This window comes from Flavobacterium sp. (genome assembly GCF_013823965.1).
Lineage (GTDB): Bacteria > Bacteroidota > Bacteroidia > Flavobacteriales > Flavobacteriaceae > Flavobacterium.
The window spans coordinates 1-103,111 of the sequence record NZ_PNNA01000087.1; the positions used below are offsets into that span (position 1 = coordinate 1).

Below are 103,111 nucleotides of genomic sequence, written 5' to 3' on the forward strand. Positions count from 1 at the left end.
GCCTAATTTCATGGCCAGGTTTTTTTCCAATTCTTTTGTCAATCTATCTCTAATATGGCGAGAAGTTACAAATTTTCCTTCTTTACCAAAGAACGGAGAGTCATTGATGGTAAACAACATACTCATTGTAGGCTCATCAATGGCAATGGTTTGCAAAGCTTCAGGATTGTCAAAACAAGCGATGGTATCACCAATTTCAAAACCTTCAACTCCTATTATGGCACAAATATCTCCAGCAATTACTTCTTGCACTTTTTTACGGCCAAGACCTTCAAAAGTATGCAATTCTTTAATTCTTGATTTTGTTATTTTTCCGTCTCTTTTTACCAAAGAAATTGGCATTCCTTCTTTCAAGACCCCTCTTTCAAGACGACCAATGGCGATACGACCTGTAAAAGAAGAGAAATCTAATGATGTAATCAACATTTGTGGCGTTCCTTCAGAAACTTTTGGAGCAGGAACGTTTTCTATTACCATATCCAATAAAGGCTCGATATTTTCCGTGATAACATTGAAGTCATCAGACATCCAGTTGTTTTTGGCTGAACCATAAACCGTTGGAAAATCCAATTGCCATTCTTCTGCACCTAATTCGAACATTAAGTCGAAAACTTTTTCGTGAACTTCTTCAGGAGTACAGTTTTCTTTATCCACTTTATTAATTACTACACAAGGTTTTAGACCAAGGTCAAGTGCTTTTTGCAACACAAAACGCGTTTGGGGCATTGGTCCCTCAAAAGCATCCACAAGAAGACAAACACCGTCAGCCATATTAAGAACACGCTCTACTTCTCCACCAAAATCGGCGTGACCGGGAGTGTCAATAATATTGATTTTTGTTCCTTTATAAAGTACCGAAACATTTTTAGATGTAATTGTAATACCTCTTTCACGCTCCAAGTCGTTGTTGTCAAGAATTAAGTCACCGGTGTTTTCGTTGTCACGAAATAAATGACAGTGATACATAATTTTATCAACCAAAGTGGTTTTACCGTGATCGACGTGGGCAATAATTGCAATGTTTCTAATAGCTTCCATCTGATTTTTTTTGAGGTTGCAAAGGTACACTTTATTTTCATAAAAAAAATCTTTATGCAATAGTTTGCCTTTTCTTGACCTAAAAGCACTAAAACAAGCTATTTTAAATAAGTTTTGTTTGATGTTTAATAATTACCTTATAATTAATTATATTTGAATAATGAAAAACAGGACCAATCAAATAACCATAATCTATATTCTTATATCCTTATTGTTGGCTACTATTAGCCACAAAATGATTATAAAATATATTTCCCCGCAATCCCTACCAATTGCTAATTTCATAAAAGACATCATCTTTATATTGGGTTCAGGAATAATTCTTAAATATCTTTTATACAAGAATGACATTCAAAACTCTAAAGTTTTTGAAAAACTCAAGAAAACAAACGATGAAATCAAAGAATCCAATGAAAGGTATGACATCGTATCAAAAGCGACCAGTGATACTATTTGGGATTGGAAAATACAAGAAGACAGCATGACTTGGAATAAAGGAATTGAAAAAATATTTGGATACAATAAAGAGCATGTAGGCAACAGTTCCGAATGGTGGTTTGAAAATATCCATCCAGAAGACAGTATCAAAATGTCCATAAAACTTTATTCTTTCATAGAACAAAAAACTGAAAAATGGCAAGATCAATATCGATTTAAGTGTGCCGATGGTTCTTATAAATATGTATTGGATAGAGGATTTATACTAAAGGATGAAAATGGTAAATCAGTGAGAATGATTGGAGCCATACAAGACATAACCAAACAAAAAGAAGAAGAACAACGACTAAAACTCTTGGAAACCGTAATTACGCACACCAAAGATTCCGTAATTATTACCGAACCTGATTTATGTGACGGTAACATCCCTAAAATAGTATATGTCAATCCAGCATTTTCAGTCATGTCTGGATACGATTCGAATGAAATTATTGGAAAATCCCCAAACATCTTTAAAGGCCCGAATTCTGATAGCCAAGAATACAGCAAACTAGTCAGCGCCATAAAAAACAAAAAAGAAAGCCAAGTAGAAACCATCAGTTATACAAAAAACAAAGAAGAATACTGGGTAAACTTCTCTATGTTGCCTGTTTATAATTCAGATGGAGAACTTTCGCATTGGGTTTCCATACAAAGAGACATCACAGAACAGAAAAAACAAGAAGTAGAAAAAGAACAACTCATTCGGGAATTAACACAAAACAACAAAGATTTACAACAATTTTCTTACATAACTTCACACAATCTTAGAGCTCCGTTATCAAACTTAACCGGATTATTAAATTTAATGGAAGACATTCCTGTTGAAAACGAAGAACTAAAAGAAATTTTGGATGGTTTCAATAAATCAACCCATTTATTAAATGACACAATCAATGACTTGGTAAAAGTAATTATCATAAAGGACAACCCCTCCATCGAAAAAGAAAACCTTATGTTAAAGGATGTTTTTGAAGATGTTTTTAGTCAATTGGATTTTTTAATAGGTTTACACAAGCCAATAATAAAATTTAATTTTGAAGAAGTTTCCTTTTTAAACACGAACAAATCGTACTTGGAGAGTATTCTATTGAACCTCTTGACTAATGCCATAAAATACAAATCTGAAACCCGAAAATTAAAAATACACATTACAGCCAATCAAATTGACGATAATGTCATTTTGATTTTTAAGGACAATGGCATTGGAATCAATTTAGAACGAAATAGAGATAAAATTTTTGGTCTTTATCAAAGATTCCACGACCACCCAGACAGCAAAGGACTGGGCTTATATCTTGTTAAATCCCAAGTGGAAACCATGGGAGGAACCATCAACTTGGAGAGCAAAGTAGATGTTGGAACCACATTCACATTAACATTTAAAAATAAATAATAAATATGCTTGATTCAATTTTATTCATTGATGACGACCCCATAACACTGATGTTATGCAAAATGGTGACTAAAAAAGCCTCGTTTTCAAATGAAATAGCTACTTCAAAAAATGGAGAAGAAGCCCTTCAATATTTCGATACACTCAAAGAGATTGGTCCCAACAACGAGTTGAAGAAGCAGCCTCAATTAATTTTTTTGGATTTAAACATGCCAGTAATGGGAGGTTGGGAGTTTCTGGAAAGTTTCAGCACTTCAGAGTATGATGATTACAACAAGACAAAAGTCATTATTCTTTCCTCGACAATTGATCCGGAAGATTTAGAAAAATCAAAAAAATACCCAATGGTTATTGATTTTTTGTCAAAACCCATTTCGCAAGAAATGCTCGAATATGTAAAGGGCATAATTTAACAATAACACATAAAAAAAGCTCTCATTTCTGAGAGCTTTTTTTTAATGATATAAGTTGCAAATATTACAATTTAGCAACATGTTTCGTTAATTTAGACTTTAAATTAGACGCTTTGTTATCATGAATGATATTCTTTTTAGCTAATTTATCTATCATTGAGATTACGCTTGATAATTTTGAAGTAGCATCTGCTTTATCTGTAGCTAATCTTAATGCTTTAATTGCATTACGAGTAGTTTTGTGTTGGTATCTGTTTAATACTCTTCTTTTCTCGTTACTTCTAATTCTTTTTAATGCTGACTTGTGATTTGCCATTTTTTCTTTTATTTTTAATTGTAATAATTATTATAAACTATCAGTTAAAAAAGAAAAACCTCCCACAATTGTTTTTACAATCACTTTGGTTTTAACTAATAAAATAAAAACAGGAGACACCAATCTTTATTTTATAAAACTTATTTACAACTAATTGTAGTCCGTGGGGGAATCGAACCCCCCTTACCAGGATGAAAACCTGGCGTCCTAACCGATAGACGAACGGACCATTATGCTTATATTTTCAAATATTTATACTCATTTTGATGAGTTTTGTAGTCCCTGGGGGAATCGAACCCCCCTTACCAGGATGAAAACCTGGCGTCCTAACCGATAGACGAAGGGACCTACTTGCGTATTGCGGATGCAAAAATACAACTATTTTCTATTCGCACAATAGCTGAAGTATGTTTTTTTGTTTTTTTTTAATAAGCCTTCGCAAACAACACCCTTCCAACCGATGAATTACCAGTAAAAACGCAGCTTCCCGCCTCTTCTACTCTATCCAAAGGAACACATCTTATGGTTGCTTTAGTAATTTCCTTGATCTTTTCTTCCGTCTCTGCCGTACCATCCCAATGTGCTGAAACAAAGCCTCCTTCGCCGTTTAAAACTGTTTTAAACTCCTCAAAACTGTTTACTTCGGTGATGTGGGAATTTCTGTAATCCAAAGCTTTTTGGAACAAATCTTTTTGAATTTGCGCCAACAAATCGCTTATGTAAGTCACGATTCCGTCTTTAGTAACCACTTCTTTGGACAAAGTATCCCTTCTAGCCACCTCAAAAGTTCCATTTTCTAAATCTTTTGGACCTACTGCAATTCGAACCGGCACACCTTTCAATTCCCATTCTGCAAATTTAAATCCTGGTTTCTGGGTTGTTCTATTGTCAAATTTCACGGAAATATTTAGTTTCTTGAATTCCGAAACCAATTCATTCACAACAATGGAGATTTCATTCAATTGTTCCTCCGTTTTATAGATGGGAACAATTACCACCTGAATTGGTGCCAAAGTAGGAGGCAAAACCAATCCTTGATCATCGGAATGTGTCATCACCAATGCTCCCATCAATCGAGTGGAAACTCCCCAAGAAGTTCCCCAAACGTGTTCTTGTTTCCCTTCTGCATTGGCAAATTTCACGTCAAAAGCCTTAGCAAAATTCTGCCCCAAGAAATGTGAAGTTCCAGCCTGCAAAGCTTTTCCGTCCTGCATTAAAGCTTCAATGCAATAGGTTTCTTCGGCTCCAGCAAAACGTTCTGTTTCGGTTTTCAATCCTTTTATCACTGGAATTGCCATAAAATTTTCGGCAAAATCGGCATATACATTCATCATTTTTTCAGATTCTTCAACCGCTTCTGCTTTTGTTGCATGTGCCGTATGTCCTTCTTGCCACAAGAATTCGGCTGTTCTAAGAAACAATCGTGTTCTCATTTCCCATCGCACAACATTGGCCCATTGGTTTATCAGCAACGGTAAATCTCTGTAGGATTGAACCCAGCCTTTATAAGTTGACCAAATTATGGCTTCACTTGTGGGACGAACGATTAATTCTTCTTCCAATTTTGCATTGGGATCAACCATTAACTTGCCTGGATTATCAGCATCGTTTTTTAATCTATAGTGAGTCACGATGGCACATTCTTTGGCAAAACCTTCCGCATTTTTCTCTTCAGCCTCAAACATGCTTTTGGGAACGAACAAAGGAAAATAAGCGTTTTGATGTCCTGTTTCTTTGAACATTCTATCTAATTCTGCTTGCATTTTTTCCCAGATTGCATAACCATAAGGTTTGATAACCATACAGCCTCTAACTCCTGAATTTTCAGCCAAATCGGCTTTTACAACCAGCTCATTATACCATTTTGAATAATCTTCTGCTCGTGTGGTAAGGTTCTTGCTCATATTGAATAGTTTGGCACAAATTTTGTTTTTATTTTTTTTAACTGAATAGTTCAGCAAAACTAACTATTTTTGTAATGTGCAACAATAAAATATCCCACAGATATGAAAACTAATATTTTTTTCTCCCGAAATGCTGCCTTTTATTCATTAATTGGATTTTTAAGCCTTCTTGCAGCATCATGTGGTTCGTATCAAAATAGTTCCTATTATGATACCGATGGAATATATGGAAATACCGAAAAAGAAGTTCAGGAAATTTCAAGCAATCGTTATAAAGAATATTTTAAATCTTTGCAAACCGAAAATAACATCACTAACGACACTGTTCAAGTTTCAAATCAAGACTATCCTAGCTGGGGAAGCAATCCCACAACAACTTCTGTAAATATATATACTGAACCTTGGAGTATGTCTATTGGTTTTGGTCTCGGTTTTAACTATCCTTATTATGGCTATGGTTATGGATGGGGCTATCCTTATTATGGATACAGTTGGGACTATCCTTATTATGGTTATGGATGGGGTTATCCTTATTATGGATACGGCTATCCTTATTACGGCTACGGTTATCCTCACTATGGACACGGCTATCCTTATTATGGATATAGCTACAACAATAATTATTCTTATAATTCCAGTCGAAGAGGTTCTTCTTATGCCAATGGAGTTTATGGCAATAATAGATATTCTCAAAATCCTGCCAACACTACCACCAGAGGAACGAACTACACTAATTTTAGAAGAGGTTCCACAAATAGCAGGACAAGAGACGATTCTTCATTTATGACGAGAGATTATTCAACGTCTCAAAATAATACTTCGGCACGAACAAGAACGAATGCCAATACAAACACCAATGTAAACACTAACAGTTCCAGAAGCCAAAACTATACTCCCACAAGATCCTATAGCCCAAGTTCAAACAGCAATTACAGTAGCGGAAGATCATCTGGCGGCGGCGGAACATACAGTGGCGGCGGAAGATCAACAGGTGGCGGTGGAAGAAGATAATTACTTTTAAGTTTTGTAAAATAAAAAAGACAACTCTAATCAAACTAAACATGAAAAAATACATATTCCTGCTATTTGCCGGTTTCACTTTCAGCGCTGCACAATCACAAGAAATAATCGACGCTGTTCGTTATGCACAAGACAATTTAAGCGGAACGGCACGTTTTAGAGCTATGGGCGGAGCGTTTGGAGCTCTTGGCGGTGATTTATCCTCAATAAACATAAATCCGGCAGGTTCTGCCGTTTTTTCAAACAACCAAATTGCAGCAACCTTAAGCAATTTTAACGTAAAAAATAATTCCAATTATTTCGGAACCAATACTTCGATTAGCGATAATTCTTTCGATCTGAATCAAATTGGAGGTGTATTCGTTTTCAAAAACCAAAATTCAAATAACAACTGGAAAAAAATCTCCTTTTCAATAAATTACGAAAACACGAATAATTTTGATAATTCCATCTTTTCTTCCGGTGTGAACCCAACAAATTCAGTTGATGGCTATTTTTTAAGTTATGCAAATGGCGTGCCTCTAAGTGTTTTGGACAACTCCAATTATGGAGAACTAGATAACGGTGGACAACAAGCTTTTTTGGGTTACCAAGCCTATATAATCAATCCTGTTGACAACACAAATCCGAATAATTCACAATATGTTTCGAACGTAACTTCGGGAGGAAATTATTATCAAGAAAACGGTATTTACACTAATGGATACAACGGAAAATTATCCTTCAACATGGCCTCTTCTTATCAAGACAAATTGTATTTCGGGATAAACTTAAATTCGCATTTCACTGATTTCTATCGTTCTACCAGTTTTTACGAAAGAAACAACAACCCTTTGGGTCTCGATTATACCGTGAAAAATTTACGTTTTGACAATAATTTATATACCTACGGAACAGGATTTTCTTTTCAAATAGGGGTTATTGGAAAAGTCACTACCAATACACGTTTAGGATTAGCATATGAATCGCCAACTTGGTACAACTTAAGCGATGAATTTTCTCAAAATTTAGCTGCCGTGAGTGCCAATTCAGGAGGACAATTACCTGCAGATGTAGTCGATCCACAACTTGTCAATTATTATGCACCATACAAATTACAAACTCCAAGCAAGTTTACGGGAAGTTTTGCCCAGATTTTTGGAAAAACTGGATTAATTAGTATTGATTATTCTATAAAAAATTATGGAAACACTAAATTTCAACCCAAAAATGATGTCTATTATAGAGGCTTGAACAGCGAAATGAACAACATTCTCAGCACTTCGGGTGAATTAAGAATTGGTGCCGAATACAAAATCAAGGAATGGAGTCTTAGAGGCGGATATCGTTTTGAAGAAGGTCCATACAAAAACTCAAATACAATAGGTGATTTGAACAGTTTTTCTGGAGGATTGGGCTATAACTTTGGCGTATTCAAATTAGACGTTGCTTATGCTTATGCAGAAAGAAATTCGCAACAAGGATTTTTTACCCAAGGATTTACTGATGGAGCCAAAATCAATACCAAAAACAATAACGTTTCAATGACCTTGTTGTTTGAATTGTAAAATATCAAACATTAATTTAACAGAAAGCCATTTCATTTGAAGTGGTTTTTTTGTTAAAAAATATACGAATAAACTTAGGCAAAAAACAAAAAAGATTGTACTGAATAGTAGTAGTGAACATTCCTAAAAAAATAAAGGTTTGTACTTCTTAAAATAAAAATTGTAATTTTGCAAAATTCCCAAATTATAGGGATTATAAATCTATGAGAACCAAATCTTTAAAAAAGAATAAAATTAACGTAATCACTCTTGGGTGTTCGAAAAATGTATATGACAGCGAAGTACTAATGGGTCAACTTCGAGCCAGCGGAAAAGATGTCGCGCACGAAGAAGAAGGAAACATCGTTGTCATCAATACCTGTGGATTCATCGACAATGCCAAAGCAGAATCCGTAAACATGATTCTGGAATATGCAGACAAAAAAGAAAAGGGAATAGTAGACAAAGTTTTTGTCACTGGATGTTTGTCGGAACGCTACAGACCCGATTTGGAAAAAGAAATTCCCAACGTGGACCAATTTTTTGGCACCACCGAATTACCTGCATTACTAAAAGCTTTGGGAGCCGATTACAAACACGAATTATTGGGAGAACGCTTGACAACGACCCCAAAAAATTATGCTTACCTCAAAATTGCCGAAGGTTGCGATAGACCTTGCAGTTTTTGTGCCATTCCATTAATGCGCGGAAAACACGTTTCGCAAACTATCGAAAAATTAGTCAAAGAAGCCGAAGGTTTGGCTAAAAACGGCGTAAAAGAATTGATTTTGATTGCGCAAGATTTGACGTATTACGGCTTGGACATATACAAAAAAAGAAATCTTGGCGAATTATTGGAAGCCTTGGTAAAAGTCGAAGGAATCGAATGGATTCGTTTGCATTACGCCTTCCCTACCGGTTTCCCGATGGATGTTTTGGAAATTATGAAGCGTGAGCCAAAGATTTGCAATTATATTGATATTCCGTTGCAACACATTTCGGATTCTATTTTGAAATCGATGAAGCGTGGCACAACAAAAGTAAAAACAACCAAATTACTGAAAGAGTTCCGCGAAGCAGTTCCCGGAATGACCATCAGAACCACTTTAATCGTTGGTTATCCTGGCGAAACGCAAGAAGATTTCGAAATTATGAGGGATTGGGTTCAAGAAATGAAATTCGAAAGACTGGGTTGTTTTACCTATTCACACGAAGAAAATACCAGTGCTTACGATTTGGTTGACGATGTTCCAGATGACGTAAAACAAAGTCGTGCCAACGAAATTATGGAAATCCAATCACAAATTTCCTGGGATCTGAACCAAGAGAAAATTGGCAAAACTTTCCGGTGTATTATTGACAGAAAAGAAGGTGAGCATTTCGTGGGACGAACTGAATTTGACAGTCCTGACGTGGACAATGAAGTTCTTATCGATGCTTCCAAACATTACGTGAAAACCGGGGAATTTGTTATGGTTAAAGTTACGGATGCCACAGAATTTGATTTATTTGCCGAACCTATTTAATTTTAAAAATATAAACCATGAAAACAACTCACTCATTTCTAGTTTTTCTATTTATGTTGTTATCCATTACCACGGTTTCTGCCCAATATGGCGGATATGGCTATGGCAACAATGGCTACGGCAGAGGTGGCGGTTATAATCACGGTAGCGCCATGAGCCAAATGAGTGGTGGAATGAATCAAGGTGGACAGCCGGAAAAACCAAAAGAAGTTCCAGTTGAAGAGACTGTTGCCTTGTTGATTGAACAAATGAAACCAGCCCTAAATCTTGATGAACTTCAAACAATCGCTATATCCAACGTTCTAAAAGAAAGCCTAAGAGCACAAGGAGTTTTGCTCAAACAAGACTTCAGCAATGAAGATCAAATAAAAAATTTTCAAGCACTTTCAGAAACTACGGATAGAAAAATAAATCAATTTTTAAGTCCAGAGCAAAGAGAAAAATACATTGCTTTTAAAGAAGACAGGAAAAACCAGAAAAAATCTAAAGATAAATCTAACGCAAAAGAAAAAGCTAAAGAGAAAGAGAAAGAGAAACAAGAATAATTTATTGAACACTAAACACATTCAAATAGCATGAAACATTTTACAAATAAACCTTTTTTTTACCTGCTTTTGGTAGTTATAATTACTTCTTGTTCTACAAATCCATATAAAGCAAGTGAAAAATCATACAAGCAACAGCTTGGAAATTACAAAAAAAAGATATCAAACATGGACGCTGCAAAGTTGGAAACTAGCAGCACCACAATATTGCCGTCGACTGAACCGGCACCGGTAGATCCTCTGGTACTTTACAAAGATACTTTGTCCATAAAGGCACCCATAACATTACAAAATGGCATCAGTACTGAATGGATCAGCACCGTCAATTTTAATCTTAGAAAACCAAATTTTATCATAATTCATCATACCGCACAAGATTCCTTGGCACAAACATTGAAAACATTTACAATCACAAAAACTCAAGTAAGTGCACATTATGTAATTGCCAATGACGGAAGAGTGGTGCAAATGGTCAATGATTATCTTCGAGCTTGGCATGGAGGAAATGCGATTTGGGGTAGAAACAGCGACATCAATTCGGCATCAATAGGAATTGAATTGGACAATAACGGAATCCAACCTTTTTCCGACAACCAAATCATAAGTCTTTTGGCTTTGTTGACAAAACTTAAAAAGGATTATAATATTCCTGCGCAAAACATTCTTGGTCATGCAGACATTGCACCAACCAGAAAAAAAGACCCGAGTGCTTTGTTTCCTTGGAAACTTTTGGCAGTAAATGGCTTTGGAATTTGGCCCGATGATGTTTTGGAACAAGCGCCACTTGACTTCAATGCAGAACAAGGTTTAAGAATCATTGGATACGACACAAAAAATCTTCCTGCTGCCATTACCGCATTTAAACTTCATTACATTCAATCAGAAGTTGATGCCGTTTTAGACACTAAAACCATTAATACTATTTACAATATATACAAGAAACAGTAATTAGTTTAAAATAAAGTTAAAAGCGGTCTTTTGAATTACACAAAAGGCCGTTTTTTTTTTAATGCAAATGCAGAAACTTAAGTTGTTTCTTTTCATTCATTATCTATTCTTCAAATAAAAGCATGTCAGGATTTACCAACATAACAATACATTATGCTTTAATTGAATAAATTATTGGCCAATTCAATACCAATTAGAAATAAAAAAACTGCCAAAACACTAAATAGCATCTTGGCAGTAAAAAAAAATTATCTATTAAACACTAATTAATTAGAACCCATAAACCACTGCTAAAACAACTTGAGAAGCAGCTTTTGCAGGAGCCATATCAGAGTCAACGAACAATGCTTCATCAGAATTACTGTCAAGTCTGAACTCTGGAATAAAGGTAAATCCACCCGCTTTTAAATTAGCAGACAAAGTTAAAGCAGTTACATCTGTATCGCCTGAACCTTCTTTATATTTAAAATATTCACCACGCAATCCTAAACCAAAGGTTTCGCTAATTGCATAAGAAGGATAAAAAGCCACACCTGTGTAACCAACATCTCCTTCATTTGAAAAATCAGCAGCATTGAAACCCAATTTAAATTTTTCAGAAAGTTGGAATGATGCCGTTAAGTCAAAAATAGTTCCACTCACGGAACCATCCATAAAGTTAAGATACGCACTAACACCTTCTGTTGCGAAAGACAATTGGCCTCCTATGGCATTTAATCCTTTTACCGGATCAGCTTTGTATGAATTCCAAGAATCATTAAACAAACCCAACATCACGCCAAATTTATCAGACACTGCATAATTTGCTTTAACACCAGCATTTTGAAATGGCCCGCTGGTAAACAAATAAGAAGTAGAATAATGAAAATTAGCCAAAGGAGAGATCACCTCGTAACCAATAAAAGTTCCCATATAACCTGCAGTCATGCTAAACTTGTCCGTGAATGCATACGTAGCATACAAGTTTTGAATATGAAATGAATTGACATCAGTTCCATCACCATTTGGAATTGATTGATATTGTCCTCTTGGTCCAAAAGAGACTTCCCCCACAAATGACGCTTTTCCTGTAGTTTTCTTTAATGCAATATCGAGCATCCCCAAAGAAATCGAGTTTTGGTCTGTTGCAAAACTAGTTTTAATGTTTTGCATTTTTGAAAAATCATACTTGTAATACAAATCAGCAGATCCTGAAATCTCTAATGGTGTTTCTTTTGGAGTAGTTTCTTCAGTAGTTTGTGCAAATGTCATGCTTGTCGTTAGCATTAATGCTAAAATTAGTCCTGCTTTTTTCATGTTTATTTTGGTTTAATTATTAATTTGGTTTTGTTTATTTTTAATAGTATCACTCTTTAAATGTGTTTTTCAAACATTAAAAAAACATCATTTTGTAAGTATAAATTTCCATAAGCAAATCCCTTTTTGTTATGGCAAATCTATTAACTTATATTTTAGTTAAATATAAAAAAATCACTTTTTTACCTCTTTTGGAGAAGATTTATCGATAACCAAAAAATCGATACCAAATAATATGCATTCCTTATTTTTGAAACCCAATTTTAAAAAATCAATATTTAATATTTTTTCAAACACCCCCTATTTTTTTAAATGAAAAATTTTAACAACAAATAAAAACTCCTATTTTGCATTTAAAAAATATTAAAACAAAAACACAACCCTATTATTTATACCACAAAACTTAAAATAAAAATTTAAAGCATCGAATAAAAAAGACGGTTAATTACCGAATAACTTTCAAAAAACAAGGATTAAAAATTCAAAAAAAGTCGATTTTTGGAGTCAAAATGCTTTGTTCGCCCCTGTTGTGTTTCAATATTCCAAAACCCCAAAAATCATCCTTTATTAACTATAAATAATACAAAAAAAGCAATGTCATACTTTATTTTTTCCTACAAAAAACAGATGTTAATTTTGTTTTAAATTTTATCCAATAGTTTTGATTTCGTTTCTTTAATTCTATTTTTGCAGCAATGAAAATAACTGCACAAATATTATTGTTTGTATTTATAACCTTTCTTGCCACTCCAACTATTGTTAGCGTGATTAAGAAAAGTGCAGATATGTCCGTGTTTTATAGTTTTTCAGAAGAAGAGAAGGCGCACAAAGAAATTAAGGCGGTATTTAATTCTGCTGTCGTGATTGCTCCCGTAAATTTATCTCAATTGGATTCCGGTTTAATACACTCCGAGAATTTATCCAAGCACGATAAAATTGCATCCAAAATATTCATTCCCCCTCCCGAACAAGTTTAATACACCGTTGATTTTATTAATTAAAATCCAATGCTCACATCAATGATGTGACAAAATCTTTGTATTCAATTTTTAGTAAGGTATTATGACAAAAAAAATCAATCTTTTTGCCAACCTTAAATCTGATTTTGCATCAGGTTTAGTGGTTTTCTTGGTGGCGCTTCCATTGTGTTTAGGTATTGCAATGGCTTCTGGCGCACCCTTGTTTTCAGGTATTATTTCCGGTATTGTTGGCGGAATAGTTGTAGGATATTTAAGTAAATCACACTTGAGTGTCTCTGGTCCAGCTGCAGGCTTGACCGCAATTGTATTAACAGCAATCACCGATTTAGGAGCCTTTGACGTATTCTTGACTGCCGTTTTTATTGCAGGTATAATCCAATTAGGATTGGGATTCATTAAAGCCGGCAGCATTTCAAACTATTTTCCAACAAATGTAATTGAAGGAATGTTGGCAGGAATTGGAATTATCATTATTCTAAAACAATTACCACACGCTTTTGGTTACGACAGTGATTTTGAAGGTGACCAATCCTTTGTCCAATCTAATGGAAGCAACACATTGTCCTCTTTATTGGGCATTGTTGATTATGTACAATTAGGAGCCATAATCATCACGGCATTATCCTTGATCATTTTGATTGCATGGGACAAAGTTCCTTTTCTAAAGAAATTAAAATTGATACCTGGCGCACTCGTTGCGGTGATTTTAGGAGTAATCTTGAATGAAATTTTTACCGCTTCCGGAAGTTCATTGGCCATTGCAAAAGAACATTTGGTTTCATTGCCAATTCCATCCTCATTGGAAGAATTCAAGCAAATCATTGTAACTCCGGACTTTTCAAGCATCACCAATCCTAAAGTTTGGATTGTTGGTTTGACCATCGCCATCGTAGCATCAATTGAAACTTTGTTATGCATTGAAGCCGCTGACAGAATGGATGTACACAAACGCTACACCGATACCAACGTAGAGTTGAAGGCCCAAGGAATTGGGAATTTGGTAAGTTCACTTTTAGGTGGTTTACCAATGACATCGGTAGTTGTTCGTACTTCGGCAAACAATAATGCTGGAGCTAAGTCTAAAATGTCTACCATCATGCACGGAATATTATTATTGTTAAGCGTGCTAATAATTCCAGCTATTTTGAATAAAATACCATTGGCAACCTTGGCGGCAATCTTGTTATTGGTTGGATATAAACTAGCTAAACCAGCAACATTCAAACATTTCTGGAAAAACGGAAAGTACCAATTTATTCCTTTCATTGCCACATTGTTGGCAGTTGTATTCATGGATCTATTGAAAGGTGTTGCTCTAGGAATCATCATCAGTGTCATCTTTATTCTTAAAGGAAATTTAAAAAGAGCCTACAGTTTTAGAAAACAAGAATATGCTGATGGAGACATAATCCATATCGATTTGGCACAAGAAGTATCCTTTTTAAACAAAGCCGCCATTAAATCGACGTTAAACGACATTCCTGAAAACTCTGAAGTCATCATTAATGCCCAAGATACGGTTTACATTGCGCACGATGTTCTTGATTTAATCAAAGAATTCAAGAAAATCAGGGCAAAAGAAGAAAACATAAAAGTAAAACTCATTGGATTCAAAAAAGCCTATGACCTTTTAAACACAGGTGAAGAAGGAAAGCATATCTTTGTTGAACACAAATAAAAAATAAAATCTAAAGTAAATAAATTCATAAATGAAAACACATACTCAAGAAACACAAGCACAAATAACTCCCAGAAAAGCTTTGGAGATATTACAAGAAGGAAATGATAGATTTATCAAAAATTTAAAAGCCAACCGCAATTTACTGCAACAAGCCAACGAAACAAAAGAAGGTCAATGGCCTTTTGCCACCATATTAAGCTGTATCGACAGCAGAACATCGGCCGAATTAATTTTTGACCAAGGTTTGGGAGATGTTTTTTCCGTAAGAATCGCCGGAAATGTAGTCAACACCGATATTTTAGGAAGTATGGAATTTGCATGTAAACTAGCAGGTTCTAAACTAATAGTGGTATTGGGACACAGCAAATGTGGCGCCATAAAAGGAGCTTGCGACCATGTAGAAATGGGCAACCTCACCGAATTATTGTCAAAAATACAACCCGCGGTTTACCAAGAAAAAACGACCAAAAGCGAAAGATCCTCAAAAAACGCTGGCTTTGTAGAAAATGTGGCCTCAATAAATGTGAAACGAACTGTAAAAAGCATCATCGAGCGCAGTTTCATTTTGGAACAAATGGTAGAAAACGGAGCCGTTGGAGTTGTGGGCGGCATGCATGACATCGAAACTGGAAAAGTAACTTTCTATACTGACGTGATGTATATCAAGGATGATAAAAATCCTAAATTCTCAGTAGCTGATTTAAGACATTAAAACAGCACCATTGTTATTTTTGACGTAAAACGTATTTTGTCACGAATTGAAACATTATCAATCATCAAAAGGCAATACAATACACGAATCATCAAAAATTTTCAGACACTACACTTCCGTATCGCTTTCATGTCATCGAAAGCGGTATGGAATTGTTTAAACAAAAACTAAACCAACCAATTCCAGGTAAACCTTCTTTAAATCCAGATTTTACCAATGAAAAAAAACGCATATAAATTATTCTTCTTGCTGCTGACTGTCGCTTTTTCCATTACATGGATTAGCGATAAATTAACTGTAGTCATAGAAAAAGAAAAATATGGTTTTTATGAAATGGCCGAAAATAATGACACTGAAAATCAAACAGAAAACAAAGTAAAAAACCCATTTTTAGAAAATATTGAACTTTTAAAGTGCTCTATATTCTTTACTTCATCGACACAAAAAAACAATACTTTTTACCTGTTTAAAACAAAAGAAACTTCTTTTAAAAACAGGACTCCTCCTCCCGAAATAGTATAATTAAATTCGATTTTTACAAAACAAAAAAACTATTTATTTCAATAATAAAGCATTGAAAATAAAGATTATCCATAATTATACTTATACAAAAATGAAAAATTTATTGACTGCGATTGCAGTATTACTTACGACACAACTCTTTGCACAAACACACGAAATCATTAAACACAATGGTGAAAAAATAGAAATAAACTTTATAAAAACGGAAGGTAATTTAGTTTTCTATTCCTTGCCCAATAGTGCAGAAGAAAAAAAGATAAGCCGTTATGCCGTTGCCCAATTAAATGAAAAATCAAAGAATAATTCCCAGATTTTATCCAAAAAAATTGATGTCATAAACCAATCAGATTACAACAAAGTGATTGTATTAAAAGAGTCCGAAACAATTGGATTACAAAAATCTAATGATCTAACAGGCTTTTTGGGAAAAATTAAAGGAGAAACAAGATGGTCAATGCCTGAAATGGGAGAAAAACGCCTGAAACAAAATGCTGCCAAAAAAGGCTATCCATTCATTGTAATAACTTCAAACAAAACAGACAATTTAAAAGCAATTGGTTACACTTATTAGGATTTTCACAAATTATTTTTCTGTTTTATCAGTTCCAATGCATCTAAATTTCGGGGTGATTTAAAAGCAAATCAAATTATTGAAAAAGCAACAGAAACACTAAAAGGGAAAAAAGTTCCAAAATTATTCATCTCCAGAAGTATGATGAACGGCAGGTTTGTGGGATTTCACGCTTGAGCTAAGATAAAAGAACAATCTTAACGTATGATTCTTGTCGTATTGATAACCCGAATATTTTTGTTGACAGACGTTCATGTAACCAAAATCAAAACTGAGTTTAGGGTTTATAGTTTGTTTGATTCCTATGAACAAACGGTTTTGGTCAAAAGTATTATAGACCACTTCTTTCCCAAAATGAATTAAAATCTCATCCGAAAGAACTAGTTGTGGTGCTGTTTTTTTCTTAAAAACAGGAATGTTGAAACTAACCAAGTAACGCACTCTATTCGTGAAGCGATTTTCGCCAGTAGACAAATCATTTACAATTTTTTCTTGCCAACGTTGTTCATTTCTAAGCCTTTGAAGCACGCTAACTTTGCCTATTTTAGTGGTTATTTGCGCTTGTTGGTAAATCCTGTTTTCATCTGAATAGGTTGTCCAGCCTTCTTTTGTTGGCGCAAGCCACATATGGGCATAACCTCCCGTTATGGTTACTGCGGAATTTGGAATATAGCTGATTCCTCCTCTTAGAAAGTAAAAATTATTGTCGTGAAAAATGCCATTAGTCCTGATGTGTGCGTCTGCCACTATTCCCCAATGCTCGGCAAATTTAGTATTCGTGTTAATAGAAACCCAAGTTTGAGTCTGTTCGTTAATTACTTTTTCCGTTTGCACTTGTCCAAAAGCAATCAAGGGAAACAAAAAAACGAGCATTTTTAATTTATTACGGAACATAAAGTGAATGTTTAAAGAATGAGGATGTCAGTATTTTTCTTTTGCAAATTAACGTCATAAAAAGCCCCTGAAACATGATAAAAATCAGTTTCATAGAATTTTCGAAAACGAAACCAAAATACCGGCAATTGCGTTGATAATAAAGTTTTGACAAGAAAAACAAATAAAATGTAGTTTAATTCCCTTTTCATGACAACACAAGGAATCAGTTTATAACCAAAGAAAAGACATAAATAGTATCCTTTTTTATACATTTGCAAGACATCAAAAAATCTACTTTCATGAACAAGTTTTCAATCCTGACTTTACTGTTTTTCATTACAATTTCTTCCTTTGGACAACCCAAAAAACTGACTCTTGAAGAATCTGTTTTGCAACAAAATCAAAAATTTAGAGCCGATAAATTATCCGGTTTTCAATGGATTCCAAACACCAATCGGTATGTTTATTACACGGATTCGTTCACAAAAATGATGTCCGCTTCAACTACCGATGCCAAAGCAACCGAATTCATCACTTTATCCGATATCAATTCTGCATTGAACACGAAGTTAAAAAACTTTGCAGGCATCGAATGGATGGATAGCAATGCTCTTTTGATTACTGAAAACGGAAAATATTTCGTTTACATGACAGCTCCAAAAAAGGGAACTTTGATGTATGAAACATCCAAAAATGCAGAAAATAAAACCTTTGACAAAAAAAGACGCCATTTGGCTTTTACCGAAAAAAACAATTTGTATTTCTACACTATCGATGGAAAACTAATTACCGTTACCAATGAAACCAATGAAGCCATTGTTTCAGGACAATTTTTTGCCAGAAATGAATTTGGAATCGACAATGGAATTTTTTGGTCGCCAAAATCCACTTTTCTGGCTTTTTACCAAAAAGACCAAACGGAAGTTGCCGATTATCCCTTATTGGACATTACCGAAACACCTGGAAAATTGGTGAACATCAAATATCCAATGATTGGTCAAAAAAGCGAAAAACCAAGAGTGGGAATTTATAATTTGGCAAGTCAAAAAACAGTATATATTTCCCCAAGAGGAAATCAAGATGATTATTTAACCAATCTTTCTTGGACACCTGACGAAAAATACGTTGTAATTGCCGAATTAAATCGTGGACAAAATACAATGTCGTTAAATGTTTATGATGCCCAAACGGGAACTTTCGTTAGAACCATCCTCACGGAAAAAAGTGAAAAATGGGTTGAACCGGAACATCCAGCCTTTTTTCCAAGTGACAACTCCAATAATTTAGTTTGGATAAGCGAAAAAGACGGTTTCAACAACTTATACTATTATTCCATTGAAGGAAAATTAATCAAGCAATTGACCCAAAACAAATTCCCGGCGAGAGAAATTTTAAAAAGTAATGCTGCCGGAACCGAAATATATTTCAAAGCAACAGGCGATAATCCAACCAATATGTTGGTATACAAAGTTGATTTGAAAGGCAAACAAACCTTGATTACAAAAGACCAAGGAGTCCACACGGTAAACATCAGCAACGATGGAAATTGGTTTTTTGACGAATATTCCAATCATTCTACGCCATCAAAATCATTGCTTTACGACAAAAATTTAAAATCCAAAACTCTTTTGGAAAGCAAAAATAAATACGAAGGTTACGAAATAGGAACTGCTGAAATAAAAACCATAAAATCCGCCGATGGAACAACCGATTTGTACACTCGATTAATCAAACCGAGTAATTTTGATCCAAACAAGAAATATCCCGTTTTAGTTTATGTTTACGGCGGACCACATGCGCAAATGATTACGAATTCCTATCTTGACGGTGCCAATCTTTGGATGTATTGGATGGCAGAACAAGGCTATTTGGTGTTCACTGTAGATAACCGAGGGTCAGATAATCGCGGTTTTGCTTTCGAAAGCGTGGTACACGGAAGGCTGGGCGTAAACGAAATTGATGACCAAATAAAAGGTGTTGATTACTTGAAATCCTTGCCTTATGTTGATGGAAATAGGTTGGCGGTTCACGGTTGGAGTTATGGAGGATTTATGACCACTTCCCTAATGTTGCGAAAACCGGATGTTTTCAAAGTGGGCGTTGCCGGCGGTCCCGTTACCGACTGGAAATACTATGAAATCATGTATGGCGAACGTTATATGGACACTCCTGCCGAAAACCAAAAAGGTTTTGACGAAGCCAACACCTTGAATTACGTGAAAGATTTGAAAGGAAAATTGCTTTTAATCCACGGAACCAGCGATGATGTGGTGGTAATGCAACATAATTTTGCCTTAATCAAAAAATTTGTCGAAGCTGAAAAACAAGTGGACTTTTTTGCCTATCCAATGCACAAACATAATGTTTTAGGCAAAGACCGTGTACATTTAATGACGAAAGTTTTAAATTACGTGATCGAAAACAATAAATAGATTTTTGGTTACACAAAAAAATCTTCAAAGGTTTACGCAACTTTTGAAGATTTTTTTATTTGTGAACTACTATGTTTTCTGTTTTTTCTTTTTAGCCGCAGGAAACAATACATTATTTAAAATCAAACGATAGCCCGGAGAATTGGGGTGCAAATCAAGGACTGTAACCGGATCGCCCACTCGATGCTGGTAATCTTCAGGATCGTGACCACCATAAAAAGTAAACATTCCTTTGCCTTTTTCGCCGTGAATATAGCGCGATTCGCCATTGAGTTCACATGTTCCCATCACCAACACATTGGATTTTATAAGTTCCTTGTCAAAAGAAGTGGTTTGTCCCATAAAACCTTTTACCAATTGTGTATGATTTTGACACAACATTGACGGAATGGGATCCCATTTTGCCGAAAATTCCATCAAAGTAAAATAGTCTTTCTCCATTGGAATCTTTCTTTTTTCGGTCATGTCAATATTCGAAAATTCATAATGCTCTGGTTTTCGGTCCAAAATAAAATCCTTGAAAGCGAAGGAATTGGCATAATTTATTTTGGACTGATAATTGGCTTCACTGGCATCACCGTCAAACATGGACTCGCAAATATCAACTCCATCGGCCGTGAGGGCAATGTCAAAACTATCTGTTGCAGAGCACATGGCAAACATAAATCCACCACCAATTACGAAATCCCTGATTTTTTTGGCAACAGCCAATTTTTCTTCCGAAACTTTTTTATAGCCCAATTTTGTTGCCAAAATTTCGGCATCTTTCTTTTGGTCAATGTACCAAGGCGAATTCCTGTTGGAACCAAAAAATTTTCCATATTGACCCGTAAAATCTTCGTGATGCAAATGCAACCAGTCATAAAGAATTAGTTGGTCACTCAAAACTTCTTCATCATAAATGGGCGTAAACGGAATTTCGGCATAAGTCAAGACCAAAGTCACGGCATCGTCCCAGGGTTGCTTTCCTTTTGGTGTGTAAACGGCAACTTTTGGTGCTTTTTCGAGGACAACAGCTTCCATGTTTTGGGAAGGACTGGCAATTTCGGCAAGAATTTGATTGGTTTCGGTATCGCTCAAGAGTTCAAAACTCACGCCACGAATTTGGCATTCTTTTCGAATTTCGGGTGCATCGGGAAATAAAAAGGAACCGCCACGGTAATTGAGCAACCAACTGGCTTTGTATTTTTTGTCGACACACCAATAGGTAATTCCGTAGGCTTTGAGATGGTTTTGCTGCGTGGTTTCGTCCATTGGCAACAAAATAAAAGATGCTTTTGCCGAAAAGGAAATCAGGATTAAAAGTATAAAGAATAACTTTTTCGAAGCCATTTTGAAATTTTTATGTCAAATATACTCGTTTTTATTCACGAAAAGGGATAAAAAAATCGCTTAAAGAAGCGATTTTTTTTTATTTCTAAAACGGCATATCGTCGTCGTCGTCATTCAAATTACTGCCGAAAGCTTCATTTGGCGAAGGAAGATTTTTGGTTTGGAAAGGATTCTCGTCGTGGTTCATGCTCGAAGGCAAATCGTCAAAACTTCCATTGTAATCATCCAGATTGTCAAATTTCCCTAAATGCCCGATAAATTTCAATCGAACGTTTTCGATTCCACCATTACGGTGTTTGGCAATCATAATTTCGGCTTGTCCAGCCGTTGGCGAGGCTTCATCATCATCCCATTCGTCAATTTTGTAATATTCCGGACGGTACAAAAACGAAACAATATCGGCATCTTGCTCAATCGCTCCCGATTCACGAAGGTCGGAAAGCAATGGTCTTTTGCTGGAACCACGGGTTTCAACCGCACGCGACAACTGTGAAAGTGCAATTACGGGAACGTTCAATTCCTTTGCCAATGCTTTCAAGTTTCGAGAAATGGTCGATATTTCCTGTTCCCTGTTTCCGCCACCTTTTCCATTTCCGCCGGCAGTCATCAATTGCAAATAATCGACAATGATGATTTTGATGCCGTGTTGCGACACCAAACGTCTGGATTTGGCACGTAAATCAAAAATAGAAAGTGATGGTGTGTCGTCGATAAACAATGGGGCTTTTTCCAAATTTTTCACTTTGGTACTCAACATCGTCCATTCGTGTGGTTCCAATTTTCCGGTACGCAGTTTCTCCGAAGACAAACCGGTTTCTGACGAAATCAAACGGGTAATCAATTGTACGGAGGCCATTTCCAGTGAAAACAAAGCTACTGGATGTCCAAAATCGATGGCAATATTTCTGGCCATGGAAAGTACGAATGCCGTTTTTCCCATCGCTGGACGAGCCGCAATGATGATTAAATCGCTGGGCTGCCATCCAGAAGTAAGTTTGTCCAGATTGGTAAAACCCGTTTCCACTCCGCTCAATCCTTCTTGCTTGCTGATTTCTTCAATTCGTTTTTTGGCTTGCAACACTAAACTTTGAGCTGTTTCGGAACTACGTTTTATGTTGCCTTGGGTAACTTCGTATAATTTCGATTCGGCTTTGTCCAACAAATCAAAAACATCGGTTGTTTCATCATAAGAATCTTCAATAATTTCCGTGGAAATTCGAATCAAACTACGTTGAATATATTTTTGGAGTATGATTCTGGAGTGAAATTCGATGTGTGCCGAAGAGGATATTTTTTGGGTAAGCTGTATTAGGTAAAAATCACCTCCGGCCAAGTCCAATTTTGCATTTTTTCGCAACTGTGCCGAAACGGTTAATAAGTCAATGGGTTGCGTTTCCGTAAAGAGCTGAACAATAGCTTCAAAAATATATTTGTGTGCTTCTTTATAAAAGGCATCGGGTTGCAAAATGTCTATTACCTCATCTACCCCTTTTTTGTCAATCATCATCGCACCAAGCACAGCTTCTTCGAGGTCTAGAACTTGTGGAGGCAATTTTCCTTTTTCAAGGCTGATAATGTTTGTTTTATCTATTCTGATTGGGTTTATATTCTTGACATTTTCCATAGAGCGAAAGTAACTAAAATTAAAAAAATATTCGTATTGAGTTATTAGAAATAATTGTTTATAAACAATCTTTTTTTGTTGATAACCCAAAAAAAATCCGAAACGACAAGGCTTCGGATTAAATTATAAATTGTAGGTTTTTTACTCTTTAAAATCACCCATTTTACTGTATTTGTCCATTCTCTGGGCAACTAATTCTTCTGTTGATAAGTCTTTCAATTCGTTGAATCCTTTTATGATATATTGTTCCACGGTTTTGAAGGCGGTTTCCCTGTCATAATGTGCTCCACCCAGTGGTTCAGGGATAATATCATCAACTAATTTCTGTTTTTTCATGTCGGTTGAAGTCAATTTCAAGGCTTCGGCAGCTTGCTCTTTGTAGTCCCAGCTTTTCCATAAAATAGAAGAACAAGATTCTGGAGAAATCACGGAATACCAAGTGTTTTCCATCATGTATACTTTGTCTCCAACTCCTATTCCCAATGCTCCTCCCGATGCTCCTTCACCAACAATCACCACTATGATGGGAACTTTTAATCGAATCATTTCAAAAATGTTTCTGGCAATTGCCTCTCCTTGTCCTCGTTCTTCTGCTTCCACTCCAGGAAAAGCTCCCGGTGTGTCCACAAATGACAAAACTGGAATACCAAATTTCTCGGCCATTTTCATTAATCGCAACGCTTTTCGATAACCTTCTGGATTTGCCATTCCAAAATTTCTATATTGACGCGTTTTGGTATTGAATCCTTTTTGTTGGCCAATAATCATGAACGATTGTCCATCAATTTTACCCAATCCACCTATCATTGCCTTGTCGTCTTTAAAACCTCTATCGCCGTGAAGCTCCAGGAAAGTGTCGCCACAAAGTGCTTTAATGTGATCTAATGTGTAAGGTCTATTAGGGTGTCTTGACAATTGAACCCGTTGCCAAGCGGTAAGATTTTTATAAATATTCCTTTTAGTTTCTTCTAGTTTCTTGCTGATTTGTTTGCAAGTATTGGTTACGTCAACTTCTGATTCTTGGCCAATAACTAGACATTTGTCCAACTGGTCTTCAAGTTCTTTTATTGGAAGCTCAAAATCTAAATATTCCATGGAGTGTGTTCTTTTTTGATTTGATTTGAAGTGCAAATATAAAATTTAAAATTATCAAAAACGTATATTCCTTATCTAAATGCAAATAAATTGACAGTAAAATTAGCTGAAAATAATTATTCTTTATCTTCGAAATAGTGTTTGACAATACCGTTGAGGATTACAGTGATGACGATCAACAAAGCGCCCATGTAAAACCCAAAACTCATTTTTTCTTTTCCGCCAAGTAAAAAATAGGCCAAAATAATTCCGTAAACCGGCTCTAAACTGGTGGTGAGCATAATAGTGTAAGGAGACAATTTCTGCATTACTTTTACCGAAGCCGTAAACGCATAAGCCGTACAAACCGATGCCAGGATTAGAAGCAAAATCCAATCGCTGGAAGTCAGCATAAAAAATTTGGCATTAAATTTATTTTCGATTAAAAAATAGATGGAAATAAAAACAACTCCCGCCATAAATTCATAAAACGTGATGACCGAGGAATCATTTTTTTCTATTAGTTTTCCGTTCATCAATGTAAATAAAACCCCAATAATTATGGAAGCCAAGGCATACATCATTCCCTCAAAATAATTCATTTCGACCTGCAAAATGATACCGAGTCCCGCAATGATTACCAAACCAAAAAAAACTTCATACCAAAGTACTTTTCGGCCATAAAACAACGGTTCCAATATGGCTGCCAAAAAAGCGCCCAACGAAAAAACCGATAACGTGATGGATACATTGGAAACATGAATGGCCTTGAAAAAAAATATCCAATGAACTGCGATCAAAAATCCGACTAAAACCAATTTGATGAATTCCTTTGGTGGAACAACAAATGATTTTTTTTTCAATAAAATAAACAGGAATAAAAAAACACCTGCAAAAAGCATTCGGTACCAAACCAAAGCATCGGCATTTATGGATATCAAAGCGCCCAATATTGCCGTGAACCCCCAAATAAAAACTATTAAATGAAGATTTAAATAACTTCCTAATTTACCGTTTTGCATTTCGTAATAAAAAAATTGCTAAAATTCCGAATACGATATTGGGAAACCAAACCGCCAACAAAGGAGGAAAACTGGATTTCTCAGCCAATGTTCCAAATATCTTGTCAAAAAACACAAAAGCAAACGCCAAACCAATTCCTATGGCCAAACTCAAGCCCATTCCTCCTCTTCTTTTCATGGCTGAAACCGCAACGGCAATGATGGTTAAAATAAATGCCGAAACGGGAATGCTGAATTTCTTGTATAAAACCACCAAATATACGTTGATATTAGAGGAACCTCTCTTTTTTTCCTTTTCGATAAATTGGTTCAATTCGCCTAGAGTCAACGTTTCCGCGATATAAACCACGGGGGTTAAATCTGCTAAATCAAAACTAAATTTCGCGTCTTTTTGGTCCGCTTTTTCAATTTTGTCGCCTAATTCACCTACGGTTCTTTTGACATAATCGTACATCGTGTAATTCTTGGTTTTTGGATTCCATTGAATTCTGCTGGCCGATATTTTATGCTCTAATTTATCCTTTTTAAACTTCTCATAGCTAAAACTATAGGCCGTTTTGGTTTCGGGATTGAAACTGTTGACATAAATAAATTCGCTATCGCTAATTTGGCGGTATACATCCGTATTGTCGCCTCGCATTGCTTGTTTTCCGTCGCCTCGAAGGTATGTATACCTAAAATTATTGAATCCTTCGCTCGCTTTTGGAACAATAAAAAAGCCCATAAGCAAGACTACAACAGAAATGATGGAAGCACCAATTAAAAAAGGTCTCAAAAATCTGGTAAAAGAAATCCCGGAACTCAATATAGCAATTATTTCAGTGTCGTTGGCTAATTTTGAGGTAAACCAAATTACCGACAAAAACAAAAATATCGGGAACAACAGGTTCATGAAATAGATGGTAAAATGAAAATAATAAACCAAAATATCCGTAAGGGGAATTTTGTTTTCTATCATTTTATTAATCTTCTCCGATACATCAATGATGATTCCAATAGGGGCAAACAAAGACAACATAACCACAAAAGTGGATAAGTATTTTTTTAGGATGTATTTGTCTATTATGTTCATTTTTCTGGTTGTCGGTTGCCGGTTATCTGTTGAAATCGATCAACTTAAAACCGCCAAAAATTTTATAATCTCTGGCTCATGTTTCGAACCATCATTTCTTTCCAAGTCCTGAAATCTCCGGCCAAAATATGCTTTCTGGCTTCACGAACCAACCACATATAAAATCCGAGATTGTGTATCGTGGCGATTTGTTTTCCTAGGTATTCATTGGCTGCAAACAAGTGACGCAAATAAGCTTTTGTATATTCCGTGTCCACAAAAGTGTGTCCCATTTCGTCAATTGGAGAAAAATCAGCTTCCCATTTTTTGTTTTTGATGTTGATGGTTCCGTTGGCAGTAAACAACATTCCGTTTCTGGCGTTTCTTGTTGGCATCACGCAATCGAACATATCAACTCCCAAAGCAATATTTTCGAGAATATTTATGGGAGTTCCCACACCCATCAAATAACGAGGTTTATCATCGGGAAGAATATCACAAACAATTTCAGTCATTGCATACATTTCTTCGGCGGGTTCTCCTACCGAAAGTCCTCCAATGGCATTACCTTGCTGGCCTGCATTCGCAATATATTCGGCTGATTGTTGGCGCAAATCTTTGTACGTACTTCCTTGAACAATTGGAAAAAAAGCTTGGTCGTAACCATATTTTGTAGGCACTTTATCCAAATGACTGATGCATCTGTTCAACCAACGATGCGTCATGTGCATCGAACGCTGTGCATAGCGGTAATCACAAGGATATGGTGTACATTCGTCAAAAGCCATAATGATGTCGGCGCCAATGGTACGTTGAATTTCCATCACGTTTTCAGGGGTGAATACATGATACGAACCGTCAATGTGCGATTTAAATTTCACTCCTTCTTCCTTAATTTTTCTGTTTGCCGAAAGCGAATACACTTGATATCCTCCTGAATCGGTCAAAATATTTCTGTCCCAATTCATGAATTTGTGCAAACCACCGGCTTTTTCCAAAATTTCAGTCTGAGGACGCAGGTATAAATGATAGGTGTTTCCAAGAATAATATCTGGATTTATTTCTTCTTTCAATTCGCGCTGGTGCACTCCTTTTACGGATGCAACCGTGCCCACAGGCATAAAAATTGGGGTTTCAATCACGCCGTGATCAGTAGTAATACTCCCTGCTCTGGCTTTGGTATGTGGATCTTTTTGTAATAAATCAAATTTCATAAAGGCATTTTTCAGTGCGCAAAGATAATTTATTTAAGATTTAGGAATCAGAATTTAGGATTTTATTTAACACTGCTTATCAAATCTAATCCAGAAACTCAAAAAACAGAAATCAAAAATATAAATCACAACGTCATACACAACAGTAATCAATAAAATTAACTACCTAAAAACCAGTATTTTCAGCAAAACAAAAATGGCTTTTGGTTGTGTTTTATTGATTATATAAGTACCTTTGGGAGAGTGGCCATCCGGCATTTTATCCTAAAAAAGTCAGTCATGAAAAAGACGCTGTTCCTCTTGTTTTTTCATTTCGCATTCATCCTTGCCGCCATTGCCCAAGACGCAAAAGACATCGTCAAAAAAGCCGACGAAAAAGCAAAAGGCAAAACTTCCGTCTCCAACATTACCATCCAAATCATTAGACCCACTTGGTCTCGGGAAATGAGCGTGAAAGGCTGGTCAAAAGGCAATGATTTTAGTTTGGCCTTGGTTTTGGCTCCAGCCAAAGAAAAAGGAGTCGTCTTTTTAAAAAGAAGGAAGGAAGTCTGGAACTGGATTCCTTCCATTGAACGCAACATCAAAATGCCGCCATCGATGATGAGCCAAAGCTGGATGGGAACTGATTTTACCAATGACGATTTGGTCAAGGAAGCTTCCATTCTCGAAGATTACGATCATTCCTTTCTGGGAAATATCACTATTGAAGGCAGGGATTGCCATAAAATCCAGTTGATTCCAAAACCCAAATCGGCTGTCGTGTGGGGAAAAATCATCATGGCCATCGACAAAAAGGATTTTATGATGCTGCAGGTCGAATATTTCGACGAAGACAAAATACTCATCAACACCATGTATTGCAGTGACATCAAAATGCTGGGAGGTCGTTTATTGCCCGGAAAAATGGAAATGGTTCCTGCCAACAAAAAAGGAAACAAGACGGTTTTGATTTACAATTCGATTGTTTTTGACACGCCATTGGAAGATTCCTTTTTCACCACCCAAAACATCACCAAGGTAAAATGATCCTGAAACTAATCTGGAGAAATCTCTGGCGCAACAGCCGCCGAACGCTAATCACGATGGCTTCGATTGCCTTTGCTGTTTTGTTTGCCATTTTGATGAAGTCTTTACAGGACGGCGTTTTCAACAATCTAATCAAAAATGTAGTCCGGTATTACTCGGGTTATGTGCAAATTCACCAAAAAGGCTATTGGGACGAACAAGTGCTAGACAACTGTTTTGAAATGGAAAATGTTCTAACAAATAAGCTCCAACAAAATTCCCAAATCAAGGAAATTGTTCCCCGATTGGAAACTTTTGTCTTGATTTCCAAAGAAAACACCAGCAAAGGCTGCATGCTTGTGGGTACGGATGCCGTCAAAGAAAACAACTTGACCCAATTAAAAAGCAAACTCATCAACGGAAGCTATTTCAACAATAATGAAGCGTCCGTAATCCTTGCCGAAGGATTGGCAAAACGAATCAATGCCAAAGTCAATGACACCATCGTTTTGTTCGGACAAGGTTTTCACGGTGCGATGGCGGCCGGGAAATACAAGGTAAAAGGGATTGTACATTTGGCATTACCGGCCTTGAATGACGCCTTTGTTTATTTGCCTTTGACTGCGACCCAATACTTTTTGGGTGCCGAAAACAGGCTCACTTCCATTTCCTTGGGAATCGACAATCCCAAAAACGGGAATATTGTTGTCAAAAATCTCAAGACGACAATTGGACAAAAATACGAAGTAATGTCTTGGCAGGAAATGATGCCCGAAATAGACAATCACATCAAGGCTGACGGATTTTCGTTTTACATTTTTTCGGGGATATTGTACCTCATCATTGGTTTTGGACTTTTTGGAACTATTTTGATGATGACTTTGGAACGCACTCGTGAATTTGGCATGCTCATCGCCATCGGAATGAAAAAAAACAAATTAAAACTGATTTTATTGGGCGAAACCTTCCTGATTACACTTCTTGGAGTGGTTTTAGGAATGCTGTTAAGCCTGCCATCGGTACTTTATTTACAGGAAAAACCCATCCGTTTCAGCGGAGAAATCGCCAAGGCTTATGAGCAATTTGGCTTTGAAGCCGTGTTCCCGACCGAATTCAATCCGGTTGTTTTCATCAACCAATCGCTGGTTGTTCTATGCATGGCCACCCTGATTGGTTTGTATCCGCTGTGGTTCGTGAATGGTTTGAATCCTGTCGAAGCAATGAAAAAATAGAAACAAAATGAGTGTGTTGACCAAAATAGCCAGCAGGAATATTTGGAGAAGCAAAAAAAGAAGCTTCATCATCATCGCCGCAGTAAGCATTGGTTTGTGGGCGGGGATTTTCATAATGGCTTTTTACAACGGGATGATTGAACAGCGAATCAACGCAGCCATTGCGAGTGAATTGTCCCATATCCAGCTGCATCATCCTGAATTCAGGAAGGATTTTGAAATAAAATTCCATTTGCCGGAAGGCAGAAAAATGCTGGAAAAAATCAAAAACGATTCCAATGTAAAAGCCGCAACGGGACGCATCATCATCAAGGGAATGATTGCGTCTGCCTCAGGAAGCAGTGGAACAACAATAAACGGCGTGATGCCGGAACAAGAAGAATTATTGACAAACCTTAAAGGAAAATTGATCAAAGGGAATTATTTCAATCCCAAAAAAGAGAATGAAATACTCCTAAGCGAAAAGCTTCGCAAAAAATTAAAACTAAATTTATACAAAAAAACCATCTTAACTTTTCAGGATAGAGACGGCAATCTTGCTTCGGCAGCATTTCGAATCACCGGTATATACAAGACCATAAATGCACCCTACGACGATGCCAATGTTTTCGTAAAAATCACCGATTTGGATTCGCTGGCCGGAATCCCGAAAGCCATCAATGAAATTGCAGTCCTGCTTCATTCGGGCAAATCTGTACCGGAAATCGAAAAAAAATTGAAGTTGCAATTTCCAAAAACAGAAATCAAAAACTGGATGGAAATTTCACCGGAACTTGGATTAACCGTTTCTGTTGGCGACCAAATGGTCTATATTTTTATGGGAATTATTTTGCTTGCCTTGGCCTTTGGCATTGTCAACACAATGATGATGTCGGTGCTGGAACGAACACGGGAAATAGGAATGCTGTTGGCCTTGGGAATGAATAAATTCAAAATATTCCTGATGATTCTTCTAGAAACTTTCTTCCTGATTCTTGTCGGATGTCCCATTGGAATCGCTCTTGCCTTTGCCACCATCGGAATAACGCGGCAAACGGGAATCAACTTAAGCCAATTCACGGAAGTCTATTCCAGCTTTGGATACAGCCCCATCATATATCCCATTTTAACTTGGAATCAATTTGGAAACATCGTGGTTTTGATCATGCTGACAGCCCTTTTTTCGGCTTTGTTCCCGGCAAGAAAAGCTTTGAAATTGAAACCCGCCGAATCTTTAAAATAGTAATCGCCATGCAAGAAACAGTAATAGATGCGCACAATTTATCGAAAATTTATGACGAGAAAACCATTCCGGTCTATGCTCTGAACAAGGTTCATCTTCACATTTCTAGGGGAGAATTTACGGCAATCAAAGGGCCTTCGGGTTCTGGAAAAACGACTTTGCTGAACATGATTGGCGGTTTGGATATTCCTTCCGAAGGTTTTGTCGAGATTAACGGAACCAATATTACTGCTTTGAAAGGAAACGAATTGATTGATTTTCGTTTGAACAATATAGGATTTGTGTTCCAATCCTATAATTTGATTCCGGTGCTTACCGCCAAAGAAAACATAGAATTCATCATGCTGCTACAAAAGCGCCCAAAAAAAGAAACGAAACAACGAGTTTTGGAACTACTGAAACAAATAGGATTGGAAGACAAAATCAATAAAAGACCCAATGAATTATCCGGAGGACAGCAACAACGAGTGGCCGTGGCAAGAGCATTGGCACCAAAGCCGCAGTTCATTTTGGCCGACGAACCCACTGCAAATCTGGACTCGGTATCGGCAGAAAACTTGTTGGAAATGATGGCGAAACTCAATCAAGAAGAAAACATGACTTTTGTTTTTTCGACCCACGACCAAAGAGTCATCAACCGCGCCCGAAGAGTCATCACGCTTGAAGACGGAAAAATAGTTGACGACACGGCACCAACCACAATCAACCACCGTCAGACACCATAAAATGAGATGTTTTGAAATTGTTCCAATACATAGCAATACTCTTTTTATCCTTCATCAGCACGACAATTGATGCGCAAACCGATGATGTAAAGCCTTCGTGGATAGAATTGCACGGTTACGTCAAATACATCCAAAACACCACCTTTGTCCAAAAAATTGATTCCAATGCTTCGACAAACCTCATTCACAATCGACTGAATTTCAAGTTCAATATTGCGCCTAAAATTACCGGCAGATTGGAAATTCGCAACCGTATTTTTTATGGCGAACAAATAGAACAAACACCAAATTTTAGAGAAATCATCAACCAAGACAACGGTTATTTTCATCTTTCACATTTGTGGATCAACGAAGATTCTTTCGTGGCAGTGTCTTCAATTGACAGAATGTTGATGCACTATTCTGATGAAAAATGGGAGGTCACGATAGGAAGACAACGCATCAATTGGGGAATCAACACGGTTTGGAATCCAAACGACCTCTTCAATGCTTTCAATCTTTTGGAATTTGATTATGAAGAACGTCCCGGAAGCGATGCCGTGAGAATTCAACATAACTTGAAGAACAATGCTTCATTCGAATTGGCTTACGAAGCCGGAAAAAATAAGGATGAGCAAATTGTTGCATTACTATACAAATGGAACAGAAAAAAATATGATTTTCAACTTTTAAGCGGGATATACCAAACCGATTTTATGGTCGGTGGTGGCTGGGCTGGCAGCATCAAGGAAGCTGGATTCAAAGGCGAGATGAGTTATTTTGTTCCAAAACAAAATGCATTGGAATCATCTGAAAACTTCTGTCTTTCCTTAATGGCCGACCAAACCTTTAAAAATGATTGGTATGCCTCGATAACCATGCTGTACAACAGCAATCCCACCAATGCTTTCCTGATTAGCGAAGGCGTTTATAATTTCAATGTTTCTGCCAAAATGCTGTTTCCTTTTGAGTATAATTTTCACTTCACGGCCTTGAAAACCATCTCTCCCATTTCCTCTTTTAACTTCTCCTGTATTTATTCACCGGAAAAGAATACGCTTATTCTCATTCCTTCTTTTGCTTGGAATGTGGCCACAAATTTTGATTTGGATTTTATGTCACAATCCTTTTTTGCCGACCAAATTGACTCCTACAAGAATTTGGGAACCAACCTGTTTATAAGAAGCCGCTGGAGTTTTTAGAAAAAGATGTTGTGATTTTACTTGTTTAAAACCTCCCCAATTTTCAACGCACATTTTTCGCCATCAATGGCTGCCGATATAATTCCGCCTGCATAACCGGCACCTTCTCCGCAAGGATACAAACCTTTTATTTGAAGATGTTCCAAAGTTTCGGGATCTCGGGGAATTCGTACTGGCGAGGAAGTTCTCGATTCGGGAGCGTGAAGAACGGCTTCGTTGGTCAAAAAACCCCGCATCGATTTTCCAAACTCCACAAAACCTTCCCGCATTATTTGGGTGAGGAATCCTGGGAAAACTTCACCCATTTCCACCGAAGTCGTTCCGGGAACATAGGAAGTTTTTGGAATATTGGTCGATACTTTTTTCTGGGTAAAATCGACCATTTTTTGGGCAGGAACTTTCTGCGTCTCACCAGCCAAATGCCAAGCTTTTTGTTCGATACTTTTCTGGAATTCCATTCCAGCCAAAGCACCGAATTTGGCAAACGGCTTGAAATCTTCGAGTTTCAATTCGACCACGATTCCAGAATTGGCGGTGGCTTGATCTCTTTTGGACGGCGACCAACCATTCGTAACCACTTCGCCTGGACTGGTGGCACAAGGCGCAATCACGCCACCGGGACACATACAAAAAGAATACATTCCCCTGCCTCCCACTTGCTTCACGATGGAATAAGGTGATGGCGGCAAATGCTGTCCTCGATAATCGCAACTGTACTGAATGCTGTCAATCAACGACTGTGGATGCTCGGCTCGAACACCCAAGGCAAAAGCTTTGGCTTCAATGAAAATTTGTTTTCTATCGAGTAATTCAAAAATATCTCGGGCTGAATGTCCCGTGGCCAAAATGATTTTGTTGGCTAGAATCGTGTCGCCATTTTTGGTCACGATGCCCTGAACTTCGTTATTTTTGATGAGGATGTCGGTCAATCGGGTTTCGAAAAGGACTTGACCTCCCATTTCGATAATTTTCTCCCGCATATCCTGGATAATTTGCGGCAATTTGTTGGTTCCAATGTGTGGATGCGCATCGACCAAAATATCGTGTGAAGCGCCATAAGCCACAAACAATTCTAATATCCGGGTCACGTCGCCCCGCTTTTTGGAACGGGTGTATAATTTTCCGTCGGAATACGTTCCTGCTCCACCTTCACCAAAACAATAATTGGAATCTTCATCAACAATATGATCTCGGTTGATGGCTTTCAAATCGCGTCGTCTCCCTCGAACGTCTTTTCCACGCTCGACCACGATGGGTTTCAAGCCCAATTCTATCAATTGCAAAGCGGCAAACAATCCCGCAGGGCCAGCACCCACGACAATTACTTCCTGTGCATTGGCCACATTCTTGTATTCTGGCAGTTCAATTTTGGCTTCCTGAATGGTTTCTCCCTGCAAATAAACAGACACTTTCAAATTGAATTTCACGGCTTTTTGGCGCGCATCAATCGAACGTTTCAGGATTGAAATGTGCTGGATTTCTTTGGCATTCACCCGAATTAATTTGGAAACATGTTGTTTGAGCAACAGTTCGTTTGTGGCTATTTCTGGCGATACTTGAAAGAGAAGTTCTTGTGGCATACAATAATTTTTGACAAAAGTAAGAAAATCAAATTATCTTTTTTCTTCAAATGCCCTGAGAGCAAAAGAAGCCAACCAATGCTCTCCTTCGTAATTGCCGTCCACAATTGAAGGGAGTGAAAAAGTAAAATGACGATCAGCCAAAGGTTTTAAATGTGAAAATTCTTTTGGATATTGGTTTATCAAATGATACATATTCCAAGCACGACTAAAATTTAACCCATCAAGGTGAACCAAATGTCCATCGGTTCTATCTGCCACTTTCGCAACCTCCCAAGTAAATTTTTTATTAAAAAGTTGAGGAGCAAAATTTTTCAACCAAAACAAAAAATTATTTCTAACCAAAACTCGCTGCATCAAACCCATTTCTTCAAGACCAGGCGAAAGAAAATCAGTGCCACTTGGTTCCCAATTAAAAGGACATTTTTGATCTTTTTGAAACAATCGAATCGAATTGTCAATTATTATTTTTTGAAAAGCCTCATTCTTTGAATAGCGTGCATAATCATAAGCAAATGACAATCCAAATGCTGTATTTGCATGAGTACCAACCCGAATTGGATATAACAATTTTGGTAAAAACTCAGAATATCTTTGAATAAACAAATTAGATAAGGGTTTAAGATTTTGGGCTAATTCCTGAGCAAATGGTTCATCAAAACTTTCCAATTCCAATTGCAATTTTAAAACCCAAGCCCAGCCATAAGTTCTTTCGAATGATTTTTCGTGATTCTTTGAAAGATATTTTATTTCTTTTTGAATATTTTCCTTTGATAAATTAATTTTTAGTTTGGTGATAATTTCTTCCTTCTTTTCGATGTTGGGAAATCGCTTCAGTAAATAAACCAAACTCCAATGTCCATGAACAGAAGAATGCCAGTCAAAACATCCGTAAAAAGCTGGATGCAATTTTTTTGGCGATTGAATTTCTGTACTGTCCATAAGCATTTGCCCCAATTTATTGGGATATTCTTGTTGGAGGCATTTAATGGGAAGTGAAGCTAAATGATTTGCCTGTTCAATAGTAAGTTCTTGTGAATAACTGGAAATTGTTAGAAAAAGAAATAAATATTTTAAATAATTCATCTGATTAAGTTTTTCCAAATTTAACAAATTGTTACCTTTGAAAAAACACCAATTAACAATGTCTCGTCAAATAAAACTAATTTGGGATTTTCGTGGTTCAGCTTCGGCAAAAACGGCCGAACATCATGAAATTCATTTAAAGGAATATATCGTGGCCAAAAATTTATCGCCCAACATTACCGGTTTTGAAGTCCTTAACGAAATGTATGCGATTGCCTTTATGGTCGTAACTAACGAAACGATGATTCAAGTACGTGATGCCTTGAAACCGCATCGAGGAGAGGTTTTTTAGTGGTCAGTATCCAGTTTTTAATTGTCAGTGAGAGACTGAATACTAAAAAACTGAACACTGAACACTTTTTTAATTCGCTACTTCGCTGATGAATTTGATTCTCATCAAGCGCAATTCATCGATATCATAATCGCCATCAAATTCTTTGAGTGCTTCTTCAATATTATCCGTGTGCGATTCCATAAAATAGTCGTGAATTTCTTCTTGCTGATCGTCATCGAGCATTTCATCAATCCAATACTTTATGTTTAGCTTGGTACCGGAATTGACGATTTGTTCCATTTCTGTTATCAAGTTTTCCATGGTCAATCCTTTGGCGGAAGCTATATCGCTGAGGGGCAATTTCCTGTCAATGTTTTGAATAATGTATAATTTATTTATGGAATTTGCTCCGGTAGATTTTACGACCAAATCATCTGGGCGAATAATATCATTGTCTTCAACATACTGGCTTATTAATGCTATAAATTCCTTGCCATATTTTTTTGCTTTTCCTTCTCCAACACCGTGCGTGTTGATTAACTCATCCATGGAAATTGGATATTTCAAGGCCATATCTTCGAGTGAAGGATCTTGAAAAACCACAAAAGGAGGAACTCCTAATTTTTTGGCCACTTTTTTGCGCAGGTCACGCAACATTCCCATCAAAACCTCATCGGCAACCCCGCTTGATTTTGCGGCCGTAACGATGGCATCATCCTCGGATTCACTGTATTCATGATCCTCGGACATCATGAAAGAAATTGGTTTTTTGATGAAATCTATACCTTTCTTGGTAATTTTCACGATGCCGTAAGTTTCAATGTCTTTGGACAATAATCCATCCACCAATACTTGACGCAGTAATGCCATCCAGAATTTTTCGTCATGATCTGCACCTGAACCAAAAAAGGGCTGACTATCTGTTCTATGCGCTTTTATGACTGCATTTACTCGACCTATCAAGGTAAAAACGACTTCTTTGGACTTGTATATATGTTTCGTGTCGCGGACCACTTCAAGCAATTTAACGACTTGGTCTTTGGCCTCCAACTTCACTTTTGGATTGCGAACATTGTCATCCATGTCTCCTCCTTCACCGGTTTCATTGTCGAATTCCTCCCCAAAATAATGCAACAAGAATTTTCTTCTCGACATCGAAGTTTCGGCATAAGCAACTACTTCTTGCAATAAAGCAAAACCTATTTCCTGTTCGGCAACGGGTTTCCCGGACAAGAATTTTTCCAATTTTTCTACATCTTTATAGGAATAATAGGCTAGACAATGTCCTTCGCCTCCATCGCGACCGGCACGACCTGTTTCCTGGTAATAACTTTCCAATGATTTTGGAATATCGTGATGGATAACAAAACGAACATCCGGTTTATCGATTCCCATCCCAAATGCAATCGTGGCAACCACCACATCCACGTCTTCCATAAGAAACATGTCTTGGTGTTTGGCTCGCGTTTTGGCATCCAATCCTGCGTGATAAGGCACGGCGCTTATTCCGTTTACTTGCAAAACTTCGGCAATGGCTTCCACTTTTTTGCGGCTTAGACAATAAATAATTCCCGATTTGCCTTTGTGTTGTTTTATAAAACGAATGATGTCCGCTTCAATATTTTTGGTTTTGGTACGTACTTCGTAATATAAATTAGGTCTATTGAAAGATGCCTTATAGGTTGTTGCATCTGACATATCCAAATTTTTGAGAATGTCTTCCTGTACTTTTGGAGTGGCTGTTGCGGTAAGACCAATAATTGACACATCACCCAATTGCTTGATAATTCCTTTTAAATTTCGATATTCCGGCCTGAAATCATGGCCCCATTCAGAGATGCAATGTGCTTCATCAATGGCCACGAAAGAAATAGGCACGGTTTGAAGGAAATTCAAATATTCTTCCTTGGTCAAGGATTCTGGAGCTACATACAAGAGTTTTGTAATACCTGAAGTAATGTCTTTTTTGACTTGTGCAATTTCAGTTTTGGTAAGTGACGAATTGAGAACATGGGCAACTCCATTTTCTGATGACAAGCTTCGAATGGCATCGACTTGGTTTTTCATCAAGGCAATCAAGGGAGACACAACAATAGCCGTCCCTTCTTGAATTAAGGCAGGCAATTGATAACAAAGTGACTTTCCACCACCCGTTGGCATAATCACGAAAGTGTTTTCTTTGTTGAGAATGCTTTTTATAACTTGTTCCTGGAGACCTTTGAATTGGCTGAAGCCAAAATACTTCTTTAATTCTTTGTGGATGTCAATTTCGGTTGAATTCATTCTTTATTAATGGTATTTTATCTAAATTTGCACCACTAAAGATACTAATTTCTTTTATACATACAAATTTTTATAAAAATTCTATTTTGGATACAAAAGAAAACATATTGATATTGGCCAAAAACACCATTCTTTCCGAGAGTGAATCCATAGCAAAACTAATTGATTTTATAGACTTTAACTTTACCGAAGCCATCCAAATCATATTCAATTCAAAAGGAAGATTGATTGTAACCGGAATTGGAAAAAGTGCAATTATTGCCCAAAAAATGGTTGCCACGTTTAATTCTACTGGAACTCCGTCACTATTTTTACATGCTTCAGAGGCCATTCACGGGGATTTGGGCATGATGCAAACCGACGATGTTGTTATATGCATTTCAAAAAGTGGCAACAGTCCCGAAATAAAAGTACTTGTTCCCTTGTTAAAAAGATTTGGAAATCAATTAATAGCCATTACCGGAAACATGTCCTCATTCTTGGCAAAAGAATCCAAATATGTCCTGAATACCACGGTTGATGCGGAAGCGTGTCGCAACAATCTAGCGCCAACAAATAGCACGACGGCACAACTAGTAATGGGCGATGCCCTTGCAGTATGCTTGATGGAAATGCGAAATTTTACCAGCGAAGATTTTGCCAAATACCATCCCGGTGGCGCCTTGGGCAAAAAACTGTTGCTTCGCGTTACAGACATGCTTGAAAACTCGTTAAAACCAATGGTGGCTCCAGATGCTCCCATAAAAAAAGTAATTTTCGAAATTTCCGAGAAGCGTCTTGGAGTTACGGCAGTTGTCGAAAATGAAAAAGTAATCGGAATTATTACCGATGGCGACATCAGAAGAATGCTCAATGAAAATGATACTTTTACTCATTTGACTGCCAAAGATATCATGACAAAAAATCCTAAAATGATACAATCGTCCATTATGGTTTCTGACGCACTAAATATCCTGGAAGATTTTGCCATCACGCAATTGATTGTTGTGGATAATGGCGAGTACAAAGGCGTTTTGCATTTACATGACATTTTAAAAGAAGGAATTGTATAATGAAAAAGAAGGATCTTAAAGAAATGTCGTTTTTAGACCATCTCGAGGAATTAAGATGGTTGTTGGTTAGAAGCACGATTGCCATATTAATCTTTGCAACTTTTACTTTTTTTGTCAGTGATTTTATTTTTGATGTCATCATTTTTGGCCCAAAAAGTCCTGATTTTATCACTTATCGCTTTTTCTGTGATTTATCCCATCAATTGGGTTTTGCCGATAGTATTTGCGTCACCGAAATGCCATTCATCATTCAAAACATAGATGTCGAAGGTCAAGTCAACATATTGGTTTGGACCTGCATAACTGCCGGATTTATTTTGGCATTCCCTTATATCTTGCTTCAATTGTGGAATTTTATTAGTCCTGCTTTGTATGAAAACGAGCGAAAACATGCAAAACTTTTTATTTTCATAGCTTCACTTTTGTTTTTTGTAGGCGTTTTATTCGGCTATTTTGTAGTGGTTCCAATGTCTGTTAATTTCTTTGCAACCTTCAAAGTCAGTGACGTGGTGCAAAATCAATTCAGTTTTGATTCCTACATCGGCATGATAAAAACATCCGTTATTGCCAGTGGACTATTTTTTGAATTACCAATAATCATTTACTTTTTAACAAAATTAGGATTGGTAACACCACGGTTTTTAAGGCACTATTGGAAATATGCCGTGGTCATCATTCTCATTGTGGCAGCAATCGTGACTCCGCCAGACGTAGTTAGCCAATTAATTGTTGCCATCCCAATGTTATTAATCTATGAAGCAAGTATATTTATTTCGTCAATTGTATATAAAAACCAACAAAAAATAGATGGGCAAACTAGTTAAGGAATTCAACGATTATCGTTCCAAGATGAACGAAAAATTATTGGCAGACAACAATAAAATTGTAAAGCGAATTTTCAATCTTGACACCAATGCTTATGCAGCGGGAGCACTTGACGTGAAAACCAAGGAGCTTCTGGGATTAGTGGCTTCAGCAGTGTTGCGTTGCGACGATTGCGTGAAATACCATTTAGAAAATTGTCATAAAGAAGGTATCTCCAAAGAAGAAATGATGGAAGCCATGGGAATTGCAACATTGGTGGGCGGAACCATCGTCGTGCCCCATTTGCGCAGAGCGTATGAGTTTTGGGAAGAATTGGAAGAAGACAAATAATTGTTAAATTGTAGATCTGGTCATTTGTTTATTCGTTAATTTGTCGAATAACCGAATAACCGAATAACCTCAAAAAATGAAACTAAGAGCCGAAAATCTAATTAAAACATATAAAGGTCGTAGTGTCGTAAAAGGCATTTCGGTGGATGTAAACCAAGGGGAAATCGTGGGATTGTTGGGGCCAAACGGTGCCGGAAAAACAACTTCATTTTACATGATTGTGGGATTGGTAAAACCCAACTCTGGAAACATTTATCTGGACGATTTGGATATCACCGATTATCCAATGTACAAAAGAGCCCAACAAGGCATTGGTTATTTGGCACAAGAAGCTTCCGTTTTCAGAAAATTGAGTATCGAAGACAATATTTTGAGCGTTTTACAATTGACCAAACTTTCCAAAGAAGCCCAAGAAGCCAAAATGGAAAGCTTGATTGACGAGTTTGGTTTGCAACACATTCGCACGAATCGCGGTGATTTGCTTTCGGGTGGAGAACGTCGTCGTACTGAAATTGCGCGTTGTTTGGCCACAGACCCAAAATTCATCCTTCTCGACGAACCTTTTGCAGGAGTTGACCCTGTTGCCGTTGAAGACATTCAAAGAATCGTGGCCCAATTAAAAAACAAGAACATCGGAATTCTGATTACCGACCACAACGTGCAAGAAACCCTTGCCATCACCGATAAAACCTATCTTATGTTTGAAGGAGGAATCCTGAAAGCCGGAATTCCCGAAGAATTGGTGGAAGATGAAATGGTGCGTCGCGTGTATTTAGGACAGAATTTCGAATTGAGAAAAAAGAAATTGGAGTTTTAAAAGTCGGAGCATTAAAATGGAAGATCCAGAGAATCCAAGTCCCGAAACAGAAGAAAGGTGGCGCAACGACCCCGACAACTGGATTTGGGGAATCTTTTATTACAACAAGGAAGACGGACGTTTGCTGCCGCCAAAAAGAAACCCCATTATGGGTTTTACCATCAATTTTGCCAATCCCAATTCGGTATTGTTTTTTGTAATCATGATGCTTTTTTTCTTGTTAATCACATTTGTCATTGCAAGCAAAAATTGATTATTCCACAGTTATAAACCGTAATTGCTCGGCATCTCCATTGAAAATATTCACATCCACATTGCCTTTTATTCCCGTCACGGATGCTTTTTCCGTGAATTGCCAAAACAGCCAATCCCCGCCTATTTTCTCCCGATAAAAATTGTAATTGGCAATCCAAAAAAGGTAATCCGAAAAATCTTCTTTCAAGAAATCATCGTAATATTTCTCGCCCGTATAAATAATGGGTTTGACTTTATAATGGGCTTCAACGGCATTCAACCAACGCCTCAGTCCTATTTTCAAACTATCTAAAGATTGACCTTTGGGTAATTTTTCAATATCTAAAACGGGAGGCAAATCACCTTTTTTTAGCTGTACGGTTTTGATAAAAAGTTTTGCTTGTTCCAATGAATTTTCGTTGGGACGATAATAATGATAAGCTCCTCGAATCATTTCCCTGTTTTTGGCACCAAGCCAATTTTTCTCAAATTGACCATCAACCCTGTCGTTTCCTGCCGTGGCACGAATAAAAACAAATTCAAGCGGATAATTTTCCTCGATGGTTTCGACCAAAGTCCAATCGATTTTTCCCTGAAACTCGGAAACATCCAGACCAATTGCCTTGCCTTGATGATTCTCTAAAACTTGGTAATTGCGAACATCCGAAATGCGTTTGGCTTCGGCAGCTTCGTATTTTAATTTATAAGATTTAAACCCTAAATAATACAGGAATCCATCGCGATAGTGATAACCTACTCCCAGAAATAGCAAGATAAAAATTCCAATTATCGAATAACTGCGAACTTTTCCGGAGAAAAAGGAAGCTTTCTTTCGTGGTTTTCGTCTGGTTGCGGATTTTCTTCGAGTGGTTGTTCTCCTCATTGGAAAACTATTTTTTCAAGAACTTGTTGTTGAAAACCGACAACAAAACATAAGTAACGATAACCAACGGAATGGCCAAATAGTGGAAGAAAACCAACAACACTGCACACAAAATCAAAAAGACGATTTGAAGGGCATTTTTCTTAAACGTAAAATCTTTTATTTTCAAGGAAAACAAAGGAATTTCAGCGTTCAAAATGTAAGCACTGAATAAAGTGATGGCCAACAAAATCCATTGATTGGTCAAAATATCAAAAACAACCAACGAATCGGAATATTTTAAAACCAAAGGCAAACTCAATATAAACAAGGCATTGGCAGGCGTTGGCAAACCAATGAAAGAATCCGTTTGGCGGGTATCAATATTGAAATTGGCCAATCGATAACAAGACCCTAAAGTAATGATGAATCCCAAATACGGCAAAATCAAAATAGGAGTTGCTGGATCTTGGCTTTGTTGCAACAACCAGTACATTACATAACCTGGAACAACACCGCTGGTAACCATATCTGCCAAAGAATCCAATTGCAAACCCAATTCCCCGGCCACCTTGAACAATCTGGCAAAAAAACCATCAAAAAAATCCAGAAAAATGCCCAAACACACAAAATAAAAAGCCATTTCAAAATTTAATTCCGACACAAAAACTACGGCAATGCAACCGCAAAAAAGATTGAGCAACGTAATGATATTCGGGACGTGTTTTTTAATTTGCATAGTTCAAGAGATTAAATGTTCGAAGTTCGCAAATTTAGTATAATAAGTGAATGAGAAGTACGTTTTTTAGTAGAGATTTTCAACATCAAGTTCTTTGGCTCTCAATATTTGACCAAAGAGAGGAGTAAGCTCATTAAAAAATTATATTTTTGAAAAAAAATTAAACGATACTTCGGTCCGAGAAACAATCAATGCTAAAAAAAACTCCATTATTCTTCCTTCTTTTGATTTGCGCCAGTTCGTATGCCCAAACCGTCAGAAAGTATTCGAACGAGTTCATGAATATTGGCGTTGACGCGGCAGCATTGGGAATGGCAAACGCCATGACTTCCCACACCAATAACGTGAATTCTGGCTACTGGAATCCAGCAGGATTGATTCATCTCGAAGACCATGAACTATCATTGATGCACGCCAATTATTTTGCCAATATTGCCCAATACGACTATATTGCTTACGCAAAACCAATCGACGATGAAAGCGCTTGGGGAATTTCCCTAATCCGTTTTGGTGTTGACGATATTTTAAACACAACTGAATTAATCGACAGCCAAGGCAACATCGACTACAATCGCATCAGCCTTTTTTCCACAGCCGATTATGGCGTTACTTTTTCCTATGCTCGAAGGTTGCAAGTTCCCGGATTTCAATATGGAGTCAATGCCAAAGTGATTCGCCGAATTATTGGACAATTTGCCAGTTCTTGGGGTTTTGGATTTGATGCCGGTTTGCAATTCGAAAAAAACGACTGGATGTTTGGCTTGATGCTTCGCGATATCACCACGACCTATAATGTATGGAGCATTGACGAAGCCGAATATAAAAAGATTGCCAATGCCATTCCGGGACAAAACCAGGAATTGCCCGAAAGCACGGAAATTACGGCTCCAAAAATCCAATTGGGATTTTCCAAAAAATTTAATATTCGCTATGATTACAGCCTTTTGGCTGCAGCCAATGTCAATATGGTTTTTACCAAAACCAACGACCTTTTTTCGTCAGATTTTGCAAGTATTGATCCGGCATTGGGATTTGAATTTGGTTATACCGACTTGGTTTTTTTGCGAGCCGGACTTGGAAATTTTCAAAACATTCAACAAATTGACAATACGGAAAAGGTGGGATTTCAACCCAATATTGGTTTGGGATTCCAATACAAAGGAATTCAAATTGATTATGCCCTGACCAATTTAGGAAATCAAAGTGCTGCTTTGTATTCGAATATTTTTTCGGTAAAAGTGGATTTGGGACTTTTTAGAAATTAATTTTATTCTTTTTATACCGTTATAAATGAATTCATCATTAAAAAATTTATTCTTTTTCGCATGCTTGATATTTTCAACAAGCAGCTTTGGACAAAACATTCTATTGTCAAAAAATGCTCGTGTGAGCGTCATGACCTGCGATACCGGCAACGAATCGTATTCGCTTTTTGGGCACACGGCCGTTAGGATAGCAGACACCGACAACAACTTGGATGTGGTTTACAATTATGGTGCTTTTGATTTTGCCACGCCTAATTTTGTTGCCAAATTTGCCAAAGGAGATTTGCAGTATTTTGCCGTTGCACATTCCTTTTCGGATTTTATGAATCAATACACTTACGAACAAAGAAGCGTTTTCGAACAGGAATTAATTATTCCATTGGCATACAAACAAAAATTATTCGACAATTTGAATTCTGTTCTTGCTTCGGAAAGACGCTATTACACTTATAAATTTATCGACAGAAACTGTACTTCGATGGTTGTCGAAATACTAAACGAAACACTGGGTTCCAATGTTATTTTAAAAAAAAGTGATACGGACAAAACGTACAGAACGATTTTATATCCTCATTTTGACAATTTTTTTTATCAAAAACTGGGCACCAGCATCATCTTTGGCAAAAAAGTGGATGAATACGGAACTCGAATCTTTCTGCCTTTCGAACTGCTCAAAAATTTAGAACAAACCCAGTTTGAAAACCATTCATTGTGCAAGGAAAGCAAGACTCTTTTGGAATTCAAGAAGGAAGCGCCAAAATCTTGGTGGGACAACTTTTATACTTTTGCGTTGCTGCTTGGTTTTATTGTAGTCATAAACAAGAAAAGCATTGATTTGTTATATCTTTCCACAATGGGTTTCTTGGGACTATTTTTGGGGTTTATGGGATTTTATTCTTTTCACCAAGAGTTGGCATATAATTATAACATCTTGTTGTTTAATCCTTTGTTGCTGGTATTGCTTTATTTTCATTACACCAAAAACAAAAAATGGATTATCAATTTAGCTTTGGTAAATATCCTTTTTCTCTTTGTTTACCTGGGATTTATGCTGAATAAAATTCACTTGTTGATTGTATTGCCACTTGTACTCACAAATTTGGCCTTGTTGGTAAAAATGATAATCCGTAATAGCAAGCGTGTTCCGGTGGTAATTTAAAACTATTGCCCGCGATAAAACAAGACCGTGCTTATGGTTTTGATGGTAATGTTCAAGTCCAGAAAAACACTTCGATGCTTGATGTAATACAAGTCATATTGCAGTTTTATCAAACTGTCGTCCATTGATTCCCCATAGGAATAATTGACTTGTGCCCAACCTGTAAGGCCTGGTTTTATGACGTGTCGGGTTTCATAAAAAGGCATAATTTCGGCAATTTCCTTAACAAAGAAAGGACGTTCCGGTCTTGGTCCAATGACGGCCATTTCCCCTTTTAGAATATTGATGAATTGTGGAATTTCGTCGATTCTGGTCTTGCGCATAAATTTACCAAAAGGAGTCACTCTGCTATCATTGGGAGTAGAAAAAACGGCACCTTCCCTTTCAGCATTGTTCACCATCGTCCGGAACTTGAGTATCTGGAATGTTTTTCCGTTTTTACCTACTCGTTCCTGGGTATAAAATAATTTTCCACGATTTCCTATGGCATTTCCCAATAAAATAAAAGGAATGAGGAGGATTCCAAAAAATAATCCCACTATGGAAATTAGTGTTTCCATAATTTTTAAATTCAACAAATACAATTGGTTGCTATTGGTTCTATTAAAAGGGAAAAACTTATAAAAATCCCTGGTCATGTAATGTACGGGAATACGTTGGGTTTTGTTTTCGTACACTTGGGTATATTCGCGAATTGTTGTTCCAGATTCCAACAAATGAAGCAGTTTTTGGTACAATTCAACAGTTATGTCTTCGGTTTTTTGCGAGGCAATGACAATTTCAAACAGGTTTTTTTCTTTAACAAATTGCACCAAATCATCTAAGTGAAGATTTTTTACAAAATGATATTCGTGCAGATTGTCATTGACACTGTCGGAGTTTACATAGGCAATAATTCTATAATGAGGGTCCGAGTTTTCGAGTTCCGTGACTAATTCTTCCACTTGTTCCCGATCGCAAACCAACACGACGTTTTGCACAAACCTATTGGAAGCCAAAAACTTGACATAAAAAGTTCTCCATAAAATCAAGGCGAAAAGTATCGTGAAATAAAAGAGCACAATTTGAATTCTATTTGAAGGCAACTCCGCCGAAAAGATGGGAGTTAAAAGATAAAACAAAACAGTGACTGAGGTGGTGAGAATAGTACTTTTCAATACTTGAAATTGATTACTGGCCACCTGCAAACTGTACATTTCGAATACCGTTCCAATACTGTTGAGATAAAGCACAAGAACCATCACATAATGGAAATCCCTTGTCGATGCTTTGAGATATTCTAAATCCAAGACATCTCCCGTAAAATACAATGCCAATAAAACGAAAACAACATCAAAAATTCGCAGCAACACTTTCCGTTCCGAAACTTCAAAATGTATTTGATTCTTCTTGTTCATTAGTACTATTTCTGATTCTATTTTATTAAGACAAATCTACACAAACCGCTGATGATATCTGTAGAAAATCGACATACAACAGTTATATTTGGTTAAACTAATTTAAAACGCCTCATATTTTGTTAATTCCAATTGAAAAAGCGCCAAAAAATATCCCAAAACTGTTTCAAGATAAAAGGAACGCTTTTAACCAACCAACATATTTATGTATCACGCTTTTTTCAGAATAATCGTTATTGATGGTCTGTTGAAGTGCTGTTCCAAAATCGTTTTGCAAGTTTTCGTTTTCCATCAACTGAACCAATGAATCATAAAATGACTTTGCGCTTTCTGTTTCCACCATCAATCCGTTGACACCATCTTGAATCAGCAAAGGAATTTCTCCAACATTAGTCACGACAATGGGTTTTGCATACCAGCCGTATTCCAGCAATGCAACCGGCAAACCTTCTGATCGTGAAGTCAGAATGGCAATTGTCGATTGCTCGAGAATATTTTCAACATCTTGTTTCGAACCATAAATAAAGACATTGTTTTCTAGATTGAACTCCAAAACTAGGTGCTTGATTTGACCAGAATAATCATCCTCAAAATCTTTTCCAACCAAATGAAATGTCCATTCGGGATGAGATATTTGCACTTTTTTGGCTACTTCCAACAACAAAAAATGATTCTTCTGGACTCTCAAATTCGCCAAAGACACGATTCTTTTTCCTTTAATTCCTTTCAAATCGGTCATCTTCAAGGCATCATTTTCTTTGCCCGGGAAATTTGGCAAATAAACAACATTTTTAAAGTGCATTTTCTGCTCCGCCCAGTTTTTTAGATTTTGGTTCACGGCTATAATTCCATCAAAAAAAGGCAGCATCATTCGCAAAGCCAAAGTAGGTCTTTCGGACAAAAACTCGCTGTCGCCATAATGGTCGTGCCAAATTAATTTTACCGCTGGACAGGATAATTTCAAAAGAAAAGCCAGAAAAAAAGAAGTGCTGTGAGCATGAATTATTTCCACTTTGTTTTCAATCGCAAATTTTCGCAAAGTAAAAAGTGCTTTTAAGTCAATTGTCCGCTTCTTGTTCAAACACAAATAAGAAACTTTGTCGTTGACTTGATTCAAAAGCGAACCTTCTTTTCTGGTTACCACCAATCCAGAAAACGCTATTGTATCGGCAAGAGCATTGGCATAGTTTACTGCCATTCGCTCAGCACCACCTGGCTCAAGAGAATCTATGATTTGAAGTATTCTCATCGTGTCAACAATTTTTTTATTTCTTCCTCAAAAACATCCAAAGTATATTTTCTGGACCACTCACTGGCCTTTTTGCTTTTAATTTGATAATCGATTTCATTTTTTAAAACAACTTCCAATTGATTGACATCTTTTTCCAAATCCATTTCCAATAAAACGCCTCGTTTGCCATAATCCAGCATAAACGAAACACAAGAAACCTTTGTAGCCACGGGAACGCAACCCCAAAACATTCCTTCGGCAACGGCTTTTGGCCAACCTTCACTTTCGGATGGCAAAATAACGAAATGACTTTGTTCGTAAGCTTTTTTTACGGTGTCCTGCGTTTGGTTTCCTTCCAATGAAATGAAATTTTCTAAATTATTTTGAAGAATATACTGTTCCAATTTTTTCCGTTCCATTCCTTCTCCGTATAAAGCCAAAGCGACATTATGGCCATTTTTATATAATGCCTCCACTATCTGGATAGCGTATAAAGGATTTTTGCCTGCTACCAAAGTTCCCACAAAAACAAAGCGAATCCGTTGTTTCAAATCTTTGGAAACAATAGGAAATTTATCAACCTCATTGTAAGTTGCCGTAAAAAACGGCTTGATATTCCTGGAACTTCCCTCCCATTCGCCATAAACCAAAACCTGCATGTTTCGAGTCAAAAAAGTATTCGACAAAATCCATTTTTGCAATTTATAGCTCAAGGGTTGCTTCGATTTTAAATCCCAATTGCCGGCATATTTGGCTGTTTTAATCTTTTTTGGAAATAAAATCTGGATTACACTTGCCAACAAACCCATATTTCCGGGACAACGCAAATGAATGTGGTCGGACTGTTGCATTGCAGAATAAATGCGTCTACAAATTGCGGGTGTTTGAAAAACAGTATTGAAAATAGATTTCAAATTCAAAACATTAAAACTTGCAACAGCCACAAATTCAATGTTTTCATGTTCATATTGAATGTCTATTGCGGTCTTTGAAGATTTGGATTCAGGAGCAACAATAATCACTTTGTCAACATATTTTGTCCAAATATTCATTTCCCGAACATAAGGTGCGTAAGCAAAATATCGATTTTGCTCCAAAATATGGGGAACATGAGTGACGATGACAAAATTCATTTATACGGTATCCAGTTGCTGATTAGTTTTCTAGTGGTAAATGTATTGCTAAATCTAATCATTATCAAAGGGAAAATTTAATTTATGTTCAATATTATTCAAGAAATGTCTCCGAAAAACTGATGAAATCCCGAGCGGTATTTTTCAAAAAACAACTGCTAATCAAACCTTAACATTTGTTAACAAAATAGATTTTCAGAAACCATAATTAATTGTATTTTTACCGTTCAAAATTTAGAAAAATAAATGGGTAAAGTCATTGCGATTGCTAATCAAAAAGGAGGAGTTGGAAAGACGACAACGTCAATAAATCTCGCTGCTTCATTAGGTGTTTTAGAAAAAAAAGTATTACTTATAGACGCTGATCCCCAGGCAAATGCCACTTCAGGATTGGGAATTGATGTTGAAACGGTCGAAATTGGAACCTATCAAATTCTGGAGCACAGCAATACGCCAAAGGAGGCGATAATTAAAAGTGCGTCTCCAAACGTGGATGTCATTCCTTCCCATATTGACCTTGTTGCCATCGAAATCGAATTGGTTGACAAAGAAAATAGGGAATACATGCTCAAAAAAGCTTTGGAAGAAATCAAGGAAGAATACGATTATATCATAATTGATTGTGCGCCATCGCTAGGTTTGTTAACTTTAAATGCTTTGACGGCATCAGATTCAGTGGTAATTCCGATACAATGCGAATATTTTGCGTTGGAAGGATTGGGCAAATTATTGAATACCATCAAAAGTATCCAAAAAATCCACAATCCGGATTTAGACATTGAAGGATTGCTTTTGACCATGTTTGACTCGAGATTGCGTTTATCCAATCAAGTGGTCGAAGAGGTTCAAAAACATTTTAACGACATGGTTTTTGAAACCATTATCCAACGAAACGTGAAATTGAGTGAAGCTCCCAGTTTTGGCGAAAGCATCATAAACTATGATGCCACAAGCAAAGGAGCCACGAATTACTTACAATTGGCCCACGAAATCATAAAGAAAAACAGCAAATAGTTTTATGGCAAAAGCACTGAAAAAACAAGCGTTGGGAAGAGGTTTATCAGCATTGTTGAAAGATCCGGAAAACGATATAAAATCCGTAACCGATAAAAATGCCGACAAAGTTGTTGGAAATATTATCGAACTCGAAATTGATGCCATCGAAATCAATCCGTTTCAGCCCAGAAGCAATTTCAACGAAGAATCTTTAAAAGAATTAGCTACTTCCATCAAGGAATTAGGCGTAATTCAACCCATTACGGTTCGAAAATTAGACTTCAATAAATACCAATTAATTTCTGGAGAACGACGTCTACGTGCTTCAACATTGGTCGGACTGACTACGGTTCCTGCTTATATTAGAATTGCTAACGACAACGAATCGTTGATTATGGCCTTGGTGGAAAACATCCAACGCCACGATTTAGATCCAATAGAAATTGCACTTTCCTACCAACGATTGATTGACGAAATTCAATTGACACAAGAACAAATGAGCGAACGCGTGGGAAAAAAGCGTTCGACGATTGCCAATTATTTGAGACTTTTAAAATTAGACCCGATTATCCAAACCGGAATTCGTGACGGTTTCATCAGCATGGGCCACGGTCGAGCGATAATCAACATCGAAAATCAAGACATCCAAGCCGATATTTACCAAAAAATCGTGAGCCAAAATCTTTCGGTTCGTGACACGGAAGCTTTGGTAAAAAATTATCAAGAAAGTTTGAAACCGAAGCCTGCAACCAAAGCAAAAGCTGCCTCGTTTGAAATTGCCGATACCGAAAAAAATACGTTCAACACCTATTTTGGTACCAAAGTCGATGTCAAAGTGGCCGGAAATGGCAAAGGAAAAATCACCATTCCCTTTCACTCCGAAGAAGACTTCAACCGAATCATTAAACTAATAAAAGGCTAGTGCACAAAATCATTTTCATAGGTTTACTCTTCTTGTTTTTAGGAAGCAACTCCGTTTTTCCACAACAGAAAACCGATGCTCCCTTGAAGGCAAAAGACACTTTGAAATCAATTGACATTGACCCTTTGACACCGGCAAAAGCAGCCTTTTATTCGGCTGTTTTACCCGGATTGGGACAAGCTTACAATAAAAAATATTGGAAAATCCCCGTTGTTTACGGAGCAATTGGCACGAGTCTTTATTATTATATTGACAGCAACAAAAAATACCACCAATACAGGGACGCCTACAAACGCAGGCTGGAAGGTTTCACTGATGATGAATTTGATTATCTAGATAAAACCAGATTGATTTCGGCCCAGAAATTTTACCAAAGAAATCGAGATTTATCGGCATTGTTTGTGGTTGGTTTTTACGTGTTAAACATCATCGACGCCAATGTTGACGCCGCTTTAATACAATTTAACGTAAATGAAAATTTGTCGTTGAGACCAGATGTATACATGAATGATGTAACATTAAAGGCAAATGTGGGTCTAACATTTAACTATAATTTTTAGAAATTAAAAAAAAATGAAAATTGCACTTTTAGGATACGGAAAAATGGGACAGACAATCGAAAGAATTGCGCTGGAAAGAGGTCATGAAATTGTTTTGAAAAAAGACGAATTCAATACGTATGAAGGACTTTCGAATGCTGATGTTGCCATTGATTTTAGCATACCGGCCGTTGCCGTGGAAAACATTTCGAATTGTTTTCATGCCAATGTTCCCGTAATTTCTGGAACGACGGGCTGGTTAGAACATTATGATGAAATGGCGGCTCTTTGCAAGGATAAAAACGGTGCTTTTATTTCCAGCTCCAACTTTAGTTTGGGGGTAAATCTTTTTTTTGAGCTTAATGAATATTTGGCGAAAATGATGTCAAAATTCGGTTCTTACAGCGTCGAAATGGAAGAAATTCACCATACCCAAAAACTCGATGCTCCAAGTGGAACCGCAATTTCATTGGCAAAAGGTGTCATTGAAAATAGTGATTACACCAATTGGACATTGAAAGAAGCAAAAGAAAACCAAATTCATATCGAAGCCGTAAGAACTGAAAATGTTCCCGGAACACATACGGTAACCTATAATTCAGTGGTGGATACAATTGAAATAAAACACACGGCACACAACCGCGACGGATTTGCCCTTGGCGCAGTAATCGCTGCAGAATGGATCGTGGGCAAACACGGTATTTTTACAATGAAAGATGTTTTGAATATACAAAGTTAGCTATTCGAAATACGACCATAAAAATATCAAATATTATAAATCTAATATCAAAAATCTAATAACGTAAATAGTATGACGTCATATCAATGGTTTGTGTTTTTCTTGATTGTACAAGTAATTCACTTTTTAGGAACTTGGAAATTATATGAAGCTGCTGGCAGAAAACGTTGGGAAGCAGCGATTCCCGTGTATAATGCCATCGTTTTGATGAAAATAATTGGTCGCCCTACTTGGTGGACGATTTTGCTCTTCATTCCCATTATTAACCTGATCATGTTCCCGGTAATTTGGGTAGAAACCTTGAGAAGTTTTGGAAAACGATCTTCTCTGGACACCGTTTTAGGAATCGCCACCTTAGGTCTGTATATTTGTTATGTAAATTATACCCAAAAACTAAGTTACGTTTCCGACAGAAGTTTAAATCCCGAAAACAAAACTGCCGATACCATCAGTTCGCTACTTTTTGCGATTATCGTGGCGACTTTGGTTCACACATACGTATTGCAACCTTATACAATTCCCACTTCTTCTTTGGAAAAATCATTGTTGGTTGGTGACTTTTTGTTCGTGAGCAAAATGAATTATGGAGCCCGAGTTCCAATGACCACTATCGCTTTGCCAATGGTGCACGATTCGATTCCATTGACCAAGAGAAAGTCATATTTGAATTGGCCTCAATTGCCTTATTTCAGATTGCCAGCTTTCGAAAAAATAAAACATTCCGACATTGTCGTTTTCAACTGGCCAGCGGATACCGTTTACCGATTTTTTGACCGTTCTGGAAGAAAAGCAGTCATCAAACCAATTGACAAAAAATCGAATTATGTAAAACGTTGCGTGGGAATTCCTGGCGACAGTTTATCCATAAAAGACGGAATAGTGTACATCAACGGACAAGTATTGGCTTTGCCAGAAAGAGCAAAACCGCAATATTCCTACCGAATCGCTTTGGATGGGAAAACACCAATAGATTTTGAATATTTGTTCAAAGACATGGACGTGACCGACGGCGCAGGATTCACCAGTGACGCCAGAGACACTTTATATGTAGGTGCATTGACAGACGCCAGTGCCCAAAGATTAAAAAATGTTCCCGGAATTCTATCGGTAACCAGAGAAATATCCAAAGGTGTCGAAGATGGAATTTTCCCTCATATCAACAAATGGAATCGCGATAATTTTGGTCCAATATACATTCCAGAAGAAGGAAAAACGGTAGCCCTAAATTTTATGACTTTGCCTTTTTATAGCCGAATCATTACCGAATATGAAAAGAACAAACTGGAAATTAAAGGCAGCGACATTTATATCAATGGCTTAAAAACAAAAACGTACACCTTCAAACAAAACTACTATTGGATGATGGGCGACAATCGCCACAGATCAGAAGACAGTCGTTACTGGGGTTACGTTCCCGCAGATCATATTGTGGGAAAACCAGTATTTATATGGATGAGTTGGGACACAAATGGCAAAGGATTTGGAAAAATCCGTTGGGAAAGATTGTTCACGACCGTTGGCGGAGACGGACAACCCCAATCGTATTTTAAATTTTTCTTGATTGCTTTGGTAGCCTTTTTTGTTGGTGAATATTTTTGGAAAAAAAGAAAAGAGAATAAAGCATAAATAAAACGTTTCAAGTTTCAGGTTTAGAGTTCCAACTCAAAACCTGAAACTTCAAACTTGAAACAAACAAAACAAATGAAAGCGTTATTACTTCCCACCTACTTTCCTTCGATTAGTCATTTTGTCGCGATGGCCCAATCTGAAAAAATCGTGTTCGAAATGGAAGATAATTTCCAGAAACAAACCAATCGTAACCGAACTTATATTTACAGTCCAAACGGCGTTCAGTTGTTGAATATTCCCGTAAAACATTCCAAACAAATCCATCAAAAAACGAAGGATATCAAAATTGAAACTGATTTTGATTGGCAAAAACAACATTTCAAATCATTGGAAGCGGCTTACCGAAGTTCCCCTTTCTTTGAATATTTTGAAGATGAAATTCGTCCCATTTTCGAAAAAAAACACACTTTCTTACTGGATTTGAATTTTGAAGCGATGAACATGGTTTCCAAATGTTTGCGAATGAAATTCGAATACGACACCACGCCCGAATACTTTCACGAAGTGGATTTGAACACCATTTTAGATTTCAGGACTTTGGCAGATGGAAAAAAAGACAATTCGAAATTCGAAGTTTATACCCAAGTTTTTGAAGAAAAACATGGATTTTTAAACAATCTAAGCATTCTGGATTTGTTGTTTAATGAAGGAAGATATGCTTTGGATTATTTGAAAAACCAGAAATTGGCTCTAAAATAATTTATTGAACTCCCTATTCCATCGATAATTTTGCCATTATGGGGTAATGATCGGAGTTTTCAAATTCGGGAAAACTTTCAAATTTCTTGACCGTCATGTTTTGATCTGCAAAAATATAATCGATTCGGGCTGGATAATATCGAAATTTGTAAGTCGCTCCAAAACCTGTTCCGGCTTCCTCGAAACTGTCTTTTAATTTCCCTTTTATGTTTCGGTACACGTACGAAAAAGCACTGTTGTTCATGTCTCCGCAAATAATGATTGGATAAGGACAGTCTTTTTTATGCTCCTTGAATATTTCGGCTTGCTGCTGCTGTTGCTTGAATGCTTTGCTGATTCGGGCAAAAAGTTTCTGGGATTTTCCACCTTGATTGATGGCATCGATATTCTCGTTTATTTCGTTGACATCAGGAGAAATTTTTATGGACTGCAGGTGCATGTTATACACCCTGATAATGTCTTTTCCTTTTTTGATGTCGGCAAAAACGACATTATTGCTGGAATTTGGAAACACGATATGACCTTGATCGATAATGGGAAACTTGGAAAAGATGGCCTGACCGGTTTTAATTTGGTTACCATCCATAAAAATATAACGATGGCGATAGACCTTCAAATCAATGTTGGCCGAGTTTGAATATTCCTGAATACACAATATATCCGGGTTTTTATCATTGATAAAAGCAAGAATATTATCGGGAACATCGTCTCTTTCCAACCATTTGAATACATTGAACAGACGCACGTTGTAACTCATCACAATAAAATCTTTCTCGGCTAACGGAAACTCTTTGGCTGAAAATTTGTAAAATTTATTGATAAAAGTAATGCCCATCAAAAGCACCAATCCGGACAAAATCATGCGCTTTTTGAATTGAATTCCCCAATAAACAAAAAACAGCCCATTCAACACAAAGAACAACGGCATAAACAAGGTGAGTACAGCCAGAAAAGGAAAAGCCTTTGGCGCCAAAAAAGGCAAAATATAAGCAACGAAAGTCGATACGGTAAGCACCATATTCAAAAAAAACATTCCTTTATTAAACCACGAAAGGTTTTTCATATTCTTATAATTTCATCGCAACAACCTGTGTCTGGACACAGCTGGCTAAATACTTATTTTCCGGCCTTGAACAAAAATTCTTTTTCCTCTTTCGTCAAACAATCATAACCTGAACGACTGATTTTATCCAGTATTTCGTCTATCTGCTGTTGTGTTTTGTCTTTTGTCACAATCCTTGAAGCTGTCTTTTCCGTTGGTTTTTTGTAATTTTTGTGCACCTTTTTGAAGGGTGTCGATGGAGATTTTGTAAACAAATTAACAAAAAAATCTATTATGGATGAAACTATTTTACTCAAATCGGTACCGTTTTCCAATAATTTGATAAATCCAAAACCAAAAAAGGCACCCGCCAAATGGGCAATATGCCCACCCGAATTGTCCAATCGAATTTGCATCAAGTCAATTATCAAAATAACAAGTGTTATGTGCCAAAGTTTCACGTTACCAATCAACAAGAGTCTGACATTCATCAAAGGACTGTAAGTTGTGGTAGCTACCAAAATAGCCATAATTGCACCAGATGCTCCAACAATGGAAGCATTTAAATTTAAAAAATAATAACCCAGAACAAACATAAAACCAGCAAATATGGCACTCAACACATACAATCCCAACAATTGTTTTTGGTTAAAAAACGTAAGAAACAAAGTGCTGGAAAAATTTAAGACAATCATGTTGAAAAAAATATGGCCAAATCCATCATGAAAGAAAGCGTAGGTCAACAAAGTCCAAGGTTTCGTTATGAAAATGGAAGGTTCTGATGACAGCGCAACCCAATTTGGAAAATCAAATGCGCCAACTCTGAATTGGTAAAAAAACACCAATGAAACCAAAAAGCAGGCAATATTCCAGTAAATCAACCTCTGGGCCATTCCACCGAATTTGTATTGCCTTTTTAAGTCGTCTATAATACTGTTCATTTTAGAGTTTGGATTTTTGATTCAACTGTAATAACTGGACATTGTACTGAATACTGGACACTTTTTGTTAGTTCCAACGATTGTTGTTGAACTGGTTTTTCTTCCAAAACCACATCATCAAAAAGCCGGTCAACGCGCCTCCAACGTGAGCGAAATGCGCAATTCCAGTACTTCCTGCACCAAAAATGGATTGTCCCTTGAATCCTAAAAACAAATCGATAGCCAATATTCCTGGCACAAAATATTTGGCTTTTATGGGAACCGGAATAAACAACAAAGCCAATTCGGCATTCGGCATCATAAAAGCAAAAGCAACCAACAATCCATAAATAGCTCCCGAAGCTCCAACAACAGTTCCTTTTGAAATTATGGAAGCTTGGGCAATCGCATTAAATTGTTCTTGGGTACAGTGAACTCTTTCCAGAATCGAGTTAATTTCTCCTGCCATCATCTGTCCTTTTTCGTCAAAAAGAGAAGCATAGTCTGCATTCAACAATTGATGAATTTCCGAAGTGGACAAATTCAAACTAGAAACTTGCGACAACAACGAATGTATTTCATAATAATTCACTCCCGTATGCAACAATGCCGCTCCCAATCCACAGGAAATATAGAAAAACAAGAATTTTTTTCCGCCCCAAAAATGTTCCAAGGCACTACCAAAGGAATACAAGGCAAACATGTTGAACAAGATGTGCATCAAATTGGGAAAAGGCGCGTGCATGAACATGTGGGTGATGAATTGCCAACCCATAAACTTGTCGCTTTCTGGATAATAAAGGGCAAAAAAATCATAAGCCACCGGCACAAAATACGAGCCGACAAAAAAGAGGATGTTAATTATTAAAAGTTGTTTTACAACCGGCGTGATGTTCATCATAGGGCAAATTTTTTGTCTAAATCTTCCACACGCATCGTGATGAAAGTAGGTTTATGAAATGGGGAAACATTGGGGTCTTTGCAGGCAAAAAGCCCGTTGACCAAGTTTTCCTGTTCTTTTTGGGTTAAATAGGTTCCGGTTTTTACCGCCAAACTTCGTGCCATCGATTTGGCAATCGTGTCGTTCTGGCTGAAACTGCTTTCCGGAATTCCGTCCTGCAAATCGCTCAACAATTGTTCCAAAACAATAGAAGCTTCACTCTCGGAAACATTGACGGGCAAACCCGAAATAACGATGCTGTCGTCGTTGGTTTCCTCGAAAACAAAGCCCGTATTGGTCAATGAGGGTTTCAATTCGGTAATCAACTGCATTTCGCCATTGGAAAAAAACAACTGCAACGGAAACAACAATTGCTGGCTCGACGCCAAATTGACCGTGATGTTGGTCAAAAATTGTTCATACAAAATACGTTGGTGCGCACGTTGTTGGTCCACGATGATCATTCCCGACTTTATCGGATTGACGATGTATTTTTTATGAATTTGGTGCGTTTTGTGCACCGCTTGCTCCACTTCTTCTCCATCAAACAAGGAAGAGGTCACTTCGTCATTCTCGAATGAAATCTCGTTTTCAACCGAAACCGTTTCCACTTCCGCAGTGTCGTGTTTCAAGCCCACATACAAACTTTCCCAGCTCGGCGCAACTTCCGGTTTTCTGTAACTGGAACCCGAATTCGCATAATGTTTGTTTGGTTTGTCTTCTTCCGAAAACGGATTGAAACTTCTGTCCACTTGAATTGTAGGCGTTTCCGCTTCCACATCTTTGTAATGGTAGGGCGTGTCCAGATTGGCGTCGCGCTCAAAATCCAAAACGGGAGCCACGTTAAATTGTCCCAAACTGTGCTTTATGGAAGCCCGCAAAATGGCATACAAAGCCGATTCGTCGTCAAACTTGATTTCGGTTTTTGTCGGGTGAATATTGATGTCTATCGAATTGGGAGGCACTTGAAGATACAGGAAATAACTCGGTTGCGAGCCGTCTTTCAAGAGTCCGTCGTAAGCTGCCATCACGGCGTGGTGCAAATAACCACTTTTGATGAAACGATCATTGACAAAGAAAAACTGTTCTCCCCTATTTTTCTTGGCAAATTCGGGCTTGCAAACAAAACCTTGAACGTTCACAATTTCGGTTTCCTCGTTCACAGGAACCAATTTCTCGTTGGTTTTACCTGAAAAAACGTTGACAATTCGCTGCCTGAAACTCGAAGCCTGCAAATTGAACATTTCGCTTCCGTTGTGATAAAACGTAAAATAAATTTGGGGATGTGCCAAAGCCACTCTTTGAAACTCATCCACAATATGGCGGTATTCCACCACATCCGATTTCAAGAAATTACGACGGGCAGGAATGTTGAAAAATAAATTTTTGACGGCAAATGAAGTTCCCTTTGGCAAAACCGCCACATCTTGTGACACAAATTTGCTGCCTTCAATGACGATATGGGTTCCCAATTCTTCTTGATCTTGTTTGGTTTTCATTTCCACGTGGGCAATCGCGGCAATCGAAGCCAATGCTTCTCCACGAAATCCCTTGGTATGCAGCGAAAACAAGTCTTCGGCTTGGCGGATTTTGGAAGTGGCATGACGTTCAAAACACAAACGAGCATCGGTAACGCTCATTCCCTTTCCGTTATCAATAACTTGAACCAACGATTTTCCGGCATCTTTTATGATCAATTTGATATCGTTTGCCCCAGCATCAACGGCATTTTCAAGTAATTCCTTGACTACCGAAGCGGGTCGCTGCACGACTTCTCCAGCGGCAATTTGATTGGCAACATGATCGGGAAGTAATTGGATGATACTCGACATTTTTAATAGTGTTCAGTGTTCGGAAATCAGTGTTCAGTTAAAAACTGACGGGAACAAATTTAAGGAATTTACATTGGGATTGCTACCTAAATTAATCATAAAAAAAGAAAAAACCCATACCATCAAAAACAGTATGGGTTTTAAAATTCCATCTTTTGTTTTATTCTTCCAGCATCTTCAAACCTTCGATTTGCAAAGGTCCGGTAGACAATAATTGTTGGTTTAATTGGTGACTAAACGAAGCTTGATGTCTTAAATACGCCATTTTTATGGCGGCAATAGCAGCTTCTGTACCTTTGTTTCCGTGTTTTCCGCCACTTCTGTCTATGGATTGTTGCATAGTATTGTCGGTCAAAACACAAAAAATAACGGGAATGTCCGTTTGTACATTCAAGTCTTTTATGCCTTGGGTAACGCCTTCGCATACAAAATCAAAATGTTTGGTTTGCCCTTGAATTACGCAACCAATGGCGATTACTGCATCAACATTCTGGGTTTGCAACATTTTTTTGGCTCCATATATGAGTTCAAAACTCCCGGGAACATTCCATCGAATGATGTGTTCTGATGGAACTTCATTGTCCAAAAGACCCGTGATTGCTCCTTTGAAAAGCCCTTCGGTTATGGTATCATTCCACTCTGAAACAACAATCCCAAACCGAAAATTTTTCGCGTCTGGGATTGCATTTTTATCGTATTCAGACAAGTTTTTATTTATAGTTGCCATTTTATTTTAGATTTTAGATTTCAAATTTTAGATTGTTAAATATACAAAATCTAAACTCTAAAATCTCAACTCTACAATTATTTATTGTGCCAACCCAATCAATACATCAACTGATGCTGCTTCTGGAGAGGCATCAAAATTGTCTTTGATATCCGTAAAATATTTTAGTGCTTCTTCTTTATTTCCTAATGCCAAAGCTGTTTTTCCAGCTTTCAACAAGAAACGTGGCGTAGTGAAATCATTTTTATTGGATTCAACCGCTTTTACGTAATTTTCCAAAGCTTCTTTTGGTTGCTTGTTTTGGGAATAAGCATCACCAATAGCTCCTTTTGCCAGAGCACTTAAAACTACGTCGTCTGATTTGAATTTTCCTAAATACTCGATGGCTTCCGTGTATTTTCCAGTATTCAAATAAGCAATACCGGCATAATAATTGGCTAGATTTCCTGCATCGGTTCCAGAATATTTATCGGCAATGTCAACAAAACCAAATTTCCCTTCGGCTCCTTTTAAAGACAATTTATACAATGAATCGCTGGCAACACCATCAGTGGCCTGTTGAAAATATTGTTGGGCTTGAAACATTTCGGTTGCAGCTTCGTCTTCTTTTGGTGCGGCAACAAATTTTTGATACGCCAAATACCCAACTAGAACTAATGCAATTGCACCAACTACACCAATAATAAGCTTTTGATTTTTAGCCACAAAATCTTCTGTCTTGGTGGCTGTTTCGTCCAATGTGGAAAAAACACCCGCTGTGGTACTGTCTTTTTCAAGAACTTTTATGTCTTCTGTAACTTCTTTTACTTCTTTTTCTTTTGTTGCTTTATATCCTCGTTTATTATAAGTAGCCATTTAAATTTTAATTTAGTGAGTGGCAAAAATATAATATTTATTCAAATCTAAAACCTCTTTTATCGATATTTTTCAATAATTTGCACCCACTTAAAAAAATCGATTCAAAATCGATACAATTCTCAATACCAGCAAGCCTTACCAATGTATTTAAAAAAGATTTCATTATTCAATTACAAGAATTTTTCGGAAGCAGATTTCGAATTTGTGGGCAAAATAAATTGTTTTGTGGGCAAAAACGGAATTGGAAAGACCAATGTACTGGATGCAATCTATCATTTATCTTACGGAAAAAGTTATTTCAATCCATTGGCCGTACAAAACATCAAGCACGGGGAAGAATTTTTCGTCATCGATGGTGAATTTGAAATCAACGAAAGAAACGAGCAAATCGTTTGCAGCCTCAAAAAAGGACAGAAAAAAATACTGAAACGCAACGGAAAAATATATGATAAATTTTCGGAACACGTTGGGTTTATCCCTTTGGTCATTATCTCGCCAGCCGACCGGGATTTGATTGTGGAAGGCAGTGAAACCCGAAGAAAATTTATGGACAGCGTGATTTCACAATTGGATTCCCAATACCTGAAACAACTCATCCAATACCAAAAAGCAATGAGCCAGCGCAATGCTTTGTTGAAATATTTTGCCTTGAATTATGTTTTCGACAACGATACGCTCTCAATATATAATGAGCAACTCGCCACTTTTGGGAAATACATTTTCGATAAACGAAAAGAATTCATCGAACAATTTATCCCTATTTTCAACTCGCATCATCAAGCCATAACCGGCTCGCAAGAAACGGTGCAATTGGTGTACGAAAGTCATTTGTTCGAAAATGACTTATTGGCACTTTTAGAAGAAAACATCAACAAAGACAGAACTTTGCACTACACCAGTGTTGGAATCCACAAAGACGACTTATCATTTGAAATTGACCATTATCCCATAAAAAAATTCGGATCGCAAGGCCAACAAAAGTCGTTTTTAATTGCCTTGAAACTGGCGCAATTCGAGTTTGTCAAAAACCAATGTGGCCTAAAACCCATTTTGCTTTTTGACGACATCTTTGACAAATTAGACGAAAGTCGCGTGGCCAAAATAGTGGAAATGGTCAACAGCGATACTTTTGGCCAGCTTTTTATTTCGGACACGCATCCGGAACGGACTGAAAACATTGTAAAATCGACACACCAGACTTATAAAATATTTAACTTGTAATTTTTTTAAAAATCGTATATTTATTTGATTTTAAAAGCATTAAAAATGAAACGTCAAATACTTTCCTTGTTCTTTGTTGGGTTTCTTTTTTTGGGTTGCAAAGTACAAAACACGAATAATGTTACAGAACTCCCCCATGCATTCTCGAATGCGGTCGACTATTCTTCTTCCGGGAATTGGGCTGTTTTACCGGAAAATTATCCAGACAATTTAAAGGAATATGCTGTGGAAAATCCCCAAGATTCGATTGACGTTTTTTATGTGTATCCAACCTTGATTGTTTCGGACAAAGATAAAAGATGGAATGTTCCCCTAAATGACAGCGTGCAAATAAATAAAGTCCGCAATATTGCCGTTCGTTTTCAGGGATCGGCCTGGGGAAGTTCCGGAAGTTTGTATGTTCCGTATTACAGACAAGCTCATATTCGTTCCTACAGCAATCTTGAAAATGGCGGTACAACTGCCTTATTGATGGCCTATTCAGACGTGAAAGCGGCTTTTGAATATTATTTGAAACACTACAATCACGGCCGAGGCATTATCCTGGCAGGCCACAGTCAGGGAAGCACCCATATTTCTTATTTATTAAAGGACTTTTTTGACGGCAAACCACTGCAAAACCAGTTGGTTGCAGCTTATATTCCAGGAGTGGGATTGGATAAAAATCAATTCAAAACCATTCCTTTAATGGAAACCCCTGACCAAACTGGTGGATTTGTCACTTGGAACACTTTTAAAAAGAAATTTGACCAAAAAAATTACAAATGGTACAAAGGAAAAGTAGTGATTAATCCCGTAACTTGGGACACCACGGCAATGGCACCAAGAGCACTCCACAAAGGATTCTTGTATTCCAATGGCAAAATGTATGCAAACAGTTTTGACACCCATACGGATAATGGCGTGATTTGGATTTCGACACCCCATTTCCCCTATCGTTATTTAACTGTTGCCATGCGCAATTATCATTCTGGAGACGTGAATTTGTTTTGGGAAGATATCCGCGAAAATTCCCTTTTGAGAGTCAAAACGTTTCGTGCGAATAAAAAGAAATCCATTCATGCCGAAGAAGCAAGAATGAATTAAATAAATTTTAATTTCTTTAACTAATTCTTTCAAAATTGCTCCTGTAAATTACTTATTTTAGCCTCTTTAAAATTAAATCCAAATTATCATGAAAATTAGTTCTGTTTTCCTCTTGTTGCTAACCTTTACAATATTTTCCTGCAACGGACAAACCTCAAAAAACATAACAGACATTGACACGAAAACTTTTTCGGAAAAAATAACGGCTGCACCAAATGCCCAAATTATAGATGTAAGAACGCCTCAAGAATTTGCTTCAGGACACATTGACAATGCTGTAAACATCGATTGGTTAAGCGATAATTTCGTGGCAAACACCCAAAAGTTAGACAAAACCAAACCTGTTTTTTTGTATTGCAAGACCAGCAATAGAAGCACTCAAGCAGCTAAAAAACTGGAAGAATTAGGATTTACAACAATCTACAACATGAAAGGAGGTTTATTGCAATGGGATGCCGAAGGACTTTCTAAACCAACCGACAAAATCATCGGAGTTTGCAGTCAGGAATATGCCGAATTATTAAACACTGATAAAAAAGTGCTGATTGATTTTTATGCCGAATGGTGTGCGCCTTGCAAAAAAATGACGCCTTATTTACTAAAAATGCAAAAAGAATTGGCCGATAAAGTGACCATCATTCGATTGAATGCCGACGAAAATCCAACCTTGGTCAAAGAAATGAAGATTTTGGAACTCCCTACCCTTCTACTCTATGAAAACAAGGAAATAAAATGGAAACATTCCGGTTTTATAAGTGAAGAAGATTTGAAAAAACAACTACAATAACAAACCCAACATGCTTTCAAAAAATTCTTTGCAATTTCTCGACGATTTAAAAACCAACAACAATCGCGATTGGTTTTTGGACAATAAAAAACGATACGAAGTATTCAAAAAAGACTACCAGCAATTAGTGACTGATTTTCTGGATGCGATGAAACCACTCGACCCTTCATTAGAAATGCTGGAAGTCAAAAATTGCACCTTTAGAATCAACCGCGACATTCGATTCTCCAAAGACAAATCACCTTACAAAGACCATGTCGGCATCTGGATTTCAAGTGGTTCCAAAGGAATGAATCGTTCTGGTTATTATATTCACATCTCAAGAACAGGCAGCTTCATCGCCGGTGGACTCTATTGTCCCGAGGCCGAGGATTTGAAAAAAATGCGCAAAGAAATCGCTTTTTTCCATGAGGATTTGGAAGAAATTATCAACAATAAAAACTTTCAAAAAGAATTTGGCGATTTTGACCGAAATGAAAAAAACCTGTTGAAAAACCCGCCAAGAGGATACGAAAAAGACCATCCTGCCATAGAATTCCTGAAATTAAAAAGCTTTGAAACCTCACAAAAATTTAACATTGAAGACGTTTTACAAGAAGATTTTGTTGCCAAAATGACAAAAAAACTTATCGTATTGAAACCCTTGAACGACTTCATCAATAGAGCTGTAACTGCCGAAGACTAATGCAACTAATGGCAAAAAAAAAGATACTTTTCCTGGGAGAATCCTACAGAGCTGACGCCATAACCTGGATGAATGGCTTGAAAGAATTTGGCGATTTTGAAATTATCACCTGGGAATTAAAAACACAAAACCACACTTTTTTTAGCCGTTTTCTAAGACTTTTAGAATTTTGCACAGGACTGTTTCAAGTCAAAAAAATAATAAAATTGCATCAACCCGACATGATTATTGCCGAAAGAACCACCAGTTATGGTTTTCTTGCGGCAATATCCGGCGTGAAACCAATAGCGATTGCTCAACAAGGAAGAACCGATTTATGGCCCGAAAAGTCGCTTTTGTTGCCATTAAAAAAAATCATCCAACATTATGCTTTTGAAAAAGCCGACTTGATTCACGCTTGGGGTCCCGTGATGACCGTTTCGATGCAGGCAACCAATGTCAACATGGAAAAAGTTTTGGTCTTGTCAAAAGGAATCGATTTGGAGAAATTTGAAAATAAAAGAAACGCTTCCGCGGAAAAAATAACTGCCCTTGTCACCCGATCCTTGATGCCGGAATACCGACACGATGTAATCCTGCAAGCCTTTTGGATTTTAAGCCAAAGGGGAATTGATTTCGAATTAACCCTTGTTGGTGACGGAAAATTACTGCCAATGTTGCAGGAATTAGCCCAGAAACTAAACATTCAAAACAAGGTTAATTTTACGGGTCGAATTCTAAACACGGAATTACCCGAACTATTGCAGCAATCCAATTTTTACATCAGCATGCCCATAACCGAAGGCGTTTCGGCTTCCTTGTTTGAAGCGATGGCCTCTAATTGCTATCCAATAGTGACTGATATTCCCGGAAACCAAAGCTGGATCAAACATAGAGAAAACGGGCAATTGATAACCATTGGCGATGCTGAAATGCTTGCCGATGAACTGCTTTGGGCATTCGAAAACAGCGAATATCGAAATACGGCCATCCTAAAAAACAGGAAGTTTGTGGAAGAAAATGCAGATTATAAAACCAACATGAAAATTATTGCCGACAAATATCACGAATTAATCAACACATCAAAAACCAATTCGCATGTGTGGAATTAATGGAATCTTGCATTTGCAATCGCAAAAAAAAGTAGACGAACGCCTCTTGACCAAAATGCGCGATTCGCTGGAACATCGAGGGCCTGACGACAAAGGATTATTTATCGAAAACAACCTTGGCTTGGGACATCGAAGACTTTCCATTTTGGATGTTTCCGAGGCTGGACATCAACCGTTTCTATCCGAAAACAGTCGTTACGTGATGGTTTACAACGGCGAAATATACAATTTCAAAGACTTTTATCCCGAACTAAAAAACAACGGATTTGACATACGAACCAGTTCCGACACGGAGGTTTTGTTGAAATTATTCGAATTGTGCGGCACCAAAATGCTCCACCGTCTCAACGGAATGTTTGCCTTCGTCATTTGGGACAAAAAAGAACGTAAACTGACAGCGGTTCGCGACCGAATGGGTGTCAAACCTTTGTATTATTCCTTTTACAAGGAAACATTCTATTTCGCTTCCGAACAAAAAGCGCTTTTCACGGCCGGAGTTCCACTAAAAATGGCACAAGACGGATTGGAAGAATACATCTTCAATCGCTTTGTGGCCGGCGAAAACACGTTGTATGAAAACGTCAAAAAAGTATTGCCAGGACACATTTTGACCATTCACGAAAGTGGAAAAATAACCCATGAAAAATGGTGGGATTTGAAAACAGAAATTCAAAACCAACTCAAAATCCAAAACCCGGTGGAATGGTTTCGGGAAACTTTTGACGATTCCATAAAATTGCGAATGGTGAGCGATGTTCCCGTTGGCGTTTTATTGAGCGGCGGACTCGATTCTTCCTCGATTTTGGCTTCATTAAACCAGCAAAACTTCAAGGACATCCAAACGTTCAACATTGGATTCAAGGAAAAGGAACACAACGAATCGCATTTGGCCAAGATGATGTCGGATAAATTTGGCTATGATTTTCACACGATGCAATTGGAAGACAACAACCTTTTTGACAAGTTAATAAATTCCACTTATTTTCAGGACGAACCCATTATGCACTTGAGTGAACCCCATATTTTGGCTCTGGCAACATTGGCAAAACCATCGGTAAAAGTGCTGCTTTCCGGCGAAGGTGCCGATGAATTAATGGGCGGTTATGTAAGATACAAAGCGCTGAAATACCCGTCTTTGTTGAACTCGATTGGAACAATTGGCCATATGGATTATTTCACGACAAAACCTCGATACGAAAAACTGGCTCGCTATTCCCAAATAAAAAATCCGGATGATTTAGTGATTTATAATGGATGCAATATATACCCAAATGACATTGCCAAAACTTATGGCATCACCAATACACCTAAAAACGAATATAGAAAGCAAATTCTGGAAGATGCTAAATTTTTGTATCCCAATAATTTGAGAAGACAAGCGCTATATTTTGACCAACACACTTATTTATGTTCGCTACTCGACAGGAATGACCGTTGCACGATGGGCGCTTCCATAGAATGCAGGGAACCTTTCTTGGATCAAAGACTCATTATCGGGTTGGGCTCTTTAGACGACAAATGGCTTTTCACGGGCAAAAAATGGAAATTCATCCTGAAATCTGCCATGGCAACACGTTTGCCTGAAGAAATTCTAAAATTCAAAAAAGTGGGATTGAGCGTTCCTTGGGGCGATTACTTGATAAAAAGTCCCGGATTCGTTGAAGAGCTGGAATCTTTTTCAAAAAGTGATTTGTTCCAAATGCCCTATTTCGAAAATATCAACGTCAAGAAACTAGTCCAAAATTTACGAAAAGGCGACACCAAAACCATACCTTACATCATGCCAATGTTCATGATGCATATTTGGCTTAAAACCTATGTAAATAAATTTTGATTTTTCAACCAAAAATTACGCGAATTATCACAAATTCTATTGTTATACAGACAGTTAAACACGTTATCAAAACATAATAGTGTGACACTGATTATTAAAAAAAGTTTGCCACAGATTTGAGGGATTAAAAAGATTTTTAAAATATGAAAGTGTTAATCTGTGGAAATCAGTAAAATCTGTGGCCAATAAATTTGAAACTTAATTAAATTCTAGTCATTACTTAGCACTATAAAAACATACTCAAATAAATTTTAATACTTACTTTTGGTCAAGATTAAAAACGCACTCCCGCTATGGAAATACAAACTAATTTTTCTTTAAAAAGCCACAACACTTTTGGCATCGAAGCCAAGGCAAGACAATTCGTTGCCGTTCACAATACGACAGAATTAAAGACGATTTTGGAACAAAATAAATCCGAAAAAAAATTTATTCTGGGCGGCGGAAGCAACATGCTTTTGACCAAAGACCTTGATGCCTTGGTCATCCACGTTGATTTGAAAGGCAAAAAAATCATCAAGGAAGACGAAGATTATGCTTGGGTCGAAAGCCAGGCCGGCGAAAACTGGCACGAATTTGTGCTTTGGACGATTGACCAAAACTTTGGAGGACTGGAAAATATGTCATTGATTCCGGGAAATGTGGGCACGACTCCAGTGCAAAACATTGGCGCTTATGGAACTGAAATCAAGGACACTTTCGATTCCTGCGAAGCAATGACCATTGAAAACCAGGAAATGAAAATGTTTACCAAGGCGGAATGTCATTTTGGTTATCGAGAAAGTGTTTTCAAAAACGAGGCAAAAGACCAATACGTCATCACTTCGGTGGTTTTTAAACTGACGAAACGCAACCATAAAATCAATATTTCCTATGGCGACATTAGCGGGGAATTGGCCAAAAACAACATCACGAATCCCGGCTTGAAAGACGTGAGCAATGCCGTAATCGCCATTCGTCAAAGTAAATTGCCCGACCCGAGAGAATTGGGAAACAGCGGCAGTTTCTTTAAAAATCCCATTTTAAAAAAATCTGAATTCGAAAAAATCCATCAAAAATTTCCTGAAATGAAATACTACGAAGTTTCGGAAACCGAAGTGAAAGTTCCCGCGGGTTGGCTCATCGAGCAAGCCGGATTCAAGGGAAAACGTTTTGGCGATGCGGGAATCCACAAGAACCAAGCCTTGGTATTGGTCAATTACGGGAACGCAACCGGACAGGAAATTTTGGAGGTTTCCAAAAACATTCAAGAAACAATTTTCCAGACTTTTGGCATACACATAAAAGCGGAAGTAAACGTGATTTAAAGTGGGATGTTAGAAGTTAGAGATGGGAAGTTGGGAGTGTAATGGCATAAATAAAGACGTTTGAAGCGGGAAGTTGTCCTTAGACAGGCTCAGGATGACGGTGGGAAGTTAGAAATTAGAACGCAAAAAACAGATTTGATAATTATTTCAGAAACAGATTTTCATTTTGGAATTTGGAATTTTGACATTGAAATTTAGATTATAATAATTGCCGTTTATCGATGGTTAATTGACAATGGAATATTACCTTTGTACCCATTTAAAAAAGAAGCCAAGCCTATATGTTGACCATTACTTTTTACGCGTTTATTGTTATAGTTGCCATTCAACTTGTGTATTATCTATTCATTTTTGGGAAATTTGCTTTCGCCAAAGTACCAAAATCAAATCCAAAAAGAATCTCCGTTTCGGTTATTGTTTGTGCCAAAAACGAAGGCGAAAACGTGGCCAAATACATTCCGTTGCTTGTCGAACAAGATTATTCCGATTTTGAAATCATCTTGATTGACGATGCTTCCAGCGACAATACTTTGGATATTTTTGAAGAATTCGAAAAACAATATTCCAATATTCGATTGGTAAAAGTAAAAAACAACGAGGCCTTTTGGGGCAATAAAAAATACGCTTTGACGCTTGGAATAAAGGCTTCCAAAAAAGACTATTTAATCTTCACCGATGCCGATTGTTATCCCGCTTCCAAAGATTGGATTACCACGATGAGTTCCCAATTCACGATGCACAAAACCATTGTTTTGGGCTATGGCGCTTATGAGAAAGTGGCGAATTCCTTCTTGAACAAAATCATCCGTTTTGAAACGATGCTGACTGCGATCCAGTATTTTTCTTGGGCAAAAGCTGGTCGTCCTTATATGGGAATTGGTCGCAATTTGGCCTACAAAAAAGATGAATTTTTCAATGTAAACGGGTTTATCAGTCACATCCAGGTTCGCTCCGGCGACGACGATTTGTTCATCAATCAAGTGGCCAAAAGCAAGAACACCGCACTAAGCTATTTGCCGGAAAGCTTCACTTATTCGCAACCCAAAACAAAATTCAAGGATTGGTTTACCCAAAAAAGAAGGCATGTGTCCACGGCCAATTTGTACAAACCGTTCGACAAAATCCAATTGGCGGTTTTCTATGTTTCGCAACTGTTGTTCGTTATTTTGGCCACCATTTTGTTGGCCTTCCAATTCCAGTGGATTGTCGTTTTGGGCGTGGTGGGATTCCGTTATTTGTTCACCTGGATTACCTTGGGATTCTCGGCCGGAAAATTAAAAGAAAAAGATGTGATGTATTGGTTCCCAATTATTGAAATTGTGCTTATCTTCACGCAATTAAATGTGTTCATCACGAATATTTTCTCAAAACCCGTATATTGGAAATAAAGCGACAAATAGAAAAAGCAAAAAAAGGCGACCAAGCAGCCTTCACTTTTCTGTTGGATTTTTATTGGAACGAGGTCTATGGTTTCATGCTCAAACGCACGGAAAACGAGACCAATGCCGAGGACATTACCATTGAAACTTTCTCGAAAGCATTCGACAAAATAGCCAGTTACAACCCCGAATTCCAGTTTAACACTTGGCTGATTGCCATTGCCAAAAACGTCCACATCGATATATTGCGAAAAAAGAAAGCCAATCTTTTCATCGAAATTACCGATGACGAAGACCAGCAAGCCTACAATATTGCCGACACCACTCCGTCGGCGGAAGACGAATTGATTACGGAGCAAAACCTTTCGCAGTTGCTGCAATTCATCAAACAACTCAAACCGCATTACCAGGAAGTCATCCAGTTGCGCTATTTTCAGGAAATGAGTTACCAGGAAATTGCCAACAAAATTGACGAACCCCTGAGCAACGTCAAAATCAAACTGCTTCGCGCCAAGAAATTGTTGGCAGAAATTATTCAGGATAATAGATAGTTTATTTGGGATATAAGCAGTAAATTTTATACTTACCTAAGTACAAAAAATATCAAGAATATTAAAATCTTGCTTGATAATTTGTAAATAATTATTTATATATTTGTCGTAATACACCATCTAGCAACAGCTATATGCTCAAATTATGAAGATTTTTAGTAGTTTATAGTGAGCATATACAAATTGGCAGTAAATTTTAAGAAAATAACATAATAAAACAACATAAATATGAGAAGTGAAGAATACAGATATATAGTTAGTAAATTCAATGATAAAGATTTATATACTTTTTCAATGAAAATAAAAGACTTATTAAGCATTTATTATGTTGCAGCAAGAGGCTTAAGTACTGAACAAGGTGCTGTACAAAGAATATTGAACAAAAGACGAATTGATGACATTAAAAATTTTATTTTAGGTGGAAATCTCTTTGTAAACACTTTTATTATAAATTGGACAGATACCACAGAGGAACCTAAAGTAAAAAAAGACACTTTAAATATCCCTTTGGATGGAAGACGTGCACAAGTTCTTGATGGGCAACATAGAATTTCTGGGCTAAAGGAAGCTGTTCAATTGAGATCAGAAATTGGAGAAAAATATATTCTTGTTTCAATGGCATTACAATTAACTACACCAGAAGCTGCAAATATTTTTTTAAATATTAACAGCGAACAAAAACCTGTACCAAAAAGTTTAATATATGACTTATTTGGGCAAGCCTTCGATGATAAAGAACATGCAATTAATAGAGCTACAGATATTATTACTTTTCTAAATAAAGACGAAAGTTCGCCTTATTTTCAAATGATAAAATATCCGGGTAATCAAAAAAATGCTGGACTAATTGACTTAGCAATTTTTGTTAATGCTATAAAACCTCACCTTAATAAAGATGGGGTTTTTAACACCTATAATTTAAATGAAATTGAAACTCAGAAAAAAATTATTAAGAATTTCTATACTGCATTAAAAGATACTTACAAAAAATTCTGGGACATAAAATCAGAAAATCCATTTTTTAAAGCTGCTGGTTTTAATGGTTCATTTGATTTTCTTTGCGAAGTTTTAATTCCTAAATGTATTGATGAAAAAAGTTTTTCATCAGAAAAGATGAAAGAACTAATGAAATTGGATTCTGATAATTTATTTTTATCAAATTCAATGAAGAATCTAGATGGTAAAACGGCAAGAAAAAATGTAAAAACTTATTTGAATGAAAATTTCTTAAAAGACATACCTCAATCTGACGACGAATATGAGTTTTAAAAGACATGATGTTCAAGAGTTTATCGAATATGATTTGGGGTGTCTAGATTTAAACAACTGGAAAAATTATAAACCAGGCTTACAGATTTTTACTGTTGATAATATAAAAAAAACTCGCCTAGAAAATTGTATCGAAAGTGATACAAAATCATATTTCTACAAATCCATCTATTCATTTGTTCAAGCTCTTAGTAATATAAATAGGAACAATTATAATTGGAGTATTGTACAATTGTATTATTCTTGCTTTTATGCAATTCGAGCTGACATTTTATTAAGTAATCACTGTATAGTGCGATGTGGTGGATTATACATGGTAGAAAATAAAATAGGAGAACAATTTCAATCAATAATAATGAATGCTAGAGGTGATCACCAAATGGCTATCGCTTTACTACAAAAGTTGAAAAATGAACATAAATTAATAGATGAAATATTAGATGTGCAATTAGAAGGAATTGATGCTTATAGTTGGTTAATGAAACACAGAGAAAGATCTAATTATCAAATGAAGAATTTTGTTGACCCTAAGGTTGACGAATTATTTCAACACATAAATTATTATTTCAAAACAAAAACACTTTATGACTTATTCGATTTTTATAACCAATCTGATTATACTATTTGCTTTGATTTAGATCATTCAGCATTATCTATACCATTCAAGAAAATTATGCAAATAAAAGAAAAGATAATAGCCAAACATGGTTTGAATGTATCTGAAAATATTAAAGAATATCAATACTTAAAAGATAAGTTAGAAGAATTAGGATTAACCAAAAACAATGTAAAAAACTTTATCTAAAAACTTTTAATTACACATAATTTCTCGTTATTGACAACTAATTGCACCCAATATCAAGTAATTCCAGCAAGCAAAAAACGGCTATTCAGTTTCCACAAATTTTACGAAAATTTCCCGGTTTAAATCGACAAAATCTTTTGGCTAATAAACGGTAAAAAGATATATTTGCAATCGCTTTGATTGTGCGGGATGTAGCGCAGCCAGGTAGCGTACTAGCATGGGGTGCTAGGGGTCGCTGGTTCGAATCCAGTCATCCCGACAACATCAAAAAGCCTGACTTGTTTAGAGTCAGGCTTTTGTTTTTTTTCAAAATTCTTCCAGCAATTATACCAGAAAACAAATCTTTTTTTGGCTAAAGCACAAAAAAAAATCTAACGTTTTTTCCGCAAAGTCCCAAAAACAAAGCCCTTTACTATTCTTGTTAAAATAATTATAAAATAATCATCATTTTATATATTATAATGCATATTGTTTACGTTGTATGTTAAAACACAATGCTTATGACCTGATAACTACCTAACCCTTAAAACCACAAATCATGTCTAGAGTAAGTATTTATGAAACCCGTTGGATCAACCTAATTTTCGAAAACAAAAACCAACAATATGGTGCATATCAATTGCGCCGTGAAAGTGTCAAAAGTTCCTTGACGGCCCTGTTTATGGGATTGTTGTTTGTGGCCTCCATTGGCGGAATCACGACAATTGCCAGTCATTTCAATCGTGTGGTTGCTCCCACCATTACTAGTCCAGAATGGTCAGATCCCATCGAAGTCACCAAGGTTGATTTTCAAAAAATAGAAGAACCAATGCTTCCCGAAGCGCAAAGTCAAGCCACCGAAGCCACCATCCTGAAAGACCAGCTCATCAATCCAGTAATTGTTCAATCACAAGACGCTGTGCAAGACATTGCCACAAATGTGGAAAACAAATATGCCTCCGATGTGCTTTCGGACGGGACAGGAACAATTGAATTAAATCCTTCTTCATCAGGAAATGGAACCGAAACCACCAAAGCGGTTGACTACGGAACCACGGTGGTCAATGCAGCAGTATTGGACAAACTTCCACAGTTCCCGGGCGGAATCGAAAAATTCTACAACTATGTGGGCAACAATTTTGAAAAACCGGAAATTGAAGACATTGCCACCCTTCGAGTTTATGTGTCATTCGTCATCGAAAAAGACGGCAGCATGACCGACATCAAAGTAAGCAGGGATCCCGGTTATGGTTTGGGAAGGGAAGCCATTCGAGTTTTGAAATCCTTGCGAACCAAATGGTCTCCGGGAATAATTGATTCGAAACCCGTAAGAACAGCTTACAGCTTGCCAATCGTATTGGAAATGAAATAAACATCATGTAAAATAACGTATAATCTGTCAGGTGAAACGCAGTCGAAACCCTGCCAAAATAAAAAGCAGAACTTTTCAGTTCTGCTTTTGTTGTTTGAAACATGATGGAAATCCAAACTTTATTTTTTGGTGGTGGTTTTCTTCGTGGTTTTTTTAGTGGTCGTTTTAGGCTTGGCGACTACCGGCATTTTATGCACGTAGGCTTTGTACACACCTTCTTTTTCGGCTCTCTTTTTGGCATTCTCGGCTCTTTCTTTGGAGTCCGGATGTGAACTTATCATTTTGGTCAAGAAATCACTTTGGGCTCCTTCACCCATTTTGGCCAAAATTGTAAAAGCAGACTCAACGGCATTCACGTCATACCCATTGGTCTTCATAAAATCGTAAGCAAACGTATCGGCTTCCGATTCTTGTTTACGGCTGTGTTTACTGTCAATCATCGCGCTTGCTATTTTTCCCAATTGGCTGTCGGTAATGGCCGCAATTTTATTCGATTGTGAGGCAGCCGCATCAATCAGGGCTTCTTTTTGGTATGCGGCCTTGATGGCATCACGGGAATCGTGATTGACCACGTGGCCTATTTCGTGACCAATGACCACCAACAATTCATTGTCGTCCATCACATCCATCAATCCGCTGTAAACGCGCACGCTTCCGTCAGCGGTGGCAAAGGCATTTACTTCTTTGAGAACATAAACCTTGTAATTCAATGTCAGTCCGTAAGCATTGGTGTATTTTCCAAAAATCTTGTTCAATCGAATGGCGTAAGGATTGGTTGGACCGGCAATCACGTGTTCCGCATCCATTTTGGCCACGGCTTCTTTGGATAATTGGGCAGCTTCTGCATCGCTAAAAGTAAGTCCCGCTATCCCTTTTTGGACAGCTCCCAAGGCTTTGTCTCCAAAATTAATTTGCGCATTGGCAGTTGAAAAACCCAAAAAACCAAGCATTACCGCTAAAAATACAGATTCTCTTTTCATTGTATTAAATTTTGATTTATAAACACAAAGATACGACAAGTTTGAATCCTCTAAAAAAAATTTCCGGCATTACCCGATAAATTCCTTCACAAATAAAGCGCGCGCTTTCTTGTCATTGCCTAAAATCATTTTATCAAATTGTTAAAAAAATGTTAAACAAAAATTAAACAGTTGTTTAATTTAAACAGTTGTTTAATTTTGTCGCCTTTTAAAATCAAAAAATAGTGAAAAACGATTTAAACGACAAACAAATTCAAATTCTCAATGTAGCCGAAACGCTATTTGCCGAGAAAGGATTTGATGGAACTTCGATTCGGGATATTTCAAAAGTGGCAAAAATCAATATTGCCATGGTTTCGTATTACTTTGGAAGCAAGGAAAAACTATTGGAATCCTTGATCTTGTTTAAAACCTCGGGACTCAAAGAACAACTGTTCCATTTGATAGACGAAAACCTGGAACCTTTAGACAAAATAAACAAACTGATTGCACTTTACGTGAATCGAATCAATTGCAACAAGGGAATTTACCGCATCCTGCATTTTGAATTGGCTTCCAAAAAAAAGGCATTGGAAATCCAGTCTTTTTCCGAAATCAAGAAAGCCAACTTAAAATCGATGGAACTCATCATTCAAGAAGGCCAAGCCAAGGGCGTTTTCAGAAAAGACGTGATTATCCCGTTGCTCACGCCAACGATTTTGGGAACTTATTTCCATTTCAATATGAACAAACCTTTTTTCGAGGAAATTTTGGACTTGAAAACGGATGAAGATTACGATAATTACGTAAAAACCGATTTAACAAAACACATTCAACAAACCATTAAAGCCCTTTTGATACATGAAAATTAATCATTTATTACTTTTGGGAATTTACTTCATTGGAGCAACAGCTTCCAATGCACAAGAAAGAACTAGTTTGACACTCGACGAAGCCGTTCATTTGGCTTGGACGAAAAGCAACGAAGTGAGCTTGGCCGATTCCAAAGTAAATTCATCAAAATACGAATTACAGTCCAAAAAGAACAGTCAATATCCCGATTTGAAACTTTCGGGACAATACCAGCATTTTTTGGAACCCAATGTTGACATTAAATTTGGAGAAAGTGGATCGGGAACAGGTTTCCCGTCCGGAAACCAGTTGTTGATTGGACAATTAAGTGCCAGTCTTCCTGTTTTTGCCGGTTTCAAAACACAAAACAACATCAAGATTTCGGAGAATTTGTACCAAGCCGAAACGGCAAATGCTTTGCAAACCAAAGAAGAAATTGCGATGCGCGTAGTGAATTATTATGCCAGCTTGTACAAGGCCCAAAAAACTTTGGAACTGTTGAAAGACAATCAAAAACAAGCCGAACAGCGTGTTAAGGATTTTACCGAAATGGAAAAAAACGGCATCATTCCCAGAAACGACTTGTTGAAAGCGCAATTACAGGTTTCGAAAATCCAATTGTCCATAGACGACATAAACAAGAACCTGAACGTGGTCAATTATTATTTGGTTTCCCTTTTGAAATTGCCATCGGAAACAAAACTAAAAATCAACGAAAGCGATTTTGTCAATTTCCAGACGAACAATGTTCCAAAGGATGAAAAATTGGCATTGGAAAACCGCAAAGATTTAAAAGCCGTTGACTATCAAGAAAAAGCGAGTGAAGCCAACATCAAAATGGCAAAAAGTGCCTATTATCCATCTGTTTCGTTGGTGGGAGGCTATGCTAATTTGGCATTGGAAAACGTGATTACAGTTCAAAATGCGATAAATTTTGGCGTAGGCGTTTCTTATGATTTGAGTGGCATCCTAAAACACAATTCATCCATAAAAATGGCAGAAAGCAAATCGCAGGAAACCAAAAACTACAAAGAAATCCTGACCGACAACATCAAGGTTCAAGTCAAAAAAGCGATTGAAGAATATGACCTGGCCCTAAAACAAAAAGAAGTTTACATAGAAGCGGCAACGCAATCCTTGGAAAATTACCGCATCGTAAAAGACAAATACGACAACGGTCTTTCGAACACCAATGATTTACTCGAAGCCGACGTGGAACAACTGGGTTCAAAAATTAACAACGCTTTGGCAAGAGCCAATGTTATTCAAAAATATTACGAATTGCTTTCGGCAACAGGACAATTATCCCAAACTTTCAATCTTTCAAAAATATAATATAACCTCCCATGGAAAAGAAAAAAACAAATAAAAAATTCATCATCATACTAAGCGCATTGGTACTAATAGGAGGTACTTATGGAACGTACAAATACATTCACTCTTTGTCCCACGAACATACCGATGATGCCCAAATCGAGAAAAAAATGAACCCGATTATCCCGAGAGTTCCCGGATATATCAGCAAGGTTTATGTAAAAGACAATGATTTTGTAAAAAAAGGAGATACTTTGTTCACCATTGACCAAAGAGATTACCAATTGAAAATTGACGAAGCTGCCGCCGCCTTGGTTGCTGCCGAAAGCCAATTTGAAGCCGCCAAAGCCGATATTGGAAGTGCCAATGCCAGTATTTCGGTTTCGGATGCCAATATGAAATCGGCAAGCGGTTCTATCGAAAGTGCCAAAATCAGGTTGAAACAAATTACCAGCGATTACAACCGTTACAACAATTTGTACAAAACACACACGATTACCAAACAACAATACGAACAAGCCTTGACTGCCAAGGAAGAAGCCGAAAATCAGGTGCGTGTTTTGGAACAACAACAAAGAGCAAGTTCTTACCAAAAATCGGTGATTGAATCCAAATCAAAAGCTTCGGACAAACAAACTGAAGTGGCTGCAGCCAATATCAAGAGAGCCCAAACTTTGTTGGACGTGGCTAAATTAAACCTGACTTACACCGTGGTTACGGCCGCCATCGACGGACAGGTTTCCAAAGTGGATATCCAACCCGGACAATTGGTTCAGGCAGGACAATCCTTGTTTTACATCATCAACAACACCGAAGCTTGGGTAGTGGCCAATTTCAAGGAAACCCAATTGGACAAAATGGTTGTGGGTCAAAAAGTGGGCTTAAAAGTGGATGCTTACCCTGATTATGAATTCCAGGGAATCGTGACTTCTTTTTCGCCAGCAACAGGTTCTCGTTTTTCTTTGTTGCCACCGGATAATGCCACTGGAAACTTCGTAAAAACCATCCAAAGATTGCCGGTAAAAATCAGTCTAGACACGACAAACGATCCTGAAAAAGTGAAATTATTGCGTCCTGGAATGAACGTGGATGTGGATGTACATTTGAAGTAATATTTCAGATTATTAGCCACAGATTAAAAAGATTTTCACGGATTTTAACCATAACTATAAAATCTGTGAAAATCAGTGACCCGAGCGATAGCGAACAGGCGCAGCAAATCAGTGGCAAAAAAAAGATTCATATAGTCATTTTAGACACACAGATTATAAGTTGTCTAAATATCCAATCTTATAATTATACAAATGAAAAAAGCAGCAGTAGCAGCAGACGACGATTTAGTTGAATACGGATACCGACGCGTCATCATCACGATTACGGCAGTGCTTTGTGCGCTATTGGAAATCGTGGATACGACCATTGTGAACGTGGCGCTAACCGATATGCGAGGGAGTCTTGGCGCTACCTTGACCGACGTGGCTTGGGTAATTACCGCTTATGCCATTGCCAACGTAATCGTGATTCCAATGACGAGTTGGTTGTCGCAACAATTTGGACGACGCAATTATTTCGTGGCCTCCATCATTCTTTTTACGGTTTGTTCCTTTCTTTGCGGAAATGCCACAAATATTTGGGAATTGGTCGCCTTCAGATTCGTGCAAGGTATTGGTGGTGGCGCCTTGTTGGTAACTGCCCAAACCATTATTACCGAAAGTTATCCCGTTGCCAAACGTGGAATGGCACAAGCTATTTACGGAATGGGAGTAATTGTGGGACCTACATTGGGTCCACCATTGGGAGGATATTTGGTCGATCATTATTCTTGGCCTTACATTTTTTACATCAATATTCCGTTGGGGATCATTGCCACAATTTTGGCCATTTCTTTCGTGAGAAGTCCTAAATATGGTGAAAAATTGAAATCAAATCAGGTCGATTGGTGGGGAATTGGATTATTGGCCACTTTCATTGGTTCCTTGCAATTCGTTTTGGAACACGGACAACAAGACGATTGGTTCAATGATTCCTTGATTACTAGTTTGAGTGTCGTGACGGTTTTTGGTTTGATTCTTTTTATTTGGAGGGAACTCACCTACAAACATCCCATCGTGAATTTGAGCGTTCTCAAAGATGGTAACCTCCGAATAGGAACCGTTATGTGTTTCATTCTCGGTTTTGGCTTGTATGGTTCCACCTTGATTATCCCCATTTACACCCAAGCCATTTTAGGCTGGACGGCAACCGATGCAGGATTATTGTTGATTCCAGGTTCGATAACCACGGCTATGATGATGCCAATTGTGGGGACGTTAATCCAAAAAGGAGTGCCGCAAGGCTATATGGTGGCAGTTGGATTTTTAATCTTTTTCTTCTTCACTTTATTGATGTACAACAATATGACGCCCGACACTGGTGTCGAACATTTATTTTGGCCATTGATTCTAAGAGGAATTGGATTGGGATTGCTTTTCGTGCCCATCACTACGCTTTCGCTTTCGACCCTAAAAGGAAAACACATTGGCGAAGGTGCCGCTTTTACGGGAATGATGCGCCAATTGGGAGGTTCTTTTGGTATAGCCATCATTACCACCTTCATCACGCGTTTTACCCAAGAACACAGGGTTGATTTAATTGCCAATCTTGACCCGAGCAAATACCAAGTGCAACAACGAATCTTGGGAATGCAAAGAAATTTTATGTCGAAAGGTTTCAGTAGCAACGAATCGCTCCAAAAAGCCTATCAAGCACTGGATTATTCCGTTCTGAAACAAAGCACGGTCTTGTCCTATATGGATATTTTCCTCTATTTGGGAATCCTGTTTTTGTGTTGCATCCCGGTAATTCTTTTAATCAAAAAAGGAAAACACAAAGTGGATATTTCCGAAGCAATGCACTAAGATTTTAGATTGCAGATTTTAGAATTTAGATTGGAGAATCTGATTAAAAAAGTTCCTGATTTCACTATTTCATAAGTGAGATTCGGAACTTTTTTGTAGGGTTGTGATTATATTTTCTATATTTGGAAGGAGCAAATAATATGGCATATATTAAATTCCGTTGCCCAGAATTAAAGTAAATTAGAGCCATTTTATACTATATAAATATATGGTATTTTATAAAAATCCGACAAATACAAATGAAAAAAAATTACTTTATACTCTTCTACTCTATTTTTTTATTTAATAATGTTTATTCACAAATGTCATCGGAAGTTGTTCCAATATCAGAAACCTACTCATCCAATGGAAAATTTAAATTATTATCAATTTCCTATGATAATGAATTCCCAAATTTGAAAGGAGAATCTTTTGTGTCATATACTCAAGAATATGACAGCACAGGAGTTAGAAAAAAATTTTATAAAGTGAAGCGGTCGTTTGACATTTATGAAGGAAATCCATTTTTCACTGCAATTAGTAATGACGGAAGAAAAATCATATATCTCACAAATTACATCTATGAAAATGGATTAGAAAATAAAAACATCACTTATTATATCGACGGTAGATTGGAGAAAACATATACAACTGAGGAATTTATAAACTGCGATAAAAACAAAGAAAAGTGCAATCTATTCTATGACAATCAATTTCAAATATTTGAAAGTTTCAATTCTACAATTAAACAGTATAAAAAAACAGTTTCAGAAAAAGATATTTTTCTGGATAAAAGTTTTGTTTTCAATAAGAATGACACAATATATTTAATTGACTCCAGAAAAAAAATAACACTTTATGATTTAGATAAAGGAAAAATTATAGGTACAAAAATTGATTTTGATTCCATATATCCAAAAATCAAAAATATTGAGCCAATTAAAAGCCGAATCTCTTACTATAAATATCCTTATAAATATGTAATAGATATTCAAAACTCAAAAGATAATGAGAAACTTTCTGCAAGTATAAGTAAAATGGCTGATTTAAAATTCATTTCTATAAATGATTCAACTTTTCACAAATACAAACTTTTCAGAATTGAATTAAGTGGTTATATGGATCGAAAAGGAAAGTTTGAAATTGAAAATTTAGAAACCGATCCAGTATTCAATAAAAAACTTATTGAAGATTATATAACAACTACCACATTCAAAACAGACTTTATTCCTCGAGAAGTTGACAAAATTCATCTAAAATATTTTTTTGGAGGATATCGCAGCTATGATGACAAAATCGCAGAAAAAGAAACCCTTAAAGAAAAAGAAAGAAGAAAGGAAGAATTCAAAAAACGCCTTACTCTTGAAAAAATAGACAACATATATATACCTAAAAATCTATATGAATGCTTAACAGAATTAGACCGTATTCTAAATTTCGAAATTAAAAAGCAATTAATTGAAACAAAGGATTCTTGGGAATTTAACTCACACATGGGTAGATTAGGAATGTGGATTAGAAACAATTGGGGAATTAATGGTGGTTCTCGACTCTTAAAATACTTTAACGACAAAAGCATCGGAAAAGAGACATCTGGAAATGATGTAATTTCAGGAACAATTATTAATCAATACATTATTTGGTTGAAAGGAGATAAAAATGCCTGGAAAATATGGGAAAAACAAAATCCAAATAAATAAAAATGCTAATCGACATTTGTGTCTATTTTCAAAACACCCAACTATTTTTGACCACATTACCTTTAAAAACAATGATTTTTTTTAAATGAAGTAATGCTTTACATTCTATGATAAAAAAACAAGTAAAATCAAGCCTACAAACAAACTGTCTTAATTCTTAATACTAAAATCTTGATACTCTACCTCGTAAAAACCAACTGGTTTCCTTTCGACAAATTGGCGTCAAATCGATAGCCTTCATAGTCAAAACCTTTCAAGTCTTCGATGGTTTCGGCATTCGTGTCTATGATGTAACGCACCATCAAGCCCCTCGCCTTCTTGGCAAAAAAACTGATTATCTTGAGTTTTCTGTCTTTGTAATCCTTGAATTCCGGCGTGATTACGGGCACTTTCAAGGCTTTGACATCCACGGCCGAGAAATATTCGTTGCTCGCCAAATTGACGAACAATTCACCTTTGTGAAGTTCCTTGTTCAAGGCCTTGGCGATAACGGGCTTCCAAAATTCGTACAGGTTTTTGCTTTCGCCAATGGGCAATTTGGTCCCCATTTCCAATCGGTACGCCTGAATCAAATCCAAGGGTTTGAGGAGTCCGTACAAACCCGACAAAATTCGCAAACGGTCTTGTAAAACCGCCAATTTCTCGGTTGGAATCGAATAGGCATCCAAACCGGTATAAACATCGCCATCAAAAGCAAAAACGGCCGGACGCGCATTTTCGGGTGTGAAAGGCGTTTTCCAATCTTGGTTGCGTTGCCAATTCAAATCGGCCAATTTATCCGAAATATCCATTAGTTCCGAAAGTTCTTTGGGCGATTTTTGCTTCAACACTTTGTGGACTTGACGCGACTCTTTCAAGAACAAAGAATCGGAAAAATCAGTAGTGGGCAATGCTTTCTCGAAGTTCAAGGATTTGGCTGGCGAAATGATAATTTTCATTTTTTGAATGGGTTTTAAAAGACTTCAAAAATACAAATTGAAAATCCGAAAACGAAAAATTGTCTCTCATTTTATTTATGTATTTTTGGATGAAATATGAATAAAACCTGCAATACTTTTATGAGTCCGATTATAATCAAAAAAGCAACCATTTCCGATCTTGAAATCATCCAAAAAATCAGCAAACAAACTTTTATCGAAACTTTTGCGGAGGTAAACACACCCGAAAACATGGAGAATTACGTTCGGGATAATTTCAATTCAGCACAATTGACATCAGAAATAAACAATCCGGAATCGGCATTTTATCTTGCCCTTTTAGAATCGGAACCTGTTGGTTATTTGAAACTAAATTTTGGAAAAGCCCAAACTGAAATATATAATGAAAAAGCAATGGAAATCCATCGAATTTATGTTTTAAAAGCATTTCACGGAAAAAAAATAGGGCAATTATTACTTGACGAAGCCCTAAAAATAGGACAAGAAACCGGAGTTGAGTATCTTTGGTTAGGCGTTTGGGAAGAAAATCATCGAGCGCTTCAATTTTATTCCAAAAATGGTTTTGTCGAATTTGACAAACATGTTTTTACTTTGGGAAACGATATCCAAACCGACTTGCTGATGCGACTCGAAACAAATAAAAAATAAAAAATGAACAGCAAAAAACACTTGGTCATAATCGTCGTATTACTGATTTCCTTCAACAGTTTTGCGCAAAAAAATATCTCAAAAATTGCGTTTGGTTCTTGTGCACATGAAAATCATCCTTTGCCTATTTTTGACCTTGTGGTAAAACACCAGCCGGATTTATTCGTGTTTCTTGGCGACAACATTTATGGAGACACCAAAAGTATGGATACGCTTCAAGCCAAATACAATAAATTGGCGGCAAAGCCCACCTTCCAGAATTTGAAGAAAAACATACCCATCATTGCCACTTGGGACGATCACGATTTCGGTTGGAATGATGCCGGAAGACATTATCCCTTCAAGGCCGAATCGAAAGAAATATTCTTGAAATTCTTCAATGAACCAAAAGATTCCGAAAGACGAAAACACGAAGGCATTTATACCTCGTACATGTATGAAACCAATGGCAAAAAACTACAAATAATCTTGCTTGACAATCGCACATTTAGAGACGATTATAGAAAATATAAAGATGAAGTTGCCAATGACAAAAGATATTTTTATCCATTGGATTATGCTGTCCAACAAGAAGCAGATTCCACATATCTTGGTGCAACACAATGGAAATGGCTGGAATCAGAATTAAAAAAACCGGCAGACTTGAGGCTGATTGGTTCCGGCTCCCAATTTGCAATTGAATACAATGGTTATGAAGGTTGGCCAAACTTTCCGCTCGAACAAAAAAAGTTTTTGGATTTAATCAAAAAAACGAGAGCCAACGGAGTTTTATTCCTAACCGGTGACGTGCATTATGCTGAAATATCAAAACTTACCGTGCCTGGTTTATACCCTATTTATGATGTTACCTCTAGTGGACTTTCCTCTACTTGGCATTTTGCAACGCCCAACAACAACCGTATTGAAGGTCCGGTTATGGAAAACCATTTTGGACTGCTTACCATAGACTGGAACAAGAAAATACCCCAAATAAAAATGGAAATTTGGGATAACAACGACAACCAACGAGCAGAATACACCATTGGACTGGATGAAATCAGCTTTAAAAAGTAGGATTTTCTAATTTTTTGCCAATTTAAAAATGCAATCTCAATTCTTGTGAATCGGATTTTGTATTTTTGAACAATGAACACAACACCAGATTTAAACTCCAAAGGATACAATAATTACGGCGCGCACTTGCGTGAAAAATACAACGGCCAGCGCGTCTACAAAGTTATTGTCGATGGCGGATTTTCCTGCCCGAACCGAGACGGAAGCAAGGGCTTTGGCGGTTGCACTTACTGCAATGTCGATTCGTTCACGCCCGAAATTTCCAGAACCGCATTGACGATGAAATCGCAGTTGCTGGACGGAATGGAACGCGCCAAAAACCACTACAAAGCCGAAAAATTCATTGTCTATTTCCAGCCCAACACCAATACGTATGCGCCGGTTTCACTTTTGAAAACGATGTACGACGGAGCTTTGTCCATCAACTCTGATGAAGTGGTTGGTTTTTCCGTGGGAACCCGCCCGGATTGCATCGATGCTGAAAAAGTGGCTTTACTGGAAAGTTATTGCGACCGATTGGACGTCGATTTGGAAATGGGAATGGAATCAATTTATGACGAAACTTTGGAGCAAATCAACCGGGGTTGCAGCCACGCCGAATTTGTCGCCGCAGTCGAATTGTTCCAAGACAGTCCCATCGATTTGTGTGTGCACACCATTTTTGGTTTTCCTTGGGAAACTCGGGAAATGATGCTGAATTATGTTCACGAAATCAACCGTTTTCCGCAAATCAAATTCGTAAAATTCCACCATTTGCACATCGTCGAAGGTTCGATTATGGGTGTCAAATACAAGAGAGAACCTTTCAAACTCTTCAGTTTAGAAGAATACACCGATTTGCTTTGCGAATTAATTCCGATGTTGCGTCCCGACATCGTCATCCAGCGACTCTTCGGCATTTCCGATTGGGATTTGCTCATCGCTCCTAATTGGGGCTTGAAAAAAACCCAGATTCAAACCTATATCGAAAAAGAAATTGAACGCAGGGGAATTGTGCAAGGTTCGGTTTATATTACCAAATAACCTGATGATTACCATTAAAAGAACAAATTCTGACGACCCCAATTTTCAAGAATTGGTAAAATTATTGGACCTTGAATTACAGGAACGCGACGGAGAGGAACATTTATTTTATGCCAATTTAAACAAAACCAACACGCTAAATTATGCCGTTGTTGCTTATGACCAAGACGAACCCATTGGTTGCGGCGCATTAAGGGTCTACGCTGAAGACGTGATGGAAGTGAAGCGAATGTTCGTCACTTTAGAAAAAAGGGGACAAGGAATTGCCTCTACAATTTTATCCGCATTGGAAACTTGGTGCAAAGAACTCGGCATTAAAAAATGTATTTTGGAAACTGGGAAAAACCAACTCGAAGCCATCGCCCTTTATAAAAAGAATCAGTACAAAATAATTCCAAATTTTGGGAAGTATGAAGGTGTCGAAAACAGTGTTTGTTTTGAGAAGGAATTGTATGCCCAAACTAGCTAGCGACGCTTTTTGTTATTCATTTTTTTAACAATCTAGTCAACACTTCCTATTTATTCCAAATCTTCCAAGCCTTTTCTGCCTGAAAAACGAGCATGTCCTGGCCGTTTTTGGTTTGTGCGCCTCTTGCTGCCGCTTTTTTAAGAAATTGGGTTTCGGCTGGATTGTAAATCAGGTCGTAGGCAATGTGTTTGTCCGTGAAATATTCGTAAGGAATCAATGGGAAAGCATCGATATTTGGACTTGTTCCCACTGGCGAGGAGTTGATGATGATTTGGTAATTGTCAAAAGTGGTGGCGTTGATTCGGTTGTAATCGATAATGCCTTCCTTGGCTTCTCGGGAAACAAAAGTGTACAAAATACCCAATTCCTTCAAGGCATAAGCCACGCCTTTGGAGGCACCGCCAGTTCCCAAAATCAAGGCTTTTTTGTGATGCGGTAGCAACAAGGGTTCCAGTGATTTCATGAAGCCGTAATAGTCCGTGTTGTAACCTTTCAGTTTTCCTTTTTTGGTGAATTTTATGGTATTTACGGCGCCAATTTCGGTCGCTTTTTTCGATAGTTTGTCCAAATACGGAATCACGACTTCCTTATACGGAATGGTCACGTTCATTCCTTTCAGGTCTGGCGTGTTTTTGATGATTTCGGGGAAAGCCGTTATTTCTGGAATGTCGAAATTCTCGTAAGTGCAACCTTCGAAATTCTCGTTGTTGAATTTATCCGTAAAATACCCTTTCGAAAAGGAATAACTGATGTTGCGTCCCAATAAACCAAAGCGTTTGCGTATTGTATCCAGCATTTTTGTATGTAGTTTGTTAAAGCACAAATTTCACGAATTTCCACTAATTAATTTGTGAAAATTTGTGAAATTTGTGGTTAAATAGAGTTACTTATTTTTTATGTTTGGCAATGTAGTTCTGCACCATTTTTCGAGTCCAAACCACGGGAAACAAATCTTCGAGAATGATGTAATTGTCAAAATTCAGGCGCAAGGCATTGCTCAAATGAAATTTGGCCTTGGTCGTGTCTTGAATCATGAAATACAATCCCGCCAAACGGTATTCGACTTCGTTCTCTTCCGGAAAATATTCCGAAGCTTGCAACAACGTTTGAATGGCACTTTCGAATTCTCCCAAAAACTGTAGAATGTCAACCCAAAACAACCAAGTGTCCAATGCGTAATCACCATATTCTACTGCTTTTCGATAGCCAAATTCCGCTTCTTCAAAGAAGTTCATTTGTTTGTTTATCGTGGCATATCGTTTCCAGTACAAACGATTTTGATTGTCGATGGCCAAGGCTTTGTTGACAAAAAACAAGGCTTTTTGGAAGTTTTTTTGGCGAACGTAAAAATCGGTGATAGCAATCCAGCCTTTGTCCAAAAGTGGATCTTCGTGAACCGTTTTGTTGAAGTATTTCAAGGCTTCGACTTTGTTGCCCAATTTTTCGTAACATTTTCCTATTCGAAGCAAAGCATACGAAGTGGCATCGTCCAATTCGATGGTTCGGTTGTAACTTTCGATGGCTTCTTCGTATTTTTTTAATCGCTCCAAAGCCTTGGCTCTTTCCATGAAAGCACCCAAGAATTCGTCGTCGATAAGCGTGGCATAATCAAAAGCGCGGATGGCATTTTCATATTCTTTCACGCCATAATACAAGCGACCCATTTGATGCCAAGCGATTTCGCTGTATGGATTTTTGTCGATATAGTGATTCAAATAAGTGATGGCTTCTTGATTTTGGTCCAAAAATTCAAAACAATATACCACGTTGTACAAGGCGGATTGGTCTTCAAAATCTTCTTCCAAACATTTGATGAAGCTTTCTTTGGCCATTTCAAGATTATCCATAAACAGGTATTCCATCCCTATTAAATTATAGACATCGGCGTAGTCATCTGTATATTCCAAAGCTATTTTTAGCAATTCGACCGCTTTTTCGTGTTGGTCTCTTTTGGAACAAATGTTGGCTTTTTGAATGTAGATTTCTTCGTTGTTGGGTTCGATGGCGAACAACTCGTTGAGCAGCTTTTCGGCTTGTTCCAGTTTGTCGTCATAAATCAGCATTTCTACTTGGACCAGTTTTAATCCAGTTGATTTTGGGTGTTGTTCCAATGCTAATTTTAAAGCTTTTTTAGCCAAATTGGCTTTTCCCATATCGAGGTAATGAAGTATGATTTCTTCAAATTCTTCGGAGTCAAAAAAGAGCACTTTGTTGGTTTTCAACATCGACTCAAATTTGGATAGGGATAAGTTGTATTCTTCTTCCTCGTTGCTTAATTGCATACTTATATTTTTTGAGTTTGCCCAAAATAAAATTAGGCAACCTATGTGTTATTATGAGGAAATGTTGGAATTGTTGTAAACAATTTAATTAACAAGTTGAATTGTGATTTTAGATTAACGATTGCAGCTTTTTGATTTTGAAACGAGGCTCGACATCTGAAATCAAAAATCGCTACTCTTCATTCTTAAATCATTATTTCATTCATCACTTCAATCATTATCGCGCAACCTTCTCGAATTTCGTCTTCCGAAATGGTTAATGGTGGCGTAATTCGGATGGCGCATCCTTCGAATAAAAGCCAAAATAGAATCAATCCTTTGTCTTGGCATTTCAGAATCACTTCATTCGTAATCTCGGCGCTTTCCGTCATCGCGGCCAACATTAATCCTTTTCCTCGAATATCTTTTATCAAAGGGTGTACCAAAAGTGATCTAAAGAGCTTTTCTTTCTCTAAAGCTTCTTCCATCAAATTAGTCTCTGTAATTTCCTGCAAAGTGGCCAAACTGGCTGCCGCAATGACAGGATGTCCACCAAAAGTGGTGATGTGGCCCAGTTTGGGATCGTGACTCAACAAATCCATCATTTCCGAGGAAGCCGTGAAAGCCCCCACGGGCATTCCGCCTCCCATTCCTTTGCCCATAACGACAATATCGGGAACGACATCGTAGTTTTGGAATCCAAAAAGTTTGCCCGTTCGCCCAAAACCCGGTTGGATTTCGTCGAGAATCATTATCGCGCCCACTTCGGTACAACGTTCACGGACTTTTTTTAGAAAATTATTGTGAGGCTCAATGAATCCTGCACCTCCTTGAATGGTTTCGAGAATAATTCCGGCGGTTTTGGTGGTAATTTTTTCTAAATCGGCTTCGTTGTTGAAGGTGATGAAATCGACATCGGGAATCAACGGACGAAAAATGCGTTTGCGTTCCTCAAATCCCATCACGCTCATCGAACCCATCGTGTTGCCGTGATAAGCGTTGTGGCAAGAAATCAATTGGCTTCTTCCTGTTGTTCTTCGGGCGAGTTTCAAGGCTCCTTCGATGGCTTCGGTTCCGGAATTGACCAAATAGGTTTTGTCCAAGGGTTTTGGCAAGAGTGAAGCCATCAATTTGCAAAACTCGACGGCTGGACTTTGCGAATATTCGCCATAAACCATCACGTGCGAATATTTGTCCAATTGGTCTTTTATCGCCTGATTGACTCTTGGCGGTTGGTGTCCGAGCGTGCAAGCCGAAACGCCAGCTACAAAATCCAGGTATTTTTTGTTGTTGGTATCAAAAATATAAGAGCCTTTGGCGTGCGAAACTTCCATTCCCAATGGATAGGGCGAAGTTTGGGCTTGGTATTTTATGAAATCGTTGTCCACGTTTTATTTTTTTTAACCGCAAAACGCGATGGCGCAAAGTTTACGGAGTTTTATTTTTGATTTTATTTTTTGATGAAAACGAAGCAGACTGAACACTCAAAACTGACCACAGATTACTGCTTTTTCTTCTTGTCGTAATTCAAGGTTTCCTTCCGGATTTTCATCGGAACATTTTTCTTGGCATTTTCGGTTTTGCCTTGTTTGACTAATTTTTCGTTGAGTTCATTGTCTTCTTCTGTAAAAATATCGTCTTTCGATTTTATTCTTTCATCGCCACGCCAGACCAGCCCACGGAGTTTTCGGGCATTTTCGGGCAAGTCTTTTTCGGGATAAATCGTGCCATCGATTTGCTTGAAAAAAGTGATGGTTTCTATGTCATTTTTGTCAAAAATAATGTTGATTTTACTGCTCACGTTTTTATTGATGCCTATGAGTTCGTTGGTATCATTTCGCATATAATAAATTACTTCGGTATTTTTGATGATGTCTACGTCATGTAGTTTTCCATCCAAAAATTTTCCGAATAGATTTTGCCCTTTCACTTGATTAAAACCGGTTCCGAGCGTGTCTTTCGAGACGATAAAAGTATTGTTTAACACTTTGAGCGAATCCAATTTTTGTGTGGTTTGGTTGCCGATAAGGTGCATGATGTCACCGGTAATTTGGCTTTCGCCATTCCAAAGAATGGGATTTCCAATCAATTTGGTCAAGGCCGTTTTGGAACTCGAATGTATGGAATCACATTTGCCGCTCATATCGGTTTTGTAGAAACGAACATTGTTGAACGCACGAATAATTCGATTGCCTTCAGGACCAGTAACCATCAGTTTTTTTCCGTGAATGTAGACCGAATCGTTTTCCACAAAGTTGATCGCGACGGCTCTTTTGGTAACAAACATCGAGTCTTGGTTTTTGTACAATTCGGCATAATGGCCTTTGACAATGCCTCTATTGACGGAGTCGGTAATTTTTACGTTTCGTGTCGCCGAGGCAAATTCCCGATTTCGATCATAATACAAACTATCGCCTTCTACCAAGCGGTCGTCGTATTTGATGTAGGACTTTCGAAGGAAATGCGCCAGATTTTTTTTGGTGTCATAAAACCCTTTTTCGGTATAAATATAATTGGCTTTACTGGTAATCGTGGAAGGGCCAAAAAGATAGGAATGCCCAGAATTACTGTAATAATCCAAATGATTGGACTTAATTACGTATTTGGGATTCGTGATGGTAACTGCGGTGAGGAATTGGAACTTTTTTTGGGCTACATAATATTTTCCCGACTTGCTTTTTAACGTGTTTTCCCTATTAGTAATCGTTCCATTCGAGTTGTAATACACTTCCTGCGTGTTTCGGTTAAAATTGATGGTATCGGTAACCAAAGTGGATTCCGGGGAATGCATAATGGCATCTCCCGTGGCATAAGCCTGCTTCATGTTGCCATTGTATTCGGCATATTTACTGTTTAAATACAAAGTGTCGCCTTGAACCAATTGCACGTTTCCAAAGGCTTTGATGTAATTTTCTTTTTGAAAATAATACGCTTTGTTGCAAGTCATAACAACGCCATCATGATTTACACGCACATTTCCGGTCAACAATGTCGCATCTGGAGCTTCTATTTGATTTATGTCAAAATAATCAGAATTTTCGATAATGATTTTTTTGGGTACTTGTGCCAAAAGGTTTTGGAAACTTAAAATTACCAAACAACAACTTATAAAAAACAGTGATTTCGTCAATGGATATATTTTTTGCCAAATTTAAGAAAAAGGAAACAACCTGAATCCATATTATGATTTATTTATAACATTCGAAAAGGAGAAATACATCATTTGATTTTGATTCTAAACTTATCAACAAAAAGGAATAATATTTCGTTGTAGTTCAAATTTCAGTGCATAATTCCAGATAAATCTTTGCTTAATTCTCAAATTGATAGCTAAAAAACATTAATTTTAGGAGTTGTTAATCCATTTGGATTGGATTTCACAAACAGAAAAATAATATACGATGATAAAAAAAACAACTATTGTTGCAGGGATGAGCTTTCTGCTATTGGCAACAGCATGTAAAACTTCAGCAATAAAAATGGATACAGAAAAAAAAGAAATTACCCCAGACAAAAAAATAGTGGTTTACCAAGTTTTTACCCGATTATTCGGAAATAAAAACACGACCAACAAACCTTGGGGAACCATTGAGGAAAATGGAGTTGGAAAATTCAATGATTTTACGGACAAAGCTTTGAATGAAATCAAGGATTTGGGCGTAACTTATGTTTGGTACACCGGAGTTCCGCATCACGCCTTGATTCGTGATTACTCCTCGATTGGAGTTTCAAACGATGACCCGGAAGTGGTAAAAGGTCGGGCCGGTTCCCCTTATGCCGTGAAAGATTATTACAATGTAAACCCAGATTTAGCCGTCAATCCAGCCAATCGTTTACAAGAATTCGAAGATTTGATTGCCAGAACCCACAAAGCCGGATTAAAGGTGATTATAGATATTGTCCCAAACCACATTGCCCGAAAATACGAGGGGAAAAGCAATCCTGAAGGCGTGAAAGATTTTGGTGCAGACGATGACACATCAGTAGAATACAAACGCGACAACAACTTCTATTACATTCCCAATACTCGTTTTGAAATACCGGAAACGGACAAACCGTTGAACGGGGAAAACAATCCGCTCATTGATGGCAAATTCGAGGAATTTCCAGCAAAATGGACTGGCAACGGTTCTCGAATGGCAAAACCGGACAAAAATGACTGGTACGAAACGGTGAAAGTAAATTATGGCATTCGCCCTGATGGCTCGAAAGATTTCCCGGAACTTCCAGCAGGTTTTGACACCAAATCTTATCAAGAACATTTCGATTTTTGGAAAGATAAAAACGTGCCGAATTCTTGGATAAAATTCCGTGACATTGCCTTGTATTGGACTGCCAAAGGCGTGGATGGTTTTCGATACGACATGGCCGAAATGGTGCCTTATGAATTCTGGAGTTACATGAATTCAGCGATAAAAGTGAAAAATCCGGATGCTTTTTTAATGGCCGAAGTGTATAATCCAAACGAATATCGAAATTATGTTCGCCTCGGAAAAATGGATTATTTGTATGACAAAGTCGAAACTTACGACCACCTGAAAGCCGTAATTCAAGGAAAAACCTGGCCTGACGGATTGACTGACATTCAGCATCGAATGGCTGACATTGAGCATCATATGCTTAAATTTTTGGACAATCATGACGAACAACGCTTGGCAAGTCCAGAATTTGCAGGAACACCACAAAAAGGAAAACCTTTGATGGTTGTTTCCGCCACAATAAGTAGTGCGCCCACAATGGTTTATTTTGGTCAGGAAGTTGGCGAAGCAGGAAACGAAAATGCAGGTTTTGGCACACATTCCAGGACTTCTATTTTTGATTATATCGGAGTTCCCAATCATCAGCGTTGGATGAATGGAGGAAAATTTGATGGCGGACAACTTTCGCAGGACGAAAAAGACTTGCGTGATTTCTATAAAAGATTATTGAATTTTTCCATTAACAGCTCAGCCTTGATGGGGAATTTTCAAGAAATACAAACAGCAAATCGCAACATTACGCCTGGTTATGACATTGCCATTTATGCTTACACCCGCTGGTCTGACACGCAAAAATTAATTGTCGTGACTAATTTTTATGACTTGGCATCCAGTAATTTCGAACTGCGAATCCCTGCAGATATTATCCAAAAATGGAACTTAAAAGATGGGAATTATACCATAACCGATCAATTGTACCATAAAAAAACTACCCAATTGCGAATAGAAAACGGAGAAGGAAAAGCACAAATCAGCATCGGCCCTTCTGAATCATTTATTTTTCAATTGTAATTCATTTTATATTAACTAAATTTTAAATTCCACATCAACATCAATGAAAAGACCAGTAACAATTTGTTTGCTATTTTTAGCATTCTTGCCTTCATTTGCCCAAAATGATTTTACTCCCAACTGGAGTAAAGGAGTAGTTTGGTATCAAATATTTCCCGATCGGTTTAATAATGGAGACCCATCAAACGATCCAAAAGTGACTGATCAAGATGGAGCTTATCCCTTTGACATCACTTCAGACTTCCAAATTCATCCATGGACAAGCGATTGGTATGAATTGCAACCTTACGAACAGAAAAATGGCAAAGATGTGTATTACAACATTCAACGTCGACGTTATGGAGGCGATTTACAAGGAGTCATCGACAAATTGGATTACTTGCAATCATTGGGCATCAATGCCATTTACATGAACCCCATTTTTTGGGCACCTTCTTCCCATAAATACGACGCATTGTGCTATCACCATGTCGATCCCACATTGGGTCCAGATCCAGAAGGAGACAAAAAACTAATCCTGAATGAAGCCCCCTTGAATCCCGAAAAATGGGTTTGGACAAAAGCGGATTTACTGGCTCTTAAACTCATTGATGAAGTGCACAAACGAAATATGTCCATCATTTTTGATGGTGTTTTCAACCATTTGGGAGTAAATAGTTTTGCTTTTAGGGATGTGGAAGAAAAACAAGAAAAATCAGCCTACAAAGATTGGTTTATGGTTGATAGCTGGAAAGATGCTGCCAAAGGAACAAAGTTTGAATACCAAGGTTGGTTTGGCGTAAAAACTTTGCCAGAGTTAAAAGAGGATAAAACAGGAATCGTTGCGGGACCAAAACAGTATATTTTTGACGCTACCAAACGATGGATGAACCCAATGAATAAAGGAGCCCAATATGGAATTGACGGTTGGCGATTGGACGTGGCGTATTGCATTGCCCATCCTTTTTGGAAAGATTGGAGAAAATTGGTAAAATCAATCAATAACGAAGCTTATCTAACTGCCGAATTGGTTGATCCTATCGAAAAAACAAAACCTTATTTGAGCGGAGACGAATTTGATGCAACGATGAATTATAATTTCTCTTTCATCGTGCATGATTTTTTTGTTCAAGATGCCAAAGGAATTTCCGTTACCCAGTTTGATGCCCAATTGAAGGAATTGCGCGATGGATTTGGAGAAGGCGTAGCCATGAACATGCAAAATTTGGTAGGAAGCCACGATGCAACAAGAATTGGTAGTGCAGTGGCAAATCCTGACGGGAAAAAATTTGGTGACTGGGGCGCTTATTTTACTTGGAGCCAAAAGAGCAACAATAAAAATTATAATGCTCGAAAACCTACAGTCGAACAATTGGAAAAGCAAAAACTGATTGCCGCTTTTCAACTATTATATTTGGGTTCGCCAATGATTTATTACGGTGACGAATCCGGCATGTGGGGAAGTAACGATCCTGATTGTCGTAAACCAATGGTTTGGTCGGACAAAGAATATGATGCGGAAACATTTAATCCAGACCAAAGCAAGCACGAAGCAGACAAAGTAGATTTCAATACCGATTTATACAATTGGTACAAAAAATTCATAGGGTTGCGCAATCAATACAAAGCCATAAAATCAGGAAACTATACAACAATTGCAACAAATGATGCAGAAAAAACTTATGCCTTCAGCCGCAAACTGGGTACTGAAGAAGTGATTGTCATCATTAACAGAAGTGATAAACCGATACTTTTTGCAAATCCAATTCTTAAAAAAGGGAACTACAAAGAGGTATTTACCAAGAAAGCAATAAAAAAGGTGACGGTAAAACCTATGGATGTTGTTGTCTTGAGTAACAAGGTTCTTTAATAACACGAATATGACCAATAAAAAAGCTGGAGCAAAATTAATTTGCTCCAGCTTTTTTATTGTTTTTTTTGATTACTTCTTCAAAGCCTCTTCATAATTTTCAGCTACTTTGTTCCAATTGATCACATTGAAAAAAGCATCCACATAATTTTTTCTTTTGTATTGGTAATCCAAGTAATAAGCATGTTCCCAAAGGTCTAGAGCCAGAATTGGTTTTCCGGGAACGAGAGCATTTCGCATCATTGGATTGTCTTGGTTTTGGGTACTTGTAATTTGAAGGTTTCCAGATCTATCGACTATTAACCAGACCCAAGAAGAACCAAATTGCTTGGCGGCTTCATCTTTGAAGGCTGTGGTAAATTCGTTAAAAGAACCAAATTTTTTGGTGATGGCTGCGGCCAAAGTGTCATTGGGTTGTCCCTCTGATTTTGGTCCCATACATTTAAAATATAAGGAATGATTATAGTAGCCACCGGCATTATTCTTGATTTCGGGCACACTTGGATCTAGTTTTGCCAATACTTCTTCAATAGTTAAATTTTCTAAAGCGGTTCCCGCAACGGCTTTGTTCAAATTGTTGGTGTAAGTCAAATAATGTTTGGAGTAATGCATTTCCATTGTCAATGCATCAATATTAGGTGCCAAGGCATCGTAATTATAGGGCAGTTTTTCCAGTTGGAATGCGCCTTCGTCAGCTTTGACATCATCGGGCATTCCCATGGTTACTTTTTCTTGGGCCGTTGGCAAGGGTACTTCAACTACTTCGACATATTTTTTTTTGTTGCAGGAAAGTAAAACGGTAATGAATAGTAAACTTGTTATTAGAAAGGGTATTTTTTTCATGATACGGATTATTGTTCCAATAAGGAATTAATAATTTCTATGTAGTGTTCTTTTGCCTCTTCAATGGATAAATGACTGATTTGAATCCAAGCATTGGTTTTGAAAGCATTTCTTAAATCAAAACTTTCAGAATGATTGTAACTTAAAGTTCCATGAGTGGCTTGTTTGTAAAAGGCATAAAGACGCAACTGGACATCTTGGGGTAAGGATGCCTGAGTCATTTTCGAAGCTATTGCTACGGCTTCTTGAAATTGTGTCTCTAAATCTTTTTCGTTCATTCAGGTTTTGTTGCAATTATTGTTTTTCCTCCCACAGCTTTTTGATTGAGAGCAACATTAATGGGGGTTCCCAAAGGCAAAAAGATATCGACTCTCGAACCAAATTTTATAAAACCGGCATCTTCACCTTGCATTACCTGCATGCCTTCTTTGGCATAATTCACGATTCTTCTAGCCAAAGCGCCCGCAATCTGGCGGTAAAGAACAGCGCCAAAAGTCTTGTTTTCGATCACGACGGTAGTTCTTTCGTTTTCCTCACTCGCTTTTGGATGCCAGGCTACCAAGAATTTCCCCGGGTGATACTTGCTGAATTTTACAATTCCGCTAAGGGCATAACGGGTTACGTGAACATTTATTGGCGACATAAAAATAGAAACTTGAATGCGTTTTTCTTTAAAATATTCACCTTCATACACTTCTTCAATAACAACCACTTTTCCATCAACGGGAGCCAAAATTTGGTTCTCGTCAAGAATGAAGTTTCGTTTTGGATTTCTGAAAAATTGTAAAACGATGATTAACAACAAAAAAGCTGCTATTTGGATTGACATTTTAATCCAATTGATGTCAATGAATTTATCGGACAATAAAAGCACTACGGCAGTAAAAATTGTCGCTATTAAAATCGATTGAGCTCCTTCTTTATGAAACATAGTTTAAAATTTGATAAAATAAAAATATTATTGGTGCCACAAATATAACACTATCTAGTCGATCTAGAATGCCTCCGTGGCCAGGCATAATGGCTCCGCTGTCTTTGACACCGGCTATTCTTTTGAATTTGGACTCGATCAAATCGCCAATTGTTCCCATAACACCCACAATCACAGCTATTGAAGTCCAAATCAGGATTGATTTTTCGCTAAATTCAGGTCGAGCCCTGATGTAATATTTTGATATTAAATAACCGGCTAAAATGGCAAAAACAATTCCTCCTAAGAATCCTTCTATTGTTTTTTTAGGCGATATTTTTTCGAATAATTTATTCTTGCCTATAGATTTTCCAACAATATAAGCAAAGGTGTCGTTTGTCCAAATCAAGATAAATAATCCAATGATTATTTTAGGATTATAATCATTTATACCAAATGAAATTTTTGTGATAAATATAAAGGGCAGCATGATGTACCCCAATAAATACAAGTATTTTGACGACGTACTTATTTTTTGAATGTTGTCGTAAAACAAGAAAAGAATGCACTTTATGGATACCACCAATGCGATAACCAACAAAACAATGTCTAGTTGTTGTATGTTTACGGCTATTGCTATATCAGTATTAAATGCCTGATTGATAGTGTCGGTCGTGATTTTATTATAATGGCTTACCAAAGTAACCGCTGTATACAAAAAGGCTCCGAAAAAAATTGGAAATACTTTGTCTATTTGGATTAAATGGCAAAATTCATAAATTGCTATTAGCAGGAATATCCCAAATAATATAAAAAAAGTTTCTGTCGAAAACAGTATCGAAGTCAGTAATAAAATTACATAAACAGCACCAGATATTGATCTCTTGAGTGTTTCATTCATGTTATTGATCTTCTAAAAGCAACAAATACAGGTTTTTTGCCGTGCTTCCATATTGCGTAAAATCTTCTTCTGCCGCTTTTTCGAAATATTTTATGGTAGTGATATTCGTAGGATAATCTTTCACGTATTTCTTTTTTATCACACTAAGTCCATCGCTTTTGGTTCCAATGATTTGACTGGTGGTGGCAATGATAATAATGTTGGCCGGTAATTCGTTTGGTTTTCGTTGCTTGATTTGTTTGGACGAAAACAAGATGGAACCTTCATCGGCAATCAGGTTTTCGCAACTTGCCAGAAAAAAAGACGGGTTTGCAGGTTTGTCAAAAGCAATTTTGTTTTCTTCAAGCATGTTAAAAAGTTCCGGCTCATAACACAACGCTTCGCTTTCGAACCAATCGTTTTCTTCGAGAATGTTTTCTAGATGATCTTTGACTTCAATTTCATTTTCACAGTATAAAAACTTGCCACCATTTTTCTTGAAATTATAGATAAACTGCTCCTCTAAAGGCGCGTCATTATCTGGAGAAAATTTGCTGTATTCATTATCTTTCTCTTCTTCGGAAGCCGGGTTGTTTGTGCCAAAAAATTTTCTAAAAAGACTCATATTTTTCTATACTACTTTATATATTATTCGAAAACGTCCAAAGATAAAAAAATCTTAATTCAAAAGTCACTTTTGAATTAAGATTTTAAAATAATATATGAATATGCTTATTAAGAGACTACTTCTTCAAGATTAGCATCAAAAGTTCTTTTTCCGAAAATGGCTTCCAAATCGTCTTTGAAGATAACCTCTTTCTCTATCAAAATATCGGCCAGTTGATTCAATTTGTCTTTGTTTTCTTCCAATATTTTGATGGCTCTTTCGTATTGACTTTCTATCAACGACGAAATTTCGGCATCAATCACTTTGGCAGTTTCATCAGAATAAGGCTTGGAAAAACTGTATTCGCTTTGACCTGTAGAATCATAATAAGTGACATTTCCTATTTTATCGTTCAAACCGTAAATGGTTACCATGGCTCGAGCTTGACGCGTCACTTTTTCCAAATCGCTGAGTGCTCCAGTCGAAATTCGGTCGAAAGTGACTTTCTCGGCAGCTCTTCCGCCCATCGTGGCACACATTTCGTCCAACATTTGGTCGGTTCTCACGATTTGTCTTTCTTCTGGAAGATACCAAGCCGCTCCCAAACTTTGTCCACGAGGAACAATGGTTACTTTAATAAGTGGCGCAGCGTGTTCCAGCATCCAACTTACGGTGGCGTGACCCGCTTCGTGAATCGCGATGGCTTTCTTTTCTTCCGGAGTGATGATTTTGTTTTTCTTTTCTAGACCGCCAACTATTCTGTCCACGGCATCAAGAAAATCTTGTTTGTCCACCGCCGTTTTGTTGTTTCTGGCAGCTATCAAAGCCGCTTCGTTACACACATTGGCAATATCCGCACCCGAGAAACCAGGAGTTTGTTTGGCAAGAAAATCTAAATCCAGTCCTTCGACTTTTTTTAATGGTGCAAGGTGAACTTGGAATATTTCGGCGCGTTCGCGAATGTCCGGCAAGTCCACAAAAATTTGTCTGTCAAAACGACCTGCACGCATCAAGGCTTTGTCCAAAACATCGGCCCTGTTGGTGGCGGCCAAAACAATTACGTTTGAATTGGTTCCAAAACCATCCATTTCCGTCAGCAATTGGTTCAAGGTGTTTTCACGTTCGTCATTTCCGCCCGACATGTTGTTTTTTCCTCTGGCTCTACCCACGGCATCAATTTCGTCTATAAAGATGATGGCAGGAGATTTTTCCTTGGCTTGTTTGAACAAATCCCGTACACGAGAAGCACCAACTCCAACAAACATTTCCACAAAATCAGAACCTGACAAAGAGAAAAAAGGCACTTGGGCTTCACCGGCAACGGCTTTCGCCAACAATGTTTTTCCTGTTCCAGGAGGACCTACCAGTAAAGCTCCTTTTGGAATTTTACCCCCAAGATTGGTGTATTTTTCAGGGTTTTTCAAGAACTCCACAATTTCCTGGATTTCTTCTTTCGCACCTTCTAAACCGGCAACATCCTTGAATGAGGTTTTGATGTCTGTTTTTTCGTCAAAAAGCTTGGCTTTTGATTTTCCAATGTTGAAAATCTGGCCGCCACCACCGCCACCGCCACCAGACATTCTTCGCATGATGAATATCCAAACGCCAATGATGATAATGATGGGCAAAAGGCTTACCAAAATATCGGTCCAATTGTTTTTTGGCAAGAAATTAAAATCTTTTAACTTTCCTTCTGCTACCGCTTTTTCCAGTTTAGTCTGAAACAATTGGTCATTACCAATGGTAAAGGTATAATGAGGTCCTTTGTTTGGACGTTCAAAAACATCTTTGGCCACTTTTTTATTGGCTGGATTTTTCAAAGCTGCAGGAGTCAAGAATACTTCGGCTTCCGCTTTATTGTAAACTATTACTTTTTCTATTTCGCCTTTTTCCAGGTAAGCATTAAAATTAGAGGAAGTTAATTGGGCTGGTTCCTGAAAACTGGAACCTCCCGTTATAAAACTTATGAATAAGAATATTAATAGTATTGCCGTATAAATTAACCAAGGACTTACTTTGAATTTATTCGAATTCGGATTATTGTCTTTTGCCATTAGAGAAGTATTTCTTTAGTATTTATTTTCGATTGTGGTAATTTTGGCATCACCCCAAAGACTTTCGATATTATAGTATTCACGAATGTGTTTTTGAAAAACATGCACCACGATGTTTACATAGTCCATAAGAACCCATTCCGCATTGTCGGTACCTTCGACATGCCAAGGTTTGTCTTTTAATTCTTTTGAAACTGTTTTTTGGATGGAGTTAACAATGGCGTTAACCTGAGTGTTTGAGTTTCCGTTGCAAATAATGAAATAGTCGCAAACAGCGGTGTCTATTTCTCTTAGATCCAGAATATCGATATCATTCCCTTTTACTTCTTCTATTCCCTTGATGATGTTTGCCAATAGTACATCATTATTTATAGTTTTTTTAGCCATGAATTATTTTTAAAATAAGTTTGTAAAGTTACCATTTTTTGTGATTATTTTTGAACCTTAACATAATATTAAATTCTGTTCAGAAATAATTCCTCATGAAGCTAATCAAACTCGATGCCATAGATTCTACAAATGAATTCCTGAAAGGATTATCGAACGACCAATTAGTTGAAAACTTTACCGTGATTACTACCGAAATCCAAACTAAAGGCAAAGGCCAAATGGGCGCCAAATGGGTTTCAGAACCCGGTAAAAATCTAATAATGAGTGTTTTGGTTAAAGACTTTTTACTGGACGGCAACAGTATTTTTGACATAAATATTGTCGTTTCCGTTTCTATAATTCAAACTTTGGAAACCTTGAACATTCCTGGATTAAGTATCAAATGGCCAAACGACATTATGTCATATAACAAAAAGATAGGCGGAATTTTGATTGAAAACAGCATAAAAAGTAATGGAACCATTAATTCCATTATAGGTTTTGGATTAAACGTCAATCAAACCAATTTTGAACATTTGCCAAAAGCAAGCGCTCTGGCCTTAATTTGCAACACAACTTTTGATAAAGAAGAAATTCTTTTGAAAATTATCGAAAAACTGGAACAAAACATCCAATCTTGGCATCTAAACGGGGATTTTATGTGGGCAGATTATACCGAAAAGCTTTTTAAAAAGGGAATTCCAATGCCTTTTTCAGACGAAAACCAACAAAATTTCATGGGAATCATTCAAGGAATTTCTTCCATTGGAAAACTTCAAATTCTTCTGGAAGATGATGCCGTTCGCGAGTTTGACATCAAGGAAATCCAGATGTTATATTGACTGTTTGTAACTGTCAAAAACACCAAAACCTTTCGATGTAAATGGAAAGGTTCTGGTGTTTTGTAAAAAAATAATTTTATAGTTTTGGCATATTCACTGCCAAAGTCTCGATAAATTTACCGATTGGACCTTTGATCATCATGGCCATCATCGCATTAAATTCCCCTTCAAAAAGCAATTGAACGTTAGATGAATTCTCTGAAACGGAATTAATGTCTGCTTCTAAAGTGAAAGGCAATTTATCGCTTGCTGCACCAAGAACAATTTTGTTTGGCTCTACTTTTTCTTTCATTTTCAATTTTATTTCAGGCATCCCTTTCAACCCGAAGATAAAAGCATCTTCACCGATTACTTCAAATTTTGCAATATTATCGGGCATTAACTTCTCGAAATTTCTTACTTCACTCAACAAATCAAATAATTCTTGTGCCGATTTTTCGACAGTAACTCGGGGGCTTTCTAAATTCATTTTTATTTTTTGTGTTAATCCCAAAGTTTTGGGACGCTAGTCAATATTTTTAAATCAGTTCAATTTTAAGCTTCGACACTCCAGGTTGATGGACTCAAATTCCACTCTCTCAATGTTTGCTCTTCTTCCTCGGTGATGTATTTTTTGGCTACAGCCAAATTCAATAAATTTTGATAATTACTTAGGGTAAACAAATCAACATTGGCATTTTTGAAGTTTTCTGAGGCAACATCAAAACCATAAGTAAATATGGCAGCCATCCCTTTTATGTTTGCGCCAGCAGCTCTCAAGGCTTCCACGGCAAGCAAACTACTGTTCCCCGTACTAATCAAGTCTTCGACAATCACAACATTTTGTCCTTTTTGCAAAAAACCTTCCACTTGGTTTTGCCTGCCGTGTTTTTTAGGCTCAGGTCGAACATAAACAAAAGGTAATCCTAAACTTTCGGCAACCAAAATCCCGATTCCAATGGCTCCAGTGGCAACACCGGCAATGACATCCGGTTTTCCAAATTGTTTTTCGATATGTTTGGAAAACTCATCGCGAACATAATTTCTTATAAGTGGAAAAGACAAAATTAATCGATTG

96 protein-coding genes and 3 tRNA genes are annotated in these 103,111 nt (G+C 37.3%); 57 read left to right on the forward strand and 42 right to left on the reverse strand.

Annotated elements, in window-relative coordinates; genetic code table 11:
• A partial coding sequence (locus C0430_RS09870) for a GTP-binding protein (RefSeq protein WP_290869032.1) occupies positions 1 to 1,038 on the reverse strand: 1,038 nt, incomplete at its 3' end.
• Between the two features lie 235 nt (positions 1,039 to 1,273).
• Between C0430_RS09870 and C0430_RS09875 the strand changes: the two genes are divergently transcribed.
• Both C0430_RS09875 and C0430_RS09880 read left to right on the forward strand, forming a co-directional pair.
• Positions 1,274 to 2,911, forward strand: coding sequence for a PAS domain S-box protein (locus tag C0430_RS09875; RefSeq protein WP_290869034.1), 1,638 nt, complete (start codon positions 1,274 to 1,276; stop codon positions 2,909 to 2,911).
• A 5-nt stretch (positions 2,912 to 2,916) separates the two neighbouring features.
• Positions 2,917 to 3,324, forward strand: coding sequence for a response regulator (locus tag C0430_RS09880; RefSeq protein WP_290869036.1), 408 nt, complete (start codon positions 2,917 to 2,919; stop codon positions 3,322 to 3,324).
• Between the two features lie 64 nt (positions 3,325 to 3,388).
• Here C0430_RS09880 and rpsT read toward each other — a convergent pair whose 3' ends face one another.
• From rpsT to proS, 4 genes are all read right to left on the reverse strand, one after another.
• Positions 3,389 to 3,640, reverse strand: coding sequence for a 30S ribosomal protein S20 (gene rpsT / locus C0430_RS09885; RefSeq protein ID WP_290869038.1), 252 nt, complete (start codon positions 3,638 to 3,640; stop codon positions 3,389 to 3,391).
• A 157-nt stretch (positions 3,641 to 3,797) separates the two neighbouring features.
• Positions 3,798 to 3,869, reverse strand: a tRNA-Glu gene (locus C0430_RS09890).
• A gap of 47 nt (positions 3,870 to 3,916) precedes the next feature.
• Positions 3,917 to 3,988, reverse strand: a tRNA-Glu gene (locus C0430_RS09895).
• Between the two features lie 77 nt (positions 3,989 to 4,065).
• Positions 4,066 to 5,544: a proline--tRNA ligase gene (gene proS / locus C0430_RS09900; RefSeq protein ID WP_290869040.1), complete on the reverse strand. Its 1,479-nt coding sequence runs from the start codon at positions 5,542 to 5,544 to the stop codon at positions 4,066 to 4,068.
• Positions 5,545 to 5,646: 102 nt separating this feature from the next.
• Between proS and C0430_RS09905 the strand changes: the two genes are divergently transcribed.
• From C0430_RS09905 to C0430_RS09925, 5 genes are all read left to right on the forward strand, one after another.
• Positions 5,647 to 6,555, forward strand: coding sequence for a hypothetical protein (locus C0430_RS09905; RefSeq protein WP_290869042.1), 909 nt, complete (start codon positions 5,647 to 5,649; stop codon positions 6,553 to 6,555).
• Between the two features lie 50 nt (positions 6,556 to 6,605).
• A complete protein-coding gene (locus tag C0430_RS09910; protein ID WP_290869045.1) occupies positions 6,606 to 8,111 on the forward strand; it encodes a transporter in 1,506 nt (501 codons plus the stop codon).
• Positions 8,112 to 8,314: 203 nt separating this feature from the next.
• The gene (gene rimO, locus C0430_RS09915) at positions 8,315 to 9,616 is read left to right on the forward strand and encodes a 30S ribosomal protein S12 methylthiotransferase RimO (protein ID WP_290869048.1); all 1,302 of its coding nucleotides are present in this window, start codon (positions 8,315 to 8,317) and stop codon (positions 9,614 to 9,616) included.
• 17 nt (positions 9,617 to 9,633) lie between these two features.
• Positions 9,634 to 10,161 carry a hypothetical protein gene (locus C0430_RS09920; RefSeq protein ID WP_290869051.1) on the forward strand — a complete coding sequence of 176 codons (528 nt, stop codon included), beginning with the start codon at positions 9,634 to 9,636 and terminating at the stop codon, positions 10,159 to 10,161.
• Between the two features lie 30 nt (positions 10,162 to 10,191).
• Positions 10,192 to 11,109: an N-acetylmuramoyl-L-alanine amidase gene (locus C0430_RS09925; RefSeq protein ID WP_290869057.1), complete on the forward strand. Its 918-nt coding sequence runs from the start codon at positions 10,192 to 10,194 to the stop codon at positions 11,107 to 11,109.
• 270 nt (positions 11,110 to 11,379) lie between these two features.
• Here the strand turns inward: C0430_RS09925 and C0430_RS09930 are convergent, their stop codons facing one another.
• On the reverse strand, positions 11,380 to 12,405 hold the full coding sequence (locus C0430_RS09930; protein WP_290869063.1) for an outer membrane beta-barrel protein: 1,026 nt from the start codon (positions 12,403 to 12,405) through the stop codon (positions 11,380 to 11,382).
• Positions 12,406 to 13,100: 695 nt separating this feature from the next.
• On the opposite strand from C0430_RS09930, the gene C0430_RS09935 reads away from it, so the two are divergent.
• From C0430_RS09935 to C0430_RS09955, 5 genes are all read left to right on the forward strand, one after another.
• Entirely contained in the window at positions 13,101 to 13,382 is a 282-nt protein-coding gene (locus C0430_RS09935; protein ID WP_290869069.1) for a hypothetical protein, read from the forward strand.
• An 85-nt stretch (positions 13,383 to 13,467) separates the two neighbouring features.
• Positions 13,468 to 15,063, forward strand: coding sequence for a SulP family inorganic anion transporter (locus C0430_RS09940; protein WP_290869074.1), 1,596 nt, complete (start codon positions 13,468 to 13,470; stop codon positions 15,061 to 15,063).
• 31 nt (positions 15,064 to 15,094) lie between these two features.
• Entirely contained in the window at positions 15,095 to 15,778 is a 684-nt protein-coding gene (locus C0430_RS09945; RefSeq protein WP_290869079.1) for a carbonic anhydrase family protein, read from the forward strand.
• 216 nt (positions 15,779 to 15,994) lie between these two features.
• The gene (locus C0430_RS09950) at positions 15,995 to 16,300 is read left to right on the forward strand and encodes a hypothetical protein (protein ID WP_290869087.1); all 306 of its coding nucleotides are present in this window, start codon (positions 15,995 to 15,997) and stop codon (positions 16,298 to 16,300) included.
• Between the two features lie 91 nt (positions 16,301 to 16,391).
• Positions 16,392 to 16,871: a hypothetical protein gene (locus C0430_RS09955; RefSeq protein ID WP_290869093.1), complete on the forward strand. Its 480-nt coding sequence runs from the start codon at positions 16,392 to 16,394 to the stop codon at positions 16,869 to 16,871.
• A 123-nt stretch (positions 16,872 to 16,994) separates the two neighbouring features.
• Here C0430_RS09955 and C0430_RS09960 read toward each other — a convergent pair whose 3' ends face one another.
• The gene (locus C0430_RS09960) at positions 16,995 to 17,765 is read right to left on the reverse strand and encodes a DUF2490 domain-containing protein (protein WP_290869098.1); all 771 of its coding nucleotides are present in this window, start codon (positions 17,763 to 17,765) and stop codon (positions 16,995 to 16,997) included.
• Between the two features lie 281 nt (positions 17,766 to 18,046).
• Between C0430_RS09960 and C0430_RS09965 the strand changes: the two genes are divergently transcribed.
• On the forward strand, positions 18,047 to 20,179 hold the full coding sequence (locus C0430_RS09965) for a DPP IV N-terminal domain-containing protein (RefSeq protein WP_290869104.1): 2,133 nt from the start codon (positions 18,047 to 18,049) through the stop codon (positions 20,177 to 20,179).
• Between the two features lie 69 nt (positions 20,180 to 20,248).
• Here C0430_RS09965 and C0430_RS09970 read toward each other — a convergent pair whose 3' ends face one another.
• The 6 genes from C0430_RS09970 to tgt form a co-directional block, all read right to left on the reverse strand.
• Positions 20,249 to 21,511 carry an asparagine synthetase B gene (locus tag C0430_RS09970; protein WP_290869107.1) on the reverse strand — a complete coding sequence of 421 codons (1,263 nt, stop codon included), beginning with the start codon at positions 21,509 to 21,511 and terminating at the stop codon, positions 20,249 to 20,251.
• A gap of 85 nt (positions 21,512 to 21,596) precedes the next feature.
• Entirely contained in the window at positions 21,597 to 23,135 is a 1,539-nt protein-coding gene (gene dnaB / locus C0430_RS09975) for a replicative DNA helicase (protein WP_290869110.1), read from the reverse strand.
• 141 nt (positions 23,136 to 23,276) lie between these two features.
• The gene (locus tag C0430_RS09980; RefSeq protein WP_290869113.1) at positions 23,277 to 24,230 is read right to left on the reverse strand and encodes an acetyl-CoA carboxylase carboxyltransferase subunit alpha; all 954 of its coding nucleotides are present in this window, start codon (positions 24,228 to 24,230) and stop codon (positions 23,277 to 23,279) included.
• 116 nt (positions 24,231 to 24,346) lie between these two features.
• Entirely contained in the window at positions 24,347 to 25,231 is an 885-nt protein-coding gene (locus C0430_RS09985; protein ID WP_290869116.1) for a DMT family transporter, read from the reverse strand.
• Complete coding sequence (locus C0430_RS09990) at positions 25,218 to 26,303, reverse strand: LptF/LptG family permease (protein ID WP_290869118.1); 1,086 nt, start codon at positions 26,301 to 26,303, stop codon at positions 25,218 to 25,220. The genes C0430_RS09985 and C0430_RS09990 overlap by 14 nt, the downstream gene beginning before the upstream one ends.
• A gap of 62 nt (positions 26,304 to 26,365) precedes the next feature.
• Positions 26,366 to 27,496 (reverse strand): tRNA guanosine(34) transglycosylase Tgt, encoded by a 1,131-nt coding sequence (gene tgt / locus C0430_RS09995; RefSeq protein WP_290869121.1) that lies wholly within the window; start codon positions 27,494 to 27,496, stop codon positions 26,366 to 26,368.
• 279 nt (positions 27,497 to 27,775) lie between these two features.
• On the opposite strand from tgt, the gene C0430_RS10000 reads away from it, so the two are divergent.
• The 5 genes from C0430_RS10000 to C0430_RS10020 are packed head-to-tail and all read left to right on the forward strand — an operon-like array spanning position 27,776 to position 32,861.
• On the forward strand, positions 27,776 to 28,522 hold the full coding sequence (locus C0430_RS10000) for an outer membrane lipoprotein-sorting protein (RefSeq protein ID WP_290869124.1): 747 nt from the start codon (positions 27,776 to 27,778) through the stop codon (positions 28,520 to 28,522).
• The gene (locus tag C0430_RS10005; protein WP_290869127.1) at positions 28,519 to 29,733 is read left to right on the forward strand and encodes an FtsX-like permease family protein; all 1,215 of its coding nucleotides are present in this window, start codon (positions 28,519 to 28,521) and stop codon (positions 29,731 to 29,733) included. The genes C0430_RS10000 and C0430_RS10005 overlap by 4 nt, the downstream gene beginning before the upstream one ends.
• A gap of 7 nt (positions 29,734 to 29,740) precedes the next feature.
• Positions 29,741 to 30,955 carry an FtsX-like permease family protein gene (locus C0430_RS10010; RefSeq protein ID WP_290869130.1) on the forward strand — a complete coding sequence of 405 codons (1,215 nt, stop codon included), beginning with the start codon at positions 29,741 to 29,743 and terminating at the stop codon, positions 30,953 to 30,955.
• An 8-nt stretch (positions 30,956 to 30,963) separates the two neighbouring features.
• The gene (locus C0430_RS10015) at positions 30,964 to 31,680 is read left to right on the forward strand and encodes an ABC transporter ATP-binding protein (RefSeq protein ID WP_290869133.1); all 717 of its coding nucleotides are present in this window, start codon (positions 30,964 to 30,966) and stop codon (positions 31,678 to 31,680) included.
• A gap of 17 nt (positions 31,681 to 31,697) precedes the next feature.
• Entirely contained in the window at positions 31,698 to 32,861 is a 1,164-nt protein-coding gene (locus C0430_RS10020; RefSeq protein ID WP_290869136.1) for a hypothetical protein, read from the forward strand.
• Between the two features lie 17 nt (positions 32,862 to 32,878).
• Here the strand turns inward: C0430_RS10020 and C0430_RS10025 are convergent, their stop codons facing one another.
• Entirely contained in the window at positions 32,879 to 34,441 is a 1,563-nt protein-coding gene (locus C0430_RS10025; protein ID WP_290869139.1) for an FAD-dependent protein, read from the reverse strand.
• Between the two features lie 33 nt (positions 34,442 to 34,474).
• Positions 34,475 to 35,527: a DUF2891 domain-containing protein gene (locus C0430_RS10030; RefSeq protein WP_290869142.1), complete on the reverse strand. Its 1,053-nt coding sequence runs from the start codon at positions 35,525 to 35,527 to the stop codon at positions 34,475 to 34,477.
• 58 nt (positions 35,528 to 35,585) lie between these two features.
• On the opposite strand from C0430_RS10030, the gene C0430_RS10035 reads away from it, so the two are divergent.
• A complete protein-coding gene (locus tag C0430_RS10035) occupies positions 35,586 to 35,819 on the forward strand; it encodes a hypothetical protein (RefSeq protein WP_290869145.1) in 234 nt (77 codons plus the stop codon).
• A 69-nt stretch (positions 35,820 to 35,888) separates the two neighbouring features.
• Here the strand turns inward: C0430_RS10035 and C0430_RS10040 are convergent, their stop codons facing one another.
• A complete protein-coding gene (locus C0430_RS10040; RefSeq protein ID WP_290869148.1) occupies positions 35,889 to 38,084 on the reverse strand; it encodes an ATP-dependent DNA helicase RecQ in 2,196 nt (731 codons plus the stop codon).
• An 86-nt stretch (positions 38,085 to 38,170) separates the two neighbouring features.
• On the opposite strand from C0430_RS10040, the gene C0430_RS10045 reads away from it, so the two are divergent.
• The 5 genes from C0430_RS10045 (at position 38,171) to C0430_RS10065 (ending at position 41,361) form a co-directional block, all read left to right on the forward strand.
• Positions 38,171 to 39,136 carry a KpsF/GutQ family sugar-phosphate isomerase gene (locus C0430_RS10045; RefSeq protein ID WP_290869151.1) on the forward strand — a complete coding sequence of 322 codons (966 nt, stop codon included), beginning with the start codon at positions 38,171 to 38,173 and terminating at the stop codon, positions 39,134 to 39,136.
• On the forward strand, positions 39,136 to 39,960 hold the full coding sequence (gene tatC / locus C0430_RS10050; RefSeq protein WP_290869154.1) for a twin-arginine translocase subunit TatC: 825 nt from the start codon (positions 39,136 to 39,138) through the stop codon (positions 39,958 to 39,960). The genes C0430_RS10045 and tatC overlap by 1 nt, the downstream gene beginning before the upstream one ends.
• On the forward strand, positions 39,944 to 40,291 hold the full coding sequence (locus tag C0430_RS10055; protein WP_290869157.1) for a carboxymuconolactone decarboxylase family protein: 348 nt from the start codon (positions 39,944 to 39,946) through the stop codon (positions 40,289 to 40,291). Before tatC ends, C0430_RS10055 begins: the two co-directional genes overlap by 17 nt.
• Positions 40,292 to 40,367: 76 nt before the next feature.
• Positions 40,368 to 41,108, forward strand: coding sequence for an LPS export ABC transporter ATP-binding protein (gene lptB / locus C0430_RS10060; RefSeq protein ID WP_290869160.1), 741 nt, complete (start codon positions 40,368 to 40,370; stop codon positions 41,106 to 41,108).
• Positions 41,109 to 41,124: 16 nt separating this feature from the next.
• Positions 41,125 to 41,361, forward strand: a complete 237-nt coding sequence (locus C0430_RS10065) for a hypothetical protein (RefSeq protein ID WP_290869163.1) — start codon at positions 41,125 to 41,127, stop codon at positions 41,359 to 41,361.
• On the opposite strand, the gene C0430_RS10070 is transcribed toward C0430_RS10065, so the two are convergent.
• Both C0430_RS10070 and C0430_RS10075 read right to left on the reverse strand, forming a co-directional pair.
• Positions 41,362 to 42,225, reverse strand: coding sequence for a glycoside hydrolase family 25 protein (locus C0430_RS10070; protein ID WP_290869166.1), 864 nt, complete (start codon positions 42,223 to 42,225; stop codon positions 41,362 to 41,364). It abuts the gene before it with no gap.
• Positions 42,226 to 42,232: 7 nt separating this feature from the next.
• A complete protein-coding gene (locus C0430_RS10075) occupies positions 42,233 to 42,943 on the reverse strand; it encodes a CDP-alcohol phosphatidyltransferase family protein (protein WP_290869169.1) in 711 nt (236 codons plus the stop codon).
• Positions 42,944 to 43,221: 278 nt separating this feature from the next.
• Here C0430_RS10075 and C0430_RS10080 point away from each other — a divergent pair, with 278 nt between their 5' ends.
• Together C0430_RS10080 and C0430_RS10085 are read left to right on the forward strand one after the other, a co-directional pair.
• Positions 43,222 to 44,208: a PorV/PorQ family protein gene (locus tag C0430_RS10080; protein WP_290869354.1), complete on the forward strand. Its 987-nt coding sequence runs from the start codon at positions 43,222 to 43,224 to the stop codon at positions 44,206 to 44,208.
• A gap of 25 nt (positions 44,209 to 44,233) precedes the next feature.
• On the forward strand, positions 44,234 to 45,367 hold the full coding sequence (locus C0430_RS10085; RefSeq protein WP_290869172.1) for a DUF4105 domain-containing protein: 1,134 nt from the start codon (positions 44,234 to 44,236) through the stop codon (positions 45,365 to 45,367).
• Between the two features lie 2 nt (positions 45,368 to 45,369).
• On the opposite strand, the gene C0430_RS10090 is transcribed toward C0430_RS10085, so the two are convergent.
• From C0430_RS10090 to C0430_RS10100, 3 genes are all read right to left on the reverse strand, one after another.
• Positions 45,370 to 46,764: an exopolysaccharide biosynthesis polyprenyl glycosylphosphotransferase gene (locus tag C0430_RS10090; RefSeq protein ID WP_290869175.1), complete on the reverse strand. Its 1,395-nt coding sequence runs from the start codon at positions 46,762 to 46,764 to the stop codon at positions 45,370 to 45,372.
• Positions 46,765 to 46,930: 166 nt separating this feature from the next.
• Positions 46,931 to 48,013 (reverse strand): glycosyltransferase, encoded by a 1,083-nt coding sequence (locus tag C0430_RS10095; RefSeq protein WP_290869179.1) that lies wholly within the window; start codon positions 48,011 to 48,013, stop codon positions 46,931 to 46,933.
• Positions 48,010 to 49,128, reverse strand: coding sequence for a glycosyltransferase (locus C0430_RS10100; RefSeq protein WP_290869182.1), 1,119 nt, complete (start codon positions 49,126 to 49,128; stop codon positions 48,010 to 48,012). The genes C0430_RS10095 and C0430_RS10100 overlap by 4 nt, the downstream gene beginning before the upstream one ends.
• Positions 49,129 to 49,374: 246 nt before the next feature.
• Here C0430_RS10100 and C0430_RS10105 point away from each other — a divergent pair, with 246 nt between their 5' ends.
• The 6 genes from C0430_RS10105 (at position 49,375) to C0430_RS10130 (ending at position 54,652) form a co-directional block, all read left to right on the forward strand.
• Complete coding sequence (locus C0430_RS10105; protein ID WP_290869185.1) at positions 49,375 to 50,142, forward strand: AAA family ATPase; 768 nt, start codon at positions 49,375 to 49,377, stop codon at positions 50,140 to 50,142.
• Positions 50,143 to 50,146: 4 nt separating this feature from the next.
• Complete coding sequence (locus C0430_RS10110) at positions 50,147 to 51,046, forward strand: ParB/RepB/Spo0J family partition protein (RefSeq protein WP_290869189.1); 900 nt, start codon at positions 50,147 to 50,149, stop codon at positions 51,044 to 51,046.
• Positions 51,046 to 51,606, forward strand: coding sequence for a DUF5683 domain-containing protein (locus tag C0430_RS10115; RefSeq protein WP_290869192.1), 561 nt, complete (start codon positions 51,046 to 51,048; stop codon positions 51,604 to 51,606). Before C0430_RS10110 ends, C0430_RS10115 begins: the two co-directional genes overlap by 1 nt.
• Before the next feature lie 13 nt (positions 51,607 to 51,619).
• Positions 51,620 to 52,324: a 4-hydroxy-tetrahydrodipicolinate reductase gene (gene dapB / locus C0430_RS10120; protein WP_290869195.1), complete on the forward strand. Its 705-nt coding sequence runs from the start codon at positions 51,620 to 51,622 to the stop codon at positions 52,322 to 52,324.
• A gap of 72 nt (positions 52,325 to 52,396) precedes the next feature.
• Complete coding sequence (lepB, locus tag C0430_RS10125) at positions 52,397 to 53,950, forward strand: signal peptidase I (protein ID WP_290869198.1); 1,554 nt, start codon at positions 52,397 to 52,399, stop codon at positions 53,948 to 53,950.
• A 75-nt stretch (positions 53,951 to 54,025) separates the two neighbouring features.
• Positions 54,026 to 54,652 (forward strand): WbqC family protein, encoded by a 627-nt coding sequence (locus tag C0430_RS10130; protein WP_290869203.1) that lies wholly within the window; start codon positions 54,026 to 54,028, stop codon positions 54,650 to 54,652.
• A gap of 13 nt (positions 54,653 to 54,665) precedes the next feature.
• Here the strand turns inward: C0430_RS10130 and C0430_RS10135 are convergent, their stop codons facing one another.
• The 6 genes from C0430_RS10135 to C0430_RS10160 all read right to left on the reverse strand — a co-directional run bounded on the left by C0430_RS10135 (position 54,666) and on the right by C0430_RS10160 (position 60,968).
• Positions 54,666 to 55,715, reverse strand: a complete 1,050-nt coding sequence (locus tag C0430_RS10135; protein ID WP_290869206.1) for an endonuclease/exonuclease/phosphatase family protein — start codon at positions 55,713 to 55,715, stop codon at positions 54,666 to 54,668.
• A 53-nt stretch (positions 55,716 to 55,768) separates the two neighbouring features.
• Positions 55,769 to 56,635, reverse strand: a complete 867-nt coding sequence (locus C0430_RS10140) for a rhomboid family intramembrane serine protease (RefSeq protein ID WP_290869209.1) — start codon at positions 56,633 to 56,635, stop codon at positions 55,769 to 55,771.
• A 67-nt stretch (positions 56,636 to 56,702) separates the two neighbouring features.
• Positions 56,703 to 57,515: a rhomboid family intramembrane serine protease gene (locus tag C0430_RS10145; RefSeq protein ID WP_290869213.1), complete on the reverse strand. Its 813-nt coding sequence runs from the start codon at positions 57,513 to 57,515 to the stop codon at positions 56,703 to 56,705.
• Positions 57,512 to 59,386 carry a DNA mismatch repair endonuclease MutL gene (gene mutL, locus C0430_RS10150; RefSeq protein ID WP_290869216.1) on the reverse strand — a complete coding sequence of 625 codons (1,875 nt, stop codon included), beginning with the start codon at positions 59,384 to 59,386 and terminating at the stop codon, positions 57,512 to 57,514. The genes C0430_RS10145 and mutL overlap by 4 nt, the downstream gene beginning before the upstream one ends.
• Positions 59,387 to 59,546: 160 nt before the next feature.
• Positions 59,547 to 60,113 carry a 6,7-dimethyl-8-ribityllumazine synthase gene (gene ribH / locus C0430_RS10155; RefSeq protein WP_290869219.1) on the reverse strand — a complete coding sequence of 189 codons (567 nt, stop codon included), beginning with the start codon at positions 60,111 to 60,113 and terminating at the stop codon, positions 59,547 to 59,549.
• Positions 60,114 to 60,194: 81 nt separating this feature from the next.
• Entirely contained in the window at positions 60,195 to 60,968 is a 774-nt protein-coding gene (locus C0430_RS10160; protein ID WP_290869222.1) for a tetratricopeptide repeat protein, read from the reverse strand.
• A 144-nt stretch (positions 60,969 to 61,112) separates the two neighbouring features.
• On the opposite strand from C0430_RS10160, the gene C0430_RS10165 reads away from it, so the two are divergent.
• From C0430_RS10165 to C0430_RS10225, 13 genes are all read left to right on the forward strand, one after another.
• On the forward strand, positions 61,113 to 62,192 hold the full coding sequence (locus tag C0430_RS10165; protein ID WP_290869225.1) for a DNA replication/repair protein RecF: 1,080 nt from the start codon (positions 61,113 to 61,115) through the stop codon (positions 62,190 to 62,192).
• Between the two features lie 45 nt (positions 62,193 to 62,237).
• Positions 62,238 to 63,278, forward strand: coding sequence for a DUF3089 domain-containing protein (locus C0430_RS10170; protein ID WP_290869228.1), 1,041 nt, complete (start codon positions 62,238 to 62,240; stop codon positions 63,276 to 63,278).
• 88 nt (positions 63,279 to 63,366) lie between these two features.
• Entirely contained in the window at positions 63,367 to 64,065 is a 699-nt protein-coding gene (locus C0430_RS10175; RefSeq protein WP_290869231.1) for a thioredoxin domain-containing protein, read from the forward strand.
• 10 nt (positions 64,066 to 64,075) lie between these two features.
• A complete protein-coding gene (locus C0430_RS10180; protein ID WP_290869234.1) occupies positions 64,076 to 64,750 on the forward strand; it encodes a DUF2461 domain-containing protein in 675 nt (224 codons plus the stop codon).
• Positions 64,751 to 64,758: 8 nt separating this feature from the next.
• Positions 64,759 to 65,841, forward strand: coding sequence for a glycosyltransferase (locus C0430_RS10185; RefSeq protein ID WP_290869237.1), 1,083 nt, complete (start codon positions 64,759 to 64,761; stop codon positions 65,839 to 65,841).
• Complete coding sequence (gene asnB / locus C0430_RS10190) at positions 65,828 to 67,675, forward strand: asparagine synthase (glutamine-hydrolyzing) (RefSeq protein WP_290869242.1); 1,848 nt, start codon at positions 65,828 to 65,830, stop codon at positions 67,673 to 67,675. The genes C0430_RS10185 and asnB overlap by 14 nt, the downstream gene beginning before the upstream one ends.
• A gap of 293 nt (positions 67,676 to 67,968) precedes the next feature.
• Positions 67,969 to 68,982 (forward strand): UDP-N-acetylmuramate dehydrogenase, encoded by a 1,014-nt coding sequence (gene murB, locus C0430_RS10195; RefSeq protein ID WP_290869246.1) that lies wholly within the window; start codon positions 67,969 to 67,971, stop codon positions 68,980 to 68,982.
• Positions 68,983 to 69,263: 281 nt separating this feature from the next.
• Positions 69,264 to 70,370, forward strand: a complete 1,107-nt coding sequence (locus tag C0430_RS10200) for a glycosyltransferase (RefSeq protein WP_290869249.1) — start codon at positions 69,264 to 69,266, stop codon at positions 70,368 to 70,370.
• A complete protein-coding gene (locus tag C0430_RS10205; RefSeq protein ID WP_290869252.1) occupies positions 70,361 to 70,912 on the forward strand; it encodes a sigma-70 family RNA polymerase sigma factor in 552 nt (183 codons plus the stop codon). The genes C0430_RS10200 and C0430_RS10205 overlap by 10 nt, the downstream gene beginning before the upstream one ends.
• 228 nt (positions 70,913 to 71,140) lie before the next feature.
• Positions 71,141 to 72,181 carry a DGQHR domain-containing protein gene (locus C0430_RS10210; protein WP_290869255.1) on the forward strand — a complete coding sequence of 347 codons (1,041 nt, stop codon included), beginning with the start codon at positions 71,141 to 71,143 and terminating at the stop codon, positions 72,179 to 72,181.
• Positions 72,171 to 72,986 carry a hypothetical protein gene (locus tag C0430_RS10215; RefSeq protein ID WP_290869257.1) on the forward strand — a complete coding sequence of 272 codons (816 nt, stop codon included), beginning with the start codon at positions 72,171 to 72,173 and terminating at the stop codon, positions 72,984 to 72,986. Before C0430_RS10210 ends, C0430_RS10215 begins: the two co-directional genes overlap by 11 nt.
• Before the next feature lie 185 nt (positions 72,987 to 73,171).
• Positions 73,172 to 73,245, forward strand: a tRNA-Pro gene (locus tag C0430_RS10220).
• Between the two features lie 279 nt (positions 73,246 to 73,524).
• Complete coding sequence (locus C0430_RS10225; RefSeq protein WP_290869261.1) at positions 73,525 to 74,337, forward strand: energy transducer TonB; 813 nt, start codon at positions 73,525 to 73,527, stop codon at positions 74,335 to 74,337.
• 119 nt (positions 74,338 to 74,456) lie between these two features.
• On the opposite strand, the gene C0430_RS10230 is transcribed toward C0430_RS10225, so the two are convergent.
• Positions 74,457 to 75,317, reverse strand: coding sequence for a M48 family metalloprotease (locus C0430_RS10230; RefSeq protein ID WP_290869264.1), 861 nt, complete (start codon positions 75,315 to 75,317; stop codon positions 74,457 to 74,459).
• Between the two features lie 221 nt (positions 75,318 to 75,538).
• Between C0430_RS10230 and C0430_RS10235 the strand changes: the two genes are divergently transcribed.
• The 5 genes from C0430_RS10235 to C0430_RS10255 all read left to right on the forward strand — a co-directional run bounded on the left by C0430_RS10235 (position 75,539) and on the right by C0430_RS10255 (position 82,038).
• A complete protein-coding gene (locus C0430_RS10235) occupies positions 75,539 to 76,168 on the forward strand; it encodes a TetR family transcriptional regulator (RefSeq protein ID WP_290869357.1) in 630 nt (209 codons plus the stop codon).
• Entirely contained in the window at positions 76,158 to 77,483 is a 1,326-nt protein-coding gene (locus C0430_RS10240) for a TolC family protein (protein WP_290869268.1), read from the forward strand. The genes C0430_RS10235 and C0430_RS10240 overlap by 11 nt, the downstream gene beginning before the upstream one ends.
• 11 nt (positions 77,484 to 77,494) lie before the next feature.
• Positions 77,495 to 78,574, forward strand: coding sequence for an HlyD family secretion protein (locus C0430_RS10245; protein WP_290869271.1), 1,080 nt, complete (start codon positions 77,495 to 77,497; stop codon positions 78,572 to 78,574).
• Between the two features lie 192 nt (positions 78,575 to 78,766).
• Positions 78,767 to 80,359, forward strand: a complete 1,593-nt coding sequence (locus tag C0430_RS10250; protein ID WP_290869275.1) for an MDR family MFS transporter — start codon at positions 78,767 to 78,769, stop codon at positions 80,357 to 80,359.
• Positions 80,360 to 80,661: 302 nt separating this feature from the next.
• On the forward strand, positions 80,662 to 82,038 hold the full coding sequence (locus C0430_RS10255; RefSeq protein ID WP_290869278.1) for a DUF6794 domain-containing protein: 1,377 nt from the start codon (positions 80,662 to 80,664) through the stop codon (positions 82,036 to 82,038).
• A 179-nt stretch (positions 82,039 to 82,217) separates the two neighbouring features.
• Here the strand turns inward: C0430_RS10255 and yaaA are convergent, their stop codons facing one another.
• Positions 82,218 to 82,976: a peroxide stress protein YaaA gene (gene yaaA, locus C0430_RS10260; RefSeq protein WP_290869280.1), complete on the reverse strand. Its 759-nt coding sequence runs from the start codon at positions 82,974 to 82,976 to the stop codon at positions 82,218 to 82,220.
• A 120-nt stretch (positions 82,977 to 83,096) separates the two neighbouring features.
• On the opposite strand from yaaA, the gene C0430_RS10265 reads away from it, so the two are divergent.
• The 4 genes from C0430_RS10265 to C0430_RS10280 all read left to right on the forward strand — a co-directional run bounded on the left by C0430_RS10265 (position 83,097) and on the right by C0430_RS10280 (position 86,169).
• Positions 83,097 to 83,624, forward strand: coding sequence for a GNAT family N-acetyltransferase (locus tag C0430_RS10265; protein WP_290869283.1), 528 nt, complete (start codon positions 83,097 to 83,099; stop codon positions 83,622 to 83,624).
• Between the two features lie 3 nt (positions 83,625 to 83,627).
• On the forward strand, positions 83,628 to 84,677 hold the full coding sequence (locus tag C0430_RS10270) for an alkaline phosphatase D family protein (RefSeq protein WP_290869286.1): 1,050 nt from the start codon (positions 83,628 to 83,630) through the stop codon (positions 84,675 to 84,677).
• Between the two features lie 72 nt (positions 84,678 to 84,749).
• Positions 84,750 to 85,700, forward strand: a complete 951-nt coding sequence (locus C0430_RS10275; protein WP_290869290.1) for a TIGR01212 family radical SAM protein — start codon at positions 84,750 to 84,752, stop codon at positions 85,698 to 85,700.
• Between the two features lie 4 nt (positions 85,701 to 85,704).
• Positions 85,705 to 86,169 carry a GNAT family N-acetyltransferase gene (locus C0430_RS10280; protein ID WP_290869293.1) on the forward strand — a complete coding sequence of 155 codons (465 nt, stop codon included), beginning with the start codon at positions 85,705 to 85,707 and terminating at the stop codon, positions 86,167 to 86,169.
• A gap of 46 nt (positions 86,170 to 86,215) precedes the next feature.
• Here C0430_RS10280 and C0430_RS10285 read toward each other — a convergent pair whose 3' ends face one another.
• From C0430_RS10285 to C0430_RS10300, 4 genes are all read right to left on the reverse strand, one after another.
• Positions 86,216 to 86,965: a shikimate dehydrogenase gene (locus tag C0430_RS10285; protein ID WP_290869296.1), complete on the reverse strand. Its 750-nt coding sequence runs from the start codon at positions 86,963 to 86,965 to the stop codon at positions 86,216 to 86,218.
• 91 nt (positions 86,966 to 87,056) lie between these two features.
• The gene (locus C0430_RS10290; protein ID WP_290869299.1) at positions 87,057 to 88,451 is read right to left on the reverse strand and encodes a tetratricopeptide repeat protein; all 1,395 of its coding nucleotides are present in this window, start codon (positions 88,449 to 88,451) and stop codon (positions 87,057 to 87,059) included.
• A 185-nt stretch (positions 88,452 to 88,636) separates the two neighbouring features.
• Positions 88,637 to 89,818 (reverse strand): aspartate aminotransferase family protein, encoded by a 1,182-nt coding sequence (locus C0430_RS10295; RefSeq protein WP_290869302.1) that lies wholly within the window; start codon positions 89,816 to 89,818, stop codon positions 88,637 to 88,639.
• Positions 89,819 to 89,931: 113 nt separating this feature from the next.
• On the reverse strand, positions 89,932 to 91,500 hold the full coding sequence (locus tag C0430_RS10300) for an OstA-like protein (RefSeq protein WP_290869304.1): 1,569 nt from the start codon (positions 91,498 to 91,500) through the stop codon (positions 89,932 to 89,934).
• Positions 91,501 to 91,831: 331 nt separating this feature from the next.
• Between C0430_RS10300 and C0430_RS10305 the strand changes: the two genes are divergently transcribed.
• Together C0430_RS10305 and C0430_RS10310 are read left to right on the forward strand one after the other, a co-directional pair.
• Entirely contained in the window at positions 91,832 to 93,700 is a 1,869-nt protein-coding gene (locus tag C0430_RS10305; protein WP_290869307.1) for an alpha-amylase family glycosyl hydrolase, read from the forward strand.
• A 43-nt stretch (positions 93,701 to 93,743) separates the two neighbouring features.
• Complete coding sequence (locus C0430_RS10310) at positions 93,744 to 95,549, forward strand: glycoside hydrolase family 13 protein (protein WP_290869310.1); 1,806 nt, start codon at positions 93,744 to 93,746, stop codon at positions 95,547 to 95,549.
• Positions 95,550 to 95,621: 72 nt separating this feature from the next.
• On the opposite strand, the gene C0430_RS10315 is transcribed toward C0430_RS10310, so the two are convergent.
• The 7 genes from C0430_RS10315 to rsfS form a co-directional block, all read right to left on the reverse strand.
• Positions 95,622 to 96,392 carry a superoxide dismutase gene (locus tag C0430_RS10315; RefSeq protein WP_290869313.1) on the reverse strand — a complete coding sequence of 257 codons (771 nt, stop codon included), beginning with the start codon at positions 96,390 to 96,392 and terminating at the stop codon, positions 95,622 to 95,624.
• 8 nt (positions 96,393 to 96,400) lie between these two features.
• Positions 96,401 to 96,670: an acyl-CoA-binding protein gene (locus tag C0430_RS10320; protein ID WP_290869316.1), complete on the reverse strand. Its 270-nt coding sequence runs from the start codon at positions 96,668 to 96,670 to the stop codon at positions 96,401 to 96,403.
• The gene (locus tag C0430_RS10325) at positions 96,667 to 97,323 is read right to left on the reverse strand and encodes a phosphatidylserine decarboxylase family protein (protein WP_290869320.1); all 657 of its coding nucleotides are present in this window, start codon (positions 97,321 to 97,323) and stop codon (positions 96,667 to 96,669) included. Before C0430_RS10325 ends, C0430_RS10320 begins: the two co-directional genes overlap by 4 nt.
• Positions 97,313 to 98,203: a phosphatidate cytidylyltransferase gene (locus tag C0430_RS10330; protein WP_290869323.1), complete on the reverse strand. Its 891-nt coding sequence runs from the start codon at positions 98,201 to 98,203 to the stop codon at positions 97,313 to 97,315. The genes C0430_RS10325 and C0430_RS10330 overlap by 11 nt, the downstream gene beginning before the upstream one ends.
• A gap of 1 nt (position 98,204) precedes the next feature.
• Positions 98,205 to 98,807 (reverse strand): LUD domain-containing protein, encoded by a 603-nt coding sequence (locus C0430_RS10335; RefSeq protein ID WP_290869326.1) that lies wholly within the window; start codon positions 98,805 to 98,807, stop codon positions 98,205 to 98,207.
• A 110-nt stretch (positions 98,808 to 98,917) separates the two neighbouring features.
• Positions 98,918 to 100,843 (reverse strand): ATP-dependent zinc metalloprotease FtsH, encoded by a 1,926-nt coding sequence (ftsH, locus tag C0430_RS10340; protein ID WP_290869329.1) that lies wholly within the window; start codon positions 100,841 to 100,843, stop codon positions 98,918 to 98,920.
• Positions 100,844 to 100,858: 15 nt separating this feature from the next.
• Complete coding sequence (gene rsfS / locus C0430_RS10345; protein WP_039109645.1) at positions 100,859 to 101,230, reverse strand: ribosome silencing factor; 372 nt, start codon at positions 101,228 to 101,230, stop codon at positions 100,859 to 100,861.
• Positions 101,231 to 101,325: 95 nt separating this feature from the next.
• Between rsfS and C0430_RS10350 the strand changes: the two genes are divergently transcribed.
• Positions 101,326 to 102,054: a biotin--[acetyl-CoA-carboxylase] ligase gene (locus tag C0430_RS10350; protein ID WP_290869345.1), complete on the forward strand. Its 729-nt coding sequence runs from the start codon at positions 101,326 to 101,328 to the stop codon at positions 102,052 to 102,054.
• Positions 102,055 to 102,130: 76 nt separating this feature from the next.
• Here the strand turns inward: C0430_RS10350 and C0430_RS10355 are convergent, their stop codons facing one another.
• Both C0430_RS10355 and C0430_RS10360 read right to left on the reverse strand, forming a co-directional pair.
• Positions 102,131 to 102,523 carry an SRPBCC family protein gene (locus C0430_RS10355; protein WP_290869348.1) on the reverse strand — a complete coding sequence of 131 codons (393 nt, stop codon included), beginning with the start codon at positions 102,521 to 102,523 and terminating at the stop codon, positions 102,131 to 102,133.
• Between the two features lie 65 nt (positions 102,524 to 102,588).
• Positions 102,589 to 103,111: orotate phosphoribosyltransferase (locus tag C0430_RS10360; RefSeq protein WP_290869351.1), on the reverse strand; the 523-nt coding region annotated here is incomplete at its 5' end.

Excerpts from the sequence above, each read along its gene's own strand:
- C0430_RS09875 (WP_290869034.1), top strand. The coding sequence starts at position 1,274 with ATGATTATAAAATATATTTCCCCGCAATCCCTACCAATTGCTAATTTC.
- C0430_RS09880 (WP_290869036.1), top strand. The coding sequence starts at position 2,917 with ATGCTTGATTCAATTTTATTCATTGATGACGACCCCATAACACTGATG.
- rpsT (WP_290869038.1), bottom strand. The coding sequence starts at position 3,640 with ATGGCAAATCACAAGTCAGCATTAAAAAGAATTAGAAGTAACGAGAAA.
- proS (WP_290869040.1), bottom strand. The coding sequence starts at position 5,544 with ATGAGCAAGAACCTTACCACACGAGCAGAAGATTATTCAAAATGGTAT.
- C0430_RS09905 (WP_290869042.1), top strand. The coding sequence starts at position 5,647 with ATGAAAACTAATATTTTTTTCTCCCGAAATGCTGCCTTTTATTCATTA.
- C0430_RS09910 (WP_290869045.1), top strand. The coding sequence starts at position 6,606 with ATGAAAAAATACATATTCCTGCTATTTGCCGGTTTCACTTTCAGCGCT.
- rimO (WP_290869048.1), top strand. The coding sequence starts at position 8,315 with ATGAGAACCAAATCTTTAAAAAAGAATAAAATTAACGTAATCACTCTT.
- C0430_RS09920 (WP_290869051.1), top strand. The coding sequence starts at position 9,634 with ATGAAAACAACTCACTCATTTCTAGTTTTTCTATTTATGTTGTTATCC.
- C0430_RS09925 (WP_290869057.1), top strand. The coding sequence starts at position 10,192 with ATGAAACATTTTACAAATAAACCTTTTTTTTACCTGCTTTTGGTAGTT.
- C0430_RS09930 (WP_290869063.1), bottom strand. The coding sequence starts at position 12,405 with ATGAAAAAAGCAGGACTAATTTTAGCATTAATGCTAACGACAAGCATG.
- C0430_RS09935 (WP_290869069.1), top strand. The coding sequence starts at position 13,101 with ATGAAAATAACTGCACAAATATTATTGTTTGTATTTATAACCTTTCTT.
- C0430_RS09940 (WP_290869074.1), top strand. The coding sequence starts at position 13,468 with ATGACAAAAAAAATCAATCTTTTTGCCAACCTTAAATCTGATTTTGCA.
- C0430_RS09945 (WP_290869079.1), top strand. The coding sequence starts at position 15,095 with ATGAAAACACATACTCAAGAAACACAAGCACAAATAACTCCCAGAAAA.
- C0430_RS09950 (WP_290869087.1), top strand. The coding sequence starts at position 15,995 with ATGAAAAAAAACGCATATAAATTATTCTTCTTGCTGCTGACTGTCGCT.
- C0430_RS09955 (WP_290869093.1), top strand. The coding sequence starts at position 16,392 with ATGAAAAATTTATTGACTGCGATTGCAGTATTACTTACGACACAACTC.
- C0430_RS09960 (WP_290869098.1), bottom strand. The coding sequence starts at position 17,765 with ATGTTCCGTAATAAATTAAAAATGCTCGTTTTTTTGTTTCCCTTGATT.
- C0430_RS09965 (WP_290869104.1), top strand. The coding sequence starts at position 18,047 with ATGAACAAGTTTTCAATCCTGACTTTACTGTTTTTCATTACAATTTCT.
- C0430_RS09970 (WP_290869107.1), bottom strand. The coding sequence starts at position 21,511 with ATGGCTTCGAAAAAGTTATTCTTTATACTTTTAATCCTGATTTCCTTT.
- dnaB (WP_290869110.1), bottom strand. The coding sequence starts at position 23,135 with ATGGAAAATGTCAAGAATATAAACCCAATCAGAATAGATAAAACAAAC.
- C0430_RS09980 (WP_290869113.1), bottom strand. The coding sequence starts at position 24,230 with ATGGAATATTTAGATTTTGAGCTTCCAATAAAAGAACTTGAAGACCAG.
- C0430_RS09985 (WP_290869116.1), bottom strand. The coding sequence starts at position 25,231 with ATGCAAAACGGTAAATTAGGAAGTTATTTAAATCTTCATTTAATAGTT.
- C0430_RS09990 (WP_290869118.1), bottom strand. The coding sequence starts at position 26,303 with ATGAACATAATAGACAAATACATCCTAAAAAAATACTTATCCACTTTT.
- tgt (WP_290869121.1), bottom strand. The coding sequence starts at position 27,496 with ATGAAATTTGATTTATTACAAAAAGATCCACATACCAAAGCCAGAGCA.
- C0430_RS10000 (WP_290869124.1), top strand. The coding sequence starts at position 27,776 with ATGAAAAAGACGCTGTTCCTCTTGTTTTTTCATTTCGCATTCATCCTT.
- C0430_RS10005 (WP_290869127.1), top strand. The coding sequence starts at position 28,519 with ATGATCCTGAAACTAATCTGGAGAAATCTCTGGCGCAACAGCCGCCGA.
- C0430_RS10010 (WP_290869130.1), top strand. The coding sequence starts at position 29,741 with ATGAGTGTGTTGACCAAAATAGCCAGCAGGAATATTTGGAGAAGCAAA.
- C0430_RS10015 (WP_290869133.1), top strand. The coding sequence starts at position 30,964 with ATGCAAGAAACAGTAATAGATGCGCACAATTTATCGAAAATTTATGAC.
- C0430_RS10025 (WP_290869139.1), bottom strand. The coding sequence starts at position 34,441 with ATGCCACAAGAACTTCTCTTTCAAGTATCGCCAGAAATAGCCACAAAC.
- C0430_RS10030 (WP_290869142.1), bottom strand. The coding sequence starts at position 35,527 with ATGAATTATTTAAAATATTTATTTCTTTTTCTAACAATTTCCAGTTAT.
- C0430_RS10035 (WP_290869145.1), top strand. The coding sequence starts at position 35,586 with ATGTCTCGTCAAATAAAACTAATTTGGGATTTTCGTGGTTCAGCTTCG.
- C0430_RS10040 (WP_290869148.1), bottom strand. The coding sequence starts at position 38,084 with ATGAATTCAACCGAAATTGACATCCACAAAGAATTAAAGAAGTATTTT.
- tatC (WP_290869154.1), top strand. The coding sequence starts at position 39,136 with ATGAAAAAGAAGGATCTTAAAGAAATGTCGTTTTTAGACCATCTCGAG.
- C0430_RS10055 (WP_290869157.1), top strand. The coding sequence starts at position 39,944 with ATGGGCAAACTAGTTAAGGAATTCAACGATTATCGTTCCAAGATGAAC.
- lptB (WP_290869160.1), top strand. The coding sequence starts at position 40,368 with ATGAAACTAAGAGCCGAAAATCTAATTAAAACATATAAAGGTCGTAGT.
- C0430_RS10065 (WP_290869163.1), top strand. The coding sequence starts at position 41,125 with ATGGAAGATCCAGAGAATCCAAGTCCCGAAACAGAAGAAAGGTGGCGC.
- C0430_RS10070 (WP_290869166.1), bottom strand. The coding sequence starts at position 42,225 with ATGAGGAGAACAACCACTCGAAGAAAATCCGCAACCAGACGAAAACCA.
- C0430_RS10075 (WP_290869169.1), bottom strand. The coding sequence starts at position 42,943 with ATGCAAATTAAAAAACACGTCCCGAATATCATTACGTTGCTCAATCTT.
- C0430_RS10080 (WP_290869354.1), top strand. The coding sequence starts at position 43,222 with ATGAATATTGGCGTTGACGCGGCAGCATTGGGAATGGCAAACGCCATG.
- C0430_RS10085 (WP_290869172.1), top strand. The coding sequence starts at position 44,234 with ATGAATTCATCATTAAAAAATTTATTCTTTTTCGCATGCTTGATATTT.
- C0430_RS10090 (WP_290869175.1), bottom strand. The coding sequence starts at position 46,764 with ATGAACAAGAAGAATCAAATACATTTTGAAGTTTCGGAACGGAAAGTG.
- C0430_RS10095 (WP_290869179.1), bottom strand. The coding sequence starts at position 48,013 with ATGAGAATACTTCAAATCATAGATTCTCTTGAGCCAGGTGGTGCTGAG.
- C0430_RS10100 (WP_290869182.1), bottom strand. The coding sequence starts at position 49,128 with ATGAATTTTGTCATCGTCACTCATGTTCCCCATATTTTGGAGCAAAAT.
- C0430_RS10105 (WP_290869185.1), top strand. The coding sequence starts at position 49,375 with ATGGGTAAAGTCATTGCGATTGCTAATCAAAAAGGAGGAGTTGGAAAG.
- C0430_RS10110 (WP_290869189.1), top strand. The coding sequence starts at position 50,147 with ATGGCAAAAGCACTGAAAAAACAAGCGTTGGGAAGAGGTTTATCAGCA.
- dapB (WP_290869195.1), top strand. The coding sequence starts at position 51,620 with ATGAAAATTGCACTTTTAGGATACGGAAAAATGGGACAGACAATCGAA.
- lepB (WP_290869198.1), top strand. The coding sequence starts at position 52,397 with ATGACGTCATATCAATGGTTTGTGTTTTTCTTGATTGTACAAGTAATT.
- C0430_RS10130 (WP_290869203.1), top strand. The coding sequence starts at position 54,026 with ATGAAAGCGTTATTACTTCCCACCTACTTTCCTTCGATTAGTCATTTT.
- C0430_RS10135 (WP_290869206.1), bottom strand. The coding sequence starts at position 55,715 with ATGAAAAACCTTTCGTGGTTTAATAAAGGAATGTTTTTTTTGAATATG.
- C0430_RS10140 (WP_290869209.1), bottom strand. The coding sequence starts at position 56,635 with ATGAACAGTATTATAGACGACTTAAAAAGGCAATACAAATTCGGTGGA.
- C0430_RS10145 (WP_290869213.1), bottom strand. The coding sequence starts at position 57,515 with ATGATGAACATCACGCCGGTTGTAAAACAACTTTTAATAATTAACATC.
- mutL (WP_290869216.1), bottom strand. The coding sequence starts at position 59,386 with ATGTCGAGTATCATCCAATTACTTCCCGATCATGTTGCCAATCAAATT.
- ribH (WP_290869219.1), bottom strand. The coding sequence starts at position 60,113 with ATGGCAACTATAAATAAAAACTTGTCTGAATACGATAAAAATGCAATC.
- C0430_RS10160 (WP_290869222.1), bottom strand. The coding sequence starts at position 60,968 with ATGGCTACTTATAATAAACGAGGATATAAAGCAACAAAAGAAAAAGAA.
- C0430_RS10165 (WP_290869225.1), top strand. The coding sequence starts at position 61,113 with ATGTATTTAAAAAAGATTTCATTATTCAATTACAAGAATTTTTCGGAA.
- C0430_RS10170 (WP_290869228.1), top strand. The coding sequence starts at position 62,238 with ATGAAACGTCAAATACTTTCCTTGTTCTTTGTTGGGTTTCTTTTTTTG.
- C0430_RS10175 (WP_290869231.1), top strand. The coding sequence starts at position 63,367 with ATGAAAATTAGTTCTGTTTTCCTCTTGTTGCTAACCTTTACAATATTT.
- C0430_RS10180 (WP_290869234.1), top strand. The coding sequence starts at position 64,076 with ATGCTTTCAAAAAATTCTTTGCAATTTCTCGACGATTTAAAAACCAAC.
- C0430_RS10185 (WP_290869237.1), top strand. The coding sequence starts at position 64,759 with ATGGCAAAAAAAAAGATACTTTTCCTGGGAGAATCCTACAGAGCTGAC.
- asnB (WP_290869242.1), top strand. The coding sequence starts at position 65,828 with ATGTGTGGAATTAATGGAATCTTGCATTTGCAATCGCAAAAAAAAGTA.
- murB (WP_290869246.1), top strand. The coding sequence starts at position 67,969 with ATGGAAATACAAACTAATTTTTCTTTAAAAAGCCACAACACTTTTGGC.
- C0430_RS10200 (WP_290869249.1), top strand. The coding sequence starts at position 69,264 with ATGTTGACCATTACTTTTTACGCGTTTATTGTTATAGTTGCCATTCAA.
- C0430_RS10210 (WP_290869255.1), top strand. The coding sequence starts at position 71,141 with ATGAGAAGTGAAGAATACAGATATATAGTTAGTAAATTCAATGATAAA.
- C0430_RS10215 (WP_290869257.1), top strand. The coding sequence starts at position 72,171 with ATGAGTTTTAAAAGACATGATGTTCAAGAGTTTATCGAATATGATTTG.
- C0430_RS10225 (WP_290869261.1), top strand. The coding sequence starts at position 73,525 with ATGTCTAGAGTAAGTATTTATGAAACCCGTTGGATCAACCTAATTTTC.
- C0430_RS10230 (WP_290869264.1), bottom strand. The coding sequence starts at position 75,317 with ATGAAAAGAGAATCTGTATTTTTAGCGGTAATGCTTGGTTTTTTGGGT.
- C0430_RS10240 (WP_290869268.1), top strand. The coding sequence starts at position 76,158 with ATGAAAATTAATCATTTATTACTTTTGGGAATTTACTTCATTGGAGCA.
- C0430_RS10245 (WP_290869271.1), top strand. The coding sequence starts at position 77,495 with ATGGAAAAGAAAAAAACAAATAAAAAATTCATCATCATACTAAGCGCA.
- C0430_RS10250 (WP_290869275.1), top strand. The coding sequence starts at position 78,767 with ATGAAAAAAGCAGCAGTAGCAGCAGACGACGATTTAGTTGAATACGGA.
- C0430_RS10255 (WP_290869278.1), top strand. The coding sequence starts at position 80,662 with ATGTCATCGGAAGTTGTTCCAATATCAGAAACCTACTCATCCAATGGA.
- yaaA (WP_290869280.1), bottom strand. The coding sequence starts at position 82,976 with ATGAAAATTATCATTTCGCCAGCCAAATCCTTGAACTTCGAGAAAGCA.
- C0430_RS10265 (WP_290869283.1), top strand. The coding sequence starts at position 83,097 with ATGAGTCCGATTATAATCAAAAAAGCAACCATTTCCGATCTTGAAATC.
- C0430_RS10270 (WP_290869286.1), top strand. The coding sequence starts at position 83,628 with ATGAACAGCAAAAAACACTTGGTCATAATCGTCGTATTACTGATTTCC.
- C0430_RS10275 (WP_290869290.1), top strand. The coding sequence starts at position 84,750 with ATGAACACAACACCAGATTTAAACTCCAAAGGATACAATAATTACGGC.
- C0430_RS10280 (WP_290869293.1), top strand. The coding sequence starts at position 85,705 with ATGATTACCATTAAAAGAACAAATTCTGACGACCCCAATTTTCAAGAA.
- C0430_RS10285 (WP_290869296.1), bottom strand. The coding sequence starts at position 86,965 with ATGCTGGATACAATACGCAAACGCTTTGGTTTATTGGGACGCAACATC.
- C0430_RS10290 (WP_290869299.1), bottom strand. The coding sequence starts at position 88,451 with ATGCAATTAAGCAACGAGGAAGAAGAATACAACTTATCCCTATCCAAA.
- C0430_RS10305 (WP_290869307.1), top strand. The coding sequence starts at position 91,832 with ATGATAAAAAAAACAACTATTGTTGCAGGGATGAGCTTTCTGCTATTG.
- C0430_RS10310 (WP_290869310.1), top strand. The coding sequence starts at position 93,744 with ATGAAAAGACCAGTAACAATTTGTTTGCTATTTTTAGCATTCTTGCCT.
- C0430_RS10315 (WP_290869313.1), bottom strand. The coding sequence starts at position 96,392 with ATGAAAAAAATACCCTTTCTAATAACAAGTTTACTATTCATTACCGTT.
- C0430_RS10320 (WP_290869316.1), bottom strand. The coding sequence starts at position 96,670 with ATGAACGAAAAAGATTTAGAGACACAATTTCAAGAAGCCGTAGCAATA.
- C0430_RS10325 (WP_290869320.1), bottom strand. The coding sequence starts at position 97,323 with ATGTTTCATAAAGAAGGAGCTCAATCGATTTTAATAGCGACAATTTTT.
- C0430_RS10330 (WP_290869323.1), bottom strand. The coding sequence starts at position 98,203 with ATGAATGAAACACTCAAGAGATCAATATCTGGTGCTGTTTATGTAATT.
- C0430_RS10335 (WP_290869326.1), bottom strand. The coding sequence starts at position 98,807 with ATGAGTCTTTTTAGAAAATTTTTTGGCACAAACAACCCGGCTTCCGAA.
- ftsH (WP_290869329.1), bottom strand. The coding sequence starts at position 100,843 with ATGGCAAAAGACAATAATCCGAATTCGAATAAATTCAAAGTAAGTCCT.
- rsfS (WP_039109645.1), bottom strand. The coding sequence starts at position 101,230 with ATGGCTAAAAAAACTATAAATAATGATGTACTATTGGCAAACATCATC.
- C0430_RS10350 (WP_290869345.1), top strand. The coding sequence starts at position 101,326 with ATGAAGCTAATCAAACTCGATGCCATAGATTCTACAAATGAATTCCTG.
- C0430_RS10355 (WP_290869348.1), bottom strand. The coding sequence starts at position 102,523 with ATGAATTTAGAAAGCCCCCGAGTTACTGTCGAAAAATCGGCACAAGAA.